A 99993-nucleotide genomic window follows, 5' to 3' on the forward strand; every position below is an offset into this window, starting at 1 on the left:
GAAGTAGGCGGCGGCCGCGATCAGTACGAGGCTGACGAGTCCGGCCCGCAGCAGCAGGCGGTCGATGGTCTCGGTGATCGCCTCGGCTGTGTGCGTGAGCACCACCACATAGACCCGCAGTGTGGCGTCGGAGGCGACACCCAGAGCGGCGACCTGGTCGCCGCTCAGTTCATCGGCCCTGATGTCGTCGTACATGACCAGGTAGGTTCCCCCGTCCTTGCCGAACAGGTCCCAGGGCTCGGCGTCGTGGCGCCCCGGTATGCGCAGGGGATAGGTCGTATAGCCCCAGTCCGGCCCGTCATCCGGCGGGGCGGGCATCTCGCCCTTCGTCGGGGCGGGCAGCACATGGCGGGTGCCGGGATCGAATTCCTCCATGCCACCGCCGAAGGCGACAGCGCTGCTTCGACCGGTCGCGACGACCTCGTACGGCACGGAGCTTGTGCGAACGGGAACCATACCCTCGTTCAACTGATCGACGAGAGCGAAGAGTTGTGGTCGGGCTCGGTTTTCGGCGATCTGCGTGCTCTGGCGGTAGACGTCGTGGTGCAGCCACCATCCGATGCCGGCCAGGATGACGGCGGCGGCCGAGGCGGTGGCCAGGGCCGTGCGGACCCGTACCGAACGCGGCCACCAGCGGAGTCGTGGCTCAGTCGCGTTCACGGTCGTCCACCGGCCGGTAGCCGGTACTCCGTACGGTCTGCAGGGACTGCCGCTGGAACGCGCCGTCCACCGGTGTGCAGGGTGTGCACGAGGTCCACCTCGTCTTCGACCACCAGGATGCGCATGCGGTGCAGCCTCGCACATTGCCGGCCCGCCTTCCTGATCGGCCGGTCAGGTTGGGTCAGCAACCGGTCAGCGAGGGCCGGGCACGCTGGCGGAGTGTCTTCGCCACTGCTGAAAGGCCCTGTCGCCGATGTCCGTTGATGAACGTGGCTCCGTCGGCGAACACCAGGCGCCGGTAAAAACCACAAGAGTTCTGCGGGAAATGCTGAACGGACGGCGATCGCCTCCCTCCGTCTCGGCGGCCCAACTGCCTGTAGATGTCCAACTGCCTGTAGCTAGTGTTCATGCCGGCAGATTCGCGTGGGCGCGTAGGCACTGGCGCCAACATTACGTCCCCATTGCGGCCACCGCCGTAGCCCTGCCGCTGTACGCGGTATGGGCCGCGTATCTGGCAACAGGCGGCGGTGATCTCGCCGCACAGATTTCCTGGGCGGATTTCGTCTCCCGGCACCCCGGTTCCCCTTACAGTCTGGGCTGGTACGGGGGCATCCATGTCGGGAACTACAGTGTCATCGCACCGCAGTTGATGGCTCTTCTCGGTGTGCGGACTGTCACCGCGGGGGCGGGAATCATCGCCTCGTGGTTCGTGGGGCGTGTGTTCGTGCGCAGCGGGGTGAGCCGTCCGCTGTGGCCTGCACTCCTGGCGGTCCTGTCCCTCTGGGCGAATGTCGCCTCGGGGCGCTCGACTTTCGCGCTGGGCGTGGCTCTGGCACTGGTGTCCTGTCTCTGCCTGGCAGGTTCCAGTCGACGCTTGGTCCTGGCATCGGCGTTCAGTGCCCTGGCGACTCTGGCCAGTCCCGTCGCAGGGCTGTTCCTCCTGGTTCTTGGGGCAGGGTGGCTCTTGAACCGGGACATGGGAAGAGCTGCCGCTGTCTGTGCACCGCCCGTGGCAGTGGTCGCCTTGACGACCTTGCTCTTTCCTTTCAGTGGCGTCATGCCCATGGCGATGGGCGATATGTGGAAGCCGACCCTCTTCGGAATCGTTCTGGCGCTGCTGGCGCCACGGGAGTGGAGGACTCTGCGTTTCGGCTCCGCGGTTTATGCGTCAGGTGTGGTTCTGACCGGGCTGATTTCTTCGCCTGTCGGTTCCAACGTAATCCGTCTCGCTGAACTGTTCGGGCCTCCGTTGCTTCTCTGCGTGCTACTTGAGCGCGGCGTTCGAATGGTGTCAGGGGTGGCCGTCGGGCTTTCCCTCGCTCTTTCTGTGCAGTGGGTGACGGCACACGCTGTCCATGTGCTCAATATGTCGACACCTGTGCCGTCATGGGCGTCCCGCCCGCACGGTGTACTGAAAGCGCTCGACCGTTTGCACGCGGACCGTACGCGTGTGGAGGTGGTGCCTGCTGTCAATCATCGCGAAACCACCGTGCTCGGTCCTCACGTGAATCTGGCGCGGGGGTGGAATCGTCAGCTCGATGTGGAACGTGGGGGCCTTTTCTACGAGAACCGGTTCACGATCGGGGAATATCGCGCATGGCTCGACAAGTGGGCGGTGGGTTATGTCGTCCTGCCGGAGGGTGAGCCCGACTGGGCGGCACAAGACGAAGCCGCGCTCGTTCGCAGCGGGCCGAGCTGGCTGGAGCCGGTATGGCGTGACTCCCAGTGGCGGATTTATCGGGTGAAGGGTGCCAGGTCAATTGTCTCAGGTGCGGACGCGTCGGTCGTCAGCAGCGACAATGCGAGCATGACGGTACGAGTTCCCGAACCTGGCATGGTGAAGTTGCGTATCCCGTATTCCCCCTGGTTGCGCACCAGCGCTGGTTGTGTCGAGCGTGACGGTGACTGGACCCGTTTCAAAGTTTCCACGCCAGGGGTGTATGAAGTCGGCAGCTCCTATGCGGTGCCTTGGCAGAGGAACTGCTGACGAGAGAAACCTTTGACGGTGGCCACGCTCGCTCGTCGAGGCGGCGGTTCGTGTTCTCCGGGGCGGCACGGGGTGCCGGCGGCGAGACCGGCAGCCGCGTCCACCGGATCCGTTGTTAAGCTACCAAAACCAACAGGCCCTTGCCGTAGGACAGTTGACGGTCATGCGATGGGGAGCGGGAGTGTCACGACGCATGGGGGATGGCTGGTCCACCGGCGTCGGGGGCCCTCGCGAGCAGGGGAGAACAGGAGTGGCGGAGCAATGACATCCGATCAGGCGGGAGACGTCCGGGCGGATCCGCCCGTTCCCGAGGATCAGGGGCGGGAAGTCCCGGCTCGGCCCGAGGACATCGCATCCCCGGGCAGGAGCACTGACCGGGTCGTGGCCGGCCGCTACCGTCTGCTCGCCCCTCTCGGGGAAGGCGGCATGGGCACCGTGTGGCGCGCCCGCGACGAGGTGCTGCACCGGGAGGTCGCCGTCAAGGAGGTCCGGGCTCCGGCCGGGCTGCCCAGTGCCAAGGTGGAGCGTCTGTACACGCGGCTGGAGCGCGAGGCGTGGGCCGCGGCGCGCGTCACCGCCCGCAACGTGATCACCGTCCATGACGTGGTCAACGACGAGGGCCGCCCGTGGATCGTGATGGAGCTGGTGCGCGGCCGGTCACTCGCCGACCGGTTGCAGGCGGAGGGTGCGCTGGCACCGCGGGAGGCCGCGCGGATCGGCGCGGAGGTCCTGGCCGCGCTCCAGGCCGCACACGAGGCCGGGGTGCTGCACCGTGACGTAAAGCCGGCCAATGTCCTGCTCGCCGACGACGGCCGGGTCGTTCTCAGCGACTTCGGGATCGCCGTGATCCAGGGGGACTCGGCCCTGACGATGACCGGTGAGGTCGTCGGATCCCCCGAGTACCTCGCCCCGGAACGGGCACTGGGCCGCATGCCGGGCCCCGCCTCGGACCTGTGGTCCCTCGGCGTGCTGCTCTACGCCGCCGTCCAGGGCCGTTCGCCCTTCCGGCACAGCAGCGCCCTGACCACCCTGCGCGCCGTCGTCGACGACGAACCGTCCGTCCCGCACCGGGCCGGAGCGCTCGTCCCCGTCATCGAGGGCCTGTTGCGCAAGGACCCGGACCAACGGACCTCGCTCGCGCGGACGGCGGAGGACCTGCGGCTCGTGGCCGCGGGCGGTACGCCGGGGGCCGACCTCACGGCGACGGACACCGTCGATCTGCCGACGGAGGGCGTGGGCACCGACGCACCCACGCAGTCCCACGACGATGTGGAGACGGCCACCACGGACGTACCCACCGTCACCACCGAGACACGCACTGACGCGCCGACCGGGACATCGGCCGGGACCGGCGGGACATCGGCCTCAACCGCTCCGGCCCCAACCGCTCCGGCCACCGTCGCTCACACGCCCACGGCCGCATCTCCTCCGGCAGCCGTCTCCCCGCCCCCGGTGGCGTCTTCCCCGGCAGCCGTCTCCCCGCCCCCGGTCGCACCGCAGGGGCCGCCGCCCCACCCCGTCGCCGCACCCATGGCCTCCACCGCCGCGATGCCCGCGCCCGCGACCGCGGCCGCCACGCCGCCCGGTACGCCACAACGCAGCCGGCGCACCCTGTACGCCCTGGTGGCGGCGGGAAGCGCCCTCGTCCTGCTGCTGGGCGGGCTCGGGTACGCCCTGACGAGCGGGGACACGGATCAGGGGGACAACGGGGTGCCCACGGCGGGTTCCGGCTCCCCCTCACCACAGAATCCGGACACCGTCGCGGGAAGCGATGAAACGGCCACGGCGGCCGATCTGCCGGTCAAGGTGTCGGTCACCGGAGAGAACCTGACGTACGCGGGCAGTTGCCCGACGCCCGAGGGGCAGGCCCCGTCCTTCACCGCCACCTTCGAGGCGACGGAACTGCCCGCGCGGTTCACCTACCGATGGGTGTCGACGGGAGGGCAGGTGGTCGACCGCACCTGGCGTGCGCTGTCGTTCGTGGAGGGCGGTCCGCGCACCCATCAGGAGACGGTGCGTGTGACGACCTGGGCGGAGGCGGGGACGCTGTCGACCGCCATGGGTGTGGAGTTCAAGGCATCCACCCAGACCGTGTCCGACACGGTCCCGTTCTCCATCACTTGCCAGTGACGGTCCGGGAGCAGCCCGCTCCCGGACCGTCAGGTCCCTTCCGTCCTGGAAGCCAGGACCCGTCGAACCGATCGCGCCTCGGGGGCATTCGGCCGGCGGGTCATCTCGTCCTACCCCGGAGCCGCCGCGTCGCGCGGGGCCCACCCAGGCACCACAGCATGTATCCAAGGAGTACGAGTGACGTCGGTCATCGTGGGACGCACAGGTCCCTTCACCGGTCAGAGTGTGGTTCTGGGCACCGCACCTCTGCGGTTCGGACGCAAGAGCGACAACGATGTGATCATCGTCAGCACCAGCGCCTCCCGTCTGCACGCCGAGATCGTGGTGGAGGGTGACGCACGCGTCCTGCACGACCGCGACAGCAGAAACGGCACCTACGTCAACGAACGGCGCGTCGCACGGCATGTCCTGAGCCCGGGTGACGTCATCCGGATCGGGGACGAGACCTTCGTGTTCGAGACACAGGAGGCCATGGAGACGGTCTTCGATGTCTCCCAGATCGACCTGCCCCGGTCGAGCGCCCCGGCGAACCCGGACGATCTGCGTGTCACGGTCGTCGGCGGCGGCCCGGTCGGTCTGGCCTTCGCCCTGATGCTGGAGAGCGCGCTGGAGGGGCGTGTGAGCATCACCGTCCACGACGGGCGTTGGCTGACGTCCGGCTCGACCGTGGTGTGGAAGGACGCGTCGCACGGCAACGTCCGCCGGCAGCAGGTCGTGACCATCCAGAGCAGGCAGTACCTGGCTCTGACCGAGGAGATGCAGTCCGCGCTCTTCGACTCGGGCGGCTTCTCGGAGATGTGGCCCGTCGGGCCGGACTCGGTCGACGGCAGACCCCCGCGCAACATTCCGATCGCCTCTGTCGAGGACCGGCTGCTGAAGCTGGCCAACACCAAGCCGTCCATCCGGCTCGTGCCGAAGCGGTTCGACCCGCAGGAGGACGAACACCGGCTCTCCTCCCAGCACGTCCTGGCCATCTGTGACGGCGGACGATCCCGCACGCGCGAGTACTACGGTGACCGTTTCGGTGCGGCCGACGCCTCCGTGTACTCCCTCGACGGCGAACACCTCCAGGACGTGGTGCTGGGACTGAAGGTCAAGTCACCGCTCAGCGACCCGATGAGTGTCCTGCTGACCGTCTCGCAGAACAGGTTCCTGCTCAACTCGCTGCACGGCGAGGGCTTCCTGAACATGAGGCTCACGCGCGAGGAGACCAAGAACGTGATCGGTATCGATCCCGTCCGTCAGGTCTTCGAGGAATGCATCGCCGCACGCCCCTGTGTGATGGGCCGTCATGAGGACAACGAGTTCGTCTGTCCCACCCACGGCACGCTCTTCCTGCCTGCCCTGCTGCGCGGCTCGCCCCTGTGGAAGCGGATCCGGGAAGGTCTCAAGCTGTTCGGTGTGGCCGAGGACGACCTCAGCGCGATCACGTCGTTCAGGCTGGACATGGTGCAGCGCCCCCGCTTCACCGCCCAGCTCCACAGTCCCACGTCGAGCAGCCCAGGGACCTACGGCTTCCTGCTGGGCGACGCGGCCAACGCCATCCACTTCTGGCCCGGCCGCGGCCTCAACAGCGGTATCGCCTCGGCGACTTCACTGGCCCGCTCACTCAGCCGCACCTGGCAGGGCCGACCGTTGCGCGATGCCGACTTCATCCGGCACGAGGCCGCGATGTCCATGCTCCAGTACCGCCACAAGAGCCGCGCCTGGAACGCCATGGTCACCACCGACGAGCAGGGCGCCTCGCACGCCATCAAGGACGTCATCGCCCGGAGCACGGAGCAGCAGGCGGCACCCGGTCCTGTCGCCGACTCCTCGGCGGAACAGCCCGACCTGGAAGCCCTGTTGGAGCGCATGCAGGCGATTCGTGATCGCCTCGCGTCCCGCCTTCCCGGCATGCCCACCGATCAGGAGCTGCGCGACCATCTCTCCGCTCTCGCACCGGCGACCTTGCGGACGCTGCAGGCCAGCGGCGCCTGGGACACACTGATCGTCGGAGGCGAGGAGGCCGACATCGATCTTTTCTACCAGACCGACGCACCCGTCTACGTCCCCGCCGACCCGCGCACCCTCGCACCCCGGTCGGGCTCCCCGGAGTCGAACACCTTGAACCCCGCTTGACATCGGCGTCTCCTCCGGTGCCCCGGGAAGCGCGCTGAACGGCGCGTCCGGGGCACCGGAAGTGCAGGCATCCTCGCAGCCGGGAGGCACACCGCCGTACCGCCCCCTTCGCCGCTGTCCCGCGGCGCAGCCGAGGCGCAGCTCGCGCGCGGCCACTGACAACATCACGGAAACACAGAACCCCCCACGTACCCGCCAGAGCCGACCTACCCTTGCTGCCGGCAGGCTCTGGGGGAGTTCAGTCAGGTGGCGCCACGTGAGGGGCCAGCCGCTACTGTACCTGATCGGTGGCTTCCGGGAGGACCGTGGACCGGGCTTCCGAGCCGCCCCTGGGGTCGGAACCCACGGATGGTCGGTGCAGGTCCGTATCGACCGGCGGGTGGGCAACGATGATGTCCAGAGCGGCAGTTACGGTCTCGGCGAGCGTGTCGAGCACCGGGACGCCGTGGCGCTCGGCGACGTAGATCAGGTAACGGTTGCGTTCGGGGTTGGGACAGGTCGGCGGGCAGCCCAGGACCGCACGGCCGGTGGCAACGTCGAGCCCGAACTCGACGTTGGTGGTGAAGCCCGGCAGGGTGCGCAGGTCTCGGGGGATCCAGAAGAGGATGGCGTCGGCGGCGGCGCGGGCATCGGTCTCCCAGCCGACCTGGTCGTCGTAGTGCTGGGCGTACCTTCCTCCCCTGGACTCGGGGGTGAGCACGGTCAGCGGCTGCTCGCCGGCCCACTGAGCGGAAAGTTCCCTGATGGCGGAGGGCCGCCAGGACTCGACGTCGTCGGCACGTGGAGTGGGACCGGCGAGGAAGACCTTCGGGCCGGAGGCCGGGATGGGCTCGCGGGCGAAGACGATGGTGAGGTTGTCGCTCGTCACCGAGTGCCTCCGGCCTTCTGTGCGGCCTCCTGCCGAGGTGTCCATGGCAAGGGCAGGCCGTCGCCGGCCTCGCGAGGCACCACGTGCAAGTGGAGGTGGAAGACGCTCTGCGTCGCCGCGGAGCCCTTCGACGTGATGATGTTCGCGTCCTGGTGTTCGGCCATCAGCTCGGCGGCACAGGCCATCGTACGGGCGGAGACCGCGAAGTCGACGCCTGCGTCCGTGACGTGGGCACGGGGGATGACCAGGGCGTGGCCCTCGTTCACCCCGCCCAGCGGCCGGATGGCGATCACGTCCGGCCACTCCCTCACGAAGGTGGCTGGTGCTTCCCCGGCTGCGATGGCGCAGAACACGCATGGTGAGGGCTGATCAGAGATGGTGGGGTTCTCCTGTTCCTGGTCGGGGTGGGGCCGTGCGCGGGCCGAATCGGCTGCCGCGCCCGCTATTTCTCCTGCGGTCACCTCATCACCCCACCACTCTCTTCCCCTCCGGTCGGGCCGCGTCGAGCAGGTGGTCCGTCAGCTCACGCAGCGTGGCCCGGCTGAGGATCTTGCCGACCGGCAGCAGCACCCCGTGCGAGCGCTGCACCTCCTGCCGCAGCTGAGCCGCCATCAGCGAGTCGAGTCCCTGGCTGGTCAGATCCAGGTTCGGGTCGAGGTGCCCGGAGTCGACGCGCAGGATGGCGGCGACCCCGGCCCGGAACAGCTCCGCCCGGTCCGCGGACGGTGCCACCGTACCGGTCGTGCGGTCCGTACCGGCCGCCCGATCCGCACCCGTCGTTCGGTCCGTACCGGTCGTGCGGTCCGCCTCGTCGGTTGCCGCCCGCCCGGTCCCCGACCCTGTCCCCGATCCGGTCCACGACGTCGTCGGGAGAGCGGGCGGGGCCGTGAGGACACGGGGCGCGGGTGTGTCGTCGACGACGTCCCGCAGGAACGGGGACGCGGCCGCTACCGGGTACGCGGCCCGCCACTGTGCCCAGTCCACCGGCATGACGACGGTGTCCTCGGCGCCCGTCGCCAGCAGGTGGTCCAGTATCTCGAACCCCGCCTCCGCGGTGAACCCGGTCATGCCCCGGGGGATCAGGTTCCGTCCAAGATCGGTACCCGCCCGCGCGGCCATGCCCCGGTCGGTCCAGAAGCCCCAGTTCACGGAGAGCGCCGCCCGGCCGCGGCTGCGGCGGCCGCGGGCGATCGCGTCGAGGCCCGCGTTGGCCGCGGCGGCCGCCGCGACGTGGGGCGAGGCGAGCAGGGCGTTCCCGGAGGAGAACAGGACGAAGTGGTCGAGGCCGTCCTCGAAGAGACGGTCGAGGGCGCGGGCGCCCTCGACCTTCGGCCTCAGTACGGTGTGCAGGTCCCGCAGGGTGGTGTCGCCGATCGGCTTGTACAGGAACACACCGGCGGTGTGGAAGACGCCCCGGACCGCCGGATGTCCGGCGGCGCGGCGGTGCTCGACCAGTCGGCGCATCGACCGCTGGTCCGCCGCGTCCACCGGGGCATACTGCACCTCGACGTCCTGGCCTCGCAGTTCCTCCAGCAGGCCGGCGATGTCATCTCCCGACGGCGAGGCCGCACCGGGCACCGTGCGGCCCGTGAGCAGCAGGTGCCGGGCGCCCCGCGCGACGAGCCAGTGGGCCAGTCCGGAGCCGATGCCGCCCGCGCCGCCGGTCACGAGATAGGTGGCGTCCGGCCGCATCCGGGTCGGCTCGGGCGCCGGCGGGACCGCCGGGGCGGTGGTCCGCAGGTCGATGAGCACCCGGCCGATGTGCCGGGCCCCCAGCAGGTCGTCGAACGCCTGGCCGACGGCGTCCAGTGGGTACACCTCGGCCGGCAGCGGCGCGAGTTCGCCGGCCGCGATCAGGCGCAGCACGCGGCCGAGCAGTGCCCCGGCCCGCTCCGGACGCTCGCGGCAGAAGGCGGCGATGTCGAGGACCTGGAAGGAACTGTTGCGCGGCAGGCCACTGGGACCGGCCGGTCGGCCGTCCGCCGGGTCCGGCTCGGCCAGCTCCACGTAGCGCCCGTACGGTGCGAGCATGCCGAGGTTCTGCTCGACGGCCGCCCCGGGCAGCGAGTTGAGGATGACGTCCATCCCGGTGCCCCGGGTCCCGGCCAGCAGCGGGCCCGCGAAGTCGCCCCGGGAGTCGGCGACATGGGTGACGCCCATGGTGCGCAACAGGGCCCGCCGCCGCTCGCTGCCCGCGGTGGCGAAGATCTCGGCGCCGCACCGCCGGGCCACCTGGATCGCGGCGAGCCCGATGCCGCCCGTGGCCGAGTGGATGAGGACCTTCTCCCCTGCGCGGAGCGCGGCCAGCTCCATCAGGCCGTACCAGGCGGTCAGATAGGGGATCGGTACGGTGGCGGCCTCGGCGAGCCCGAGCCCGTCGGGCAGGCGGTGGGTCAGCCGGCGATCGGCGAGGACCCGTGTGGCCGGCCCGGGGCGGGCGACGGCGACCACGCGGTCGCCCACGGCCAGCCCCCTTACGTCGGCACCGATGGCCGTCACCACGCCGGAGGTCTCCTGGCCCGGCCGGTCGTCGTCGTCCCGGTCCGGACGGCCCCCGGCCGCTCGCCGCGCGTCGCGGAATCCGACGCCGCCGTACGCCGAGGCGATCTGCACCTCGTCGGCGGCCGGGGGCCGCGCCGCGGCCACCGCGCGCACCGGGCCCGCGCCGGGGTCGCGGGCCGGCACGATCTCGGTGATGTCATCGGCACCGCTCTCCGGTGACGTACGGCGCAGCCGCAGGACGTACCGCTCGCCCGCCCGCCACGCGATCTGGTCCTCGCCGGCAGCAGCGGTCCGGTCCTCGCCCCCGCAGGCGGTCGCGATCTCCCGGGCCAGCGCCTCCGTCTGTTCCGCACCACGGGCCGGGTCCAGATCGACGAGGGTGTGCCGGACGACGGACAGCTCGCTCGCCGCCGTACGCCCGAAGCCCCACACGGCGTACTGCTCCGGATCCGGTGCCCCGTCCGTCGTCACGACCGTCTCGGCGCCCCGGGTGACGAGCACGAGCCGGGGCAGCGGGCCGTCCCACCGCGTCATGGACAACGCCTGCTCCAGCAGCAGCGCGCTGCCGAGGCCCAGCGGCACCGCCGCCACCGGAGGGGCCGCGCGCATGCTCCACAGGTGCACCACGGCGGCGACGCCCCCGGGGCGGTCACGGCCGGCCTCGTACAGCAGCCGGACGTAGTCGTCGCGACGGGACGGGTCGATGCGGTACGACCCGTCGCCGGCCCGCTCGTACCGCTCCCCGGGCCGTACGGCGATCCGCGCACCGTGCGCCGGGGCGAGCCGCGGCCCGAAGTCCTCGTCCTCGAAGACCAGCCAGGAGCCGACGGCCGGTTCCGGCAGCGCCCCGGGTACGGCGGCCGGCAGCCACCGCGGCCGGTAGAGCCAGTCGGCGGTCCGGCCGGGCTGCTCCCGGCGCAGGAGCCAGCGGATCCGCAGGCCGCGGAACTCGGCCAGCAGCGTGCCCCGTTCGTCCCGGACGACGACGTCACCGCTGAACGACTCGGCCGTCAGTTCGCGCCGCACCGCGTGGCTGTACAGGGTCCCGGTCAGCGGCCCGTACCGGCGGAACGCGTCGAGGGAACCCAGGACGAAGGCATGCTGCTCGCCGGGCACGTCCGAGTCGGGCAGGGTGGCCGCGAGGACCTGTCCGCAGGCGTCGAGGACCGCCGGGTGCACGTGGTGGCGCTCGTAGCCGGGGAGAGCGGCCGGGACGGCGATCTCGGCCAGCGCCTCGCCGTCGCCGCGCCACACCTGCCCGATGCCCCGGAAGACGCCGTGCCAGTCGTTGCCGCGGGCCGCGAACCGGCGGTAGAACTCGGCGCCGGTGAAGTGGTCCTGGACGCGTGCGGCGATCTGCCGGGGGGTGTCCTCGGGGAGTTCGAGCATGCGCGCGCCGGCCACTGCCTCTTCGACCCGGCCGTGCGCATGGCGGGTCCATCCGGCGCCGTCGGCGGTGGCGACGTCGAAGGCCCACCCCCGCCCGGCCGGCCGCAGCGTCACCCGCAGCGACGGCGGGGCCTCGGCGGTGAGGAAGAGCGCCTTGTCGTAGTGGACGTGCTCGACGACGACCTCGGCGCCGACGGTCCTTGTGGCGGCGGCCACCGCCAGTTCCAGGTACGCCGTGCCGGGCAGAATGACCAGCCCCTGCACCTGGTGGTCCAGGAGGTAACCGTTGCGTTCCAGGTCGACGGGCCCCTCCCAGCGGTGCGCGCCGTCGTCGAGGACGGTGTACGCGCCGAGCAGCGGATGCCTTTCCGGGACGGCGGGGGCGGCCGTCGTGGTCCCCGGGCCGGGCGTTCCGGTGATCGGCTCGAACCAGAACTCGGCGCGCTGCCAGGGGTAGGAGGGCAGCCCCACATAGGCGGCCGGGCCGTCGAACAGCGCGTCGTACCGCACCGGGTATCCGGCCTGGTGCAGCATGCCGACGGAGGTCAGCAGCGTGGTCAGTTCGTCGGTGTCGCGCAGCAGCGACCGCACCACGACGTCGTCGGCGCGCTCCGCGGGCAGGCACTCCTTCACCGCGCCGCCGAGGATCGGGTGCGGGCTGATCTCGACGACGGCCACCGTCTCGGAACAGGTGGTCTCGGCGTCGACGGCCGCGTGGAAGCGGACCTCGTCGCGGAGGTTGCGCACCCAGTAGCCGGCGTCCAGCTCCGCACCGGTCAGCAGCTCCCCGGTCACCGTCGAGCGCAGCGGTACCTCACCCTCGCGGGGCCGGACCGACTCCAGGGCGGCGCGCAGCGCGTCCAGCAGCGGGTCCACCTGACTGCTGTGCGAGGCCACGTCCACCTTGACGGTCCGGGTGAAGACATCCCGCTCGGCCAGCGCGGCCAGCACCTTCTCCACCGTCGGAGTCCGGCCCGAGATGATGCTGCGCCGGGGGGCGTTGCTCACCGCGACGTCGACGTCCGGCACATCCGCGAGCTCCCGCCGCAGCTCGTCGGCGGGCAGATCGACCGCGGCCATGGACCCGGCGCCGGCGATCTCCCTGAGCAGCGCGCTGCGCCGGCAGATCACCGCCGCGCCGTCGGCCAGGCTGAGCGCGCCCGCGGCGCAGGCGGCGGCGACCTCGCCCATGCTGTGACCGATCATGACGTCGGGGACGACACCCCAGGACCGCCACAGCGCGGCCAGCCCGACCTCGACCGCCCACAGCAGTGGTTGCACCACGTCGATCGGCAGGTCCGCCCCGTCGTCGTCGGCGGTCAGCCGCTCGATCACCGACCAGCCGCGCTCGGCCCGGACATGCCGGTCGCACTCCTCGACCGTCTCCCGGAAGACCGGCGAGGTACGCAGGAGCCGGCGTCCCATCCCGGACCACTGGGAGCCCTGCCCGGGGAACACGAAAACGGTCCGCCACCGCGCGCCCGCCGCGGCGGCGACGATCGGCCGGCCCTCGCGCAGCTGCCGGACGGCCTGGTCGTGCTCCGTCGCGAGTACGGTCATGCGGTGCCGGTCATGGGCGCTGCGGGTCAGTGTGCTGAAGCTGACGTCACGTAACGCGTGCCGGCGGCCCGCCCCGTCCGGCCCGAGGAACTCCGCGTACGAGGCGGCGAGTTCACCCAGCGCGGCGGGCGTCCGGGCGGACAGGGCGAGCAGGTACGGCCGCGGCTCGCCGGCCGGTGGTGGTGGTACGGCCGCGGGCCGGTGCTCGCCGAGGACGACATGGGCGTTGGTGCCGGAGATGCCGAACGAGCTGACGGCGGCGTACCGCGGGGCGCCGTCCCGGCCCCACTCCCGGACCGCCTGCGGGATCTCCAGGGCCATGCTGCCCCAGTCCACCGCCTCGGTCAGCCGGCCGCTGTGCAGACTGGGCGGGACGACGCCGTGCGACACGCACAGCGCGGCCCTGATGAGCCCCGCGATGCCGGCGGCCGCCTCGGTGTGTCCGATGTTCGTCTTCACGGAACCGACCAGCACGGGGTCCCCGGCCGGGCGGTCGGCGCCGGTGCCGTACACCGCGTCCAGACTGCGCAGTTCGATCGGGTCGCCGGTGGGCGTACCGGTGCCGTGCGCCTCCACGAAGCCGACGTCCCGCGGGGCGACACCGGCGCGGGAGCAGGCGTGCCGCATCGCGTCGATCTGCGCGGTCCCCGACGGGGTCATCAGATATCCGCTGCTGCGGCCCTCGTTCTCGACCGCCGAACCGTGGATGACCGCGTGGATCCGGTCGCCGTCCGCCTCGGCCCGCGCCAGCGTCTTGAGAACGACGACACCGACGCCGTCGCTGCGCACGAAGCCGTCGGCCCCGGCCGCGCCGAACTTGCACCGGCCGTCCGCGGACAACATGTCCGCCTGGGAGAACGAGATGCTCTCCTCCGGTGTGATCACCAGGTTGACCCCCGCGGCCAGGGCGAGGGTCGCCTCCCCGCCGCGCAGCGCGGCGCACGCCTGATCCACCGCCACCAGCGAGGACGAGCAGGCGGTGTCGACCGAGGTGCTCGGGCCACGCAGATCGAAGAAGAACGACAGCCGGCCGGACAGGACGCTGCGCGACGTGCCGGTGTTGGCGTAGATGTCCAGTGCCCCGGCGGCCCGCAGCAGATCCCAGTATTCGGCGGTACGCTGCCCGACGACGACGGCGGTCGGGCTCCCCGCGAGCCGGTCCGGCGTCAGGCCGGCGTCCCGCACGGCCGCCGCGGCGGTCTGCAGGAGCAGCCGCTGCTGCGGGTCCATATGGCTCGCCTCGCGGCCGGAGATGCCGAAGTACGGGGCGTCGAAACCCCGGATGTCGCGCAGGAAGCCGCCGCGGCGGCTGACGATCCGTCCGGGCGTCCGCGGGCGGGGATCGTGGAACACATCGACGGGGAAGCGGTCGGCCGGGACGTCCGACGTGGCATCGACCCCGTCGAGCTGCATCCTCCAGAACGCCTGTACGTCGCGCGCGCCCGGGAACTCGCACGCCATCCCCACGATGGCGATCGGCCGCGGGGCGGCCGGGTCCTGCTGCTGCGCCGTCACACGGCACCTCCTGTCTGCGTCGTCGGCCCCGTCGCACTCCGGCTCCAGGACGGCGGTGCGCAGAGGGTGAGGACCACCGCCACGGCCGACCAGCCCGGCGCGCCGCCGAACAGCAGGACATGGTCGCCGGCGTCGAGCCGGCCGGTGCGCAGCAGATGGTCGAGGGCGATGAACTGGTCGCTGGCCGAGGCGTGCCCGATCCCGCAGCCGAACTCCCACTGCGACCGGGACACGTCCAGCCCGAGCGGGTCCATGACACAGTTCCGGGTGGTCGCCTCGTCGCCGTTGGGCACCAGGACCCAGCGCAGGTCGGAGGGTTTGATCCCGGCCGTGTCCAGGGCGGCGAGTGCCGTGTCGGAGCAGGCTTTCGCCAGGCCGTCGGCGACGCTCGTCCCACCGACCTCACGCACCCGCTCGTTGAACTGCTGGGCGCGCTCCACGGTGTCGATCCGCCGGCCCGTTGATCCCGTGGGGGGAAACAGCGGTTCGTCGCCGCGCGCCATCGCCTCGAACTCCGGATAGACCCGGGAGACGACGGCGTCGACACGGGCGAAGCCGCCGGTCGGGCTGATCACGACGGAGCTGGCCGCGTCGGCGGCGATCACGCCCATCGGCCCGCTGTCCCACCGGTTGATCAACGGCGAGTTGAAGTTGTCCGCCGTGGTCAGGAGGATGTCCGGTCGGCTGTCCGGCTGGTACGGCAGCAGGCCGGCGGCCACTTCGACGCCGGTGAGCATGCTGTTGCACCCGTTGCGGATCTCGGTGCCGCCGGCCCCCGTGATGCCCAGTTCCCGCATGATGTAGGCGGACGGTGACCACATCTCGGGCCCCTGGTAGAACGTCGAGCCGTGCAGCACCGTACCGATCGCGGCGGCCCCTCCCGGAGAGCGGCCGAGCGCGGTCCGCGCGGCGCGGACGGCCATGTCGGGCGGTGCCTCAGGCCCGGCCACCAGCACGCCGCGCAGGCCGCTCTCGGCGAAGACCGTGGCGTCGTACAGGCCCGCCGCGACCGCCTCGGACGCCGCGTAGGGGGTCGGCAGCCAGCAGCCCAGACCGGCGAGGAACACGTTGGCCGGCCTCATGCCGACGCCCCGGTGACACGTATGGGCGGCACGCCTCGCGCGACGCGCGGGAGCCAGGATCCGTACACGGCGATGCCCCACTTTCTTCTACGAGTTGTACGGTCAGAACAACGCACCCGAGCTGCGCGACACCTTCATCTTTCCCAGCAGTGGGTGCCAGAGGTGGCCGGGGTCCGCCTCCACGGCGGCGACGAACTCGCGCATCGCCGTCAGCGCGACGGGCTCCTGTTCGTCGTAGACGTCGCCCTGCAGCAGTTTCAGGACGTCGATGCGGTAGCGGGGGTCCTGGACGAAGGCGGTGAACAGGATGTTGAGGCGGTAGTAGAGGGAGATGAACTCGTACCAGCTGGACACACCGCGCCGCAGCTTCGTCACGTAGTTCTCGAACCGTCCGGCCTTGAAATCACCGGCCTCTGCGGCGGCGATGATGTCGGCGCAGGCCAGCCGGGCGCTGTTCATGGCGACGCTGACACCGCTGGAGAAGATGGGATCGACGAACCGGGCGGCGTCGCCGATCATCACCATCGAGTCGTCGCACACCTTGCGCATGCCGTAGCTGTAGTCGCCCTCGGCCTTGAACGGACGGACCCGCGCGGTCTGCTTCAACGCGTCGTACAGCAGGGGCCTGCTGGCCACGGAGTCCCAGAAGAAGCCTTCGAGATCGTCCTTGCCCTCCCGGAACCGCGCCTTCTGGGTGACGACCCCGACCGAGGTGATCGTGTCGGTGATGGGGATCTGCCAGACCCAGGTGTCACTGAGCGGCAGGAAATGGATGAAGATGTACTCGGCCTGGTTCTCGTCGTTCGCCAGGGCTTCCCGGTCGAGTCCTTCGAACCAGCTGTGCACGGCGTACTGGTTGAACACCGGATCGGGCACCTTGACCTTGAGCTGCCGTCCCAGGAGGGTGCCGCGCCCGCTGGCGTCGACGACCATCCGTACCGGCACCTCCGTGGTCGTGCCGCCCAGCCCGACCCGCAGTACGGGACGGGTGCTGTCGGTGAAGTCCACACCGCGCACCCGTACCCCGGAGAACACCTTCGCCCCCAGGCTCTCCGCGTGCTTGAGCAGGATGTGGTCGAACCGGCCGCGGTCGACGTGGAAGGTGTGGTCGCGGTCGACACCGAGCTGATCGCGTTCGTTGAACAGCACGTCGGCGGCGCCCAGGCCGTGGTCATGGACCTGGAAGCCGAGCGGGTCCACGTCGTCCGCGTGGGCCGACGTCCACGCGGCGCCGTACTTGCGCGGAAAGCCCGCCGCCTCGATCTTGTCCATCGCGCCGATCTCCAGCAGGACCGGTGTGGTCGCCGGCACCAGGGACTCGCCCACGTGCTCCCGGGGGAAGAACTCACCTTCGAAGACCGCGACCGACAGACCGGCCTTGGCCAGGTAGGACGCGGCGGTGGAACCGGCCGGGCCGCCGCCAATGATGCCGATGTCGTAGGCGTGCGTCATCTGTTCTCCTGTCAGGGGAAGGTGTCGGAGAGAGGTGTCAGAGGGCGGCGGTCCGCGAGCGGAGCAGCAGGATCAGGTCGGTGATCGTCTCCGGCGTGGCGAAGTGCTCACCGGTCATGTGCACGGGCGGGACGCGCACGCCGTACGTGGTACGGATGTGCGCCAGCAGGCGTGCGGTGCGCACCGAGTCCAGCACCCCCAGTTCGAGCAGCCGGCTGTCGGCGGTGATCAGGTCGGACGGCAGGCCCGTCGCGAGTTCCTCCCGTACGTAGCGGAGCAGCAGGTCGAGCAGTGTCGTGCGGTCAAGGTCCGTCATGGTTGCGGTTCCTCCGGTTGTCGGAGCGGTGCCGACGCACGCGCCACGATGTATCTCGTCGGCAGCTCCAGCGGAGGCCCGCCGGAGGTGCGCTCGGTGGTGTGCAGGGCGATCTCGCCATCGGCGACGACGTCGAATCCGTTTCCTTCGAACAGCAGCCGCAGGCGCCCTTCGTGGGCGGGGGCGACGCGGGCGCCGAAGTCGAAATGGGCCGCCAGTCCGGCCGTCTTCGGCAGGTGCGCACCGCCGGCGAGCAGCTCGGCGACGTACCAGCCGGTGTGTTCGGTCAGTTCCTGGGCGAACAGGATCCCCGCGCCGCCGAGCAGGAGCCTGATCGTCGCCAGCATCCTCGTGCGGTCGTCCGGGGCGAGCTGGTGCAGCACACCGCGCAGGTAGACGTTGACGTCGCCGAACTCCGCGCGCAGCGCCGCCGCGGTGTCCCGGTCGAGGAGGTCGGCGCGGCGGTAGGCGACGTTGGGCGCCGCGTGCGACGCTGCGGCCAGCTCGACCGCGGCCTCGGCGATGTCCAGCCCGACGACCCGTCCGAAGTGGCGCCCCAGCCACCGCGTCTGCCGTCCGCTGCCGCACCCGATGTCGATCAGGGGCAGTGTCGGGTCGGCGTGGCCGCGGAACAGCGGCAGATGCCGTGCCGCGGTCAGCCGGGGCGACGAGTCCCACAGGGCGGCCCCGGGTTCGGCCGGCAGCGTCGACCAGAAGGCGTCCCAGGACGCGCCGCCCGTCATACGCCCGCTCCCCGCGCCACCAGGCGGCCGAGCGCCGCCCGGTCGACCTTCCCGTTCGCGGTGCGGGGAAAGCCGCCGACCGTGTGCAGCGCGTCGATGGCCATGTACGGCGGCAGGAGGTGTGAGCAGTGCCGTCGCAGCTCCGCGAACCCGGGCGCACGGCCGGTCTCGGGGACGACGAAGGCGTGCAACCGGGCGTCGGGACCGGCGCCCACGACGACCACCACCGCGTCACGCACCGACGCGTGCGCGACGAGTGCGCCGCTCACCTCGGCCGGTTCGATCCGGTGGCCGCGGACCTTCGCCATGTCGTCGACGCGCCCCCGGTACTCCAGCAGACCGTCGGCGTCGTACCGGCCGAGATCACCGGTACGGTACGGTCCGGCCTGGGGAGCCGCGCCCCAGTAGCCGAGCATGACGGTCGGCCCGCTGACCACGATCTCGCCGTCGTCCAGCGCGACCCTGTCCCCGGCGACGGGTGAGCCGATCGGGATGGCCGAGGTGCGCGTCAGGTCGGCCGCCGTCACCTCGTAGGAGGTGCACACGTTGGTCTCCGTCGGGCCGTACCAGTTGAGCATGCGCACCCCGGGCCAGCCGCGGCGCAGGTCCTTCAGCGGCTTCAGCGGAAACCGCTCGCCGGCGAAGACACACGCGCGCAGCGCCCCCGGTCCGCGCTCCAGCAGCTCGCCGTACTCGGCCATGAGCACCAGGACGGACGGCACCGAGTACCAGACGGTGATCCGCCGTTCCAGCAGGAAGTCGACCAGCGGTTCGGCGGCCTGACCGAGGGTCTCGCCGATGAGATGGACCGACGCGCCGGCCCGGAAGGCTCCGTAGAGGTCGAAGACGGACAGGTCGAAGCCGAACCCGGCGTGGTTGGCGAGCCGGTCGGCCGCGGTGAGGTCCAGCTCCCGGCAGGCCCAGTCGACGAAGGCGAGCGCGTTCCCGTGGCTGAGGCAGACGCCCTTCGGCGTCCCCGTCGACCCCGAGGTGTAGAGGATGTACGCCGGGTCGTCCGGCCGGACCGGATGGTGGGCGCCGCCCGAGCGGCGGTTCCCCTCCTGGAAGAGATCCGCGCAGGGTATGGAGGCGATGCCGTGGACGCGATCGGCGTGGTCCGTGACGATCAGCGCCGGGCGGGCGTCCGCGGCGATCCGGGCGACCCGTCCGCCGGGGTGGCTCCTCGGGACGGGAACGTGGACCGCGCCGCACCGTAACACCGCCTGCGCGACGGCCACCGCTTCGGCCGTCTTGTCCGTCCACACCAGGACGCGGTCACCCGGCCGGACCCCGCGACCGCGCAGCGCGGCCAGATACGTGTCCGCGCGCCGGTCCAGCTCGCCGTAACTGAGGCCGGTGGCCAGGTCGTGGACCGCGAGTGCGTCCGGTGTCCGGGCGGCCGCGTCGACCACCGGGCGGTAGAGGCCCACAGCCCCGTCGCCGTAGCGGCTCACAGCCCCATCTCCCGGGCGATCAGCTGCCGTTGGATGTCCGATGTACCGGAGAAGGTGGTGGCGGGAGCGGCGTCGCGCAGCTGTTCCTCGATCCCGTACTCCGTGAGGAAGGCGCGGCCCCCGAAGATCCGGGCGGCGTCGAGCGAGGTGGCGACCGCGGCCTCGGACACGGCCAGCTTCGCCATGGCGACCCACAGGGAGGGGTCCTGGCCGTCGTCGATCTCGGTACAGGCCCGGTAGAGCAGGAGCCGGCCGCTCTCCAGCCGCAGCCGCATGTCGGCCAGCCGGTCCGCGACCGGCTGGACGTCCGCGAGTCGCTTTCCGGACTGCCGCCGTTCCCGTACGTGGTGGACGCATCGCCGGATGAGACGTTCCTGCTGGCCCAGATAGATCGCGAACAGGCAGGAGCGCTCCCACCACATCGACGTCTGGAACACCGGCTGTCCCTGGCCGCGGGTGCCCAGCACCCGGTCGTCCGGCACGAAGCACCGGGTGAACCGCACCTCGCCGGCCTGGCAGGCGGTCAGACCGGACTTGGGCATCGGCTCTCCGGCGACCAGGCCGGGGGAGTCGCGGTCCACGGCGAACGCGGTGGAACCGAAGTAACCGCCGTCCGGATCGGTCGTCGCGTAGGTGACGTAGAGATCGGCGACCGGGCCGTTGCTGACGAAGCTCTTGACCCCGTCGAGGAGATATCCGCCGTCGACCCTGGTGGCCCGGGTCGCCAACCGGGAGAGGTCCGATCCCGCGTCGGGCTCCGTCATGGCGTTTCCCGCTATCAGCTCACCTGAACACAGGCCGGGCAGCAGGGACTTGCGCGTCCGGGGCTGCGCGAACTCCAGCACCGGCAGGACACAGGCGAAGAGATGGGCCGCCGCGGCGAAGAGCGCTCCGGTGTCCGCGCCGCCGTCGCTCGCCCCCTCGTACAGGAGGGCCGTGTCGAGAGCGCCCAGGCCCGCACCGCCGTGCTCCTCCGGAACAGCCGCGCCCAATAATCGGAGGCCGGCCAGTTTCCTCCAGATTTCCTCGCGGAATCCGGCGGTGGAGGACGGCGAGGAAAGGTCTCGCGCGGCTGTCCGCATGCGCGCGTACCGCTCCTGCTGTTCGGCACTCAGGCGGAAATCCATGAGACCCCTTTCAGACAGCGGTGGCCGGACGGCCGGAGGACCAGTGCGGAGTTTCGATGATCTCGATCACGGCGCAGGCGATATTCAGTCCGGGGCCCACGCCGAGCATCAGGAAATGGTCCCCGCTTCGCAGCTCGCCGGAGAGCAGAAGCTGTTCGAGCGCCACCATCTGGTCACTGGCGCCGATATGGCCGACGGTACGGCCCTGTTCCCATGTCGAAAGGGACATCGGCAGACCCAGCGGTATCATCGCGCGGCCTTCGACGCGTTCCCGTGACCCGTTGGCATAGGCGACGCGGGAGATGTCGTCCATCGTGATGCCGGCTTCGTCGAGTGTGCGGCTGATGAGTTCGTCCTGCGCCGCCACGAGTTTCAGCGGGCCGGCCGGGTCCCGGTCCGGGCCGTCCAGCCAGCGGTGCTTGGACTCGCCGTAGTCGAGCTTGCCCGGCAGGCCGGCTCCGGGCGGGAACAGGGGCCCGGGACCGCGGTGCATGGCCTCGTACTCGGGGAGGGTGATCGCGTTGATGGATTTGAGCCGGGCGAAACCTGTCCGCCGGCTCAGGACGACGGCGGAGCCGGCGTCACCCATGACGAAATGCGGACTGAAACGCCAGCGTTCCAGCAGGTCCGAGGTGAAGTTGTCGCCGGAGGTGACGAGGGCGGCCTCGTGCTCGGCCGAGGCCATGAGATGCGCCGCCGCGAGTTCCAGGGCGGAGAACATCCCCATGCAGCCCTGTCTGACCTCGGCCGCGGTGGCCTGTCCCGCGCCCGTGTGCCGCTGCACGTAGTACTGCGGACACCAGCCGTGCGGGCCTTGGTACCAGACGCTGACGTAGAGCACCAAGCTGAGCGACGAGGGACTCCGGCCGGCCCGTTCGAGCGCCTGCCGGCAGGCCCGCACCGCCATTTCGGGGGCGGGCATATCGCCCGCGACCGTGACGCTGGTGATTCCGTACTCTTCTGCCGCGCTCCGGTCGATCAGCCCCCGTTCGACCGCCCATCCGATGGAAACGCGGTCGGGAAGAAAGGCTCCCAGACCGCTGATCAACACATCGCCTGTTTTCATGGCCCACCCCGGATTCTCTCGGTCGCGTGGCGTTAAAAATGAGTCGGAAAATGTCCTGCGAGTGCGCCATCACCCGTTATTGCTCGCGATTACCGGTAGAGCCGCCCTATGCCTTCCCTCTGTCTGACAACGTTGTCCGGCAGGGGAGTGAGTGTTGGGGGCGTAGAAGAATGAGAAGGAAGCGTGCAGCTCTTTGGTGCACCGAATCGCTCATGCGCCGACCCTCGAAATCCGCCCTGTTTCGGCGGGGGTGAGATTCCCTGAGTAAGGGTGCACTCCGTTTCGGTGCGCGTCAAGACGCCGGCGACCCATATGGGGTTATGGGTGGACAAGAGGAAATATGAGGATGAGATGCTCCTCGGGTGCCGGGCTCCGTGTCGGGACGAAGCAGTAGGCGGCCTCGAATAGGCAACTCATGCCGATATGGCGAGGTACCGGACCGGTCCATAGTCGGCTCGTGGCCTCGAAGTCGGCTCATGACCTCGAAGGCGAAAGAGTCGCCGCCGGCCGGCGGCGTGTGTTCCACCACCGATGAAGGGAAGCACGATGATCTACCACAGTGTCCGGCTGAAGGCCAAGGCGGGCGTGACGCAGGAACAGATCGACGACGCTCTGGAGAGCATGCGCGACCAGGGCCGGGTCATCCCGGCGGTGAAGTCGTTCGTCGTCGGCCGCGAATTCGGCAGCGACTACGACTGCGGTGGCGTGTTCGTCATCGAGGACCTCGACGGCTACTGGGAGTACCTGACACATCCGGCGCACGCGCACGCCGACCGGATCGGCATGCCCCTGGTGGAGAAGTACGACTGGTACGACACCGTTGATGATCACGACCCGCAGATGGGGGCGAAGATCGCCGACCTGCAGCGGCGTTATGCCGAAAGCGTCTCCGCGTCGGCGGGCGAGCAGCCGTAGCGCCTTCGCCGACGGGTGTGTGCAGGTGCCTCCGACTAGGCAACTTGTGCCGATGCGAGGAGGTGGCGGACCGGCTCATAGTCGGCTCGTGGCCTAGAAGGCACGGGGCCGGCCGGCTCATTCGTCCAGGCCGGTCCGCCGGTTGCCGCGGTTCCGGCTCTACCGCCGGGAGGCACACCGACGGACGGCGGCCGGTGCGGACGTGTGGTCAGCGGGCCGGGGACGGCGACTTGCACGCGAGACTCCACCTGTACGCGCACGGGGATCTCCGGGAGCGGCGCGTCCCCGTCCTGCGCACCGCGAACTCAGCTCCTCACAAAGGAGGTTGAGTGAGCAACCTGTTCCCGCGAAACCGCATCATCACTGAACAGCACCTGTTCAGGTGCACAGAACAGAAAGGCACAGCACGTCACATGTCCAGCAAGAGACCCATCAAGCAGGTTCTGGCGACAGCCGCCGCGTCGGCCGCCCTTGTCCTGGCGGTCCCGGCGACCGCCGACGCGGCAGCCCCTCTCTCGCTGCAGAACAAGAGCACCGGGCAGTGCCTGGCCGTACCCGGTGGCAGCAAGGCCAACGGCACCCAGTTGATCCAGTGGCCCTGCGGGAGCACGAACACCAGTGATCAGGGCTGGGATCCCGAGTTCGTCGGCAATCAGGTCCGACTGAAGAACCGGCACAGCGGTAAGTGCCTCGCCATCCCCGGTGGGAACTCGGCCAACGGCGTGGTGGCCATTCAGTGGTCCTGCGGCAGCGGCAGGGAACAGCTCTGGACTCTGGACGGGAATCCGGTCGGCAGGGACGCCGGCTACCAGAACGCCGCCACCGGCAAGTGCCTGAGCGTACCCGGTGGCACCACCAAGTCCGGCACCAAAGTCATTCAGTGGGACTGCAATCGCGCGTCGGACCAGCGGTGGGAGGCCTGGTGACACAAGGCCACGCTGCCCCGAGGCCGTCCGGCACCCGAGGGTGAACGAGGACCGGAGCCGAGCACGTAGTACCGCGTAGGGGGCTCCTCAGGGCGGGCGCGTACGGGACGGAACAGTTGTCCACCGTACGCGTCCGTCGCGTCCCGTGGTACGGGTTCAGGAGCCGTGGTGTGTCCGCGGCACGGCGCCGACCTTCTCGCCCTCGCCGAGGACGACGAACTGGCCCATCATGCCGTTGTCCTCGTGCTGCAACAGGTGGCAGTGGTACATGTACGGTGTGTTCGGGTCGGTGTGGCCCTGGAAGCGCATCGCCAGCCGGTAGTGTTTTCCCTGCGCCAGCATGACGGTGTCCTTCCAGCCGCGCAGATGCGGCTCCGGCTTCCCGCCGTCGACCGTCAGCACCTGGAACTGCACGTCGTGTACGTGGAAGTTGTGCAGGAAACCGTTGTCATTGACCACGTCCCACACCTCGACGGTGCCCTCGCGGACACCGAAGTCGATGCGGTCCATCGCCATCGACCGGCCGTTGATCTGGTCCGACGCGAGCACGAAGGAGCGCTTCCGCGCGACCTGTTCGCCGGCGAGGTCCGGTGCGGCGCCGAGCGCGGCAGGGATCTCCGCGCCGTCGGACAGGGTGGCCGCGGCCCTGAACTGGCAGATGTCGAGACGGTCGTCGAAGCCGTCGACCCGTCCCAGCGCGCTGCCGTACTCGGACGGGTAGGAGCGCAGTTCGACCCGCTCACCCGGGGTGAACGCCACCACGATCTCGGCGCGTTCGCCCGGTGAGAGGTACAGGCGCTCGGTGCGCCACGGTGCGGCGAGCAGGCCGCCGTCGGTGGCGACGAGCGAGAAGGGCCGGTCGTCGGAGAACCCGAGGTGGTACAGGCGCGCGTTGGAGCCGTTGAGCAGCCGGAGCCGCACGAGCCGGGTCGTGACATCGACGTACGGACCGATCGTGCCGTTGACGAGCACCTCGTCACCGATCACACCGAGGGTGCCGCCCAGCGGCACCCGCTTCTCGAACTGGTTGTCCCCGTCGAACGCGCGGTCCTGGACGATCATCGGGATGTCGTCGACGCCGTACTCGGACGGCAGCTTCGACGCCTCGGAGCCCTCGTCGTCGACGATGAACAGCCCGCTGAGGCCCCGGTACATGTGGTCGGCGGTCGAGCCGTGCATGTGCGGGTGGTACCAGAGCGTGGCGGCGGGCTGGTCGATCAGCCAGCGCGGTCGCCAGGTCCCTCCGGCCGGGACGACCTGGTGCGGTCCTCCGTCCATGGCCGCGGGCAGGCGCATCCCGTGCCAGTGCAGCGAGGTGTCCTGGTCCAGGCCGTTGCGCACGACGAACTCGACCTGCTCGCCGCGCCGCGCGCGGATCGTCGGGCCGAGGTACGTGCCGTTCACGCCCCAGGTGCGGGTGGTGGGCCCGGCCTTGAACCGGGTCCTGCCCGACTGGATGCCGAGCGTGAACACCCGGGCGCCCCGCGTGCCGGCCTCCGACTCGGCCAGCGGCGGGATCGGCAGGGCCCGGTCGAAGGCGATCCTGCCGACCGTGTCCTCCTTCGCGGCGGCGTAGTAGACACCGTAACCACCGCCGGTGAGGACGACCGCGCCCCCGATGCCGAATCCGAGGGCCTTCAGCGCTGTGCGTCGTTTCATACCGGCACCGTCCCGCGCCGGAGGGCGGCTTCGCGTCGGTGTGAACTACCTAGACCAGGCTTTGGTTGCGCCGATGGCTCCGCCGACGGCTGTGAACGGGACGGAAAGAAAAGCCGGCAGGTAGGCACTTCTTGCCGACGCGAGGTATCCCCGCGTCGCGGGAGAGTCTTCCCAGGGCCCTTCCAAAGGACAGTTCACGACCTACTTTCGTATGTTCCTGGGGAGCCCGTCGGCTTTTCGCGTCTCCTCCCGCGCGGCGTCGGTAAGTTGGCCGTCGCGCTGTTCGCTCCGCTTGTTCCCTGGAGAACTGTTGTCCCAGATACCTGTCAGCGACGTCGATCTCTACACCGAATCGGCGCGCATCGACCCGTACGACATCTATGCCGAGCTCCGGGCTCTCGGGCCTGTGGTGTACCTGTCCCGCTACGACCTCTACGCGTTGCCCCGTTACGACGAGGTGCGGGCGGCACTGATGGATTGGCAGACGTTCTCGTCGGCCCGTGGTGTGTTCGTGGACCCGGATGTGAACGCCCAGTTGGAGGGGATCACACTGTGCAGCGATCCGCCCGAGCACACGGCGATGCGCTCGGTGCTGGGGCGGCCGCTGCGGCCGGAACGGATGCGCGAGGTGACTCCGCGGATCGAGGCCGAGGCGGACCGGGTCGTCGAACGGGTCGTCGGCCAGGGCCGGTTCGAGGTCGTCACCGAACTGGCGGAGTACCTGCCCATGACCGTGGTGTCGGACCTGGTCGGACTGCCCGATCACGGACGGGAGAAGATGCTGGAGTGGGCCGCGGCCATCTGGAACACCCAGGGGCCCGCCGACGACCGGGCAGCCGCGGCGGGACCGGCCGTCGAGGAGTTCATGGCATTCGCCATGAAGGACGCCGTACCCGGGAAGATCGACCCCGACGGCTGGGCGGCGCAGCTCTACCAGGCCGCCGACCGGGGCGAGATCCCGCACGACAAGTGCCCCGTGATGATGCTCGACTACGTCACTCCCAGCCTGGACACGACCATCCTCGCGATCGCCAACGCGGTCGCGCTGTTCGCCCAGAACCCGGACCAGTGGGATCTGCTCCGCAAGGACCGCTCGTTGATTCCGCACGCGATCAACGAGTCGTTGCGCCTGGAGACCCCGGTGCCCCAGTTCACCCGGGTGCTCACCGAGGACCACGAGATCGGCGGAGTCCCGCTGGCCGCCGGCTCACGGGTCGCGCTGCTCTACGCCTCCGCCAACCGCGACGAGCGCCATTACCCGGACCCGACGCGCTTCGACATCACCCGCCGCCCCTCGGACCACCTTTCCTTCGGGCGGGGCGAGCACGTGTGCGTCGGGATGCACCTCGCCAGGCTGGAAATGAGCGCGTTGCTGGAGAGGCTCGCCGACCGGGTCGCCTGCTTCGAAATCCTCGAACGCCGACCGGTGATCAACAACGGGTTGCGCGGTCTCGACCACCTGGACGTGGCGATCGAACCCGTGGCCTGACGTAACGGTCACCTGCGCGGGGCGCCCGGACGGTCCGGCGGCCCGGCGGGAACTGGAATCGGCTCGACCGACCATGGCGGACCGGACGGTCGCGCCGGTGCCTCAGGGGCGGTTGGTCAGATAGCCCCCCATGGAGGTGAAGTACTCCGTCGCGGCCAGCTCCCGGCCGTCCTCGGTCCGTATGCGGGTGAGGGCCAGCCCGTGATTGCGGCCGGTGCGGGCGTCGGCGCCGGCGACGATCACCACCCCCTCGCCCTCGCGGTAGAAGATACGGCCGGGCGTACCGCCGTAGCGGTTCTGCGACACGACCGCGGCGAGGACCTCCAGGCGCTTGCCCTTGTGGAACGTGAAGGCGCTGGGATACGGCTCGGACTGGGCGCGGACCAGGCGGGCGAGGTCCTCCGCCGGCCAGCTCCAGTCGATGCGGATGTCCTCGGTGGACCGCTTGTGGAAGAAGCTCGCCCGGGAGCGGTCCTGCGGGGTGAACTCGGTCTGCCCGGCGGCGATGAGGCCGAGTGCGGCGATGGTGACCGGGGCGATGAGGTCGACGGTCTTGTGGAAGAGGTCCGTGGCGGTGTCCTCCGGTCCGACCGGGACCGCCTCCTGCCGGACGATGTCGCCCGCGTCGAGTTCGTCGTCCATCATGTGCGCGGTGACGCCCACTTCGGACTCGCCGTTGATCAGGGCCCAGATCAGCGGCGAGAAGCCGGCGTACTGGGGCAGCAGCGAGTCGTGGACGTTCAGTGTGCCGTGGCGCGGCAGGCCGAAGATGCGCGGAGGGATCCACGTCCGCCAGTTGTTGGCCACGATGATGTCCGGGTCGGCCTCCTTGAGGCGCTGGAACAGCTCTTCGTCGTCGGGGCGGTTGCGGATCAGTACGGGGACACCGTGCTCCTCGGCGAGATCGGCGACGGAGTCACTCCAGATTTTCTCGTACGCGTGTTCGCTCTTGGGGTGGGTCACGACCAGTACCACGTCGTGCTCGGACTCCAGGAGGGCGTGCAGGGTGCGGTGCCCCCAGGTCTGGTAACCGAACATGACCACCCGCATGGGCTTCCTCCTCGGAGCAGGAACAGATCGACAGCGAGTAAAGCAAGGCTTGCCTTAGTTGGCAACAGGGTGATTTCAAGCCCCGGTTGGCGGGCCTCCGGCGGCGGGACCGCCTATCGACAGGTGCGCGAAATGAGCTTAGGCTCACCTAAGTTCAGCTGGCTCGCTCCGTCGGCGTGCCCATCTTTCGTACCTTCCCTCACGCCTGACAGGCGGCTTCACCGCACGATGGGAGTGACATGTCACAGGTTCTTCCTGGCGACGCACCACAGGTCCACGACCTCATTGGCATCGGATTCGGCCCCTCCAACGTGGCCATGGCGATCGCGCTCACCGAGCACAACGCACACGTCGGCGGGGAGGAGCCGGTCACCGCCCGCTTCTTCGAGCAGCAGCCGAGTTTCGGCTGGCACCGTGGCATGCTGATCGACGACGCCACCATGCAGGTGTCCTTCCTCAAGGACCTGGTGACGCTCCGGAACCCGGCCAGCGAGTTCAGCTTCCTGTGCTACCTGCGGAGCAAGAACCGGTTGATCGACTTCATCAACCACAAGAGCCTCTTCCCGCTGCGGGTCGAGTTCCACGACTACTTCGAGTGGGCCGCGGCCAAGGTCGGCGACCTGGTCTCGTACGGCCACGAGGTCGTCTCCGTCACGCCCTTCGTCCACGACGGCGCCGTGGAGTACCTGGACGTGACCGTCCGGTCGGCAGAGGGCCTCGCCACCCACCGGGCCCGCAACCTCGTCATCGGCACCGGGCTGCGTCCGCTCATGCCGGAGGGCGTGGAGCGTGGCGACCGTATCTGGCACAACTCCGATCTGCTGAGCAAGGTCGACGACGTGGGCGATGGACCGGGGGACACCGAGCCCTCGCGGTTCATCGTCGTGGGCGCCGGGCAGAGCGCCGCCGAGAACGTCGCCTACCTGCACCGCCGGTTCCCCCGCGCCGAGATCTGCGCGGTCTTCTCCCGCTACGGTTACAGCCCCGCCGACGACAGCAGCTTCGCCAACCGGATCTTCGACCCCGGGGCGGTCGACGACTACTTCGCCGCGCCCGAGAGCGTCAAGAGCCGGCTGATGGCCTACCACGGCAACACCAACTACAGCGTGGTGGACATCGACCTGATCGACGACCTGTACCGGCAGATGTACCAGGAGAAAGTCCTCGGCACCGAGCGGCTGCGCTTTCTCAACGTGTCCCGGATCGCCGAGGTCGAGGAGACCCCCGGCGGTGTCCGTGCCACCGTGAAGTCCCTTGTCACCGGGGAGGAGACGCCCCTGGACGCCGACGTCGTGGTGTTCGCGACCGGGTACAGCCCGGCCGACCCCCTCGGCCTCCTCGGCGAGGTCGCCGACCGCTGCCTCCGCGACGACCAGGGCCGTGTCCGCGTCGAGCGTGACTACCGCATCGCGACCGAGCCCGGCCTGCGCTGCGGAATCTATCTCCAGGGCGGTACGGAGCACACGCACGGCATCACGACATCGCTGCTGTCCAACACCGCGATCCGGGTCGGCGAGATCCTGGACTCGCTGCTCGACCGGGGGGTCAAGTCCACCTCCGACGAGGCGAGGCCGCTCGCCGACGGCACCGCGCGCTGACACCGCGAACGGCAAGGTCGGACCAAAGGGATAACGTACGTCGACATGTTCACAACTGCGGTTGAGCACCGCGCGCCCGGAGGCCCAACAGCGGTGCGCCGGCGTCTGGTTGGGGGTCTGGGCGCGCTGGTGGTGATCCTCGTCGTCGTGGCGGTGGTGTCGTTGGCCGTCGGCGCGCGTGCGTTGAGCCCGGCCGAGGTCTGGCGCGGGCTCTTCGCCGTGCCCGATTCCGACCAGCGGCTCACCGAGATCAGGCTCATCGTACGGACGGTGCGGGTGCCCCGGACGGTGCTCGCGATCGTGGCGGGCGCCGCGCTGGGGGTCGGTGGCGCGCTGATCCAGGGGTACACACGGAACCCCATCGCCGACACGGGCCTGCTGGGGGTGAACTCCGGTGCCTCGTTCGCCGTGGTGTCGGTGATCGCCGTGTTCGGCTTCACCGACCCGTTCCAGTACGTCTGGTTCGCGTTCGTCGGGGCGGCGGTCGCCGGCGTCGTCGTGTTCGGCCTGGCGAGTATCGGCCGGGGTGCGGGCAACCCGCTGACACTGGCCCTGGCCGGGCAGGGGATCACGGTGTTCCTCATGGCGATGACCACGGCGGTGTCGCTGTCGGACCAGGCGTCGCTGAACGCGCTGCGGTTCTGGAACGCGGGCTCCGTGGCCGGTGCCGGATTCGACGTCATCGGGCCGGTGACCGTGTTCATCGCGGTCGGACTGGTGCTGGCACTGGTCACACTGCCCGCCCTCAACCTGCTCAACCTGGGCGACGACGTGGCGCGGGGGCTGGGCGTGAACATCGCGCTGAGCAGGACCGTCGGCATCGCCGCCATCACCCTGCTGGCGGGCGCGGCCACGGCGGCGTGCGGCCCCATCGCGTTCCTCGGCCTCATGGTCGCTCACATCGCCCGGTATCTGACCGGTCCTGACTACCGCTGGCTGGTGCCGTACGCGGGTCTGCTCGGCTCCGTCGTCCTGCTGGTCTGCGATATCGCGGGACGCCTGGTGGTGCGGCCGGGCGAGTTGGACGCGGGTGTGATGGTCGCCCTCCTCGGCGCCCCGTTCTTCGCGGTTCTGGTGTGGCGGGGAAAGTTCAAGAACTCGTGAACGGGACAGACGTGAACGGGACAGACGTGCAGCGGAACGGGACAGGTGGGACGTCATCGGCGGCGCCGGGCGTGCGATCGGTGGCGCCGGGCGTGCGGCTCGGCCCCGTGTCGTTCGTGTGGCGGCCCTGGCTCGTCCTGGTCACACTGCTGCTGACGGCCGTGACCTTCCTGGTGTTCTGCCTCTCGATCAGCGTCGGGGACTTCCCCGTCGGCCTGTCCCGGGTGATCGCCACGATCCTCGGCAGGGGCGAGCAGGTCGACGAGTTCGTGGTCATGGATCTGCGGATGCCGCGTGCCCTGGCCGGTCTCGTCGTGGGGATCTCGCTGGGGGTGTCGGGGGCGATCACGCAGTCCGTCGCGCGCAATCCGCTGGCCAGCCCGGACATCCTGGGGATCACCGGGGGAGCGAGCGCGGTCGCGGTGTTCCTGGTGACGGTGTCGGGCGGGACCGCCGCGGCGGTGGCCGGCTCGGTGGGGCTCTCCGCGGCGGCTCTCGCGGGAGGTCTCGGTACGGGGCTGCTGGTGTACTTCCTGGCGTGGCGGCGCGGCATCGAGGGTTTCCGGCTCGTCCTCATCGGCATCTCGGTGAGCGCCGTGACGCAGGCGATCACGACCTGGCTGCTGGTCTCGGCCGACATCAGGGACGTGGCCAGGGCTCAGGCGTGGCTGGTCGGCTCGCTGGACGACCGGTCGTGGGACGAGGTGGGGCTGGCGTTCTGGTGCACACTCGTCCTGACGGCCGTCGTGGCCGGTGCCGCGTTCCAGTTCAAGCCGATGCACCTCGGTGACGATGTCGCCGCGGGCCTGGGCGTCCGGTACACGAGGGTGCGGGCGATCCTGTTGCTGTGCGCGGTCCTGCTGGCCGCCGTGGCGGTGAGCGCGGCGGGCCCCGTTCCGTTCGTCGCGCTGGTGGCGCCGCAGGTGGCGATGCGTCTGGCGAAGTGCCCGACGCCGCCGATGCCGGCCTCGGGACTGGTGGGGGCGCTGCTGCTGATCGGCGCCGACCTGGTCGCGCGCACGGCGCTGCCGATCACTCTGCCCGTCGGTGTGGTCACCGCGGCGATCGGCGGCCCGTTCCTCGTCTACCTGCTGGTGCGGGCGAACCTCCGATAGATGGTAAGAAGGTAAGGCGAACCTAATCAAGGGGGGCTTGTGGCCGCTCAGTTCATCACCGAGGCCGGGTCCGGGGGCACGGACGTCGCACGGCTGGCAGCCAGGGGCGTCACGGTCGGGTACGGCGGCCGGGCGGTCATCGACGATCTCGACGTGGCGATACCGCCCGGTGTGATCACCACGATCATCGGGCCCAACGGCTGTGGGAAGTCGACCCTGTTGCGAACCCTGACGCGGCTGCTCAAGCCGGCCAGGGGGACGGTGGTGCTGGACGGCGAGGACATCGTCAGGCTCAGGACCAGGGACGTGGCGAAGAAGCTCGGTCTGCTGCCGCAATCGCCGGTCGCGCCCGAGGGGCTGACGGTGACGGATCTGGTCGCCCGGGGGCGCCATCCGCACCAGAGCTGGCTGCGCCAGTGGTCGTCGGACGACGCCGATGTCGTGGCGCGCGCCCTGGCCATGACCGGGGTGTCCGAGCTGGCCGACCGTCCGGTCGACTCGCTCTCCGGCGGACAGCGTCAGCGCGTCTGGATCTCGATGACCCTGGCGCAGGGCACCGATCTGCTGCTGCTGGACGAGCCGACCACGTATCTGGACCTGGCGCACGCGATCGACGTGCTCGACCTGGTGGACGACCTGCACGAGTCTGGGTGCACCGTGGTGATGGTGCTGCACGACCTCAACCTGGCCACGCGCTACAGCGACAACCTCGTCGTGATGCGGGAGGGATCGATCCTGGCGCAGGGCCACCCGCGGGACGTGATCACCACCGAGCTGCTGGACGAGGCGTTCGGGCTGCACGCCAAGGTGATTGACGACCCGGTGGGAGATCGGCCGCTCATCGTGCCGATCGGCCGCACGCACGTCCGGCCGGTCCTCTAGGGCCGCCGTAGGCCCGTACGCGATGCCGGCCGTGGTCCGCGAGCCTCCGGCCGCGGGCGCCGCCGGTCGGGTTTCATGCCCGCATGCGGGCCGGAGCCACCGGGCCGGCGCAGGGCGGTCACGGCGTGCACCCGGCTCGTACCTGACGGAGAAAAAAATCACAAGTTAGGCTAGGCTTGCCTCAGTTGATCGGGATAAGGTTTGGCTGCCCTTATACGGGGGCGCAGTGGATCGTGTGACAGCAAGGGATTCCGGATGCTTCTCCATCGAACGACTCTTGTGAAGCCCTGGCGGCGGCTGGCGGCGACCGTGTCCGCCGCGGCCCTGGGAGTCGGCCTCCTCGCGGGATGCGGTTCCGACACGCCGGACAAGGAGAGCGACAACGCCCCGGCAGCGGCTTCCGGCGCGTTCCCGGTCACCGTGGAGCACGTGTTCGGATCCACGGAGATCACCAAGGCTCCTCAGCGGGTCGTCTCCGTGGGGTACACCGATGACCAGGCCATCCTGGCGTTCGGCGTCAAACCGGTCGGCATGGTCGACCAGTACCCGAACCCGGCGGGCACGTCCCCCGACATCAACACCCAGTGGCCCTGGGTGAAGGACAAGTGGGGCGACACCCGTCCCGAGGTCATCATGAGCAACGGTGACGCGGGCCCCAACTACGAGAAGATCGCCGCCCTGCGGCCGGATCTGATCATCGCGGTGTACTCCGAGATCGACCAGGCCGGCTACGAGAAGCTCTCGAAGATCGCTCCGACGGTGGGCCGCACCAAGGGCGAGAAGGAGCCCTTCAGCGCGCCGTGGCAGGACAACGCGGTGCACATCGCCAAGGCGCTCGGCAAGGAGGACGAGGGTGCCGCGCTGGTGAAGGGCATCCAGGACAAGCTCGACACGGCTCGCAAGGCGCACCCCGAGTTCGCCGACCAGACCGCCGTCGTGCTGTCCTGGTACAAGGATTCGCTCGCGCCGTTCACCACCACCGACGTACGCGGGCGGCTGGTGACGGGCATCGGCTACCGGGGCGCCACGAAGATCGACGAGATCGCGGACGGCAAGTTCTTCACCGTGCTGTCCCCCGAGCGGGTCGACCTGGTCGACGTCGACCGGATCTTCGTGATCAACGACAAGGCGGACACGGCGGCACTGAAGAAGTTCGAGCTGTTCACCAACCTGTCCGCGGTCAAGAACGGCAAGGTCTCGTACCTGCTGGACAGCGAGGGTCCGGCGGTCGGCGCGGCCATGTCCCAGAGCACCCTGCTCTCCCTGCCGTACGCGATCGACGAGCTCGTCGCGTCGGTCGACCGGTGATGGCGGCCGGACTGTCCCGTCCCCGGCGCGAACCGGTCCTTGGGTGAGCGCCACCGACACGCGCGTCGCCTCGGCGAGCCTGCGCACGGCGACCGGGGGCGAGGCCACCCGATGGGTCACGGCACACTGCCGCCGGGCCCCCTGGCTGACGGCCTCCACGGTGCTCACCACGGTGGCCGGGGCGGCGCTCCAGGTGCTCCCCGTGCTCCTGCTGGGGCGGGTGGTCGACGGGGTGGTCGAGGGCGCGTCGCGCTCGGTGCTGGTCACGGTCGGGGTGGTGATGGGGGCCGCCGCACTGCTCGGCGCGGCGGCCACCGCGGTGTCGACGTACCTGATCGGGCGGCTGGGGGCGGATCTGCTCGCGCGGCTGCGGGAAGGTGCCGTCCGCGCGGTGCTGGGAATGCCGAGCGCGCGCGTCGAGCAGGTCGGCCGCGGTGATGTGCTCTCCCGGGTCGGTGACGACGTGGCGGTGCTCTCCAAGGGCATCCGGTCGGCCATCCCCACGGTCTTCTCGGCGGGGGTCCTGGTCGTCATCGCCACGGTCGGCATGTTCGGACTGGACTGGCGGCTCGGCCTGGCCGGGGCCGGCGCGCTGCCCGCGTACGGGCTCGCCCTGCGCTGGTATCTGCCCCGGTCCGCGCCGCTCTACCGGAAGCAGCGGGTGGCCCAGGCGGACCGCGCGCAGGCGTTGATCAGCGGCCTCAACGGGATCGACACGGTCCGGGCGTACGGTCTGGAGGACGCCGTCCGCGAGAAGGTCACCCTGGAGTCGTGGCGGGTGCGCGATCTCGGCGTCGAGGTGTTCCGGTTCTTCGGCCGGTTCGTCGGCAGGGAGAACCGCGCCGAGTTCATCGGGCTGGTCCTGATCCTCGTGGTGGGGTACGCCCTGCTGGAGGCCGGCGCCGCCAGCCTGGGCGAGGTGTCGGCGGCCCCGTTGATGTTCCACCGGCTGTTCACCCCGCTGGGCGCCATCATGTTCACCTTCGACGAGGCGCAGAAGTCGGGCGCGAGCCTCACCCGTCTGGTGGGGGTCCTGGGGGAGCCCGCCGAGGACCGGCTGGTGGGTGACGTGTCCGTCGCGGCGGCGGACGCCGGGCCGTACCCGGTGACGGTGGAGGGGCTGACCTTCACGTACCCCGGCGGCGAGGAACCGGTCCTGCGGCAGGTGAACCTGTCCATCCCGGCCGGAGGTTCGCTCGCCCTCGTGGGCGCGACGGGGGCGGGCAAGTCGACCCTCGCCGCGCTGATCGCCGGCATCGGGACCCCGGGGGCCGGGTCGGTGCGCATCGGGCCGCACGACCTCGCCGGTCTGGACGAGGCCGGGGCGCGGGCCCTGGTGAGCATCCTGACGCAGGAGACACATGTGTTCTCCGGGCCGCTCGCCGACGACCTGCGGCTCGCCGCGCCCGGCGCGAGCGACGCCCGGCTGATGGACGCGTTGCGCACGGTCGGCGCCGGCGGATGGGTCGAACTGCTGCCGGACGGGCTGAACACCCCGGTCGGCGAGGGCGGCGAGCGGCTGGACGTCACCAAGGTCGCCCAGATCGCCCTGGCCCGGCTGGTGTTGGGCCGCGCACCGGTGGTGGTGCTCGACGAGTCGACCGCCGAGGCGGGCAGTGAGGGCGCCGCCGAGCTGGAGCGGGCCGTGCTGGCCGCGTGCTCGGGCCGGACCACGCTCTTCGTGGCGCACCGGCTGACCCAGGCCATGGCGGCGGACCGGATCGCCGTGCTGGACGCGGGGCGCGTGGTGGAGGAAGGGACGCACGGGGAGTTGGTGGCTCTGGGCGGCCGGTACGCGCGGTTGTGGCGCGCCTGGCGAGAGGGCAGCGAACAGGGGAGTTAGGGAAACCTTAGTTTGGTTAGGCCGGCCTGTGTATCCCGGAAGGATGCTGAGTCTTCGATGACGGAACCGCGCGCTCCTCACGTACTGCTCTCTCCCGCCCAACTGGACGACGTACGCGGGCGGACCGGCGACTACGGCGACCGGACCATCGCCGAGGCGTGCGCCATCGGCCTGTCGTACTGGACGACGGGCCGGGGCCCCGACGGCATCGACCTCACGCCCGGCACGCTCTTCGCCGACCTCCTCGGATGGGTCGACAACGGCGGTGCGGGGAACGGGGACTGGCAGGTCGGCGTCGGCGCCGACGGCCTGAGTATCACCGTCCCCGACGGCGTCGCGCAGGACGAGGCCCAGCTCGCGCTGGACGACCTCGCCGACTTCCCGGACCGGCCCATCGGCACCATCGCGCCGTCGGGCACGGCGGCGAGGAGGGAAGCCCTGGCCCGGTGGAACGACACCCGGGCCGACCGGATCCGCCCGACCGTCATGGAGATGTTCCAGGAGCAGGCGCGCACCCGGCCCGACGCCGTCGCCCTCGTCGACGAGCGCCGGTCGCTGACCTACCGTGAGGTGGCCGCACACTCCGCCCAGTTGGCCCACCACCTGATCGAACGCGGACTCACCCCCGAACAGGTCGTCGGCATCTCGCTGGACCGCTCCGCCGACATGGTCATCGGGCTCCTCGCCGTGCTCCAGGCGAAGTGCGCGTTCGTACCGCTCGACCCGCAGTGGCCCGCCGCGCGCCGGGCCGTCGTCATCGAGGACGCCCGGGTCGTCCTGCAGCTCAACAACTCGGGCGAACACACCACGCACGAACCGAGCCCGGTGGCCGTCGATCTCGGCGACTGGAAGTTCGGCGCCTACCCCGCCGAGGCACCCGAGGCAACGGTCCCCGGCACCGCCCTGGCCTACGTGATCTTCACATCCGGTTCGACCGGACGGCCCAAGGGCGCCATGATCCGCCACGAGGCGATCAGCGAGCGCCTGATATGGCAGGTCGAGGAGATCCTGCGGTTCGGCCACGACGACGCCTCGCTGTTCAAGGCGCCGCTGTCCTTCGACATCTCCATCAACGAGATCTTCCTGCCGCTGGTCTCCGGCGGGCGGCTGGTGGTCCTGCGGCCCGGCGGTGAACGCGACCCGCACCACCTGATCAGTGTGATCGCCGAACAGCGCGTCACCTTCACCTACCTGGTGTCGTCCATGCTCGACGTGCTGCTGGAGATCGTGGGCGACTCCGGCCGCCTGGCCAGCCTGCGGCACGTCTGGTGCGGTGGCGAGGTGCTGACACCGGAGCTGTACGAGCGGTTCCGTACCCAGCTCGACATCACCCTGTACCACGGCTACGGCCCGGCCGAGACGACCATCGGGGTCTCCCACGTCATCTACCGGGGCGCGGCCGAACGCCTGTCGACGTCGATCGGCAGGGCCAACCCCAACACTCAGCTGTACGTGCTGGACGGCGAACTGCGCCCGGTCCCGGTCGGAGTCGGCGGCGAACTGTACGCGGGAGGAATCCTCCTGGGGCGCGGATACGTCAACGCGCCCGGCCTGACGGCCTCCCGGTTCGTGGCGAACCCCTTCGCCGACGACGGGTCCCGGCTCTACCGCACCGGTGACCTGGCGCGCTTCGCCCCGGACGGGTCGCTGGACTTCCTCGGCCGCGCCGACAACCAGATCAAGATCCGCGGCATGCGGCTGGAGATCGAGGACGTCGAGATCGGCCTCGCGGAGCACCCCGGGGTGCGGTACACCTGCGTCGTCGCGAAGCAGAACACGGCGGGCGGCACCTACCTCGTCGGGTACGTGATCCCGGCGGCCGGCCACGAGGACCTGCGGGCGGACGAGGTCATGGCATGGGCCGCACAGCACATGGTGGAGTACATGGTGCCCACCCATCTCGTCGTGATGCAGCGCTTCCCGCTCACCGAGAACGGCAAGCTCGACCGCAAGGCCCTGCCGGAACCCGTGGTGGGCACCGGTTCCTTCGTGGCTCCCGCCACCGACGAGGAGCAGGCGGTGTGCGCGGCCGTCGCGGCGGTGCTCCGCCTGGAACAGGTCGGTGTCGACCAGGACTTCTTCCAGCTCGGCGGCGACAGCCTGCTGGCGATCTCCCTGCTGAGCGCGTTGCGGGACGCGGGCCTCTACGTCACCGCACGGCAGATCTTCACGCACAGCGGGCTCGGGGCGCTGGCCGCGGTGGCGAGCCGGGAAGACGTCTCCACCGCGGACGACGGAGACGTCGGGACCGGTTCCGTCGTGGGGTCCCCCATCGTGCAGTGGCTCGGCCGAACCACGGACGCCATTGACGGCTTCGTACAGTCGGTCGTACTGAACACACCGGCGGAGCTGACCCCGGACGCGCTCGACGCGATCCTCGCCGCCCTTCTGGGGCGGCACGACATGCTGCGCGCCCGGCTGGTGCGCGGCGACCGCTGGAGCTTCGACATCCCCCTGCCCGGCCGGGCCGTCGTGGAGTGGCAGGAGAGCGACCGCCCCACCGAGGAGTGTGTGGCGCTCGCCACCGAAGGGCTCGACCCGGACAACGGCGTGATGCTGCGCGCCGTGTGGCGCCGCGCGGCGCGGCAACTGGTCCTGGTCGCCCACCACATCGTGATCGACGGTGTGTCCTGGCGGATCCTGATGGACGACCTGGCCACGGCATGGCGCCAGTTCGCCGCGGGTACGGCGATCGAACTGCCCGTCGTGGGAACGTCGTTCCGGCGCTGGACGCAGCTGCTGGGCCGCGTGGCACACGACGCGGACCGCGCCTGGACCGAGCGCCCCCTGCCCGGAGCGGACGCACCGCTGGGCAGGCGTGCCCTGACCGAGGCCGACACCGTCGCCCGGGAGCGGACGCGGAACGTCCGTCTCGGGGCGGAGGAGACGGCCGCCCTGCTGGGCGGGGTCCCCGCCATGTTCCACGCGGGCGTCAACGACGTACTGCTGACCGGGCTCGCGGTCGCTCTCGCCCGGTGGCGCCGCGACCACGGACAGGACCAGACGTTCGCCCACATCGAACTGGAGGGCCACGGCCGCGAGGCACGGTACGTGGCGGACGCCGTCGGCTTCGAGCCCGAACTGTCGCGTACCGTGGGCTGGTTCACCACCCTCTTCCCGGTGGCCGTGGACCCTGGCGCGGCGGCCGATCTCACCGCGCCGGCGTATCTGGCCGCCGCCCTCAAGGCGGTCAAGGAGGACCTCGCCGGGGTGCCGGGCAACGGTGTCCCCTACGGGGCCCTGCGCTATCTGACCGACAACGGGCCGACCGACAGCGGGCCGACCGGACCCGCACCGCAGGTGTTGTTCAACTACCTCGGCCGCTTCGACGCGGGCACCTCCGAGGAGTGGCAGCTCGCGGGCGCCACAGGGCAGTTGGGGGAGAAGCGCGACCCGAGGATGTGCCTGCCGCGCGCCCTGGAGTTCAACGCGATCGCCGAACCCGACGCGAGCGGCGCCTACGAACTGGTCACCACCATCTCGTGGCCCGAGGGGATGTTCACCGACGAGGACATCACCACCCTCGGCCGGTACTTCCAGGACACCCTGACCGCCCTGGCCGCGCTCGGCGAAGGCGGCCACTCTCCCAGCGACTTCGCCCTGGTACGGCTCACCCAGGCCGATGTCGACGCCCTGGACGGCCCGGCGCTGCGGGACATCCTGCCGCTCACCCCGTTGCAGGAAGGGCTGTACTTCCACTCGGTCTTCGACGACGACACGACGGGCAGCTATGTCGAGCAGCAACTGCTGACACTGACCGGCGACGTGGACGCCGGCCGGCTCGCGGCGGCGGCCACCCGGCTGCTCACGCTCTACCCCAACCTGGCCGCCCGGTTCACGGCCCTCGCCGACGGCCGGGTCGTCTCCGTCGTCGAGAGCGGTGTGGTGGCGCCCTTCACCACGCTGGACCGCCCCTCCCTCACCGACGACGAGCTCCACGCGCTCGCGGAGCGGGACCGCCGCGCCGGGTTCGACCTGGCCACGGGGCCGTTGATGCGCTACACACTGATCCGCACGGGATCCGGCCGTCACGTCCTGGTGCAGACCGTGCACCACATCGTCGCCGACGGCTGGTCGGTGCCGCCGATGCTCCGCGCGCTGCTGGCCGAGTACCACACGCCGGGAAGCGTGCATCCGCTCGGCGGTTTCCGCGACTACGTGAGCTGGCTCGCCCGGCGCGACCACGACGAGAGCGACCGGGTGTGGCGCGGCGAACTCGCCGGTCTGCCCGGACCCTCGCTGGTCGCCGAGGGACACACTCCCTCCGAACGGTTCGCGGAGACCGGCGTCGACCTCATGGACGGGGTCGCCGGCGGCGCTGGTCTCGACGGACCCGCCGGTCTCCCCGGATCCGCCCGCCCCACCGACCTCGACGCGGCCGTGCGGTCGGCCGGTGTGCCCCTGAGCGTGGCCGTGCACAGCGCGTGGGCGCTGACGCTGGGCGGCATCCTGCACGCCAGGGACGTCGTGTTCGGTTCCACGGTGTCCGGGCGCGACGCCGGGGTGCCCGGCATCGAGGACATGGTGGGCCTGTTCATCAACACGATCCCCGTGCGCGCCCGGTGGACCGACGGCACCACGGCGGCTGAGCTGCTCGCCTCGGTGAAGGAACACCAGAGCACGGTGCTCGCGCACCAGCATGTCTCACTGGCCCGGATCGGCCGACAGGTTGGCGCCGGCGCCCTGTTCGACACCCTGGTGGTGTTCGACGTCGCGACCGACGTGGACACCCTGCGCGGTCCCGACGACCAGGTGGCCATCACCGGCATCGTCAACGAGGGTGCCCCGCACTACCCGTTGACGCTGGTGGTGGAGCGCGCCACGGACGGTCGGCCGCGCTTCAACCTCATCCACGACGGGCAACTGCTGCGCCGGGAGAGCGCGGAGGCGATCCTGCGCACCTTCACCCGGACTCTCACTCGACTCCTCGACCGGCCGGACGCCCCGGTCTGCGGGCCGGCGCCCGGGGACGACCGGCGCCCTGCGCCGATCGCCCCGGCGACCCTGGGTGAACTCCTCGACGCCGCCGTACGCCGTGAACCGGGGGCCACCGCTGTCACCCAGTGCGCCCTCGACGGCGGTACCCGCTCCCTGACCTACGGTGAACTGGCCGCTGCCAAGGACGAGTTGGCCGCCGTCCTGTGTGCGGCGGGGGTCGGGCCCGGCAAGCGGGTCGCCGTCGCCGTCCCGCGCTCCCTCGAACAGGTCGTCGCCCTGACCGGGGTCGTCACGGCGGGCGGCGCGTACGTACCGCTGGACCTGGCGTACCCGGACGAACGGCTGGAGTACATCCTCACCGACGCCGCCCCGCAGGTCGTCCTCGTGGACCGTGACCAGCGGGACCGCTTCACCCGGCTGCTGTCCCGGACCGGCGTACCGGCCCGCCTGCTCGTCCAGGGCGACGAACTGCCGCAGGCGGACAGCGCCGGGCCCGGGGCCGGTTGGGACGACCCCGCGTACGTGATCTACACCTCCGGCTCGACCGGCCGGCCCAAGGGCGTCGTCGTACCGCACTCCGCCGTGGTGACCCTGCTCGCGCACACCCGGCCGGGCATGGGGTTCGGCCCGCAGGACGTATGGGTCCAGTTCCACTCCTTCTCCTTCGACTTCGCCGTCTGGGAGCTGTGGGGCGCGCTGGTGCACGGCGGCGAGCTGCTCGTACCGGAGTACGCCCTGACCCGCTCCCCGGTCGACTTCCACCGGCTGGTCCGCGAGCGCGGGGTGACCGTGCTCAACCAGACACCGTCCGCGTTCTACCAGTTCATCGAGGCCGACCGGCACGCCGGCGCACCGGTCACGGCGCTGCGCAGGATCATCTTCGGAGGCGAGGCACTGGACCTCGGGCGGCTGCGCGGCTGGGTGGAGCGGTACGGCACCGGTTCGCCCGAGCTGGTCAACATGTACGGCATCACCGAGACCACCGTCCATGTCACCCACCGGGTACTGACCGACGAGGACTTCGGCCCCGCCGGCGACGTCAGCCCGATCGGCGGCGCCCTTCCCGGGCTGGTCACCCATCTGCTCGACGACCGGCTCCGGCCGGTCCCGCCGGGCCGGGTGGGCGCCATCTACGTCGCCGGCGACCAGGTGTCGCTCGGCTATCTGGGCCGGCCGGGGCTCACCGCGGGCCGGTTCGTGGCGAACCCGTTCGCGGCGGACGGCTCCCGCATATACCACACGGGCGACCTGGCCCACCGTACCCTCGACGGCGAACTGGTCTTCGCCGGCCGTGCCGACGACCAGGTGCAGCTCAAGGGGTTCCGCGTCGAACTCGGCGAGGTGGAGGCCGCGATCCGGGAACTCGACGGTGTCGTCGACGCGGCCGTCACCGTGGCGGACAGCGGCGACCACCTCGTCGGGCACCTCGTGGGCCGGGTGCCCGGCGATGTGACCGCCCTGCTGTCCGCCACACTGCCCGCGCACATGGTGCCGGGCCGGGTGCTGGCGGTCGACGCCCTGCCGCTGACGGTCAACGGCAAACTGGACCGCAGGGCGCTCACCGAGCGCGCCGCGCGCGACGACACCCCGGTGGCCGCGAGCGACTCCGTACTCACCGCACTGGTCGACATCTTCGCCCGGACGCTGCCCGGCACCGCCGTGGACGCCGACACCGATTTCTTCGGCGCCGGAGGCGACAGCATCGTCGCCATCGCCGTGATCAACCGGGCCAGGGCGCTCGGACTGCCGATCACCCCCCGGGACGTGTTCCTGTGGAAGACACCGCGCGCCCTCGCCGGCCACCTGGGCACGCGCACCCCGCAGCAGGTGGCGTCCGCGCCGGCCCGCCGTGCGGACGGCCCGCTGCCGACGACACCCATCATCCTGCGCCGGCGCGAACTGGGCGGCTCGCTCGCCCGGTTCGCCCAGGCCAGGACTCTGGTGGCGGCCGAGGGCACCGGTCTCGCCGACGTCCGGCGCGCCGCCAACGCCGTCGTGGCCGCCCACCCGGCCCTCCGGCTGCGGCTGCGCGTCGAGCACGGTGTGTGGGCCCTGTCCACCGGCCCCGCCCGCGAGGTCACCGTCACCCCGACCGATGTCACCGACGCGACCGCCGCGGCGAACGAGGCCGCGGGACGGCTCGATCCCGCGTCCGGAGACGTCATCGCGTTCTCCTGGCTGGCGGCGAGCCGCACCCTGGTGGTCACCGTGCACCACCTCGCCGTCGACACGGTGTCCTGGCTGGTCCTCCTCGACGACCTGGCCACCGCCCTGAGCGGCGCCCCGCTGCCACCGCCGACCACGTCCTACGCGGAGTACGCCGAGGCACTGGCGGTGCGGTCCGCCCAGGAGACCGACGGCCTCGGACACTGGATCACCACGCTTCAGGCCCCCGCGCCGCTGCCCGCGCCCCCGGACCCGCGCGAGACCACGGACCCGCGCGAGAACCAGGGCCTGCGCGAGAACCAGGGCCTGCGCGAGACCACGGTCGTGCTCGCGCCCGGGGTGAGCGACCTGGTGACGCGCGGGGCGCCCGCCGCACTCGGCGTGGGGCTCACCGAGTTGCTGTGCGGCGCGCTGCGCACCGCGCTGACCCACGTGCAGCCCACGCCCACCGATCTCGCGGTCGACCTGGAGCGGCACGGCCGGTTCCCGGCGCTGGACCACCACGACTACAGCCGCACCATCGGCTGGTTCACCTCCATCGCACCGGTGCGGCTCACCGCGCACACCGACCCCGTCGCGGCGGCGCGCGAGGTCGCGGAACGCCAGCCGGACCAGGCCGGGCACGTCGCCTACGGCCTGCTCAGGTACCTCAACCCGCAGACGGCCCCGCTGCTGACCGCCCGCCCGCAGGTGCTCTTCAACTACCTGGGCCGGGGCGGCGAGTCCCACGCGCCGCACCTCACCGGCGGCGACCAGGGCAGCCCGTACGCCGTCGAGGTCAACGCCTGGACCGACGACACCACCGGCAGCCTGCACGCGGCCTTCACCCTCGCCGCGGGCATACCCGACGAGATCACCGAACACTGGCGCCGCGCACTGGAGCAGATCGCGGCCGCCTGCGCGACGGCCGAACGCACGGCACCGACCACCCCGCTCCAGCGGGGCCTGTTCTTCCAGGCCCAACTGGCGGGCCCGACCGGTCACTACGTCGCACAGAGCTACTTCACCTTCGACCGGCGCCTGGACACCGAGGCGCTGGGCGAGGCGATGGCGTACGTGATCGGGCGCCACCCGGCCGTGGGCGCCGGCTTCACCACCGACGACGACGGAAACCCGGTCCAGGTCCTCAAAGCGGGCCGGCGGGTCGCGGTGCGCACCCTCCGGCCGACGACGGACGCCGAGGTCGAGGCCCTGCGCACCCGGGACCGCGCGACGGGATTCGACCCGGGCGAGCCGCCGCTGATCCGGCTGACCGTGCTCCGGCTGCCCGACGGCCGGGACGGCCTGCTGCTCAGCTACCACCTGCTGCTCTGGGACGGCTGGTCCCGCGAGATCCTGTTGCGGGACCTCTTCGACGCCTATCAGGCCCTCGTCACGGGCGAACCGCTGGACGCGGCCCCGGCCACGCCGGGCTTCGAGGACTACGCCCGGATGCTGGACGCCAAGGACCCGGCGGTGTCGCACCGCTTCTGGGCGGAGCACCTGGCCGGGCTGCCAGGTCCGACCCTGCTCGCCGGTCCGGCCCCGTACCTCACCGACGATCTGCCGCGCGCCCTTACGCACACACTCTCCGCCGAACTGTCGGACCTGCTGCGGGACGCGGCCAAGGCACACGGCGTCACGCTGAACACGGTGCTGACCGGCGCGTTCGGCCTCCTCCTCGGCGCCCGCACGGGCCGCGCCGACGCCGTGTTCGGGGTGACCGTCTCGGGCCGGGAGGGCGAGGGCCACTCCGGCATCGTCGGTGTGCTGCTCAACACGGTGCCCCTGTGGACGCGGGCCCGGCCCGGCGACACGGCCGGCGCGTACCTCTCGGCGGTCCAGGCGGCCCGGGTCGAGGCGATGGACCACGAGCACGTGGGGCTCGGCGAGATCCAGCGGGCCAGTGGGCACGACACCCTGTTCGACAACCTGTTCGTGCTCCAGAACTTCCTGGACCTGGACGCGTTCGCCGCGATGAACACCCGGCACGGCATCACCTCGGTCCAGGCCGACGACTCCACGCACTACCCGTTCACCTGGGTCGTCACGCCCGGCGAGCGGCTCACGGTCAAGCTGGAGCACCGCGACGACGACCCCGCGGGCGCCCGCCGTCTCCTCGACGACTACCTGCGCGTGCTGGAGGAACTGGCCCGGTCGACGGGGCAGTTGGGCGCCCTGCCGGGGCTGGGCACCGATCCCGGGCCCGCCGGACACACCGACATCGGCACCGACACCGTCGTCGACCGCTTCGACCGGGCCGCGGACCGCGACCCGCGGCGGGTCGCGCTCGTCGCCCACGGCTCCACCCTGTCCTTCGCCGAACTCCAGGACCGCAGCCGCGCGGTGGCGGGGGTGCTCGCCCTGCGCGGCATCGGCCCCGAGACGACCGTGGGCCTGGCGATCCCGCGCTCCCTCGACTCGATCGTGGCGCTGTTCGCCGTGCTGCGTGTCGGCGCCGCGTACGTCCCGCTGGAACTGGACCACCCGGACGAGCGGATCGCGGCCATCGTCGCGGACGCCCGGCCCGAGGTGATCCTCACCGTGAGCGCCGTGTCGCCCCGGCTGAGCGGCGACCTGATCGAACTGGACCGCCCGCTGCCCGAGGCCGAGCCGTACCGGACGTTCGCCCCCGACGACCCGGACCGCCTGCGGCACCCCGCGTACACGATCTACACCTCCGGCTCGACCGGGCGGCCCAAGGGCGTGGTGACCGAGTACGCCGGACTCACCAACATGCTGATCAACCACCAGCGGCGGATCTTCGAACCGGTCCTCGCCGAGCACGGCCACCGGACCTTCAGAATCGCGCACACCGTCTCGTTCGCCTTCGACATGTCGTGGGAGGAGCTGCTGTGGCTCGCCGACGGCCACGAGGTCCACATCTGCGACGAGGAACTGCGCCGCGACGCCCCCCGGCTGGTCGAGTACTGCCTCGACCACGGGATCGACGTCATCAACGTGACCCCCACCTACGCGCAGCAACTCGTGGCCGAGGGCCTGCTCGACCACCCCGCACGGCGTCCCGCACTGGTGCTGCTGGGCGGCGAGGCGGTCACCCCGACGCTGTGGCGGCGGCTCGCCGAGACCGAGGGGACCGTCGGCTACAACCTGTACGGGCCCACCGAGTACACCATCAACACCCTCGGCGTCGGCACCTTCGAATGCCAGGACCCGGTGGTGGGCGTGGCCATCGACAACACCGAGGTGTACGTACTGGACCCGTGGCTGCGGCTGCTGCCCGACGGGGTCCCCGGTGAGCTGTACGTGGCGGGCATCGGCATCGCGCGCGGCTACCTCGGGCAGAGCGCCCGGACCGCGCACCGCTTCGTCGCCTGCCCGTTCGGCGCACCCGGCGCGCGCATGTACCGCACCGGGGACCTGGTGTCCCGCCGGCCCGACGGGAACCTCAGCTACCTGGGCCGCACCGACCAGCAGGTCAAGATCCGCGGGCACCGGGTCGAACCCGGCGAGGTCGAGGCGGCGTTCGCGGCGCACCCGGCGGTGCGGTTCGCCGCCGCGGTCGCCCAGCCCGATCCGGGGGTCGACGGCGCGTACCGGCTGGCCGCCTATCTCGTGCTGGAGGGCGCCGACCTGGCACGGGTCGCCGGGGAGGTGGGCGCCGGGCTGCCGGACTTCCTGCGCCCGACGCACTTCGCCCAGGTCGACAGCATCCCGCTGACCGTGAACGGAAAGGCCGACACCAAGGCGCTGCCGGAGGCCAGGCCGCTCGGCGCGCTGACCACGGCCGGCGAACGCGGCCCGGAGACCGAGACCGAGACCCTGGTCTGCGAGTTCTTCGCCGAGGCACTCGACCTGGATGACGACGAGGTGAGCGCGGTGAGCGACTTCGTGTCCCTGGGCGGGCACTCCATGCTGGCGGTGCGGCTGACCGGGCTGCTCCGCCGGGAGTACGGTCCCGTGATCACGATCCGTGATCTCTTCACCCTGCGAACCCCGGAAGCGATTGCCCGCCATCTTGATGAAAACATCTGACACGCGCCGGCCCCGACCGGGGTCGGACATCCTGCGGACCGCGCTGCGCGGCAACGTCGGCGCCATGGTCCAGGGCACCGTCCTCATGGGCCTGTACCAGGCGGGGGAGACCGCCTTCCCCATCGCGCTCGGCCTGATCGTGGAGCACACCATGCGCGACCGGAGCCTGGGCGCGCTCGGCCTGTCGATCGCCGCGCTGGCCGTGATCATCACGACGGTGTCGCTGTCGTGGCGGTTCGGGATGCGCGTCCTGCAGAAGGCCAACACGACCGAGGCGCACCGCTGGCGGGTGCGGGTCGCCGCCTGCGGGCTCCAGCCGGTGGCCAGGGACGTCGACCTGAAATCCGGTGAGGTGCTGACCATCGCCACCGAGGACGCCGACCAGACCGCCGACATCATCGAGGTGGTGCCGCTGCTGATCAGCTCCCTGGTCGCGGTGGTGGTCGCGGCGGTGGCGCTGGGGCTGGCCGACATCCGGCTCGGCCTGCTGGTGATCGTGGGGACCGTCGCGATCCTCTCGGTGCTGGCCGTCATGTCCCGGCGGATCGGCGCCAGTACCCGCGAACAGCAGGCCCGGGTGGCGCGGGCGGGCGCCAAGGTCGCCGACCTGATCACCGGCCTGCGCCCGCTGCACGGTTTCGGCGGCAACCACGCGGCGTTCGGCTCCTACCGAGAGGTCAGCACGGACGCGAAGCGCCAGGCGATCACCGTCGCCAAGGTGAACGGCGCGTACGCGGGCACCGCGCTGGCCCTCAACGCGGTCCTCGCCGCCGCCGTCTCCCTGACGGCGGGCTGGCTGGCGTTCGAAGGCCGGATCACCATCGGGGAACTGGTCATGGCGGTGGGCCTCGCGCAGTTCATCATCGAACCGCTCAAGATGTTCTCGGAGATGCCCAAGTACGTGATGATGGCGCGCGCTTCGGCCGAGCGGATGGCGCTGGTGCTCGCCGCCCCGCCGGTGACGACCCCGGGGCCGCTGCGCCCGGTCCCGGGCGGAGACCTCGCGGTCGACCGTGTCCGGTACGGGGCGCTGCGCGGGCTGAAGTTCGAGGTGGCTGCCGGGGAGTTCGTGGCGATCGCCGCCTACCAGCCGCGCGCGGCGGCCGACCTCGCGTCGGTCCTCGCGGTGAACGTCGCGCCCGGCGCGTACGAGGGAGTGGTACGGGTCGGCGGACAGCCGATCGCGGACCTGACGATCGAGTCGGTCCGCGCGCACATGCTGGTCAACCCGTACGACGGGGAGATCTTCGCGGGCACCCTCCGCACGAACATCGACCCGTCGGGCACCAGCGGCACGCTTCCCGAGGCCGTCGAGGCGTCCATGCTGACCGATGTCGTCGCCCTCCACCGCGACGGGCTGGACTACGCGGTGCGCGACCGCGGGGCGAATCTGTCCGGGGGGCAGCGGCAGCGGCTGTCGCTGGCCCGCGCGCTGGCCGCCGACACCGACGTGCTGGTCCTGCACGACCCGACGACGGCCGTCGACGCGGTCACCGAGCAACTCGTCGCGCGCAACGTCGCCAAGCTGCGCCGCGGCCGCACCACACTCGTGATCACCAGCAGCCCGGCCCTCCTGGACGCCGCCGACCGGGTGCTCGTCCTGGACGACGGCGTCGTCACCGCGGAGGGCACCCACCGCAACCTCCTCGCCGGTGACGCGGACTACTGCCGGGCCGTGGCCCGGTGAGGCGCCGGACGGCGGTTACGGAGACGTGCCCGCGCACGTCTCCGTAACCGCCCGAGGGAGAACGGCTCGTGGAGAACCGCTCGGTGGGAAACCGTTGGTGTGAACCGCTCAGCCGAGTGCCCAGGCGACGTCCCTGAGCAGGGCGTGCCGCCAGCCGGCCCGGTCGTGGTCCGAGGCCGACCGTGACACCCGTACGGTCGCACCGGCCCGTTCGGTCAAAGTCTCGGTCAGCTCGCAGTGGGGGAGCATCCGCGTCTCGTGTTCCCCCACGTCGAACGCGCACCGCAGACCGGACAGGTCGGGGCCCTGCCGCAGCCGCGCGGCGACGGCGCCGCCGACCGGTCCGTCCAGAGGGTCCGCCCGGTCCATGGCGCCGGGTGTCCACCAGAAGGACGCCGACTGGCAGGCGACCCGCGAGACCAGGTCCGGGAACTCCAGGGCCGCGTACAACGCGCTCAGCCCGCCCAGGCTCTGCCCGGCGACCACCAGCCGCTCCAGGTCGGCCGGTACGCCGGATTCCGCCACCAGCGGCAGCAGTTCGTCCCGTACCGCCTTCCACAGCTCGGGCCTGCACCCGAACTCGGCCTGCCGGTCCCCGGCCGGCAGGAAGACCAGGGTCGCGGGAGGCATCTCGCCCGCGGCGACGGCCGAGTCGAACGCGGTCATGGCCGGGTGCAGATGCAGCCAGTCGTCCCCGTCGAGGAGGAGGACCACCGGCCCGCCGCCGCCCGCCGGGTGCACGCGCACCGTACGCCGTCCGCCGAGCCGCCCGCTGGTCCAGCGGAGCCGGGTGCGCGGGAGGGGCAGGACGGCATCGGCGCCGGTGCCGAGGACGGGCCAGTGCGGCTGGGCCGGGGCGTCCGGGGTCGAGGCGATGGACCGCTCCCCGCCCGCGCCGACCGGGTTGAACGGGTCGGCGTGGGCCTCGTCGTCCACGAGGAACCGGTAGGTCACCCGCAGCCGCGCGGGCATGCGCACCTCGGCGTACCAGCAGTCCGTGCCGGCCCACCGGCGCAGCGGGACCGGCGGCGACCAGCTCTCGAAGTCGATGACGGCCGGCGTCCCGCGCCACAGGAACAGGGTCAGCCAGCCGCCGTCGCCGGCGGGCACGCAGACGGGCGTCCGGGCCGCCGCCCAGAACGCGTCGCCACCCGGTTCGCCGGGCAGTCCGAACCCGGTGAAGGCGCCTTCTCCGCCGGCCGCGAGGCCGGCGGCGGAACCGGTCATGGCCGGCCCGTGAGGTGGCCGCGCGTGGTCCGGAAGGGCCTGCTCGGGGGCGCCTTCGTGGCGTCCTCGGTGCGGACCCGTTCGATCGCCAGGCGCATGGACATCTCCTTGTGAGAGAGAAAGGGAGAGGCTAGGCTCATCCTGCATTAGGTGAGCCTAACCTAATGCTCGGCCCATGCCGGCTCGTCGGCCCGAGGAGGCACCGATCCATGAGCACCAACCCTTTCGACGACCCTGACGGCCGCTTCCTGGTCCTGGTGAACGACGAGGGACAGCACTCGCTCTGGCCGTCCTTCGCCCAGGTCCCCGGGGGGTGGACGACCGTCTTCGACGAGAACACCCGGGAGGCGTGCCTGGAGTTCGTCGAGACCCACTGGACCGACCTGCGCCCCCGGTCCCTCACAGCCTCCACCGACTGACCCCACACCGCCGGAGGGGCGCGGCCGATGCTCTGCACCAGACTGACGAACGCGCGGTTCGTCACCATGGACCCGGACCACCCCGTCGCCCATGAGCTGGGCATCTGGCGGGGCCGGATCGTGGGCCTCGACGAGGCGGTGGCCTCCCTTCCCGCACGCGAGGTGATCGACCTTCAGGGCGCCACCGTGCTGCCCGGGTTCGTCGACGCCCATGTGCACCTGGCCTGGACGGGGTTCAAGGAAACCACCGTGACCGTCGCGGGCCGCACCCGGATCGACGACGTGCTCGCCGTCGTCGAGGAGGCCGTCACCCGGACGGGCCGGCCCGGCGACTGGGTGAGCATCGTCGGCTACGACCAGCGCGCCCTGGGCCGTCATCCGACCGCGGCCGAACTCGACCGGGTCAGCCACGGGCGCAAGGTGTGCATCCTGCACGAGTCCGGGCACGGCTGCCTCGTCAACTCCGCCGTTCTCGCCCTGCTCCCCGCCGGCCTCCCGCACGACAACGGCTTTCTCGTCGAGGGCGCCATGGGGGCCGCCCGCGCGCTGCGCCTGCCGTACTCCCAGCAGGAGTTGGCCACCGCGATCGGGCGCGCCGCCCGGACCTGTCTGGCCGAAGGCATCACGGCTTGCGCCGAGGCAGGCATCGGCGGCACCCTCTTCGGCCACAGCCCCGTCGAACTGGGCGCCTACCAACTCGCTTATGAGCAGGGCATGTTGCCGCTGCGTGTGCAGCTCATGGTCTCCGCCGACCGGCTGCGTCCGGTCGCCGCGCACGACGCCGACGGCATCCCCCGCGCCCTCGACCTCGGGCTGCGCACCGGGTTCGGCGACGACCGCCTCTCCGTGGGCGCGCTGAAGATCTACACGGACGGCGGCATGATGGCCAGGACCGCCGCACTTCGCGAGCCGTACGAAGGGCTCGGTCACACCGGCCAGTTGCAGGACGACCCCGAAGTGCTCACGGACACGATCGTGGACGGTCACCGCGCCGGCTGGCAGCTCGCCGTCCACGCGATCGGCGACCGTGCGGCCGACCTCGCCCTGGACGCGCTGGAACGTGCCCAGCGCGACTGGCCACGCCCCGGCGCCCGGCACCGCATCGAGCACGCCGGCCTGATCCGCCCCGACCAGCTCCCGCGCTTCGCCCGACTCGGCGTCAGCGCGGTCGTCCAGCCCCATTTCCTGCGCTCCTTCGGCGACGACTATGCGGCGATCATGGGCGAGGGGCGGGCCCCGTGGCTCTACCGCGGCAGGGCGTTCCTCGCCCACGGCATCCCCCTCGTCGGCAGCTCCGACCGCCCCGTCGCCGACGGGTCCCCGCTGCGGGCCGTCCAGTTCATGGTCGAGCGCGCCTCCGACTCCGGCCAGGTGATCGGCCCGGACGAGGGCATCACCGTCGACGAGGCCCTGCGCGCCTACACCGTCACCGGTGCCTGGGCCTGCCACTGGGAGGACACCCTGGGCAGCCTCACCCCGGGCAAGCGCGCCGACCTGGCCGTGCTCGGCGACGACCCCCGGCGCGTCGACCCGTCGCGTATCGGGGACATCGAGGTGGTGGCGACCTACGTGGACGGCAGGGAAGTGGGAACGCGGGCGTTGTGATCTGGATGCCGGTATGACGGAGTGATCCGGACGCAGGTGTGTATGACGGAGCGATCCGGACGTCGGTGTGACGGACCGGCGCGGATGTACTGCGGATTCGGTAGCGGCTGCTGCGGTTTCGGTAGACGCGACTGCCAGCAGCCGCACGACGCCCCGGTGCCCCCCGTCGGGGCAGCCTGGTCGGGTCCGTGAGATCCGATGTGAGGTTCCTTGCCGTGGCTACTTTTCTGTATCGACTGGGCCGTCTGGCCTTCAGGCGGCGCTGGTACGTCGCCGTGTTGTGGGCGGGTGTGCTGGCCTGTGTCGGGCTGAGCGCGCTCCGGGCGCCGGGAGCCACCGACTCGGGGTTCTCGATGCCGGGGATCGAGTCCCAGAAGGCGTTCGACCTGATGGGCGAGCGCTTCCCCGGGGCGGCCGCCGACGGCGCGACCGCCCGCGTGGTCTTCGTCGCCCCCGACGGGCAGAAGGTCACCGCGGCAGACAACAAGAAGGTCATCGAGGGGGCGGTGAAGGAACTGGGCGGTGGCTCGCAGGTCGCCGTCGTCGCCGATCCCTTCGCCTCGAAGGCGGTCAGCGAGGACGGCTCGACGGCGTACGCGACCGTCACGTACCGGGTGACGGCCGACGAGCTCACCGATGCCAGCCGGACGGCGCTGGAGAAGGCCGTGGACGGGGCGCGTGAGACGGGTCTGACCGTGGAGGCCGGTGGCTCCGCGACGGACAGCGGCGGCGGTCCCGGTGGCGTCGCCGAGATCATCGGTGTATCGGTGGCCGCGGTCGTGCTGCTGGTCACCTTCGGTTCACTGGTCGCCGCCGGGCTGCCGCTGCTGACCGCGATCCTCGGCGTCGGCATCACCATGTTCACGATCACCACCCTGGCCGCCACCTTCGGCCTGTCCACGAACACCGGCACCCTGGCGATGATGCTGGGGCTGGCCGTCGGCATCGACTACGCGCTGTTCGTCGTCTCCCGCTACCGAGAGGAACGCGCCAAGGGACACGCCCCGGAGGAGGCGGCCGGTCTGGCCGTGGGCACCGCCGGGTCCGCGGTCGTCTTCGCCGGCCTCACCGTCGTCATCGCGCTCGCGGGTCTGGCGGTGGTCGGCGTTCCGATGCTGACCGAGATGGGTCTGGCCGCCAGCGGCGCGGTCGTCGTCTCCGTGCTCATCGCGCTGACCATGGTCCCGGCCTTCCTCGGTTTCTGGCCCGGCGCGGTACTGTCCGGCGCCGCGCGCAAGCGGGGTGAGCAGGACACCCGGGACAACCTTGGCATCCAGGACGCCCGGGACGCCAAGGACAACCTGGGCACCCGCTGGGCCCGCTTCGTCTGGCGCCGCCCCGTCCCCGTACTGCTCCTCGGCGTGCTGGGTCTCGGTGCCCTCGCCGTGCCGATGACGTCCCTGCAACTGGGCATGCCCGGTGACGAGGCCAAGCCCACCTCCACCAGCGAGCGCCGCGCCTACGACGACCTCGCCCGGGGCTTCGGGCCCGGTTTCAACGGTCCGCTGACCATTGTCGTGGACGCGAAGGGCGCCGACGACGCGAAGGCGGCCGTGACGACGATCGCCGAGAAGATCGGCTCCACGAAGGGCGTGGTCTCCGTCGCGCCGCCCTACTTCAACAAGGCCGCGGACACCGCGGTGTTCATGGCGACGCCGTCCACCAGCCCCACCGACGAGGGGACCAAGACCCTCGTCAAGACCATCCGGGACGAGCGGCCGGCCGTCGAGTCCGCCACCGGAGCCTCCTTCGAGGTCACCGGCACCACGGCGCTCAACATCGACATCGCCGACAAGGTCCAGGCCGCCCTGTTCCCCTACCTGGCGACCATCGTGGGCCTGGCCGTCATCCTGCTGCTGGCCGTCTTCCGGTCCGTGCTCGTCCCGCTCAAGGCGGCCCTGGGCTTCCTGCTGTCGGTGCTCGCCGCCCTCGGCGCGGTCGTCGTGGTCTTCCAGCAGGGACACGGAGCCGGCGTGTTCGGCGTGGAGCAGACCGGACCGATCATGAGCCTGATGCCGATCTTCCTGGTGGGCATCGTCTTCGGCCTCGCCATGGACTACGAGGTGTTCCTCGTCTCCCGCATGCGGGAGGCTCACGTCCAGGGAGAGACGGCCGAACAGTCGGTGATCTCCGGCTTCCGGCACAGCGCCCGGGTCGTGGTCGCGGCCGCGCTGATCATGATCGCGGTCTTCGCGGGCTTCATCGGCGAGAGCGACTCCATGATCAAGATGATCGGCTTCGGACTTGCCGCGGCCGTACTCCTCGACGCCTTCGTCGTCCGCATGGCCCTGGTCCCCGCCGTCCTCGCCCTGCTGGGCGACCGGGCCTGGTGGCTGCCACGCCCGCTCGACCGGATCCTGCCGCACGTCGATGTCGAGGGCGAGGCGCTCACACACCGGCCGGCCGCCTCGGCCCTTCCCGACCAGGCCCCGGAAGAGCCGGTCGCGGCACGCCTCTGACGACCCCGTCCCGTCAGGCCCTGTCTTCACGGTCCCGCCTGGGCCGCGGGCGGAAGGCGCTACTTTGAAGACAGGGCCCAGCCTGGGCCGCCCGGGAAGATCCGGGTGGCCACGAGTTCCTCATCGGCCGGCTGTCGGCCATCCTGGCCCCGTAACCCATCCGGAGAGGTGTGATGTCCCTCAGTCTTGAGCGCTATACGGAGCGTCATCCGCACACCGTGGACGCGGTGACCGTGTTCGGGCTCTTCGGCTGCGCGATTTTCGGTTCTGTGATCACCACGCCCGACAGCGGCCGGCCGCCCCAGGAGTGGCCCGCCCAGATCCTCATCGCCGTCGTCTCCTGCGTCGCCGTCGTGAAGGGGCGCAGCCACCCGCGGACCGGGGTGATCGTGACCGCGGCCGGGGCCGTGCTCATGGCCGCCGGAGGGTATCTGCTCAGCCCGCTGCTGCTGGCACCGGTCATGGCGGCGCTGTACTGGCTGGCCACGCTCACCGACTCCAGGACCACACGCGTCTACGGCTGCCTGACCATGGCCGCCGTGGTGGCCACGGGGCTGATCGCCGACCCCAGCGGCCATTCCCTCCTGCTCAGGACCGTCGGCCCCGTCCTGTGGCTGATGCTGCCCCTCACCTTCGGCGGCAAGTCCCGCCTCCGGCGCGCCTACACGGAGTCCGTGCACGCCCGCGCGGCCCACGCCGAGCGCACCCGCGAGGAGGAGGCACGGCTGCGTGTGGCCGAGGAACGCCTGCGGATCGCCCGCGAACTCCACGATGTCGTCGCCCACCACATGGCCGTGGCCAACGCGCAGGCCGGCACCGCCGCCCACCTTGCGCGTAGCCACCCCGAGCAGGCACAGCGCATCCTCGCCGACCTGACGTCCACCACCTCCTCCGCACTGCTCGAACTCCGCGCCACCGTGGGCGTGCTGCGCCAGGCCGACGACCCCGACGCGGACTCCCTGGAACCGGCACCCGGCCTGTACCGGCTCCCCGAACTGATCTCCGCCTGCGAATCCGCCGGTCTCGCCCTCACCGTCACCACCGAGGGCGAGCCCCGGCCGCTGACTCCGGGCGTGGACCTGACGGCATACCGGATCATTCAGGAAGCCCTGACCAACGTCACCAAACACGCGGCCGGCCGAGCGGCCCGCGTACAGCTCGCCTACCGTGACTCCCGCCTGCTCATCACCGTCACCAACGACGGACCCGTCGCCGCCGCTGCCACCGTCCCGGGCGGCGGCTTCGGCCTCATGGGCATGCGCGAGCGCGCCCACTCCGTCGGAGGCGACCTGCGGGCCGGGCCCCGTGCCGCAGGCGGTTACGAAGTGACCACCGCGCTCCCGATCCATTCCCAGGCGCTGGAAGAGCGCCGGGAAGTCCCTGCCGGAGAAGAGGCAACCGCGTGACCGTCCGTGTCCTGCTCGCCGACGACCAGGCCCTGCTGCGGGGCACGTTCCGGCTCCTGATCGACTCCTGCGACGACATGGAGGTGGTCGGGGAGGCCGCCAACGGCAACGAGGCCGTGGCGCTGGCGCGCACCCACCACCCCGATGTCGTCCTCATGGACATCCGCATGCCCGGCTCGGACGGCCTCGCCGCCACCGGCGTCATCTGCGCCGACCCCGAGCTGGCGGGCACCCGGGTGCTGATCCTCACCATGTTCGAGACCGACGAGTACGTGGCGAAAGCACTGCGGGTCGGCGCCTCCGGCTTCCTCGGCAAGCACGTCACCACCGACACCCTGCTGGCGGGCATCCGTACGGTCGCCTCCGGCGAGGCCCTCCTGTCCCCCGGGGCCACCCGCGCCCTGATCACCCGCTTCCTCGCCACCCCCGCGCCGGACAACCTCATGGCACCACCGGAGCGCCTGAACGAGCTCACACCGCGGGAACGGGAAGTCACCGTGCTCACCGCGCAGGGCAAGTCCAACGTGGAGATCGCCGCGGACCTCTTCATCAGCGTGCTGACGGTACGCACCCACATCCAGCGCGCCCTGACCAAACTCGGCGCCCGTGACCGCGCCCAGCTCGTCGTCATCGCCTACCAGGCCGGCCTGGTGCGAACCTCACCCACCCTCCGCTGACCCTTTTGGAGGGCCACGACCACCGCGCCGCCGCCGGCCCGTGAGGTGGCCGCCCCAGCCGGGCGCGGGTGGATCCGATGAGGCCGGTGGCCGGAATTGGTGTGTGCATCACATTTCTCGTGTCGCACCTCTTGTCGCCCCCGGCCCCAGCTTTGTAGCTTGACGCAGGCGCTTGTGGAAGCGCTTTCTACGCCCTGCGAACCGATGAGGTGAGCGGAATGCCCAAGTCGGGCCGGAGCCGGTTGGTGATTTCTGCGGGTGTGCTGCTGATGGCGCTTCTCGTGCCACCGGCCTTCGCACAGGACGACGCGCCGATCGACGATCCCTTACCGGACCCCGCCGTCTCCCGGCACGGTCTGGTGCTCAAGGAGTTCGCGACCCTCCCGAAGTCGGAGTCGGTCCCGCCTCCCACGGACGACCGGCTGAAACGCTGGGCCCGGATCAACTACCTCGGCGAAGTGCCCGACGGCTCCAGGCGGTTGTACGTCCCCGATCTCAACGGCAAGCTCTATCTGCTGGACCGCGACGGCACTCCGCGCGAGTACCTCGACGTGGGGGCGGCGGCGGGCCCCGACTTCTGGTCGCACCGGGGGCTGGGCAGCGGATTCGGCTTCGTCGCCTTCCATCCGCGCTTCGCGCAGAACGGAAAGTTCTACACCGTTCACACCGAGGCGCGCGACGCGCTCACCGACAAGCCGGTGGATCTGCCGGCGCCCGCCACCACGCGCGTGCACTCCGTGATCACCGAGTGGACCGCTGACGACCCCGCGGCCGGTACGTTCAGCGGGACCCGGCGCGAGGTGATGCGCCTGGGGTTCCAGGATGTCTACCACGACATCCAGGAGATCGGCTTCGATCCGAACGCCCGCCCCGGGCAGCGGGACTTCGGCCTCCTCCATGTCGCCGTCGGTGACGGCGGGGCGGGCGCGGGAGGCACGGTTCCCCAGGATCTGACCGCGCCGCAGGGCAAGATTCTCAGGATCGACCCCCTCGGCCACGACGGTCCGGGCGGAAAGTACGGCATCCCGCCCTCGAACCCCTTCGTCGGGCAGCCCGGCAGGCTCGGCGAGATCTACGCGTACGGGCTGCGCGACCCCCATCGCTTCAGCTGGGACACCGGCGGACGCCACCAGATGTTCGTCGGGAACATCGGCGAACACCGGGTCGAGTCCGTCTACGAGGTCAGGGCGGGCGACAACTTCGGCTGGAGCGACCGCGAGGGGCCCTTCACCTACCGGAAGGCCGACAACCCCACCTGCGGGGTCTTCCCCCTCCCGGCCGACGACGCCGAGAACGGCTACACCTATCCGGTCGCGGCCTTCGACCACAACCCTCCCGCGGACAGGCCCTGCGCCGACAGCGGGAACGCGCTCATCGGCGGATTCGTCTACCGCGGAGCGCGGATTCCCGAACTGCGCGGCAAGTACATCTACTCCGAGGGCGTGAGCGGGCGCGTCTTCTACTCCGAGGTGCGCGAGATGCGCCGCGGCGGACCGCTCGCCCGCGTCCACCAGCTCCAGCTCTTCGACGCCCAGGGTGCGGTGACCTCGATGCGGACGCTGGCCGGCGACGAGCGGGTCGACCTCCGCTTCGGTACGGACCGTGCGGGCGAGCTCTACGTGCTCGCGAAGGCCAACGGCACGATCTGGAAGGTGTCCGATGCGCGGTAGCGCCGGTCTGCGCGCCGCGGGGGCGCTGGCGCTGGCCGTCGGATTGCTGGGCGCCGCGCTCGCCCCCGCGCAGCAGGCGACCGCGGCCTCCGCCCCCGTACCGGCGAGCCTCCGGCCGAATCTCGTCGCGTACTACGACTTCGCCCATCCCGTACGTGGGAATCCGGAGTGGGAAAGCGACCGCGGCGGGTCCGGCACCGACATCCGACTCGTCAACGGCGGCGCGCAGATGCGCGTGTGGGACCGCGCCCGCGGCCCTGTTCTGCGGACCGGGCAGATCTCGCCCGCCACCGCGGGCAACGACGACTGGAAGGCCGGGGTCTACGCCCCGGGCGGCGTCGCCTCGCTGCGCGCGTTCAACGGCGTGCGCGAGACCACCGTCATGGGCTGGTTCAAGATGACCGGCGACAACCCGGGCCTCAACTCGAACTCCGCGGATCCCACCGACCGTTACGGTGCGGTCGGGCTGGCCGGCGTCCTCTCCGGCACCTCCCAGGGCCATGATGTGCGCGCCCTCCTCGAACTCATCACGGTGAACGGCGAGATGAAGGTGGTCGCGCTCGGCCGCCGCCTCGACGACGGAAGCTCGGCGACCTTCGCCGCCGACGCCGACTGGACGACGCTGCTGCCGCGAGGGGAGTGGGTGTTCCTCGCGGCCACCTTCGACTACGACGACGGCACGATGGCGCTCTACCGCAACGGCCGCCCGCTGCCCGGCTTCTACACCGCCACCGGCGACCCCTGGTCCGTCGAGGGCGAACCGGAGCCCGACACCACATCGCCCACCGACCCGCGCGGCATCAAGATCGGCGGCAGCTATCCGCAGAACACCAGGGAGGGCAACTCCTGCGACTGCCGCATGGACGACCTGATGTTCCTCGACCGTGCCCTGACGCCGGGCGAGATCCTCGCCCAGTTCCGGCGGACCAGGTGAGAGTGCGTCCACCGCTGCCGTCGGCGTGAGGGGCCCCTGCTCCGTGGGACCAGGTGGGTCCCACGGAGCAGGGGACGCGGGGGAGGCGGGGGACCGGGACTCGCGGCGGCTCGTCAGCAGATGGTCTGCTGGCTGTTGACGAGTCTGTTGTTGCGGAACGTGGTGTTGACGCCGCAGGGGTTCTCCGTGATGCGGGAGTTGGTCACCGTCAGGTTCTGGACGACGATGTCCGCGTTGTTGGCGAACTCCGTACGGGCCGCGAGCCGTATCTCCCCGCCGCCGGTGACGCTGCCGCTCTGCGCGGCGAGGTTCACGTTGGAGCAGTTCTCGATCAGGACGGCGTTGTTCCCGGTGTTGGAGAGATTGATCCGGTCGATGACCGCCCCACCGCTCTCGGAGACGCAGAAGACCCCGCGTCCGCCGCCGCGCGCGACGACCTCGCCCACGCGGATGTTGGTGGGGTAGCCGCTGCCCACCCTCCCGTTGCGGTTGGCCATCCGGAAGGCCGCGTAGCCGGTGCCGGTGCCGGCGCCGTCCGCGTCCACCTTGGTGACCGTGGCGTTGACGGTCTGGTTCAGCAGCAGACCGGACTCGCCCACATTGCGGGCGGTCACCGTGCCGACGGTCAGGCCGTCGACCCCGTACGTCTCCACGGCGTGGCTGCTCGCGCCGGACACGTACACGTTGTCGATCCTGACGTTCCGCGTCCACTGGCTGGTGTCGCCCCGGTTGTCGACACGTACGCCCAGACCGGCCGACAGGCGCATGTCGATCTGGCCGAGCACGACATTCTGTACGTTGCGCAGGAAGACGCCGTACAGCGGAGTGCCCGTCACGCTGAGGTTCTGGACCTCGATGTCACGGGAGCCGCGCGCGTACACGGGTGCCTGGTCCCCGGAGCCGGACCCGGTGACGTTGATCGTGCCGCAGACGTCGAGGGTGGTGTAACTCGGCAGGGAGATACGTGAGTTGGCGCTGATGGAGCCCGACCCCCGGACCACGACCCGCTCCTTCGCGGTGCGGCCCGCGGTGAGGCTGCCGATCGCTGCCTGCACCGCGGCGCGCATGTCGGTCCCGGTGTACACGACGGTGCTGCCGCGCCGGGCGTTCCAGGTGCCGCCGTTGAGCACGGCCTCCGCCTGGAAGGAGCCGTCGCCGCACGCCGCCGCGCGGCGGGGAGCCGGATCGGCGGCCGGATCCGCCATCGCGCTCGGGGGAGCCGTCAGGGCGGTGGCGCCGGTGAGCAGGACGGCGGCGCAGGCGGACAGGGCGACCCCCCGCCTCCCGCGTCCGGTTGCGGCCGCGCGGGCACGGCGGGTTGCGGCTCTGCGGGCTGCGGCTCTGCGTATTCCCATGTCGTCTTCTCCTGTGGGGGGAGGATGCCTGTGGGCAGGGGCGCCCGCCGTGCTCGCGTCCGCGGTCGTCCTGGGATCCTGCTCCGGGGTGATGCGTCCGGATCAGCCGGGTCACCTGTGGGGCAGCGATGAGCAACTCGCCCTGGAACAGCCGGAGTTCGGCACGGCAAGCGTTTTCTGTGGCGCGTCGGCCAGTCTGGCAACGGGCGTGGAAGAGCGTCAAGAGAAGGGCGTCAAGAGGAGAGCGTCAAGAGGAGCGGAGAGACACGGACCTGGTCATCATCGGACGCCGGGGACCGCCGACCGCGCGGGACTCAGGACGACTGCCTGACCACGATCTCGGCCGGCTCGTCCCACTCCAGCAGAGCGTGATCGGTGGGCGGCCCGTCCGCCGCGAGGATCGTGCTCAGCCACTCCGCGGCAACGGCCCGGAGACCGGCCAGCGGAAGATACACCGAGGTGAGCGCGGGAACGGCGAACGCGCTCTCCGCGAAGTTGTCCGCGCCGACCACGGCGAGGTCGCCAGGGGCGGACCAGCCCACATCCGCCATCGCGCCCAGGACGGCGATGCCCATCCGGTCGTCCGACGCCGCCACACCCCCGGCGCCGCGCAAGGACGCGAGGGACGACAGCGCGTCGGCCATGGCGCGGCGGTCCATCGGCAGCGACAGCACCAGCGGCGCGCTCAGCCCCTGGTGCGCGCACTCCTCCTGGGCACCCCGGAGCCGCGCCCGGGCGATCGGCAGCCGTGGCGAGCCGTCCGGGATCACGTACACGATCTTCCCGCGCCCGCGCCCCACGAGATGCCGCACCTGTGTCCGGCCGATCGCGGCCTCCCCGGGCCGCGCCGGTCCGAGATCCTCGCCCTCCGCGGTGTTGAGCCCGATCACATGCCGCGCGCCGACGGCCAGCAGACTCTGCCGCACCGCGCCCGAGGTGAAGGCGAGGGTCGCGACCGCGAACGGCTGCAGCGTCCGCACCACCCCCAGCAGATCGTCCTCCGAGGTGAGGGAGTACGTCAGCGCCGTGAGGCCGCACGACGTGATCGCTTCGACGAGCGGCTCGACACTGCGGGCGTTGGTGTGGCCGACATTCAGTGTGTCGATCACGACCAGGACCACCCGGGAGTGCCCGCGCCGCAGCGTACTGGCCGCCGCGTTGGGGACGTACCCCAGTTGTTCCGCCGCGCGCCGGACCCGTTCGGAGGTGGCCGCGGAGATCTTCTGCCCGGGGCTCTTGTTCAGTACGTAGCTGACGGTCGCCGGGGAGACGCCGCTGAGGCGGGCCACATCACTGACCGTGGGGCGCCGGGATTGCCGGGGCATGAACCTACCTTCGAGAGCGCGGGCGCGGCATGCCGCCGCTCCAGCCTATCGGGCGGTACGGCGCCCCCGGCACGCCCGGCGCCCCCGGCCCCGGTCAGCGGAACACGGCGCGGCCGGCGGGGTGCGCGGTGGTCGTCCCGTCGGCCGCCCGGAAGGTGAACGGCACCGGACTGTCGACCTCACAGCCGGTGCCGCTGATCCGCACACGCAGCAGCCCGTACGGCGTCGGAGCGGCGCCGCTCATCTCCTCGGTCACCCCGAACGCGGGCCGGATCCGGGCCGAGACGAAGCCCGGTTCACCGGGCTCGATGCCGAGGAGGTACATCACGATGTCCCGCGTGGGCGTGGAACTCCACCCGTGCGCCGGGGTCCCCCAGCCCCAGCACTCGCCGAAGGTGTCGTACCCGTCGGTGAGGAACCGGCTCCAGTCGCGCAGCGCGGCCGTCAGCTCCCTCGTGCGGCCGCACAGCGCGAGCGCGTCATGGACCAGGTAGCCGGCGAAGGGCTCCGCCCGCACCACCTCGTCCCACGGGTCCCAGGTCACCGTCTGCACCCCGCGCATCTGCTCGGCGATCCTGGCGTCGTCGTAGCCGCCGTCGCCACCGCCGATCCAGGACCGCACCACCAGCCGCTTCGGATCGGCGATCCACGCGGACACCGCGTCCCGGCGGGAGTCGGGGGCCAGGCCGGAGACGATCGCGGTGGCTCCGGCCAGCTGGGACGCCGGTGACTGCCGTACACCGTCCAGGAGATGGTCGACGTACGTTCCCCGCTCGGGGTCCCAGAACACCTCGAACCCGTCGCGCGCCCGCTCCCACAGCTCCGTCGCCCAGGCGGCGTTGCCCGCGTTGCCGCACGCCGTGCTGATCTCGGCGAACTCACGCAGCGCTCTGGCCCACAGGGCGGTCAGGATCGAACTGGTGCCGCTCAGGAACACGGCGGACCAGTCGACCAGGTTCCATTCCGGCACGTGTTCGAGCACACCGTGCTCGTTGCGGTAGGGCAGATACCAGCGCAGCACCCGTTCCACGGACGGCAGGAGTTCCCGTACCGTCGCGGAGGCCCCTTCGTAGCGGAACTGGCTGTGCACACCGTGGATCCAGCTCAGCGACCAGTCCGGGATGGTGGGGCCCGTCCGGTACTCCATGTCGCCCACCACGCTCCGCGGCAGCAGCCCGTCCGGGCGTGGAGAGTCGGCGAGCCGCAGGTAACGGCGGGCCAGGGACCAGTCGGTGGACGTGGTGAGATGCACCATCTGATGCACCACACCGTCGCCCACCCACGCGCGCTGCTCCCGGGTCGGGCAATCGGTGTACGCGTCCTGGGAGTTGAGGGTGACGGTACGGCGGCCCGCCGCGTAGAGCCGGTTGAGTTCGTCGTCGTCGGACTCGAAGAACGCCGCGCCGCGGATGGGGTACAGGCGTTCCCGGACGCTGATCTCGCCGATGACGATGTCACCGGCCGACTCGGCGTGGACCAGGAGCCGTACGAAGCGCAGCCCGTTCACCTCCAGCGCTTCGAACGCGTCGTCACTGCCCCGGGCGGTGTACCGCGCGCCGGTCACGTTGGAGACGCGGCCGGCCCGGGACGGATCGACGGGTTTCTCCTGGTGGAGGAGGTCGATCCGGGTGCCGCGCGGAGCGGAGAGCCGGAAGCCGACCAGCCCGCACACGATCCGCCCGAAGTCCGCGGTGACCAGGCGCGCGGTGCCCGCGGCGGCCCGGAACCGGATCGGGGCGGCGAGCGGGGCGGGCGTCGGGGTACGCGACAGGTCACCGTGGCGGCCGACGTGCTGGGCGACCTGGGCGACGGGATGGTCGAGCGCCGGCGCGGAGGGGGTCTCCTCGCCGAGCCGGTACGCCACGGGGGTGAGCGGGGTGCCTTCTTCCAGGGGCCCGATCGGACGCGGATGCAGCGCCCCGTACGGATGGACGGGCGGTTGCGAGCGGGCCAGGCCACCCATGTGCCCGGCGTGGACGGTACGGACGGGCACCCATGCCGCGGCCATGCCCCGGCTCCCGCTCCCGTCCTTCTCGTTGTTCCCGTTGTTCTTGTCGTTCTCGTCGCTCTTGCCGTTCTTGTCGCCGTCTTCGCGGCGCCTCAGCCAGTCCGCCGGGAACTTCCGCGCGTCGACGACCTCGACGGGGATGCCGTGGAAGCCCTGGGGCGGCGCGGCCCCCAGGCCCGCCATGTGCCGCACGGTCCAGGTCCTGTCGCTGGTCAGCCAGGTGCCGCCGCCGAGGTCGGCCTCGAAGACCAGCGCCGTGTGGCCGCCCGGTGCCGTGGCGGCGCCCGGTGCGGCGGTGGACGAGGCGGGCTGCCAGAAGGCGTTCGGATCACCGTAGTGGGTGACGAGCACACTGACGGTGTTGGTACCCGGACGCAGCCGGGGCGCGAGATCGTAGTCGTCGTAACACATGCGCTGGGGCTGGGACCTGACCGGGCCCCGGCCGACCTCCTCGCCGTTGACGAGAAGGAGGTAGCGGGAGTCGGCGGTCAGGCGGGCCGGCACCCGCGCCGGCACCGACTCCAGCGCGCACGTGGTCCGGAACAGCCGGCGGACGAGCCCGCCGGGCACCTCGCCCTCCGTCGCGTTCCGGCGCGACGGCTCCGCCGCGTCGTCGGGGTGGCCGATCCAGTGGCCGCGCCAGGCGACGGTGTGCCACGGCGGTGCGGGACGGTGACGCGGTGGGGTGGGCGGCAGCGGGGACGACGTGGGCATGATGCCTTTCCTGAAGGGCGGGAGGGTGGGGCGGACGGTCAACTGCCGTCGGCCACCGGGACGGTCACGGGGGCGGCGGAGCCGTCCGCCGGAGCGCCCGGCCGGATCTTGGGGAGGCGGTCGAGGACGACCCCGACGGCGGTGGCACCGGCGACGACGACGGCGAGCGCGCCGAACATGACGCGAGGACCGGCGTCCAGCAGCATCGGCGTCCACAGGGCGACCGCCGCGGCCACCACCCGGGCGAAGGCGATGATCGCGCCCTGTGCCGTGGCCCGCAGCAGCGTGGGGAAGGTCTCCTGCGACCACACCTTGAAGATGCCCTCGAAGGCGAGCGCGCTGCCGGCCGCGCCGACGAGGCTCCCCAGCGCGAGGGTCCACACGTGGACCCCGAAGGTGGCGGGGACCGCGCAGGACAGGACGAAGCAGACCGCGCCCAGTGTGTACCAGCGCATGCGGTTGCGGCCGTCCACGGTCCGCATGAACAGCATCGCCATCGGGACGCTGATGAACAGCGTCGCCAGCCCGACGGCCGACGCGACCCGCACGGTGCTGTCCGCGACCTCGACGTAGAGGTACGCGCCGAACTGCCCCTTGGTGTTGGCCGCCAGATTGGTCAGCGAGTAGAACAACGCCAGGCCCACCAGAGCCTTGAGGTGGGGCTTCCTCAGCAACGCGCGTGCGACGGAGGGGGCGGCCGGGCCCCCGGCCCCGGCATCGGCCGTGCGGCGCTGATCGATCCACTGCTGTGATTCCGGCAGCTTCAGGCGGAGGGCCAGGACCAGTACGGCGACCACGGCCACATGCGCGTAGAGGATCCGTGCGCCGGTCGCGCCCATGTCGCCGACCAGCAGCCCGATCAGCTGTGTGGTGACGATGCCCGCGTACCACAACACCTGGGAGAGGGCGACGAGTTTGCCCCGGGCCCCCTCCGGGGCCTGCTCGCCGATCAGGGAGATCGACACCGGCAGATCGGCTCCGGCGGCGAATCCCGCCACGACGACACCGACGTACAGGAACCCACTGCTGGTGGCGGCGGTGAGGAGCACCGCGCCCACCGCCATCAGGCTCACCGTGGCCATGAACACCCTGCGGCGTCCGTACCGGTCACCGAGCCGGCCTCCCAGCAGGGCGCCGGTGGCGATCGACAGGGTGAGCATGGAGGCCAGTGTGCCGATCTCACTCCTGTCCAGGCCCAGCGGGCCCGAGTACATCACCAGCGCCGATCCGGTGGACACGATCGCCGCCGCGTCCAGGTAGGAGGCCATGCCGGCCACGCCTGACCTGAACCACAGGGATCTCGGGATGGGTGGCTTCTGCGGTACGGGTGGCTGCTGAACGTTCATCTGTTCTCGTCTTCCTTGACGGGGCAGGGCGGGGCCGGGAGTTGAGGCGGTGTGCGCGGGGACGGCGCAGGAGCGGTGGACGGCGACGAGGCGGTGCGTGGTCGCCGGTGCCGGTGCCGGCGTCCGGGGCGGTGGCCGGGGCGGTTGACCGGTCGGCGACTTCCCAGGGCTTTCCGCGCTACTGAATGGTTTCAGTGCGCCTGCCTCGGAAGATAGAGGTGTCCTGGTGCTGTCGTCAATGGCGCGGTAACGTGAAGTTAATCGATTAAGTAGATGGGGCGGTCGAGACGGCGGGCAGTGTGCCGTGCCGGGCTCGTCGGGGACTACGGTGCCCCGTCCGCGCCGAGGGCCGTGGCGATCCCGGGGAACCCGGCCTCATTGCCGGAGAGTTCGAAGCGGGAGCTCGGAGCCGGCCCGAAATCGGTGAAGGAGAGTGATCGGCCGTCGGTCGGTACGTCGGCGAAATGGGCGTCGAACCGCACGAGGGCCTGTCAGGGCGTTCCGGACCGGTCGCGCGGACCGAGTGGGTGGCTGAAGCCCTGCTCCGAGATCAGCCGGGCGACCTCGGTCAGATCGGCGGCGAACCGCTCGATCGCCTCGTACGGGAAACGCTGGCTCGGGCCGCTCAGGGAGAGCGAGGCGATGACGGCGCCCGACCGCCCGGTGACCGGTACGGCCACGGCGGTCAGCCCGTCGTCCCACTCCCCGCTGCTCACCGCGTACCCGCGGCGCCGCGCCTCCTGGGCCGCCGTGCGCAGCCGCGCCATGGCGGGCTCGCCGTCCGGCGAGGCGAGCGCGATACGCCGCAGCAGCGCGTCCGGCGCGTCGCCGAGCAGGATCTTCGAGGACGCGCCGGCCCACAGCGGCTGTTCGTCGCCCACGTCGATCACATGGCGCAGCGGGTGCGGGCTCTCCTCGTGCGCGACGCACACCCGGCGCAGATCGTGCGCGACGAAGACATTGACCGTCTCCCGGGTCCGGTCCGCGAGTTCGCGCATCAGGGCGCGGGTCCCGCGGGTGACCTCCCACTGGCGGCGCGCGAGATGCGCCCATCGCCACAGCCCGGGGCCCGCGGTGTAGCCGCCCTCGGCGGACCACAGCAGCCCGCTCTGTTCCAGTGTGTGGACCAGGCGCAGCACCGTCGTCTTCGGCAGCCCGGTGGCCTCGGTGATCTCCCGGAGCGAGACGACCGGCCGGTCCTCCGTCAGGAGGGTCAGGATGTCCAGGGCCCGCCGGACGCTGCGTACCCCGCCGCCGGTGTCCCGCTCGCCCGTATCCCGCTCACCGGCGTCCTGTTCGCCGTCGGACCGCCCGGTCCCGTCGTCCACCGCCCACCGCCTCCCGCTCCTGTCGTACGCGCCCCACGCACCCTATCCCCGCGGCGGTGCGACCCGGTGCCGGTGCGGGCGCGACCCTTGCCGGTGCCCTTTCCGCGCCCTAGTCTCTCCACTCCACGGACCATATGGTCCGTGCAGTGGACCAACGGAGGTTGTTGTGCGCAAGTCCATCGCCACCGTCTCCCTGAGCGGCTCCCTCGGCGAGAAGCTCGCCGCCGCCGCGCGTGCGGGCTTCGACGGCGTCGAGATCTTCGAGAACGACCTGCTCGCCTCCCCGCTCGCGCCGGAAGAGGTACGGGACCGCGCGGCGGACCTGGGCCTGACCATCGACCTGTACCAGCCGATGCGCGACGTCGAGGCCGTCCCGGCGGAGCTCTTCGCGCGCAACCTGCGCCGCGCCGAGCTGAAGTTCGACGTCATGCGCCGGCTCGGCGCGGACACGCTGCTGGTCTGCTCCAGCGTCTCCCCGCACGCCGAGGACGACGACGCCCTCGCCGCCGCCCAGCTCCACGCCCTCGCCGAGCGTGCGCGGGAAGCTGGTGTCCGGATCGCGTACGAGGCGCTGGCCTGGGGGCGCCATGTCTCGACGTACGACCACGCCTGGCGGATCGTGGCGGCGGCCGGGCACCCCGCGCTCGGGGTCTGCCTCGACAGCTTCCACATCCTGTCCCGGGGCTCGGACCCGCGGGGCATCGCGGACATCCCCGGCGAGAAGATCTTCTTCCTCCAGCTCGCCGACGCCCCGCTGATGGCGATGGACGTGCTCCAGTGGAGCCGGCACTACCGCTGCTTCCCGGGGCAGGGCGGCTTCGATGTCGCCGGACTGGTCCGCCAGGCGGTCCACGCCGGATACGAGGGTCCGCTCTCGCTGGAGGTCTTCAACGATGTCTTCCGGCAGGCGGAGGCGGGCCTCACCGCCGTGGACGCGCTGCGGTCGCTGATCGCGCTGGAGGACTCCGCAGGCCTCGCCGGGCTGCCCGGCCCCGTCGTACCCTCCGGTTTCGCCTTCGCCGAGCTGGCCACCCCCGACCCAGGACCCGTCGGGGAACTGCTGGGCGCCCTCGGTTTCGCCCGCACCGGGAGGCACGCCACGAAGCCGGTGGAGCTGTGGGCCCAGGGCGAGGCACGGGTCCTGCTCAACACCGCGGCGGGCGGCCGGCGCGCGTCCACCGCGCTCGCCGCGATCGGCCTGGAGACACCCGACCCGGGCCGCGCCGCCCGGCGCGCCGAGGCGCTTCTCGCACCGGTCCTGCCGCGCCGCCGGGCCGCCGCCGACGTACCGCTGGACGCGGTCGCGGCCCCCGACGGCACCGAACTCTTCTTCTGCGCCACCGGCCGCGCCGGACTGCCCGACTGGACCGGCGACTTCCCCGCCGTGCCCGCCCGGAGCCCGGCGCGGTCCACCGGGATCCGCCGGGTCGACCATGTCGCGCTCACCCAGCCGTGGCACCAGTACGACGAGGCGGTCCTGTTCCACCGCACCGTGCTCGGTCTGAGCCCGCACGACAGCGTCGACATCGCCGACCCGTACGGCCTCTTCCGCAGCCGCGCCCTGACCGGCGGCGCGGGGGAGCCGCGGCTCGTGCTCAACCTCGCCCCCCTGCCGACCGGTGACACGGGACGCGCGCAGCACCTCGCCCTCGCCACGGACGACATAATCGCCACGGCCCGGCTGGTACGGGAGCGCGGCGCGGCGCTGCTGGACATCTCGGCCGGCTACGCCAACTATTACGACGACCTCGATGCCCGCTTCGCGTTCGCCCCCGGTGAGCTGGACACGTACCGCGAACTGGGCATCCTCTACGACCGTGATGAACGGGGCGGGGAGTTCCGCCACTTCTACACGGCGTCGATCGGCCGGATCTTCTTCGAGGTGGTCCAGCGCACCGGCGGCTACCAGGGATACGGCGCGGCCAACGCCGCCGTCCGGCTGGCGGCGCAGCGCGCCGCGGACCACTGAACGGCGTTCCCTACACCTCGCCGTTCTCCGGGTGGAGGATCTGCTCCGCCCAGATCGTCTTGCCCGTCGGATTGTGCCGGCTGCCCCAGCGCTGGGTGAGCTGGGCGACCAGCAGCAGCCCCCGGCCGCCCTCGTCGAAGGCGCGCGCCCGGCGCAGATGCGGCACGGTGGTGCTGGAGTCGGAGACCTCGCAGATCAGCGACAGGTCGTGGATCAGCCGGAGCTGGATCGGTGGCGCGGCGTGCCGGATGGCGTTGGTGACCAGCTCGCTGGTGACGAGTTCGGTCGCGAAGATCGCGTCCTCCAGCCGCCAGTCCCGGAGCTGCGCGGTGACATAGCCGCGGGTCCTGGCCACCTCTGCGGGGTCCGCGGGCACGTCCCAGGTCGCCACGTGCGCGGTGTCCAGCACCTTCGTACGGGCCAGCAGCAGCGCCACGTCGTCCTGCGCGCGGCCGTCGGGCAGCAGCGTGCTCAGGACCGCGCCGCAGGCGGCGTCCAGCGACGCGGCGGGACGCGTCAGCACCTCGGCGAGGATCCGCCGGCCCTCGTCGGTGTCGCGGTCCCCGCCGTCCAGCAGACCGTCGGTGTACAGCGCGAGCACGGTGCTCTCCGGCAGCTCGAAGTCGACCGACTCGAACGGCAGTCCGCCGACCCCGAGCGGCGGACCGACCGGCAGTTCGACGGGGTACGTCCGGCCGTCCGGGGTGACCACGACGGGCGGCGGATGGCCCGCGCCCGCGAGGGTGCAGCGCCGCGAGATCGGGTCGTACACCGCGTACAGACAGGTGGCGCCCACCTCGGCCGACGTCTGCTCGGCGCCCGCCTCGGCGGAGAGCCGGATCACGAGATCGTCGAGATGGGTGAGGAGTTCGTCCGGCGGCAGATCGACATCGGCGAGGGTGCGCACCGCCGTGCGGAGCCGGCCCATGGTGGCCGACGCCTGGATGCCGTGCCCCACCACGTCGCCCACCACCAGCGCGACCCGCGCGCCGGAGAGCGGAATCACGTCGAACCAGTCCCCGCCGACCCCGGGGTGCGGGGAGGCCGGCAGGTAGCGGGAGGCGATCTCCACGGCATTGGCCCGGGGCAGATGATGCGGCAGCAGACTGCGCTGGAGCGCGAGGGAGGTGTTCTGCTCCCGGGTGAAGCGCCGCGAGTTGTCGATGCACACCGCCGCCCGCGCGGTGATCTCCTCGGCCAGCAGCACATCGTCGGGGGCGAACGGCACACCGCCCTCGAACCGGGAGAAGACCGCCACACCGAGCGTCGTACCGCGCGCCAGGACCGGTACGGCCATCACCCAGTGGAAGCCGTACTTCTTGGCGTGCGCGGCGCGCGCGGGGATCAGTTCGGCCCAGCGCCGCATGACCGGGTCCGTCATCACGTTCAGTACGGGACGGCCCGATGCCAGACAGGCCGCCAGGGGAGAGAAGTCCGGATAGATCTGTACGTCGCCCACCTTCACCCACGCGTCGGGGGCGTCCTCGTTGACGCGGTCCTCCGTACGGGAGCGGTGCGCCACCCTGCGCAGCGGTACGGGGCCGGTGACCGGGCCCGGTGGCGGCTCGGCGCCGTCGGCGAGATGTTCCAGCAGATCGACGCTGACGAAGTCCGCGAGGTGGGGCACGCACACGTCGGCCAGCTCCCACGCGGTGCGGTTCACGTCCAGCGTGCTGCCGATCCGGACGCTCGCGCTGTTGAGCAGCAGCAGCCGCTGCCGGGCCAGCACCTCCTCGGTGACATCGTGCGCGGCCAGGCACACGCCCCGTACCCGGCCCTCCTCGTCGCGCAGCGGGGCGAGCCGGGCCGACCAGGCGTGCTCCTCGGCCTCGCCGCCGGTCCGCATGAAGGTACGGGCGTCGAGCGCGGTGCCGGTGGTCAGTGCCTCGCGCATCTGGTCCTCCAGCTCGGCGCTCTGCGGCTTGCCGCCGATCTCGGCGAGGTGCAGGCCGCGGATCTCGTCCTCCGGCAGCCCGATGACCTGGTCCATCGCGCCGTTCACCCGGCGCAGCCGCAGCCGGGTGTCGTACACGGCCAGGGCGCACGGGCACTGGTCGAACGCCCAGCGGCTCAGTTCGGCGTCCTCGGCCACCGCCTCCGTACCGCTCAGCGCGGAGACCAGCAGCCAGCCGCCGCCGGGCGCGCGGTCGGTCGGATCCTGCCGGTGGGCCAGGACCCGTACGTCCAGGGGACGGCCGTCCCGGTGCCGCAGGGTGACGGTGCCGGTCCAGCGCGGCTGTCCGCCGTCGGGCCGCAGCCCCTCGGGCAGACCCCCCTCGGGCAGCCCCCGCGCCAGCAGCATCGTGGCCTCGCGGCCCACCGTCTCCGACGCCGGGTAGCCCAGCAGCCGCTCGGCGCCCTCGCTCCACGAGGTGAGAACGCCCCGCGGGTCCACCCTGACCGTGGCGGCGTCGGCGTCCGCGTCGCCGACGGGGCCTTCCGGCCGGTCGCCGGGGCCAGGGGAGGGGCTGCCTTGGCGCGTCATCGTCGACCGTCCCACGTTCGCCGCACTGCCCCCACGCGCGGCTCGGCGCCACGCCGTACGGAACCACGTTCCCCAGCGTGGGGCACCCGGGGCCGCCCAACAAGCGGGGCTGCTCCTAAGGAGGGCGTAAGGAGAACGGTGGAAGGCGAAGGAAGGCGAAGGAAGGCGAAGGAAGGCGACAGGAAAACGTCAGGACGGCGAAAGGGGTGAGCGGGAAGGGGGTGGGAGGAAAGCCAACGGGGAAAACTACTTGAAGGGTACGGTTCGTACCGATTTGTAGTCTTGATCACCGGGTACCAGGGGGCGACCGGCACCACGGGTCGTCCGTACGCCTGAAAGGCAGGGCCCGGCGGGGAGCGAGCACCATGGATGACACGCGCGAAGCGGCTCTCTGGCAGGCGCTGTCATTCGCCCAGTCCGTCCTGCCCATGGCGGTGTACGACGCGGATCTGCGGCTGCTCCACGCCAACGAACGGATGTGCCGGATCGCCGGCCGCACCGAGGCCGAGATGCGCGGCCACCGCTCCGGCTTCCTGCTGGACGACGGCGCGGCGGACGACGGTCCGGACGACGGCGGAGCCCACGACGGCGGAGCCGACGACGATGCGGCCGGCCCGGACGGCGGACGCCCGGCGCGCGGGGGCGGTCCGCAGACGCCGGCCGGCGCGCTCGAAGCCGCCCTGCGCCGGGTGGTGCGCACCGGCGAGGCCGAGTCCCTCCAGACCGTCCGCCGCGTGGACGGCGAGCGGCACCTCCGCTCCTGGGCGCTCTCCCTCTCGCCGCTCAGGAACGCCTCGGGACGGGTCCACGCGCTCGCCGTGACCGGCTTCGAGAACAGCGCGCAGCGCAGGGCACGCGCGGGCCTCGCCCTGCTCAGCGAGGCCAGCATGCGGATCGGCACCACCCTGGACGTCACCCGCACCGCCCAGGAACTGGCGAGCACACCGCTCCCCGGATTCGCCGACTTCATCAGCGTCGACCTGCTGGACTCCGTACTGCGCGGCGACGAGCCGACCCCCGGACCGGTCTCCGGCGACATCCCGCTGCGCCGCGTCGCGCACGAATCGGCCCGGCACCCGGACGCCCCCGAGGCCGCCGTCGCCGTCGGCGACCTCGACCACTACCCCGAGTCCTCGCCCCCGGCCCGCTGCCTCGCCACCGGACACGCCGTGCTCACCGGCCCCGGGGACCAGGCGTACACCGACTGGATGGCGCGCGACCCCCGGCGCGGCGCCCTCGCCGCCGGCTTCGGGGTCCGGTCCCTCGTGGCGGCCCCGCTGGTCGCCCGGGGCAACATCCTGGGCGCCGCGCTCTTCACCCGGCACCTGCACCCGGAGCCCTTCACCGAGGAGGACCTCGCCCTCGCCGAGCAGCTGGCCGCCAGGGCCGCGATCTGCATCGACAACGCCCGCCGCTACACCCGCGAGCGGGCCACCGCCGTCACCCTCCAGCGCAGTCTGCTGCCGCGCGGACTGCCCCCGCAGTCGGCCGTCGAGGTCGCCACGCGCTACCGCCCGGCCGACTCCCAGTACGGCGTGGGCGGCGACTGGTTCGACGTCATTCCGCTGGCCGGCTCCCGGGTCGCGCTGGTGGTGGGGGACGTCGTCGGGCACGGCATCCACGCCTCCGCCACCATGGGCCGGCTCCGTACGGCCGTCCGCACCCTCGCCGACATCGACCTGCCTCCGGACGAACTCCTCACCCACCTCGACGACGTGGTGGTACGGCTCGCCTCGGAGAACTTCGGGAGCGCGGGACCGGACGGCGACCCCGGCGCCGCCGCCGACGAGGACATCGGCGCGAGCTGTCTGTACGCGGTCTACGACCCGGTCGCCCGCGCCTGCTGCGCGGCCCGGGCCGGCCACCCGCCACCGGTGCTCGCCACCCCCGACGGCGCGGCGCACCTGCTCGACCTGCCCGCGGGACCGCCGCTCGGCCTGGGGGACCTGCCCTTCGAGTCCGCCGAGTTCGAGATTCCCGAGGGCAGCACGCTGGCCCTCTACACCGACGGCCTGATCGAGTCGCCGGAGCACGGCGCTGGCACCGGCAAAGGGCTGGGCACCGAGCCCGGCTCCGGTGTGGAGGGCCTCTGCGCGATCCTGGGCACGCCCTCCCCGTCGCTGGAGTCCACCTGCGACACGGTGCTCGACAAGCTGCTCTCGCCGTCCCGCACCGACGATGTCGCCCTGCTGCTCGCCCGCACCCGGGTGCTCGACGCGGAACAGGTCGTCACCTGGGAACTGCCCGCGGAGCCCGAACTCGTCGCGGACGCCCGCGAGCGCATCACCGGCCAACTGGCCGCGTGGGGGCTCGAAGAGCTGACCTTCACCACCGAACTGGTCGTCAGCGAGCTGTTCACCAACGCGATCCTGCACGGCCGGGGCCCCGTGCTGCTCCGGCTGATCCGCGACCGTACGCTCCTGTGCGAGGTCTCCGACCACAGCACCTCCGCGCCGCACATGCGCCGGGCCCGGGTCTACGACGAGGGCGGGCGCGGGCTGCTGCTGGTCGCCCAGCTCACCCGGCGCTGGGGTACCCGCCAGATCCCCGGCGGGAAGGCGATCTGGGCCGAACAGCCCCTCCCGGCGGCCTGACCGGCGTCATCCCTGCCGCGCCTCCGCCAGCCGCCCCCGGGCGGCGGCCTGGATCCGGGAGGGCCCGAGCCCCCACTGGAGGGTGCGTCCGACGGCCGTCGCCAGGGGCCGGTCCCAGCCGGCGCGGACGGGGGCCGGGCGGCGGATGCCGAGTTCGGTGCGGGCCCAGTCGGGGAGGAGTCCGACCGAGGCATTCGTGAGCAGGCCCACGACCAGCCGCTCCCGTCGGGTGCGTCCGAAGCGGCGGAGGAACAGGACCGAGTCCAACGCGGCTGCGGTGGCGTGGAGTTGGGGGCGCATGCGGGCCAGGTGACGCTCGGCTTCGAGGGACGTGCGCGGTACGTTCCGTGCGCCCAACGCCTCGGCCATGGGGGCGGCCTGGCGGTAGTAGGCGTCGCATTCGGCGGGGGTCAGTCGGAGCGGCCGGGGCGCGTAGGTCTGGTGGCCGGCCAGGAAGCTGTGTACCTCGGCGGTGTGCACCCAGGTGAGCAGGTCGGGGTCGTCCGCGCGGTACGGCCGGCCGTCGGGCGCGGTGCCGTGCACCCGGGTGTGGATCCGCCGGACGAGGTCGATCACCTCGCGGGAGGCGGCCGAGGAGCCGAAGGTGGTCGTGGTGATGAACCGTACGGTTCCGTTGAGCCGCCCGACCGGATCGGCGCGGAAGTCGGAGTGCTGGTCGACCCCCGCCATGGCCAGCGGATGGAGCGACTGGAGCATGAGCGCGGCGAACCCGCCGGTGAGCATCCCGGTGGCGTGCCCGTGCACCCGCCACACCGGGTCCCCCGGAGCGATCCCGAACAGCCCGGGATCACCGGGCGGCCCCGCGTACCGCTCCAGCTTGAGATCCCCGCCGTGCATGGTCGCGGTGAGTTCCGCCGCGATCCGTTCCCGCACTCCCACCGGCACCTCCAGGGTCCGTGTCCCTCAGCCGAGGGTACCGACCCGCCCGGCGAGCACGGCCACGAGGATGAGCACTCCGCACAGGGGGTTGGTGGCGAACGCCCGCCCGCAGGCCCCGACGTCGGCGGGGTCGGCCCGCCACACCTGCCATCCCAACTGCCCCGCGACCACGCACAGTCCGGGCCAGTACAGCGGCCCGAGCCCGGCCACCACCCCGAACCAGGCGAGCAGCACCACACACGCCGCGTACACGCCGCCCACCAGCACCCGGGTACGGCGGAGCCCCAGCAGCACGGCGGCCGACCGCACCCCGGCCCGCACATCGGCCTCCCGGTCCTGGCAGGCGTAGATCACGTCCGTCCCCACGGCCCAGCAGATCACCGCCCCGTACAGGAGCACACCGCCGAGCCCGAGCCCTCCGGTGAGCAGGACGTACACCAGTGGCACCGTCCAGTTGATGGTGATCCCCAGCCACACGTGCGGCCAGTGGGTGACCCGCTTCATGTACGGATACACCGCCGCGAGGGGCGCCCCGGCCGCCGCCCACACCACGGCCTCCACACTCCAGAACCCCATCACCAGCGGAGCGGCGGCCCCCACCACCACACACAGCGCCAGTGCCCGCCCGGGTGCCAGCCGCCCGGAGGCGACGGGCCGCCCCGCCGTACGCGGCACCTGTGCGTCGAACCGCGCGTCCAGCACGTCGTTGAGCCCGCAGGCGGCCCCCCTCGACAGCACCCCGTACACCAGGAGCAGCAGCCCGAGCAGGACCCCGTCCCGGGGCCCGGCGATCGCCGCCAGGGCGATCCATCCGGGCACCACCAGCAGCCAGGACCCCACCGGCCGGTCCAGCCGCAGCGACTCCAGATACGGCCGCACCCCGGCGGGGGCCCGCCCCACGAGCCGGGCGGCAGGGCCGCGGGCCGGGCCCTGAGCCGGGACGTGGGGCGGGTCCGGGGGCGGGACCTGAGCCGGGACGTGAGCCGGGGCATTTGAGGCGACGGTCATACCGATTCGCGTCCCTTCCAGAGGGATTGGCTGCCGATCGGCTCAACTTAGCCCCGGATTGGGCGAGTTCTCCGTCCTGCCGGGGAGATCCCCGGAAAAGAGAGTCTTACGGGCAAGGGAAAGGGGCCGTAAGTGCAGGCCGGGCGGCGGCCGTTCCGGCCGGTGGTGTCAGCCGCCCAGGGCCGCCGAGACCACCGCCCTGGCCTCCTCCTGGACCCGGCCGAGATGGTCCGCGCCGAGGAAGGACTCCGCGTAGATCTTGTAGACGTCCTCGGTGCCGGAGGGGCGCGCGGCGAACCAGGCGTTCTCCGTGGACACCTTGATGCCGCCGATCGGCGCGCCGTTGCCCGGCGCCTCGGTGAGCACCCCGGTGACCGGCTCCCCGGCGAGGCTGTCCGCGGTGACCTGCGCCGGCGAGAGCCGCGCGAGCACCGCCTTCTGGGCCGGGGTGGCGGGCGCGTCGATCCGGGCGTACGCGGGCTCCCCGAAGCGCGCGGTGAGCGCGGCGTACTGCTCGGAGGGGGTCTTCCCGGTCACCGCGAGGATCTCGGAGGCGAGCAGCGCCAGGATGATGCCGTCCTTGTCGGTGGTCCACACCGAGCCGTCGCGGCGCAGGAACGACGCCCCGGCCGACTCCTCGCCGCCGAAGCCGAGCGAGCCGCCGGCCAGCCCGTCCACGAACCACTTGAAGCCGACGGGCACCTCGACCAGCGGCCGGCCGAGGTCCGCGGCCACCCGGTCGATCATCCCCGACGAGACCAGGGTCTTGCCGATCCCGGCGGCCGCCGGCCAGCGGTCACGGTGGGCGTAGAGGTACGAGATCGCGGTCGCGAGATAGTGGTTGGGGTTCATCAGCCCGCCGTCCGGGGTGACGATGCCGTGCCGGTCCGCGTCGGCGTCGTTGCCGGTCGCGATCGCGAACCGGTCGCGCCGCTCGATCAGCGAGGCCATCGCGTACGGCGACGAGCAGTCCATCCGGATCTTGCCGTCCCAGTCCAGCGTCATGAACCGCCAGGTCGGATCGGTCTCCGGGTTGACCACCGTCAGGTCGAGCCGGTGCTCCTCGGCGATCCGGCCCCAGTACGCGACCGACGCGCCGCCCAGCGGGTCCGCGCCGATCCGTACACCGGCGGCGCGCACCGCGTCCAGGTCGAGCACGGCGGGCAGATCGGCCACGTACGTGCCGAGGAAGTCGTACCGCCCGGTGCCGGGAGCGGCCAGGGCACTCCGGTACGGCAGCCTGCGCACGTCCTTGAGGCCGCCCGCGATGATCTCGTTGGCGCGGTCCTGGATCCAGTTGGTCGCCTCGGACCCGGCGGGGCCGCCGCTCGGCGGGTTGTACTTGAAACCGCCGTCGGCGGGCGGGTTGTGGGACGGGGTGACCACCACGCCGTCGGCGAGGCCCGTCGTACGGCCGCGGTTGTGCGTGAGGATCGCGTGCGAGACGGCCGGGGTGGGGGTGTAGCCGTCGGCGCTGTCGATGAGCACGGTCACGGAGTTGCCCGCGAACACCTCGACGGCGGTCACCTGGGCGGGCTCGGAGAGCGCGTGGGTGTCGGCGCCGAGGAAGAGCGGCCCGTCGGTGCCCTGGAGCGCCCGGTACTCGCAGATCGCCTGGCTGGTCGCGGCGATGTGGTCCTCGTTGAACGCGGTGGCGAGGGACGAACCGCGGTGCCCGGAGGTCCCGAACGCCACACGCTGGCCCGGCTCCTGGGGATCGGGGTGCAGCGCGTGGTAGGCGGTCACCAGCTCGGCGACATCGATGAGGTCCTCCGGCCGGGCCGGCTGTCCCGCTCGTTCGTGCGGCATCTGCCCATTCCTCCAGGTCGGTCGGTCAGGTCGGACGATCAGATCGGTCGATCGTTTCGTCGGTTCATCTTCGCGGGTCGCCTCCGTGACCGGCGACCGCCCCGCCGGTCACCCTGGCAGGTGACCCGGGCGGCACGGGCGGTTCCGGTGCGGGACGGTGAGTCCGGCCCGGGTCCGGTCAGTCGGCGGCGACCGTCGACGCGCGCACCATCAGTTCCGGGGTGAACCGGCGCGACCGGGCCGGGCGCCCCTCGACCATCCCCACCAGCGCGGTCGCCGCCCGCTCTCCCATGTCCCGCATCGGCGAGCGTACGGACGTGAGGGGGATGGGGAGTTGGGCGGAGAGCGGTACGTCGTTGAAGCCCGCCACCGCGACATCCCGCCCCGGCACCAGACCGGAGGCGCGCAGCGCGCCCATGACCCCGATCGCGGCGAAGTCATTGACCGCGAAGATCGCCGTGGGGCGGGGCCCGGCGGCCAGCAGCCGGTGCGCGGCGTGCTCGCCGCCGTGCACGTCGAAGGGCGCGTTGACGACCAGCGCCGGGTCCACCGGCAGGCCCGCCTTCGCGTACGCGTCCGTGAAGCCCTTCGTCCGCTCGACCCCGGTGGAGGCGTACGGCTCGCCCGCCACGACCGCGACCCTGCGGTGTCCCAGCGTCAGCAGATGCTCCGCCACCAGCCGTCCGCCGACGATGTCGTCGCAGGTGAACGAGGTGACCCCGCGCAGCCGCCGGGAGACCAGAGCCACCGGCACCCCGCGCGCGACCAGTTCGGAGGCGAGCGTCGTGTCGCCGCGCGCGTCCCCGAGGAGCAGCCCGTCGACCCGCAGCGCCAGCAGCCGCTCGATCTTGGCCCGCTGGACCGCCGGGTCGTCCCCGGTGTTGGCGACGACCGCCTGGTACCCGGCCGCCGCCGCGCCCGCCTCGATGCCCTCGTAGACGGTGGCCAGCACGATGTCGGTGAGCCGGGGGACGAGCACCCCCAGCAGCCGGGAGCGGCCGGTCCGCAGGCTGGACGCGGCGGGGTGCGCGACATAGCCGAGCCGTCTCGCGGACTCCCGTACCCGGTCGGCGGTGGCGGCACCGACCCCGGCTCCGTCGCGCAGCGCCCGGGACGCGGTGGACTGGTGCACACCCGCGTCGGCGGCCACATCGGCCAGGGTCACACCGTTCTCGGTCACACCGTTCCCGCCCGGGGCGCGGCCGGCTGCGGGCTGTCGTCTCAAGGCCGTGGTCCTCGTTCCTGTCCTGCCGGGGGCGCCGGGCACCGGGATGCGGGCGGCGCGGGAGGCACCGGCCCGGGTGGCCGCATGTCCGGAACCATCATCTTCCATGAAAATCCGATTACGGGGGTTGCCCTCCGGGGTGAGTGTGGAGCATGGTTGCGCAATCGTTCTCGCAATCGATTGTGGAGCTTCGTATGCAGCTTCGTCTCATCGGCACGGGTGGCACCATCGCCAGCCGCTCCACGCCCACCGGGAGGGTCGCCTCCGTCACGGTGAAGGAGCTGCTGGACGCCGCGCGCGCCTTCCCCCTGCCGGAGGGTGCCGAGGTGACCTGCGCGGAGATGGGCCTGCGGGCCAGCTTCTCGCTCGGTCTCCCCGACCTCGCCGCGCTCGCCGCGGCCGTCGGCGAGAGCCTGCGCGACGGGGCCGACGCGGTGGTCATCACCCACGGCACGGACTCCCTGGAGGAGACCGCCTTCGCGCTCTCCCTCGTACACGCCGACGACCGCCCCGTCGTGCTCACCGGCGCCCAGCGTCCCGCCGACGACCCGGCGCCCGACGGGCCGCGCAATCTCGCCACCGCCCTGACCTGGGCCGCCCACCCCGCGGCCCGCGGCCACGGCGTCAGCGCGGTCTTCGACGGCGCGGTCTGGCCCGCCATCGGGCTGCGCAAGACCGACACCCTGGCGCCCGCGGCCTTCGGCGCGCCGGGCCGGGGGCCCGTCGCCCGCGTGGACGACGGCCGCGTCCGGCTGATCGGCCGGCCGCCCCGCCCCGCCCCGCTGCTCCGCGCCGACGACCTCGGCCGGCTGCCCCGGGTGGACATCGTCCCGCTCTACGTCGGCTGCGACCCCGTGCTGCTCGACGCCGCGGTGGCCGCGGGCGCGCGCGGCGTGGTGCTGTGCGCCTTCGGCGCGGGCAACGCCCCGCCCGACGTCACCGACGCCGTCGCGCGGCTGGTGGCGGACGGCGTCGCGGTCGCCGTCGCGAGCCGGGTGCCGGTCGGGGCGACCTCGGCGGCGTACGGCGCGGGCGGCGGCGCCGACCTGCTGCGGGCCGGCGCGGTCTTCGCCGCCGACCTCTCCCCGTGGCATCTGCGGCTGCTCCTGGCCGCCGCGCTGCACCGGGCCGCCGGGCGAGGGCCCACCGGAGCCGCCGCGCTGATCCACGACTGGCTCGTCGACGCCGGGCACCACGACACCCCGAGGCCGTAGCCCGGCCGACCGCCGGCCGGGCGCGCCTCCCGCACGGGCGGCCCGTCCCCACGTACACCACCGGCAGACACCACGCGCACACGTCAACGTGCACCAACCAGCACATGTGGAGGAGAACGGACATGGCGAAAGAGATTCTGGTCGCCTACGGAGTCGACGTCGACGCGGTCGGCGGCTGGCTCGGCTCGTACGGGGGAGAGGACTCCCCCTGCGACATCTCCCGCGGCCTGTTCGCGGGCGAGGTGGGCGTGCCCCGGATGCTGGAGCTCTTCCGGCGCCGCGGGATGACCACCACCTGGTTCTGGCCGGGCCACTCGATCGAGACGTTCCCCGAGGAGTTCGAGGCGTGTACGGCCGCCGGCCACGAGATCGGGGTGCACGGCTACAGCCACGAGAACCCGATCGCGATGAGCCGGACGCAGGAGTCCGACATCCTCGACCACTGCATCGACCTCATCACCACCCGTACCGGGCGGCGTCCCACCGGCTATGTCGCCCCCTGGTGGGAGTTCTCCCCGGTCACCAACGAACTCCTGCTGGAGCGGGGGATCGCGTACGACCACTCCCTGATGCACCGCGACTTCGAGCCGTACTACGTACGGGTGGGCGACAGCTGGTCGAAGATCGACTACGACCGTCCGGCGGGGGAGTGGATGAAGCCGCTGGAGCGCGGCGAGGAGACCGACCTGGTGGAGATTCCCGCCAACTGGTACCTCGACGACCTGCCTCCGATGATGTTCGTCAAGGCCAGCCCCAACAGCCACGGCTTCGTCAGCCCCCGTGATCTCGAACAGATGTGGCGCGACCAGTTCGACTGGGTCTACCGCGAGAACGACTACGCCGTCTTCACGATGACCGTGCACCCCGACGTGTCTGGACGGCCGCAGAACCTGCTGATGCACGAGCGGCTGATCGACCACATCGACAGCCACGAGGGCGTCCGCTGGGTTACCTTCGACGAGATCGCCACGGACTTCGTCCGCCGCCGTCCCCGCGGCTGACCCGGCTCCGTACCCGCTCGGTACGGCGCACACCACGTCCCGTACCGCTCGCGCGGAACGCTCGCTTCCGCACCACTTCCGCCGAACGCGCGCTTCCGTACCGCTACCGCTACCGCTTCCGTACCGCTCCCGCTGTGTCCCTCCCCGTCGCGCAGCGGCTCACCGGCCACCGCGGCCCCGGCATCCCGCCCCTGCCCCGGCCTCCGGCCGCGCGGCGCCGGCCCTCTCCCCGGGGCCGGCGCCGGGACCCGGCCCCGTTCCCCGTCCCGGCCCCCCGCGCACCACCACGCACCGCGCCGCGCCGCATCGCATCGAAACGCATCGCATCGCGCCGCACAGCACCGCATCGTCCCCGCGTCCCCTTCGTACGTATCGGAGTCCGCTCGTGCACTCGTCAGCGAAAGCCCCGTCCGTCACCGAGCCCGCCGTCATAACCGACCCGGCCGCCCCGTCCCGCAAGCTCGTCGTCCGTGCCTCGGTCATCTGCTTCCTGGCCTGGGTCTTCAGCGTCTACGACTTCACCCTCTTCGGCACGCTGCTCCCCAAGATCGCCGAGGACTTCGGCTGGTCCACGGCGACCGCCGCCAATGTCGTCACCGGCGTCACCGCGGGCACCTTCGTGGTCTCGCTCTGCGTCGGCCCCATCCTCGACCGGTTCGGCCGCCGCCCGGCCCTGATGATCACCTCGGCCGGAGCCGCCCTCACCTCCGCCGCCACCGCCCTGGCCGGCGGCGCGATCTCCATGGTCGGTATCCGCGCCTTCTCCGGGTTCGGCTACTCCGAGGAGGTCGTCAACACCGTCTACCTCAACGAGATCTACGGCAAGCACCCCCGGCGCGGGCTGCTCTTCAGCTTCGTCCAGAGCGGCTGGCCCGTCGGTGCCCTGGTCGGCGCCGGTGTGACGGCCCTGACCCTGCCCACCTTCGGCTGGCGCGGCAGCTTCGTGATCGCGGCCGTTCCCGCGCTCGTCATCGCGCTGCTGATGCGCACCCTGCCCGAGTCCCCGGTCTTCCTCGGCCTGAAGAAGGCCCGCGCCCTGCGCGCCGAGGGGCGCGCCGCCGAGGCCGCCGCCGTCGAGAAGTCGGCCGGTATCGAGACCGCCGAGACCAAGCCCGGTCTGCGGGAGGTCTTCGCCCCCGCGCTGCGCCGCCACACGCTCTGTCTCGCCGCCGCCTGGCTGCTCAACTGGATGGGCATCCAGATCTTCTCGGTGCTGGGAACGACCGTGCTCGTCGAGGCCAAGGGCGTCTCGTTCAGCAGCGCGCTGCTGGTCCTCGTCCTCGCCAACCTGGCGGGCTTCTTCGGCTACGTCTTCCACGGCTGGCTCGGTGACCGGATCGGCCGCCGTACGACCATCATCATCGGCTGGAGCTGCGGCGGCGCCGCGATGACGGCCATGCTCTTCGGCCCGACCTCCACGGGGGCCGTGATCGGCCTGTACGCGCTCGGGCTGTTCTTCCTGACCGGCCCCTACTCGGCGATGTTGTTCTACATGAGCGAGTCCTTCCCCGAGCAGGTCCGCGGGGTCGGCTCCAACGTCGCCCACACCATGGGCCCGGTCGGCGCCATCGTCGGCTCCGCGCTGCTCGGCGCGCTGCTGTCGGCCGGTGCCTCGATGACCCTCGCCGCCTTCGCCGCCGGAGCCGTCGGCATCTTCGGCTCCGGCTTGGTGATGCTCGGCGCCCGGGACGTCGACCGGCACCGTACACCTCAGGAGAACGCGACATCATGATCACAGAACGACAGCGCGGCGCGGCCCTCGTCACCGGCGGTGCCAGCGGCATCGGCCGGGCGACGGCCGTCGCCTTCGCCGAAGCCGGCGTCGACACCGTGATCGGCTTCCACCCCGCCGATCCGCACGACCCGGCCGAGACCGTCGACGCGGTGCGCGCGGCCGGCGGCAGATGTCTCGCCGTCGAGGCGGACGTCGCGAGCGCCGCGGGGCCCGAGCGGCTGGCGCAGGCGGCCGTGGACACCTACGGCCGGCTCGACGCCGCCGTCGCGGCGGCCGGCATCCTGCGCCGGGCGCCGCTCGCCGAACTCACCGAGGACGCCTGGCAGGACATGCTCGGCGTCGACCTCACCGGGGTGCTGCGCACCTTCCGCTCCGCGGCGGCGCGGATGACGGGACCCGGCGCGCTGCTCGCCGTCTCGTCCATCGCGGGCGGGGTGTACGGGTGGGGTGAGCACGCGCACTACGCCGCCGCCAAGGCCGGGGTGCTGGGGCTGGTGCGCTCCCTCGCCGTGGAGCTGGCGCCGCGGGGGATCCGCGCCAACTCCGTCATCCCCGGGCTGATCGAGACCCCGCAGTCGCTGGACGCGCGCAACTCGCTGGGCCCCGAGGGGCTGCGGGCGGCGGGGGCGTCCATCCCGGCCGGCCGGGTCGGCCGCCCGGCGGAGGTGGCCGCGGCCATCCGCTTCCTGTGCGCGCCCGAAGCCTCGTACATCACCGGACAGCAACTCGTCGTGGACGGCGGCCTGACGGTCCGCTTCCCCGACTGACTTGGCTGACCCGACCGACCCGACCGACCCGACCGACCCGACCGACCCGACCGACCCGAGTGACCGACTGTCCCACTGCCCGACCTCTCCCGGAGACCTCATGACCACCGCGCCCCCGCCCCCGGCCTCGTCCCCCGCCTCCTCTCCCGCCCCGCGCACCGTGCTGATCACCGGTGCGGCCAGCGGCATCGGCGCCGCCGTCGCCGAGGCGTTCGCCCGCGAGGGGGCCGGGCTCGCCCTCGCCGACCGTGACACCCGCCGGCTGGAAGCCCTGCGCGACCGGCTGCCCCGTACCGCCTCCGTCACCCTGCACACGCTCGACGTCGCCGACGCCGACCAGGTCAGGGTGGTGGTGGACGACGCCGTACGCCGCCACGAGGGGGTGGACGTCCTCGTCAACTCGGCGGGCATCCTCACCGAGGTCCCGCTGGCGGAGATGGATCCGGCGGTCTGGGACGAGACCATCGCCGTGGACCTGCGCGGTGTCTTCCTGAGCTGCCGTTACCTCCTTCCGCACATGATCGCGCGGGGCGGCGGGCGGATCGTCAACATCGCTTCCCAGCTCGGTCAGAAGGGCGGCGAGGGGCTGACGCACTATTCGGCCGCCAAAGCCGGTGTCATCGGCTTCACCAAGGCGCTCGCCCGGGAGGCCGCCCCGCACAACGTGCTGGTCAACGCGGTCGCCCCGGGGCCGGTGGAGACCCCGCTGGTGGACGGGCTCAGCCCCGAGTGGAAACGCGCCAAGCAGGCGGAGCTGCCGCTCGGCCGGTTCGGGCGGCCGGAGGAGATCGCGCCGACGGTGCTGCTCCTCGCCTCCGACCCCGGCGGCAACCTCTACGTGGGACAGACGCTCGGCCCCAACAGCGGCGACGTGATGGCATGAGGACGGCTTCCGGACGGAACGGGCGCCTCGGCGGACCGCCCGCCCCGCCGTCCTCCGGTACGGAGCGGGGCTGACCGGCCGTGTGTGGAGGGTGCGGCCGCCCCGCGACCCGCTGGACGGAGCGCGTGGCGCCGCTCGGACCTGGTGGTACGGCGGCCCGGCACCGTGCCGTACGCCTGCTGCTGGCCGGGACCCGGCTGACCGCCAGTCCCTGGCCGGGCGGCGGCTGGCAACTCGCCGACCGGGGCGGGCGCCGGCGCCACTGCGCAGGACTCGACGCGCTCTGGACCGCCGTACGCGCCCTCTCGGGGCCGGTGATCACCGCCGATCCCGAGGACACCACCCGCCTCCACCACCTGCCGGAGGCCCCCGTACTCGATCCGCACGCGCTGGTCGTCTGGACGGCGGCGGCGCTGCGCGCGGGGTCGGTGCCGGGGCCGCTCACCGTGCGGGCGGCGGGCTGGTCGCTGACCGGCGGCGCGGACCCGGGCGCGGTTCCGGCGCTCCACCGCGGGGACACGGATCCGGCGTCCGAGGCGGTGCGGGTCGAGGCCCCGTGGGGCGCCCGGACGCTCGCCGCGCATCTGACACGGGTGTGCGCCGCCCCGGAGGAGCCGCGCTGACCCGGGAGGAGCCGCTGACCCCGGAGGTGTCCGGGAGCGCGCCCGGGACCGGCGCGGCGACCCGTTCGATACGATGAACGGCCAGCGCTGCCGCACGTCCTCCGGCGTCGTTCCCGCATCATCGAAGGGGTCGAGTTGGCTACCATCAGGGACGTCGCCCAGCGGGCCGGGGTCGCGCCCAGCACCGTCAGTTACGTCTTCAACGGCTCCCGCTCGATCTCCGAGGAGACCCGCAGACGCGTACAGGAGGCGGTGGACGCCCTCGGCTACCACCCGCGCGCCAGCGCCAGGACCCTGCGCAGCAGCCGGACCCATGTGATCGCCCTCGCCCTGCCCCGAGCGGCCGGTGAACGGCACGCCGTGGACGGCCGGTTCGCGATCGAGGTCAGCGACGCCGCCAACACCCTCGGCTACGACCTGCTGCTGACGACCTCCCAGGACAAGGCGGAGGGACTGCGGCGCGTGGCGCTCAGCGGCCTCGCGGACGCGGCGGTCCTGATGGCCGTCGACATGGAGGACGCGCGGATCGACGTCGTACGGGAACTGGTCTTCCCCGCGGCCCTGATCGGGCGGCCCGCGGACGAGGACGCGCTGCCCTGGACCGACCTCGACTGGGAGGAGGCCGCCGCGCTCGCCGTCCGGGAACTCGCCGCCGCGGGCCACCGCGACCTGGTGTATCTCGCGCCCGGGGAGTCGGAGGTACGGGGGCGGCGCAGCTACGCGCTGCGCGGGATCGCCGGCGCCCGCCGGGGCGCCCGTACCACCGGCGCCGCCGTCAAGGTCGTCCACTCCGTGGGTGATCCGGCCATCCTGGCGCGCCGGCTCCGGGCGCTGCTGGGGGGCCGGACGGCGGACGGCACCCGGCGGCCGGGGAGCGGCACGGGGGCCGACGCGGCGCCGACCGCGCTGGTCGTGCAGCACCCCTCCGCGCACCACCACATCCTGGCGTCCCTGACCGCGGCCGGGCTGCGGGTGCCGGAGGACGTCACCGTCGTTGTCATCGGTACGCTCCCGGGCGACCCGTCGAGCCGCCGGCTGCCGCGGATCGACCTGCCGGTCCAGACGCTGGCCACCGAGGTCACCCGGCTCGCCGTGTCCGCCGCCGCCGCGCTGCGGGAGGACACCGCGGCCGACACGGAGCGGGCGGAGCCGGGCGCGCGGCTGCTCGCCGACTCCGTCGGGCACCTGCTGATCGCACCGGTCCTGCTGCCGGGCGCGCGCCCCCTCGGCGCGCCGCGGGGCTGACCCGCCCCGGCTGGATTCCGACCCCCGTACCGAAGGCGCCGCCGCGCCCCTTGTCGCCGTTTCGGTGAGCGCCTAACATCGCCGCAGCGCTGAATCGAATCGATTCGATAACCGTTCTCCCGCCCGCTGCTCCGCCTCCCTCCGGCTCCCGGCTCCCGCACCCGCTGCCCGTGCCCGCCGCCGTCCTGTCCCGCTCGCCCGGCGGTGTATCTCCGTAGCCACCGGCTCATCCGCCCGCATCCGCGTACAGACACACGCAGCACCGCACAGTCCCGCACATCTCCGTCTCCATACAGCGTTGTAGACCGAACGGAGTTCCCCTCCTATGCACCCCATCCGCCGCCGCCGTCCGGCGCCGGCCGTGCTCCTCACCGCCCTCGTGGCCATCGCACCGCTCGCCGGATGCGCGCGGCTGCCCGACCCCGGCACCCTCACCGTCCTCAACTCGGCCACCGACACCCACGAACACACCCAGCAGCAGAAGTTCTTCGACCGCTGCGCGAAGCCGCTCGGGGTGAAGGTCAGACAGACCAGCGTCCCCGCCGACCAGGTGGTGTCCAAAGCCCTGCGGATGGCCTCGTCCCGCTCGCTGACCGACATCCTGGAACTGGACGGCTCCGAACTCCCGCAGTTCGCCGACACCGGGGGCCTCCTCCCGCTGAAGGAGGCGGGCGTGGACGTGACCGGGATGTCGCCCGGCGCCGTCTCCATGGGCAGCTTCCAGGGCGACCAGTACGGCATCGCCCGGTCGGTCAACTCCCTCGCCCTGATCTACAACGTCGATCTGCTGCGTAAGGCGGGCGTCGAACCGCCCACCACCTGGGAGGAGTTGAAGGCGACCGCCAAGAAGCTCACCCAGGGCCGGACGTTCGGGATGGCGTTCAGCGCGACCCCCGACGCGGACGGCGTCTACCAGTTCCTGCCGTTCTTCTGGTCGGTCGGCGGTGACGAGGCGCGGCTCGACGACGGCAGGGGAGCCCCCGCCCTGCGGCTCTGGAAGGACCTGGTCGACGACAAGTCGGCCTCCAGCGCCGTCGTCACCTGGAACCAGCAGGACGTCAACGACCAGTTCATCGCGGGCCGCGCCGCGATGATGATCAACGGTCCGTGGCAGGTCCCGGTCCTCGGCGAGCACAAGGACCTCGACTGGGCGGTCGCCACGATCCCCGTGCCCGAGGCCGGCCGCCCGCCGGTGCCGCCGATCGGCGGCACGGTCATGACCCTGCCCCGCACCGGTGACAGCGGGCGCCAGAAGACCGCCGCGCGGATCCTCGACTGCCTCAACGAGCAGCGCAACCAGATCTCCTGGGGCGAGTCCGTCTACAACGTCCCCACCCGGACGGCCGCCGCGGCCGCGTACAAGGCCCAGAACCCGAAGCTCGGCGCCTTCGCCGACCAGGTCGCCACCGCGCGCTCCCGCACCGACCGGGTCGGCTCCCGCTGGCCGGTCGTCTCCGACGCCCTCGCGGGCGCCTTCCAGTCCGTGCTGACCGGCCGCTCCACACCCGAAGCCGCCCTGAAGCAGGCCCAGTCACGGGCCACGGCCGGTGAGTGACGTGAGGAGACCCGCCATGAAACCCACCACCCCGGCCGCCGCACCCGAGTCCGCCGCGGCCCCCTCCGGGGACGCCCCCGCGGCGGAGACGGGTACCACCGCCCCCGACGGCGCGGTGACCGCCGCCCCCGGCCGCCGCGGCGCGGTCCTGCGCCTGCTCTTCGTCGCGCCCGCCGTCCTCTACATGCTGGCCTTCTTCGGCTATCCGCTGGTGCGCAACGTCGTCATGAGCTTCCAGCACTTCACCCCGCGCACCTACTTCACCGGCGAGGCCCCCTTCAACGGACTCGACAACTGGCGCGGGGTCTTCGGCAATCCGCTCTTCACCGACTCGCTCTGGCACACCCTGCTCTTCACCGCGGGCTCCCTGCTCGGCCAGTTCGTCATCGGCCTCGCGCTCGCCGTGTTCTTCTCCCGCCGCTTCCGGCTCTCCGGTTTCGTCCGCGCGGTCCTGCTGCTGCCCTGGCTCGTCCCGATGGTCGTCTCGGCCGTCGTCTGGCGCAAACTCCTCGACCAGGACACCGGCGTCCTCAACACCTTCCTCATGGACCTGCACCTCACCTCGTCCGCCGTGCCCTGGCTCAGCAGCCCCGACGTGGCCCTGCTCTCCGCCGTCCTCGTCAACATCTGGATCGGCATCCCCTTCAACATGGTGATCCTCTACGGCGGACTCCAGGAGATCCCCCGCGACCTGTACGAGGCCGCCGCCCTCGACGGCGCCGGGCCCTGGCGCACCTTCCGCAGCCTCACCCTGCCGCTGCTGCGCCCGGTCGTGACCGTGGTCCTCATCCTCGGCTTCATGTCCACGGTGAAGATCCTCGACCTGATCCTCGCGCTGACCGGCGGCGGCCCCGCCGACTCCACCCAGACCCTGGGGACCGTCACCTACCAACTCTCCTTCCAGCAGCTGAACTTCGGCCAGGGCGCGGTGGTCGGCAACGTTCTCATCCTGATCAGCGCGGTCTTCGCCGTGTTCTACCTGCGGGCCAACCGCTCCGACTTCGGCCAGGGGAAGTGACCGCGATGTCCACCACCGACTCCGCCCGCCGCCCGCGCGGCGGCGGCTCCACCGCCCTCGCGCTGCTGATCCTCGTCGTCCTGCTCTTCCCGCTCTACTGGATGGTCAACATCGCCCTCCAGCCCGGCGAGAGCCTCGCCGCCACCCACTGGCTGCCCACCTCACCCGGCTGGGACAACTTCCAGCGGGCGCTGAGCAGCCAGGGCGGCTCGCTGGTGACCAGCCTCGTCGTCGCGCTCGGCGCCGTCGTGGTCTGTCTGGCGCTGGCCGCGCCCGCCGCGTACGGACTGGCCCAGCTCGGGCTGCGCGGCAGCCGTACGATGGTGTTCGCCACGCTGATCACCCAGATGGTCCCCGGCATCGTCATCGCCAACGCCCTCTACAGCGCCTATGTCGAACTCCGCCTCGTCAACTCCCCGCTGGGGCTGATCCTCGCCGACGCCTCGCTCGGGCTGCCGTTCTCCATCGTGCTGCTGCGCGCCTTCATGGTGTCGATCCCGCGCGAGGTCGTGGAGGCGGCGCTGGTCGACGGCGCCAACCGGCTCACCGCCTTCGTCCGGATCGTGCTGCCGATGAGCCGCAACGCGCTGCTCACGGCGGGCCTGTTCACCTTTCTCTTCGCCTGGTCCGACTTCATGTTCGCCCTGACGCTCAACACCACCGACGACGTCAAACCGATCACCCTCTCCATGTACGAGTACATCGGCGCCCACGTCAGCGACTGGGGCGCGGTGATGGCGACCGCCGTCGTCTCCGCCGTCCCCGCCGCGATCCTGCTGGTCGTGGCGCAGAAGTACGTGGCCGCGGGCATCTCCGGCGGCTCCGTCAAATAACGGCCGCCGCCCCGTCGAGCAGAGACCATCGACCTGATGGACCACCGATCCGCACCAGCCCCCTCCACAGAGCAGGAGCACTGATGAAGTTCACCGACGGGTACTGGCAGATGCGCCCCGGCGTGACCGCGCGGTACGCGGTCTCCGTCGCCGACACCGAGGTCACCGACGACCGGGTCACCCTCTACGCGCCGGTGGGGCGGGTGACCCATCGCGGCGACACGCTCAACGCCCCCCTCGTGACCGTCGACTGCTGGTCACCCGCCGAGGGCGTCATCGGCGTCCGCGTCACCCACCACGGCGGACGCGTACCGAGGACACCGGAGTTCGCGCTCGCCACCGGCTCCGGAACCGGCGCGGGGAAGGTGGTCAGGGAGGGCACCACGATCGAACTCGCCTCCGGGGAACTCTCCGTGCGGACCGACACCGACGCGCCCTGGCAGCTCGACTTCACGGCGGGCGGGCGGACCCTCACCTCGGTCGGCAGCCGCGGGGCCGGCTTCGCGACCGACGCCGACGGCCGGCACTTCATGCTCGCGCAGCTCTCGCTCGCCGTCGGGGAGAGCGTGTACGGGCTGGGCGAACGCTTCACCCCCTTCGTCAAGAACGGCCAGACCGTGGACATCTGGCAGGCGGACGGCGGCACCAGCAGCGAACAGGCGTACAAGAACATCCCGTTCCACCTCACCACCCGCGGTTACGGCGTCTTCGTCAACCACCCCGGCCTGGTCTCCTACGAGGTGGGCTCCGAGGCCGTCGGGCGCGTCCAGTTCAGCGTCGAGGACCAGAGCCTGGAGTTCTACGTCATCCACGGCCCCGGCCCCCGGGAGATCCTCGCCCGGTACACCGCGCTCACCGGCCGTCCCGCACTGCCGCCCGCCTGGTCGTTCGGCCTGTGGCTCTCGACCTCCTTCACCACCTCGTACGACGAGGCCACCGTCAACCGGTTCGTCCAGGGCATGGCCGACGCCGAAATCCCCCTGAGCGTCTTCCACTTCGACTGCTTCTGGATGCGCGAGTACCAGTGGAGCGACTTCGTCTGGGACCCGGACGTCTTCCCCGACCCGGAGGGCATGCTCGCCCGGCTGCGCGAGCGCGGGCTGCGCGTCTGCGCCTGGATCAACCCGTACATCGCGCAGAAGTCCGCCCTCTTCGCCGAGGGGATGGCCGCGGGCTATCTGCTCAGGAAGCCCGACGGGGACGTCTGGCAGTGGGACCGCTGGCAGCCCGGCATGGCGCTGGTCGACTTCACCAACCCGGACGCCCGCGTCTGGTACGCCGACAAGCTGCGCGTCCTGCTCGACCAGGGTGTCGACTGCTTCAAGACGGACTTCGGCGAGCGGGTGCCCGTCGACGTCGCGTGGCACGACGGATCCGACCCGGAGCGGATGCACAACTACTACACGCAGATCTACAACGAGACCGTCTTCGAACTGCTGCGCCAGGAGCGCGGCGAGGGTGAGGCCGTCGTCTTCGCCCGCTCCGCGACCACCGGCGGCCAGCGGCTCCCCGTGCACTGGGGCGGCGACTGCGAGTCGACGTTCGAGGCCATGGCCGAGTCGCTGCGCGGCGGACTCTCGCTGGGCCTGTCCGGCTTCGGCTTCTGGAGCCACGACATCGGCGGCTTCGAGGGCACGCCGACCCCCGCCGTCTTCAAGCGGTGGGTCCAGTTCGGCCTGCTCTCCTCGCACAGCAGGCTGCACGGCTCCAAGTCCTACCGGGTGCCGTGGGACTACGGGGACGAGGCCGTCACCGTCACCCGCGACTTCACCCGGCTCAAGCACCGGCTGATGCCGTACCTCTACCGCGCCGCGACCCAGGCCAGGGACGCCGGTACGCCCGTGATGCGCGCCATGGTGGTGGAGTTCCCCGACGACCCGGCCTGCCACCCGCTCGACCGGCAGTACATGCTCGGCGACGACCTGCTGGTCGCCCCGGTCTTCACCGAGGACGGCTCCGTCGAGTACTACGTGCCCGCCGGTACCTGGACCAACATCCTGACCGGCGCCCGGGTCACCGGCCCCGGCTGGCGCCGCGAGACCCACGGCTTCGACACCCTGCCGCTGCTCGCCAGGCCCGGCGCGGTGATCCCGCTCGGCGCCGTGGACGAGGGGCCCGAGTACGACTGGGCGGACGGGGTGACCCTGCGCGTGCACACCCCTGCGGACGGCGCGGAGGTCGTCACCGCCGTCCCCGCGGCAGACGGATCGGGCCCCGCCGCGGTCTTCACCACCCGGCGCGACGGTGACGAGATCGTCGTGGAGACCGGGAGCGCGCTGCCCTGGAAGGTCCTGCTGGTGGGCGCGGAACCCACCGGGGACGCCGCCGCGGATCCGCTCGGCGCGCTCCACAGCGCCCCGGCGGGCACCCACCGGCTGACGCTCCGCCTGGCCTGAGCCCCGCCCGCGTACCCCCAGCGGGCCACCGTCACCACCCCGGCTGAATACACAAGGATGACAGGATTTGTCGGGTGTGGCGTATTTATTACGGTGAGCTGATTTTTCGCACCCTCTGGGGGTACGCATGGCCGAGCGCGGCGGTACGGACGGAACGGCGGCGGCGAACCGGACGCGGCCGGGCCTCCTGCAGCGCACCGGCGAGTGGTGCGCCCGTCATGTCGTCGTGGTCGTGGTCGTCTGGCTGGTCGCCCTCGGCGGGCTGCACGCGCTGCAGAACACGTTCGGAGGTACGTACTCCGACAACTTCACCCTCCCCGGAACCCAGTCGGACACCGGCGCCCGGGTGCTCAGCGAACACGCGCCCGCCGCCGGAGGCGTCGGCGGCCAGGTCGTCCTGCACGACGGGAAGCAGTCCCTCACCGCCGTACGGAGCCAGATCGACCAGGCGGTCGCCTCCCTCCAGAAGCTCCCCCACGTCCTGTCCGTGGTCAGCCCACTGCCCGCCACGCCTTCTTCGCCGCCCACCGGAGCGCTCACCTCCGACGGGCGGACCGGCTACATCAGCGTCCGCTTCAGCGCCAACCCCACCTCGTTCCCCCACTCGTATCTCGACGGCGTCGACCAGGCGGTGCGGCCGCTGCGCGCCGCGGGCGTCGAGGTCGAGTACGGGGGACCGCTCGGCGAACTCGCCCGCCCGAAAGCCGCGGACCTGACCAGCGAGGCCATCGGGTTCGCCGTGGCGGTGATCGTGCTGCTGATCGGATTCGGCAGCGTCATCGCCGCCGGGATCCCGCTGCTCACCGCCCTCATCGCGGTCATCGTCGGGCTGGCCTGCCTGAGCCTGATCGCCGCGGCCTTCACCTTCGCGAGCGTCTCGCCCACCCTCGCCACGATGATCGGACTCGGCGTCGGCATCGACTACGCCCTCTTCCTGATCACCCGGCACCGCCAGCTGTCGATGGACGGCGCGGACCCGGTGACGGCGGCGGGCCGTGCCGTCGCCACCAGCGGCCGGGCCGTACTCGTCTCCGGATGCACCGTCATCGTCGCCCTGGCGGGGCTGTACGTCTCCCGGATCGGCTTCATCGGCAAGCTCGGCGTGGCGGCGGCCGTCACCGTCGTCACCGCCGTTCTCGGCGCGCTCACCCTCGTCCCGGCCCTTCTCGGGCTCGCCGGCCGCCGGATCGACCGCTACCGGGTCCGCCACCCGGTGGCGGAGGGCGTCTCCGACCCGGGGTTCGTCCGCGCCGAGCGGCACGGCGGCAGTACCCGGGTCCCCACCGGGACGGGCGGCGGCTGGCACCGGTACGCCCAGCGCGTGGAGCACCGCCCGTGGTGGTTCCTGCTCGGCGGTGTCGTGGTCGTCGGCGTCCTCGCCATCCCCCTGTTCTCCATCCGCCTGGGCCACATCGACGACGGGGCCGACCCCACGAGCTTCACCGACCGGCGCGCGTACGACCTGATCTCCGAGGGCTTCGGTCCCGGCGCCAACGGCCCGCTCACCCTCGTCGTCGACCAGAGCAAGGTGCCGCCGGCCGACCGTTCGGCGCTCGCCGCCAACCTGACGAAGGCGCTCACCGACGTCCCCGGCGCGGCCAGTGTCAGCCCGCTCACCCCGGCCGGCGACGGCGAGGTGCTGACGGCCACGGCGCTCTCCCGCACCTCGCCCCAGTCCGCCGGGACGGCGAAGCTCTTCCGTCACCTCAAGGACGACGTGCTGCCGCGTGGCGCGGCCGGCACCGCGGCCGCGACCTATGTGACGGGCACGACCGCCGCCCAGGAGGACTTCCTCGACCTCATCTCGGCCCGGCTGCCGCTCATCATCGGCGTGGTGGTCGCCCTCGCCTTCCTCATCATCCTCCTCGTGTTCCGCGGGATCCTGGTGGCGCTCAAGGCCGCCGTGCTCAACCTCATCTCGATCGCGGCGTCGTACGGCGTCGTCGTCGCCGTCTTCCAGTGGGGCTGGGGCGGGCCCGCGCTGGGCGTCAACGGGACCGTGCCCATCGAGAGTTACGTGCCGATGATGATGTTCGCCATCGTCTTCGGGCTGAGCATGGACTACGAGGTCTTCCTGCTCTCCCGGGTCCATGAGGCCTGGCGCCGTACCCACCGCAGCGGGGACAGCGTCGCGCACGGTCTGGAGATCACCGCGCGGGTGATCACCTGCGCCGCCCTCATCATGGTCAGCGTCTTCGCCGCGTTCATCCTGAGCGACAACATCGTGGTCAAGATGATCGGCCTCGGTCTGGCCGTCAGCGTCCTGATCGACGCGACCATCGTCCGGCTGCTGCTCGTCCCGGCGGTGATGACCCTGCTCGGCTCCGCCGCCTGGTGGACGCCCCGCTGGCTGGACCGGCTCCTGCCGCACGTGGACACGGAGGGCGTCGAACCGGCGGCGCCCGGCGTCCGTGTCATGGAGTGAGGCCACACCTGGAAGTGGCCCCGTTTATGTCATGGGCACGACTGTCGTCACGAGAGGCTTCAACCCGCAATGAGACATGTGGAGTTACCTCGCCGCGCCCGGCGCGCGGCCGTCGCCCTCGCCCTCGGCGCCCTCGCCTTCGGCGGCGTCACCACCGTTCCGCAGGAGGCCGCCGCCGCGCCCGCCGCGCGTACCACCCCCGTGGTCACCTGGGCCGCCAGCGCCGACCGGCTGGACACCGCCGTACCCGAACGCACCCACCGCGTCGTCGTCCGCACCAGCGCGGGCGGCAGCGCCCTGCGGATCCGGCTCTCCAACGCCTTCGGCGAGCAGCCGGTGACCTTCGGCAGCGCCTACGCGGGGGCCGTGGACTCGGGCGCCGCCGTGGTGCCCGGCACCAACCGCGCGCTGACCTTCCGCGGCGCCGCCTCCGTGACCGTCCCGGCGGGCGGTTCCGTCTACAGCGATCCGCTGCCGGGCACCGTACGGCCGTACGCGGACCTGGCCGTCAGCCTGTACGTACGGGACGCGTCCGGCACCGCCACCGGCCACCGGATGGGGCTCCAGACCTCGTACATCGCCCCCGCCGGCGACCACGCGGCCGAGGACGCCGGCACGGCGTACACCCAGCGCACGAGCTTCCGCTACTACCTCGACGCCGTGGTGACCGACGCGCCCCGCGGCACCGGCGCCGTCGTCGCGCTGGGCGACTCGATCACCGACGGCGCGAGCTCCACCGCCGACACCAACCGGCGCTGGCCCGACTTCCTCGCGCGGCGGCTCGGCGACGACCGGCGGACCAACGTCAAGGGCGTCGCCAACGAGGGGATCTCCGGCAACAAGGTCCTCTCCGACGGGGCGGGGGAGAGCGCGCTGAAGCGGCTCGACCGCGACGTCCTGTCGCAGCGCGGCCTGCGGACGGTGATCCTGCTCGAAGGCGTCAACGACATCAAGGCCACCCCGGCGCCCACCGCCGCCGCGATGATCGACGGCTACCGGCAGATCATCGCCCGCACCCACGCCACGGGCGCCTGCGCGGTCGGGGCGACGGTCATGCCGTACCAGGGCTGGCGCGAGTGGAACGCGGCCGGTGAGGCGGTGCGCCAGGAGGTCAACACCTTCATCCGGGAGAGCGGCGCGTTCGACGCCGTCATCGACTTCGACACGGCGATCGGCGACCCGGCGGCTCCGGAGCGGATGCTGCCCGCGTACGACAGCGGGGACCATCTCCACCCGAACGACGCGGGCATGCAGGTCATGGCGGACACCGTCGACACCCGCGCGCTGCGCTGCGGCAGGTAGCTCCCGGGGGATCCGGCCGACGTGCGGGTGTGGCCTCTCCGGCCGACAGTGGAGACGTACGTCCGGATCCTTCCGCGCCACCCACGCCCCTCCCAGGAGCCCGCCATGACCTGTCCTGCCCGACGCGACCTCGGCCTGCTCGCCCTGCGGCTCGGCACCGGCGCGGTACTCGCCGCGCACGGCACGCAGAAACTGTTCGGTTGGTTCGGCGGCCCCGGGCTCGACGGCACCGCCCAGGGGATGGAGGCCATGGGCTACCGCCCGGGCCGGGAGAGCGCGCTCGCCTCCGGGCTCGCCGAGACGGGCGGCGGCGTCCTGCTGGCGCTCGGCCTCGCCACCCCGGCGGCCGGCGCCGCGGCGGCGGGCGGCATGGCGGGAGCGGTGGCCGTGCACGCGCCCAACGGGTTCTTCGCCCAGTCGGGCGGCTGCGAGTACCCGGGCTTCCTCGGCTGGGCGGCCGCCTCCATCGGGCTGGCGGGCGCGGGCCGTTACTCCCTCGACCACGCCACCTGCCATGTGCTCGACCGGGACTGGATGGTCCCCGCGGCGTTCGCGGTCGGCGCGGCGGCGGCCTACGTGGTGATCGGCAGGCGGGCCAGGGCGCTGGCGGCGGCCGGGACCGGCGGGCCGGACGACGGCTCCGCGCCGGAGTGACACGCGGGCCGGACGACGGCTCCGCGCCGGAGTGACACGCGGGAGCGCCCGCGCACGCACGGGGGGCGGGCCACCGCGGTGGGTGGCCCGCCCCCCCGTTACGCGCGCGGTGGTCCCGGCCGGTCTACGGCTCCGTCGGAGGCCGCTCGACCGGCGGCTCGGTCGAATGGGGAGCCGACGGAGTCACGGGAGCGGCGGGAGAGGAGGGGGACGGGGGAACGTCCCTGGCCGGGACGCGGCCCTCCTCGGTGGGGCCGCCGCGCGCCCTGATGACCGGGGCGATCACACGGTCGTAGATCTGGGACCCGACGATGCCCCCGATGAGCGGGCCGATGATCGGGATCCACCAGTAGTGGCTGAACCACTGGAAGCTGCCCGGCAGCGCGATGGCGCCCCAGCCCTCGAAGAAGGTGAAGAGCCGGGGACCGAAGTCCCGGGCGGGGTTGATCGCGTAACCGGCGTTCGTTCCGAAGGTCAGACCGATCGCGAAAACCACCAGACCGGTCAGGAACGGGCCGAGGTTGGAACCCGGTGCCAGGTTCTTCGTGTCGATGAGCGCGCAGATCAGCAGGAGCAGAACCGCGGTGCCCACGATCTGGTCGAGCAGCGGCCCCCACCACGAATTCCCGAAATACTCGGCGGGAAAGGTGGCGAAGATCGAATAGGTGGAAAGGGACTGTTCCCGCCCGGTTCCCGCTTTGAAGTTGAACGAGTCGATCGCCCACCGGTAGGTGGCGTAGACGAGCGCGGCGCCGATAAAAGCACCCAGCAATTGGGCACCCCAGTAGGGGAGGACCTTCCGCCAGGGAAAAGTCCGCCGGACCGCGAACGCGAGCGTCACCGCGGGGTTGATGTGCGCGCCGCTGATACCGCCGGCGACATACACGCCGAACACCACGGCGAGGCCCCAGCCCCACGAGATGATGAGCCAGTTGCCGGGCCCGAAGGGCGCGACCTGACGGCCCGAACCGGGCAGCCCGACGACGGCGACGGCCACGGACCCGCAGCCCAGCAGGAGCAGGACGAGCGTGCCCAGGAACTCGGCGGCCAGCTCGCCGCCGAGACCCTCCGGGTAGCCTCTGCGGCGTGTACTGCGTACGGCCATGTGCTCTCCTTTTCCCGGGCGGCTCCGCACCGCGCATCACACATTCCCGACCCTAGGCGCGGGGTTCGGCGGCCGCGTCCGGACGGCCCGGCGGAAAGGACGGCCGTCCCGTCCGGCGGCGTACGGCAGACCGGTGATTTCACGCGCCGCGCGGGGGCCGGGAATTCAGGAAAGGGAATCGGAACGGCCCCCGGAGGGCAGGGAACGCGGGGACACCGCCGCGCGCGGCGCCCGTGGCCCGGGAATTACGGTGGGCCTTTCCGGGAGCCCGGGGTTTTCCTCCCGGAGCCGTCGGCCGTCCGGGCGATCCCGCCGCGCCCCCGGCCGGCCCGGCGCCCGTACGGTAAGGGGTCCGGCCCCATCCGTACCGTACGGAGCGAGGCCCCACCCGAGCCGTACGTGAACGATCAGCAGGGAGACAGGCGCATGGCAGACCTGAACATCCGGGACAACCGGCCCCAGGGCCGCTTCGAGGCGTACGAGGACGGTCGGGCCGTCGGCGCCATCTCGTACGTCACCCTGGCGGCCACCCCGGAGACCCCCGCCGTACCGGCCGCGCTGGTCGCGGTGCACACCGTGGTGGAGGAGGGGTACGAGGGCAAGGGCATCGCCGGCACGCTGGTGCGGGAGTTCTACGCGCTGGCGGAGCGGGAGGGCGCCTTCGTCGTCCCGCTCTGCCCGTACGCCGCCCGCTGGGCGCAGCGCCACCCGGAAGCGGCGCCCGAGGCCCCGCCGGAGGCCGTCGAGGCGGCGAAGGCACAGGTGAGGAACGCGTGACGGCGCGGAGCGCGGCGCCCGCGGACGGGCAGCGGGAGGCGGGGGCACCGGACAAGGGGGCACCGGACGAGGCCGTGCTCGTCCTGCTGCACACCTCCGCGGTCCATGTTCCGGCCTTCGACGCCCTGCGGGATGCGGGCCACCCCGGTGTGACCCTGCGTCATGTCGTCGCCGAGGAACTGCTCGCCCGCGCCAGGGCGGAGGGGCCCGAAGCCGTGGCGGCCGAGGTCGGGGCGGTGCTCGCCCCCGCCGTCGCCGAGGGGGCGGGCGCCGTGCTCTGCACCTGCTCGACCATCGGGGAGGTGGCGGAGCGGGCGGGGGCGGCGCTCGGCGTGCCCGTGCTGCGGGCCGACCGTCCGATGGCCGAGGCAGCGGCGGCGACCGGCCGCGTCGTGGTGGTCGCCACGGTGGAGTCCACCCTGGGGCCGACGGCCGAGCTGATCCGGGAGGCGGCGGCCGGGCAGGCCCTGGACCTGCGCACGGTGCTGGTGGAGGGGGCCTGGGAGCGCTTCGAGGCCGGGGACATGGACGGCTATCTGGAGAGGGTGGTGGCGGCCGTCGACGCGGTCACGGACTCCGCCGAGGGCGGGGTGGTCGTGCTGGCCCAGGCGTCGATGGCCGGGGCGGCGGAACGGATCCGCAGCGCCGTGCCCGTACTCACGGGGCCGCGGACCGGGCTGGCCGCGGCGGTGGCGGCCGCGACGGCCGCCCGCTGACGCCGTCACGCGCCCCGCGCCCGCGCGCGCCCCGCGTCCCTCACGTGACCGGCTTCCGTGACGCCCGGTCCTTCGCGTCTCCGCGGACTCACGAGGGGCAGGTTTCCGCGACGCCCCGTCCTCCGGCCTCCGGCCTCCGTGACGAACCGGCCCGTCGCGGCTCCCCGGACTCATGAGGGGCCGACGAGGGGGCGATCAGGGACCGGCGTGGAACACGCGTGGACCCGGCGCGCGTGGGCACGCGCACCGGGAGACATTGGGAACGCACGACTCCCGTACTTCTGGAGGACAGGCATGACCAGTCCGTACCCCGACCCGGTTCCGCCGCCCACCCCGCCGCCCGGTCCGCCAGGCCCGGGACCGGCGCCGGATCCCGTTCCTCCGGGCCCCGCGCCGTCCCCCGTGCCCACGCCGCCCGGACCGGCGCCGATCCCCGGCCCCGACCCTGTCCCCGGCCCGCCGGAGCCCGGCCCCGTACCCCAGCCGGAACCCCAGCCGCAGCCGGGCCCGCTGGGCTGAGCCCACGCGGCCGAGCCCCGCCCGCAGGCACCGGAACCCCAGCCGCAGCCGGGCCCGCTGGGCTGAGCCCACGCGGCCGAGCCCCGCCCGCAGGCAACGGAACGGGCTCCGCGCCGACCCAGGTCGGCGCGGAGC

Annotated in this window: 63 protein-coding genes, 1 other RNA gene and 1 pseudogene; 39 read left to right on the forward strand and 26 right to left on the reverse strand. The window is 71.9% G+C overall.

Annotated features, from left to right (window positions below; translation table 11 throughout):
- Positions 1-660 (reverse strand): annotated as a pseudogene (locus tag ACFTZC_RS31710) (two-component sensor histidine kinase); the annotation flags it as partial.
- Between the two features lie 253 nt (positions 661-913).
- On the opposite strand from ACFTZC_RS31710, the gene ACFTZC_RS31715 reads away from it, so the two are divergent.
- The 3 genes from ACFTZC_RS31715 (at position 914) to ACFTZC_RS31725 (ending at position 6898) form a co-directional block, all read left to right on the forward strand.
- Positions 914-2647 carry a hypothetical protein gene (locus tag ACFTZC_RS31715; RefSeq protein ID WP_382895543.1) on the forward strand — a complete coding sequence of 578 codons (1734 nt, stop codon included), beginning with the start codon at positions 914-916 and terminating at the stop codon, positions 2645-2647.
- A gap of 261 nt (positions 2648-2908) precedes the next feature.
- A complete protein-coding gene (locus ACFTZC_RS31720) occupies positions 2909-4777 on the forward strand; it encodes a serine/threonine-protein kinase (RefSeq protein ID WP_382895544.1) in 1869 nt (622 codons plus the stop codon).
- A 177-nt stretch (positions 4778-4954) separates the two neighbouring features.
- Complete coding sequence (locus ACFTZC_RS31725) at positions 4955-6898, forward strand: FHA domain-containing protein (protein ID WP_382895546.1); 1944 nt, start codon at positions 4955-4957, stop codon at positions 6896-6898.
- A 172-nt stretch (positions 6899-7070) separates the two neighbouring features.
- Here ACFTZC_RS31725 and ffs read toward each other — a convergent pair.
- The 11 genes from ffs to ACFTZC_RS31780 all read right to left on the reverse strand — a co-directional run bounded on the left by ffs (position 7071) and on the right by ACFTZC_RS31780 (position 21972).
- An RNA gene (gene ffs / locus ACFTZC_RS31730) (signal recognition particle sRNA small type) lies at positions 7071-7167 on the reverse strand.
- 2 nt (positions 7168-7169) lie between these two features.
- Positions 7170-7766, reverse strand: coding sequence for a nucleoside 2-deoxyribosyltransferase domain-containing protein (locus ACFTZC_RS31735; protein WP_382895547.1), 597 nt, complete (start codon positions 7764-7766; stop codon positions 7170-7172).
- The gene (locus ACFTZC_RS31740) at positions 7763-8119 is read right to left on the reverse strand and encodes an HIT family protein (protein ID WP_382895652.1); all 357 of its coding nucleotides are present in this window, start codon (positions 8117-8119) and stop codon (positions 7763-7765) included. The genes ACFTZC_RS31735 and ACFTZC_RS31740 overlap by 4 nt, the downstream gene beginning before the upstream one ends.
- Before the next feature lie 112 nt (positions 8120-8231).
- The gene (locus ACFTZC_RS31745; RefSeq protein ID WP_382895549.1) at positions 8232-14732 is read right to left on the reverse strand and encodes an SDR family NAD(P)-dependent oxidoreductase; all 6501 of its coding nucleotides are present in this window, start codon (positions 14730-14732) and stop codon (positions 8232-8234) included.
- Positions 14729-15814 (reverse strand): ketoacyl-ACP synthase III family protein, encoded by a 1086-nt coding sequence (locus ACFTZC_RS31750; RefSeq protein ID WP_382895550.1) that lies wholly within the window; start codon positions 15812-15814, stop codon positions 14729-14731. Before ACFTZC_RS31750 ends, ACFTZC_RS31745 begins: the two co-directional genes overlap by 4 nt.
- A 102-nt stretch (positions 15815-15916) precedes the next feature.
- Complete coding sequence (locus ACFTZC_RS31755) at positions 15917-17266, reverse strand: NAD(P)/FAD-dependent oxidoreductase (protein ID WP_382895552.1); 1350 nt, start codon at positions 17264-17266, stop codon at positions 15917-15919.
- Between the two features lie 37 nt (positions 17267-17303).
- Positions 17304-17582, reverse strand: coding sequence for a phosphopantetheine-binding protein (locus tag ACFTZC_RS31760; protein ID WP_382895554.1), 279 nt, complete (start codon positions 17580-17582; stop codon positions 17304-17306).
- Entirely contained in the window at positions 17579-18325 is a 747-nt protein-coding gene (locus ACFTZC_RS31765; protein ID WP_382895556.1) for a class I SAM-dependent methyltransferase, read from the reverse strand. The genes ACFTZC_RS31760 and ACFTZC_RS31765 overlap by 4 nt, the downstream gene beginning before the upstream one ends.
- Positions 18322-19779, reverse strand: coding sequence for an AMP-binding protein (locus ACFTZC_RS31770; protein ID WP_382895558.1), 1458 nt, complete (start codon positions 19777-19779; stop codon positions 18322-18324). The genes ACFTZC_RS31765 and ACFTZC_RS31770 overlap by 4 nt, the downstream gene beginning before the upstream one ends.
- The gene (locus ACFTZC_RS31775) at positions 19776-20906 is read right to left on the reverse strand and encodes an acyl-CoA dehydrogenase family protein (protein ID WP_382895559.1); all 1131 of its coding nucleotides are present in this window, start codon (positions 20904-20906) and stop codon (positions 19776-19778) included. Before ACFTZC_RS31775 ends, ACFTZC_RS31770 begins: the two co-directional genes overlap by 4 nt.
- Before the next feature lie 10 nt (positions 20907-20916).
- Complete coding sequence (locus tag ACFTZC_RS31780) at positions 20917-21972, reverse strand: ketoacyl-ACP synthase III family protein (RefSeq protein WP_382895561.1); 1056 nt, start codon at positions 21970-21972, stop codon at positions 20917-20919.
- 546 nt (positions 21973-22518) lie between these two features.
- Between ACFTZC_RS31780 and ACFTZC_RS31785 the strand changes: the two genes are divergently transcribed.
- Positions 22519-22887, forward strand: coding sequence for a Dabb family protein (locus ACFTZC_RS31785; protein ID WP_382895563.1), 369 nt, complete (start codon positions 22519-22521; stop codon positions 22885-22887).
- A 413-nt stretch (positions 22888-23300) separates the two neighbouring features.
- Positions 23301-23813: an RICIN domain-containing protein gene (locus ACFTZC_RS31790; protein WP_382895565.1), complete on the forward strand. Its 513-nt coding sequence runs from the start codon at positions 23301-23303 to the stop codon at positions 23811-23813.
- Between the two features lie 156 nt (positions 23814-23969).
- Here the strand turns inward: ACFTZC_RS31790 and ACFTZC_RS31795 are convergent, their stop codons facing one another.
- Complete coding sequence (locus ACFTZC_RS31795; RefSeq protein WP_382895567.1) at positions 23970-25472, reverse strand: multicopper oxidase family protein; 1503 nt, start codon at positions 25470-25472, stop codon at positions 23970-23972.
- A 310-nt stretch (positions 25473-25782) separates the two neighbouring features.
- Here ACFTZC_RS31795 and ACFTZC_RS31800 point away from each other — a divergent pair, with 310 nt between their 5' ends.
- Positions 25783-26961 (forward strand): cytochrome P450, encoded by a 1179-nt coding sequence (locus ACFTZC_RS31800; RefSeq protein WP_382895568.1) that lies wholly within the window; start codon positions 25783-25785, stop codon positions 26959-26961.
- 102 nt (positions 26962-27063) lie between these two features.
- Here ACFTZC_RS31800 and ACFTZC_RS31805 read toward each other — a convergent pair whose 3' ends face one another.
- The gene (locus ACFTZC_RS31805) at positions 27064-28011 is read right to left on the reverse strand and encodes a methionyl-tRNA formyltransferase (RefSeq protein ID WP_382895570.1); all 948 of its coding nucleotides are present in this window, start codon (positions 28009-28011) and stop codon (positions 27064-27066) included.
- A gap of 239 nt (positions 28012-28250) precedes the next feature.
- Between ACFTZC_RS31805 and ACFTZC_RS31810 the strand changes: the two genes are divergently transcribed.
- The 8 genes from ACFTZC_RS31810 to ACFTZC_RS31845 all read left to right on the forward strand — a co-directional run bounded on the left by ACFTZC_RS31810 (position 28251) and on the right by ACFTZC_RS31845 (position 48627).
- Positions 28251-29609: a lysine N(6)-hydroxylase/L-ornithine N(5)-oxygenase family protein gene (locus ACFTZC_RS31810; RefSeq protein ID WP_382895572.1), complete on the forward strand. Its 1359-nt coding sequence runs from the start codon at positions 28251-28253 to the stop codon at positions 29607-29609.
- 45 nt (positions 29610-29654) lie between these two features.
- Positions 29655-30713 carry a FecCD family ABC transporter permease gene (locus tag ACFTZC_RS31815; protein WP_382895574.1) on the forward strand — a complete coding sequence of 353 codons (1059 nt, stop codon included), beginning with the start codon at positions 29655-29657 and terminating at the stop codon, positions 30711-30713.
- 11 nt (positions 30714-30724) lie between these two features.
- Positions 30725-31828: a FecCD family ABC transporter permease gene (locus ACFTZC_RS31820; protein ID WP_382895576.1), complete on the forward strand. Its 1104-nt coding sequence runs from the start codon at positions 30725-30727 to the stop codon at positions 31826-31828.
- 39 nt (positions 31829-31867) lie between these two features.
- Positions 31868-32710, forward strand: a complete 843-nt coding sequence (locus ACFTZC_RS31825; protein ID WP_382895578.1) for an ABC transporter ATP-binding protein — start codon at positions 31868-31870, stop codon at positions 32708-32710.
- Positions 32711-32965: 255 nt separating this feature from the next.
- The gene (locus ACFTZC_RS31830) at positions 32966-34018 is read left to right on the forward strand and encodes an iron-siderophore ABC transporter substrate-binding protein (RefSeq protein ID WP_382895580.1); all 1053 of its coding nucleotides are present in this window, start codon (positions 32966-32968) and stop codon (positions 34016-34018) included.
- 43 nt (positions 34019-34061) lie between these two features.
- Positions 34062-35861, forward strand: coding sequence for an ABC transporter ATP-binding protein (locus ACFTZC_RS31835; RefSeq protein ID WP_382895581.1), 1800 nt, complete (start codon positions 34062-34064; stop codon positions 35859-35861).
- Positions 35862-35918: 57 nt separating this feature from the next.
- A complete protein-coding gene (locus ACFTZC_RS31840) occupies positions 35919-46940 on the forward strand; it encodes an amino acid adenylation domain-containing protein (protein WP_382895583.1) in 11022 nt (3673 codons plus the stop codon).
- Positions 46927-48627, forward strand: a complete 1701-nt coding sequence (locus tag ACFTZC_RS31845) for an ABC transporter ATP-binding protein (protein WP_382895585.1) — start codon at positions 46927-46929, stop codon at positions 48625-48627. Before ACFTZC_RS31840 ends, ACFTZC_RS31845 begins: the two co-directional genes overlap by 14 nt.
- Before the next feature lie 108 nt (positions 48628-48735).
- Here ACFTZC_RS31845 and ACFTZC_RS31850 read toward each other — a convergent pair whose 3' ends face one another.
- On the reverse strand, positions 48736-49854 hold the full coding sequence (locus ACFTZC_RS31850; protein WP_382895587.1) for an alpha/beta hydrolase-fold protein: 1119 nt from the start codon (positions 49852-49854) through the stop codon (positions 48736-48738).
- A gap of 209 nt (positions 49855-50063) precedes the next feature.
- Between ACFTZC_RS31850 and ACFTZC_RS31855 the strand changes: the two genes are divergently transcribed.
- The 7 genes from ACFTZC_RS31855 (at position 50064) to ACFTZC_RS31885 (ending at position 59024) form a co-directional block, all read left to right on the forward strand.
- Positions 50064-50273: an MbtH family protein gene (locus ACFTZC_RS31855; RefSeq protein WP_382895589.1), complete on the forward strand. Its 210-nt coding sequence runs from the start codon at positions 50064-50066 to the stop codon at positions 50271-50273.
- 27 nt (positions 50274-50300) lie between these two features.
- The gene (locus ACFTZC_RS31860; RefSeq protein WP_382895591.1) at positions 50301-51878 is read left to right on the forward strand and encodes an amidohydrolase; all 1578 of its coding nucleotides are present in this window, start codon (positions 50301-50303) and stop codon (positions 51876-51878) included.
- Between the two features lie 215 nt (positions 51879-52093).
- Positions 52094-54337: an MMPL family transporter gene (locus ACFTZC_RS31865; protein ID WP_382895592.1), complete on the forward strand. Its 2244-nt coding sequence runs from the start codon at positions 52094-52096 to the stop codon at positions 54335-54337.
- Between the two features lie 173 nt (positions 54338-54510).
- On the forward strand, positions 54511-55743 hold the full coding sequence (locus tag ACFTZC_RS31870) for a sensor histidine kinase (RefSeq protein WP_382895594.1): 1233 nt from the start codon (positions 54511-54513) through the stop codon (positions 55741-55743).
- Positions 55740-56420, forward strand: a complete 681-nt coding sequence (locus ACFTZC_RS31875; protein ID WP_382895596.1) for a response regulator — start codon at positions 55740-55742, stop codon at positions 56418-56420. Before ACFTZC_RS31870 ends, ACFTZC_RS31875 begins: the two co-directional genes overlap by 4 nt.
- Before the next feature lie 245 nt (positions 56421-56665).
- Positions 56666-58090, forward strand: coding sequence for a PQQ-dependent sugar dehydrogenase (locus tag ACFTZC_RS31880; RefSeq protein WP_382895597.1), 1425 nt, complete (start codon positions 56666-56668; stop codon positions 58088-58090).
- Positions 58080-59024, forward strand: coding sequence for a LamG-like jellyroll fold domain-containing protein (locus tag ACFTZC_RS31885; protein WP_382895599.1), 945 nt, complete (start codon positions 58080-58082; stop codon positions 59022-59024). Before ACFTZC_RS31880 ends, ACFTZC_RS31885 begins: the two co-directional genes overlap by 11 nt.
- Positions 59025-59137: 113 nt before the next feature.
- On the opposite strand, the gene ACFTZC_RS31890 is transcribed toward ACFTZC_RS31885, so the two are convergent.
- The 5 genes from ACFTZC_RS31890 to ACFTZC_RS31910 form a co-directional block, all read right to left on the reverse strand.
- Entirely contained in the window at positions 59138-60379 is a 1242-nt protein-coding gene (locus ACFTZC_RS31890) for a hypothetical protein (protein WP_382895601.1), read from the reverse strand.
- A gap of 314 nt (positions 60380-60693) precedes the next feature.
- The gene (locus tag ACFTZC_RS31895) at positions 60694-61704 is read right to left on the reverse strand and encodes a LacI family DNA-binding transcriptional regulator (protein ID WP_382895603.1); all 1011 of its coding nucleotides are present in this window, start codon (positions 61702-61704) and stop codon (positions 60694-60696) included.
- Positions 61705-61798: 94 nt separating this feature from the next.
- Positions 61799-64426 carry a hypothetical protein gene (locus ACFTZC_RS31900; protein WP_382895605.1) on the reverse strand — a complete coding sequence of 876 codons (2628 nt, stop codon included), beginning with the start codon at positions 64424-64426 and terminating at the stop codon, positions 61799-61801.
- A 38-nt stretch (positions 64427-64464) separates the two neighbouring features.
- Entirely contained in the window at positions 64465-65694 is a 1230-nt protein-coding gene (locus tag ACFTZC_RS31905) for an MFS transporter (protein ID WP_382895607.1), read from the reverse strand.
- A 569-nt stretch (positions 65695-66263) separates the two neighbouring features.
- On the reverse strand, positions 66264-67100 hold the full coding sequence (locus ACFTZC_RS31910) for an IclR family transcriptional regulator (protein ID WP_382895609.1): 837 nt from the start codon (positions 67098-67100) through the stop codon (positions 66264-66266).
- Positions 67101-67266: 166 nt separating this feature from the next.
- Between ACFTZC_RS31910 and ACFTZC_RS31915 the strand changes: the two genes are divergently transcribed.
- Entirely contained in the window at positions 67267-69069 is a 1803-nt protein-coding gene (locus ACFTZC_RS31915; protein ID WP_382895610.1) for a TIM barrel protein, read from the forward strand.
- 10 nt (positions 69070-69079) lie between these two features.
- Here the strand turns inward: ACFTZC_RS31915 and ACFTZC_RS31920 are convergent, their stop codons facing one another.
- A complete protein-coding gene (locus ACFTZC_RS31920) occupies positions 69080-71554 on the reverse strand; it encodes a SpoIIE family protein phosphatase (protein WP_382895612.1) in 2475 nt (824 codons plus the stop codon).
- A 365-nt stretch (positions 71555-71919) separates the two neighbouring features.
- On the opposite strand from ACFTZC_RS31920, the gene ACFTZC_RS31925 reads away from it, so the two are divergent.
- A complete protein-coding gene (locus ACFTZC_RS31925; RefSeq protein WP_382895614.1) occupies positions 71920-74148 on the forward strand; it encodes a SpoIIE family protein phosphatase in 2229 nt (742 codons plus the stop codon).
- Between the two features lie 6 nt (positions 74149-74154).
- Here ACFTZC_RS31925 and ACFTZC_RS31930 read toward each other — a convergent pair whose 3' ends face one another.
- From ACFTZC_RS31930 to ACFTZC_RS31945, 4 genes are all read right to left on the reverse strand, one after another.
- The gene (locus ACFTZC_RS31930; protein WP_382895616.1) at positions 74155-75048 is read right to left on the reverse strand and encodes an oxygenase MpaB family protein; all 894 of its coding nucleotides are present in this window, start codon (positions 75046-75048) and stop codon (positions 74155-74157) included.
- A gap of 24 nt (positions 75049-75072) precedes the next feature.
- Positions 75073-76056, reverse strand: coding sequence for a 4-hydroxybenzoate octaprenyltransferase (locus ACFTZC_RS31935; protein ID WP_382895617.1), 984 nt, complete (start codon positions 76054-76056; stop codon positions 75073-75075).
- 168 nt (positions 76057-76224) lie between these two features.
- Positions 76225-77865, reverse strand: coding sequence for a phosphoglucomutase (alpha-D-glucose-1,6-bisphosphate-dependent) (pgm, locus tag ACFTZC_RS31940; protein ID WP_382895619.1), 1641 nt, complete (start codon positions 77863-77865; stop codon positions 76225-76227).
- Positions 77866-78043: 178 nt separating this feature from the next.
- On the reverse strand, positions 78044-79045 hold the full coding sequence (locus ACFTZC_RS31945) for a LacI family DNA-binding transcriptional regulator (protein WP_382895621.1): 1002 nt from the start codon (positions 79043-79045) through the stop codon (positions 78044-78046).
- Positions 79046-79284: 239 nt separating this feature from the next.
- Here ACFTZC_RS31945 and ACFTZC_RS31950 point away from each other — a divergent pair, with 239 nt between their 5' ends.
- The 14 genes from ACFTZC_RS31950 to ACFTZC_RS32015 all read left to right on the forward strand — a co-directional run bounded on the left by ACFTZC_RS31950 (position 79285) and on the right by ACFTZC_RS32015 (position 96741).
- Entirely contained in the window at positions 79285-80304 is a 1020-nt protein-coding gene (locus tag ACFTZC_RS31950) for an asparaginase (protein WP_382895622.1), read from the forward strand.
- A gap of 122 nt (positions 80305-80426) precedes the next feature.
- Positions 80427-81305: a polysaccharide deacetylase gene (locus tag ACFTZC_RS31955; protein WP_382895624.1), complete on the forward strand. Its 879-nt coding sequence runs from the start codon at positions 80427-80429 to the stop codon at positions 81303-81305.
- A 385-nt stretch (positions 81306-81690) separates the two neighbouring features.
- Entirely contained in the window at positions 81691-83037 is a 1347-nt protein-coding gene (locus ACFTZC_RS31960) for an MFS transporter (RefSeq protein WP_382895625.1), read from the forward strand.
- Positions 83034-83807 (forward strand): SDR family NAD(P)-dependent oxidoreductase, encoded by a 774-nt coding sequence (locus tag ACFTZC_RS31965; protein WP_382895627.1) that lies wholly within the window; start codon positions 83034-83036, stop codon positions 83805-83807. The genes ACFTZC_RS31960 and ACFTZC_RS31965 overlap by 4 nt, the downstream gene beginning before the upstream one ends.
- Before the next feature lie 100 nt (positions 83808-83907).
- A complete protein-coding gene (locus ACFTZC_RS31970) occupies positions 83908-84690 on the forward strand; it encodes an SDR family NAD(P)-dependent oxidoreductase (RefSeq protein WP_382895629.1) in 783 nt (260 codons plus the stop codon).
- Between the two features lie 125 nt (positions 84691-84815).
- Positions 84816-85313, forward strand: coding sequence for a hypothetical protein (locus tag ACFTZC_RS31975; RefSeq protein WP_382895631.1), 498 nt, complete (start codon positions 84816-84818; stop codon positions 85311-85313).
- A 135-nt stretch (positions 85314-85448) separates the two neighbouring features.
- Positions 85449-86558, forward strand: coding sequence for a LacI family DNA-binding transcriptional regulator (locus ACFTZC_RS31980; protein ID WP_382895633.1), 1110 nt, complete (start codon positions 85449-85451; stop codon positions 86556-86558).
- A 325-nt stretch (positions 86559-86883) separates the two neighbouring features.
- Positions 86884-88113, forward strand: coding sequence for an extracellular solute-binding protein (locus ACFTZC_RS31985; protein ID WP_382895635.1), 1230 nt, complete (start codon positions 86884-86886; stop codon positions 88111-88113).
- Positions 88114-88129: 16 nt separating this feature from the next.
- A complete protein-coding gene (locus tag ACFTZC_RS31990) occupies positions 88130-89131 on the forward strand; it encodes a carbohydrate ABC transporter permease (protein ID WP_382895637.1) in 1002 nt (333 codons plus the stop codon).
- Positions 89132-89136: 5 nt separating this feature from the next.
- Positions 89137-89964 (forward strand): carbohydrate ABC transporter permease, encoded by an 828-nt coding sequence (locus tag ACFTZC_RS31995; RefSeq protein ID WP_382895638.1) that lies wholly within the window; start codon positions 89137-89139, stop codon positions 89962-89964.
- Between the two features lie 83 nt (positions 89965-90047).
- Positions 90048-92360: an alpha-xylosidase gene (yicI, locus tag ACFTZC_RS32000; protein WP_382895640.1), complete on the forward strand. Its 2313-nt coding sequence runs from the start codon at positions 90048-90050 to the stop codon at positions 92358-92360.
- Positions 92361-92487: 127 nt separating this feature from the next.
- On the forward strand, positions 92488-94785 hold the full coding sequence (locus ACFTZC_RS32005; RefSeq protein WP_382895642.1) for an MMPL family transporter: 2298 nt from the start codon (positions 92488-92490) through the stop codon (positions 94783-94785).
- A gap of 69 nt (positions 94786-94854) precedes the next feature.
- On the forward strand, positions 94855-96087 hold the full coding sequence (locus ACFTZC_RS32010) for an SGNH/GDSL hydrolase family protein (RefSeq protein WP_382895644.1): 1233 nt from the start codon (positions 94855-94857) through the stop codon (positions 96085-96087).
- 105 nt (positions 96088-96192) lie between these two features.
- Positions 96193-96741, forward strand: coding sequence for a DoxX family protein (locus ACFTZC_RS32015; RefSeq protein WP_382895646.1), 549 nt, complete (start codon positions 96193-96195; stop codon positions 96739-96741).
- Between the two features lie 124 nt (positions 96742-96865).
- Here ACFTZC_RS32015 and ACFTZC_RS32020 read toward each other — a convergent pair whose 3' ends face one another.
- Complete coding sequence (locus tag ACFTZC_RS32020; RefSeq protein WP_382895648.1) at positions 96866-97846, reverse strand: MIP/aquaporin family protein; 981 nt, start codon at positions 97844-97846, stop codon at positions 96866-96868.
- 426 nt (positions 97847-98272) lie between these two features.
- Here ACFTZC_RS32020 and ACFTZC_RS32025 point away from each other — a divergent pair, with 426 nt between their 5' ends.
- A complete protein-coding gene (locus tag ACFTZC_RS32025; RefSeq protein WP_382895650.1) occupies positions 98273-98623 on the forward strand; it encodes a GNAT family N-acetyltransferase in 351 nt (116 codons plus the stop codon).
- A gap of 74 nt (positions 98624-98697) precedes the next feature.
- Positions 98698-99339: an aspartate/glutamate racemase family protein gene (locus ACFTZC_RS32030; protein WP_382895654.1), complete on the forward strand. Its 642-nt coding sequence runs from the start codon at positions 98698-98700 to the stop codon at positions 99337-99339.
- Positions 99340-99993 lie beyond the last annotated feature (654 nt).

This window comes from Streptomyces sp. NPDC056987 (assembly GCF_042673865.1).
Classification (GTDB): Bacteria; Actinomycetota; Actinomycetes; order Streptomycetales; family Streptomycetaceae; genus Streptomyces.

Coding starts and splice junctions, on each gene's coding strand:
- ACFTZC_RS31715 (WP_382895543.1), top strand. CDS start 914: ATGTCCGTTGATGAACGTGGCTCCGTCGGCGAACACCAGGCGCCGGTA.
- ACFTZC_RS31720 (WP_382895544.1), top strand. CDS start 2,909: ATGACATCCGATCAGGCGGGAGACGTCCGGGCGGATCCGCCCGTTCCC.
- ACFTZC_RS31750 (WP_382895550.1), bottom strand. CDS start 15,814: ATGAGGCCGGCCAACGTGTTCCTCGCCGGTCTGGGCTGCTGGCTGCCG.
- ACFTZC_RS31755 (WP_382895552.1), bottom strand. CDS start 17,266: ATGACGCACGCCTACGACATCGGCATCATTGGCGGCGGCCCGGCCGGT.
- ACFTZC_RS31760 (WP_382895554.1), bottom strand. CDS start 17,582: ATGACGGACCTTGACCGCACGACACTGCTCGACCTGCTGCTCCGCTAC.
- ACFTZC_RS31765 (WP_382895556.1), bottom strand. CDS start 18,325: ATGACGGGCGGCGCGTCCTGGGACGCCTTCTGGTCGACGCTGCCGGCC.
- ACFTZC_RS31775 (WP_382895559.1), bottom strand. CDS start 20,906: ATGGATTTCCGCCTGAGTGCCGAACAGCAGGAGCGGTACGCGCGCATG.
- ACFTZC_RS31780 (WP_382895561.1), bottom strand. CDS start 21,972: ATGAAAACAGGCGATGTGTTGATCAGCGGTCTGGGAGCCTTTCTTCCC.
- ACFTZC_RS31785 (WP_382895563.1), top strand. CDS start 22,519: ATGATCTACCACAGTGTCCGGCTGAAGGCCAAGGCGGGCGTGACGCAG.
- ACFTZC_RS31790 (WP_382895565.1), top strand. CDS start 23,301: ATGTCCAGCAAGAGACCCATCAAGCAGGTTCTGGCGACAGCCGCCGCG.
- ACFTZC_RS31795 (WP_382895567.1), bottom strand. CDS start 25,472: ATGAAACGACGCACAGCGCTGAAGGCCCTCGGATTCGGCATCGGGGGC.
- ACFTZC_RS31805 (WP_382895570.1), bottom strand. CDS start 28,011: ATGCGGGTGGTCATGTTCGGTTACCAGACCTGGGGGCACCGCACCCTG.
- ACFTZC_RS31810 (WP_382895572.1), top strand. CDS start 28,251: ATGTCACAGGTTCTTCCTGGCGACGCACCACAGGTCCACGACCTCATT.
- ACFTZC_RS31815 (WP_382895574.1), top strand. CDS start 29,655: ATGTTCACAACTGCGGTTGAGCACCGCGCGCCCGGAGGCCCAACAGCG.
- ACFTZC_RS31830 (WP_382895580.1), top strand. CDS start 32,966: ATGCTTCTCCATCGAACGACTCTTGTGAAGCCCTGGCGGCGGCTGGCG.
- ACFTZC_RS31840 (WP_382895583.1), top strand. CDS start 35,919: ATGACGGAACCGCGCGCTCCTCACGTACTGCTCTCTCCCGCCCAACTG.
- ACFTZC_RS31845 (WP_382895585.1), top strand. CDS start 46,927: ATGAAAACATCTGACACGCGCCGGCCCCGACCGGGGTCGGACATCCTG.
- ACFTZC_RS31850 (WP_382895587.1), bottom strand. CDS start 49,854: ATGACCGGTTCCGCCGCCGGCCTCGCGGCCGGCGGAGAAGGCGCCTTC.
- ACFTZC_RS31855 (WP_382895589.1), top strand. CDS start 50,064: ATGAGCACCAACCCTTTCGACGACCCTGACGGCCGCTTCCTGGTCCTG.
- ACFTZC_RS31860 (WP_382895591.1), top strand. CDS start 50,301: ATGCTCTGCACCAGACTGACGAACGCGCGGTTCGTCACCATGGACCCG.
- ACFTZC_RS31870 (WP_382895594.1), top strand. CDS start 54,511: ATGTCCCTCAGTCTTGAGCGCTATACGGAGCGTCATCCGCACACCGTG.
- ACFTZC_RS31885 (WP_382895599.1), top strand. CDS start 58,080: ATGCGCGGTAGCGCCGGTCTGCGCGCCGCGGGGGCGCTGGCGCTGGCC.
- ACFTZC_RS31890 (WP_382895601.1), bottom strand. CDS start 60,379: ATGGGAATACGCAGAGCCGCAGCCCGCAGAGCCGCAACCCGCCGTGCC.
- ACFTZC_RS31895 (WP_382895603.1), bottom strand. CDS start 61,704: ATGCCCCGGCAATCCCGGCGCCCCACGGTCAGTGATGTGGCCCGCCTC.
- ACFTZC_RS31900 (WP_382895605.1), bottom strand. CDS start 64,426: ATGCCCACGTCGTCCCCGCTGCCGCCCACCCCACCGCGTCACCGTCCC.
- ACFTZC_RS31905 (WP_382895607.1), bottom strand. CDS start 65,694: ATGGCCTCCTACCTGGACGCGGCGGCGATCGTGTCCACCGGATCGGCG.
- ACFTZC_RS31920 (WP_382895612.1), bottom strand. CDS start 71,554: ATGACGCGCCAAGGCAGCCCCTCCCCTGGCCCCGGCGACCGGCCGGAA.
- ACFTZC_RS31925 (WP_382895614.1), top strand. CDS start 71,920: ATGGATGACACGCGCGAAGCGGCTCTCTGGCAGGCGCTGTCATTCGCC.
- ACFTZC_RS31935 (WP_382895617.1), bottom strand. CDS start 76,056: ATGACCGTCGCCTCAAATGCCCCGGCTCACGTCCCGGCTCAGGTCCCG.
- pgm (WP_382895619.1), bottom strand. CDS start 77,865: ATGCCGCACGAACGAGCGGGACAGCCGGCCCGGCCGGAGGACCTCATC.
- ACFTZC_RS31950 (WP_382895622.1), top strand. CDS start 79,285: ATGCAGCTTCGTCTCATCGGCACGGGTGGCACCATCGCCAGCCGCTCC.
- ACFTZC_RS31955 (WP_382895624.1), top strand. CDS start 80,427: ATGGCGAAAGAGATTCTGGTCGCCTACGGAGTCGACGTCGACGCGGTC.
- ACFTZC_RS31965 (WP_382895627.1), top strand. CDS start 83,034: ATGATCACAGAACGACAGCGCGGCGCGGCCCTCGTCACCGGCGGTGCC.
- ACFTZC_RS31970 (WP_382895629.1), top strand. CDS start 83,908: ATGACCACCGCGCCCCCGCCCCCGGCCTCGTCCCCCGCCTCCTCTCCC.
- ACFTZC_RS31985 (WP_382895635.1), top strand. CDS start 86,884: ATGCACCCCATCCGCCGCCGCCGTCCGGCGCCGGCCGTGCTCCTCACC.
- ACFTZC_RS31990 (WP_382895637.1), top strand. CDS start 88,130: ATGAAACCCACCACCCCGGCCGCCGCACCCGAGTCCGCCGCGGCCCCC.
- ACFTZC_RS31995 (WP_382895638.1), top strand. CDS start 89,137: ATGTCCACCACCGACTCCGCCCGCCGCCCGCGCGGCGGCGGCTCCACC.
- yicI (WP_382895640.1), top strand. CDS start 90,048: ATGAAGTTCACCGACGGGTACTGGCAGATGCGCCCCGGCGTGACCGCG.
- ACFTZC_RS32005 (WP_382895642.1), top strand. CDS start 92,488: ATGGCCGAGCGCGGCGGTACGGACGGAACGGCGGCGGCGAACCGGACG.
- ACFTZC_RS32010 (WP_382895644.1), top strand. CDS start 94,855: ATGAGACATGTGGAGTTACCTCGCCGCGCCCGGCGCGCGGCCGTCGCC.
- ACFTZC_RS32015 (WP_382895646.1), top strand. CDS start 96,193: ATGACCTGTCCTGCCCGACGCGACCTCGGCCTGCTCGCCCTGCGGCTC.
- ACFTZC_RS32020 (WP_382895648.1), bottom strand. CDS start 97,846: ATGGCCGTACGCAGTACACGCCGCAGAGGCTACCCGGAGGGTCTCGGC.
- ACFTZC_RS32025 (WP_382895650.1), top strand. CDS start 98,273: ATGGCAGACCTGAACATCCGGGACAACCGGCCCCAGGGCCGCTTCGAG.